The organism is Streptomyces sp. NPDC046931 (genome assembly GCF_040644655.1).
Taxonomy (GTDB): Bacteria; Actinomycetota; Actinomycetes; order Streptomycetales; family Streptomycetaceae; genus Streptomyces.
Window position 1 is genome coordinate 114,210 of record NZ_JBEYWX010000009.1, and the last position, 112,587, is coordinate 226,796.

The window sequence follows — 112,587 nt, forward strand, 5'->3', positions numbered from 1 at the left end:
GCCGCCTCGTCCCGCGCGAGGTCCCCGTCCCCCACGGTCCGCACGAGCGGCGCCGCGGCCCGCACCTGCTCGCGGTCGGCGACCAGCGGTGCCGCCCAGCCGCTCTCGACGAGCTGCGCGGCCTCCACGGTGCAGCTCCAGCCCCCCAGCAGAAAGGCGCACCTGTCGCGCGACGCCCGGAGCTCCAGGACCTCGCGGACATGCGGGAAGGGGGCGTTGTCGTCGCTGTGGGCGGCATCCCCGTCGTCCCAGACGGCGACGAGCCCGAGGTCGCGGACCGGCGCGAACATGGCGGCCCGCGTCCCGACGACCGCCCGCACGGCTCCGCGTCGTATCGCGAGCCACTCCCGGTACCGCCGCTCCTGCCCGGCGTCGGCGGTCAGGACCGCGTGCCGCCCCTCTCCCATCAGCGCGCGCAGCGCGGCGTCGACCCGGGCGGCGGGCCGGCCCGCGGGTACGACGACCAGGGCGCCCCGGCCCGAGGCGAGAGTGGCCTGCACGGCCCGGGCGATCTCCTCCGCCCACTGCGGCCCCGGCAGGGCGGTCCACACGGCCCGTGGCGCACCGCCGGAGGCCAGGGACCGCAGGAACTCCGGCCCTCGCCCGTACCTCCGCCAGGACCCGGGATCCGGAGCGGCGGGCGGTGCCGGCGGCGGACCGGTCTCCGTGGCCTCGGCGCGGGCGTGCCGCGGTGGTACGGCGAGCTGGAGCACATCGGCGAGACTGCCCGCGTACCGGTCGGCGACGGCGCGGGCGAGCTCCAGCAGCTCGGTCGAGAGGACGGGCTCGGGTGACACGACCTGGGCCAGGGCCGCGAGAGGCCCGGTGTAGTCGGACTCGGGCAGTCGCTCGACGAGGAACCCGTCGATGAGCCCGCCGCCTTCGCGCCGCCCCTCGCGCACCGTGCGCGCGCCGGCGCCGAATCTCACCCGGACCCGGACCCCGGGCCGGGCCACGGCGTCCAGCTCCTCCGGCACGACGTAGTCGAAGTACCGGTCCAGATGCAGCACGCCCTTGTCGACCAGGACGCGGGCGACGGGCAGCTCCTTGGCGAGGGCGGCTCCCCGCCAGGTGCGCGGCTTGGCCCGGGGTGCCTTGGCCTTGCGCACGGCCTCACGGATCAGCGCAAGCTGCTCGGGCGGCGCGGCATCGTCCCCGCCCGCCGCTCGCTGCTGCCCGTTCCCGCTGCTCACGCTTGCATTCTTACCAAACCCCACTGACACCGCCGTGCGGACTTCGCGTCGCGGGCGGCCGTTGGGTGGGTGACATGCCAAGACCCGGCTCCCTCAGGGGAGCCGGGCCTCGTGCACGAGCGGGGGACGGCTTACAGCCCTGCCGCCGCGCGCAGTGCCTCCACACGGTCCGTGCGCTCCCAGGTGAAGTCGGGGAGCTCGCGGCCGAAGTGGCCGTACGCGGCGGTCTGGGCGTAGATCGGGCGGAGCAGGTCCAGGTCGCGGATGATCGCGGCCGGGCGGAGGTCGAAGACCTCGGTGATCGCGTGCTCGATCTTCTCGGCGTCGATCTTGGCCGTGCCGAAGGTCTCCACGAACAGGCCGACCGGCTCGGCCTTGCCGATCGCGTATGCGACCTGCACCTCGCAGCGGGAGGCCAGGCCCGCCGCCACGACGTTCTTGGCGACCCAGCGCATCGCGTACGCCGCCGAGCGGTCCACCTTGGACGGGTCCTTGCCGGAGAACGCGCCACCGCCGTGCCGGGCCATGCCGCCGTAGGTGTCGATGATGATCTTCCGGCCGGTCAGGCCCGCGTCACCCATCGGACCGCCGATCTCGAAGCGGCCCGTGGGGTTGACCAGCAGGCGGTAGCCGTCGGTCTCCAGCTTGATGCCCTCGTCCAGCAGGGCCTTCAGCTCCGGCTCGACGACGAACTCACGGATGTCGGGGGCGAGCAGCGACTCGAGGTCGATGTCGCTCGCGTGCTGCGAGGAGATGACCACCGTGTCCAGGCGGACCGCCTTGTCACCGTCGTACTCGATGGTGACCTGGGTCTTTCCGTCCGGGCGCAGGTAGGGGATGGTGCCGTTCTTGCGGACGTCGGACAGGCGCTTGGACAGGCGGTGCGCCAGGAAGATGGGCAGCGGCATCAGCGTCGGGGTCTCGTCCGTCGCATAGCCGAACATCAGGCCCTGGTCGCCCGCGCCCTGGCGGTCCAGCTCGTCGTCGTCGCCCTCGACACGGGACTCGTACGCCGTGTCCACACCCTGCGCGATGTCCGGGGACTGCGCGCCGATCGACACCGAGACACCACAGGACGCGCCGTCGAAGCCCTTCTTCGACGAGTCGTAGCCGATCTCCAGGATCTTGTTGCGCACCAGCGTCGCGATGTCCGCGTACGTCTTGGTCGTGACCTCGCCGGCCACGTGCACCAGACCGGTCGTGATCAGCGTCTCCACGGCGACCCGGGAGGTCGGGTCCTCACGCAGAAGCGCGTCGAGAATGGTGTCACTGATCTGGTCAGCGATCTTGTCGGGGTGACCCTCGGTCACGGACTCCGAGGTGAACAGGCGACGGGACACAACGCTCCCTGGGGTTGCAGCGGCTGCTGGCTGATCATTGGCGGACGGGACGGGGGGCTGCACCCGGCGTCGTCCGAGAACAGTTTATCGGTCGCGCTCGACCGCCGGCCCACCTGTCTCGCCTCTCGGGAGCCCTGTGACCTGCGGCACGCGCATTCTGCCCAATGCCGCGCGCTCTTTTCCAGGGCCGCCACGCGGGAATGTGGCAAGGTTCGAGCGGGCCTCGAGGCGAGGGACGTATTCAGGACAGGCGGCGCACCACGAGGTTCCACACCGTCTCGGCCAGTGCTTCCTTCGGCCCGTACGGCACGGGGGTCTCACTGCCGTCGGCCCCGAGCACCACTGCCTCGTTCTCCTCGGAACCGAAGGTCTTGCGCTCCCCCACCTCGTTGACCACGAGCAGGTCGCAGCCCTTGCGTTCCAGCTTCGCGCGGCCGTTGACCAGCACGTTGTCCGTCTCCGCGGCGAAGCCCACGACCACCTGGCCGGGGCGGGCCCGGTCGGCCGAGATCTCGGCGAGAATGTCCGGATTCCTGATCAAGGCGATGGGCCCGGGGTCCTGGTCGTCCTTCTTCTTGATCTTCGCGGAAGCGTAGGCGGCGGGGCGGAAGTCCGCCACCGCGGCCGCCATGACCACGGCGTCCGCGTCGGCGGCCGCCTTCAGCACCGCCTCGCGCAGCTGTACGGCCGTGCCCACCCGGACGACGTCCACTCCGGCCGGATCGGGCAGGCTCGTGTTCGCGGCGATCAGGGTGACGCGGGCGCCCCGGGCGGCGGCCGTGCGCGCGAGGGCGTAGCCCTGCTTGCCGGAGGAGCGGTTGCCGAGGAACCGGACGGGGTCGAGGGGCTCGCGGGTGCCGCCGGCGGTGACGAGGACGTGACGGTCCCGGAGGTCCGGCTCGGTCGCGCCCCGGGCCAGCACGCGGCGGCAGACCTCGAAGATCTCTGCCGGGTCGGGCAGTCGACCCTTGCCCGTGTCGACGCCGGTCAGGCGGCCGACCGCCGGTTCGATGACTATCGCTCCACGCCGGCGCAGCGTGGCCACGTTCTCCTGGGTGGCCGGGTGCTCCCACATCTCCGTGTGCATCGCGGGGGCGAAGACGACCGGGCAGCGGGCGGTGAGGAGGGTGTTCGTCAGAAGGTCGTCGGCGAGACCGTGGGCCGCCTTGGCGAGGGCGTCCGCCGTCGCGGGGGCCACGACGACCAGATCGGCCTGCTGGCCGATGCGTACGTGGGGCACCTCGTGGACGTCGTCCCAGACCTCGGTCGAGACGGGGTGGCCGGAGAGCGCCGACCAGGTCGCGGCTCCGACGAAGTGCAGCGCGGAGGCGGTGGGCACGACGCGGACGTCATGCCCGGACTCGGTCAGTCTGCGCAGCAGCTCGCACGCCTTGTACGCGGCGATGCCGCCGCTGACCCCCAGAACGACCTTGGGCTTGTCCACCGTCTCTCCCCGGACTCGGATACGTACATCCCCATGCTGCATCACCGCGGGGGGACGGCCCCCGCACCCCCGAGCAGACCACAGGCCCGGCAGAGGCACTGCCGGGCCTGTGGAAAAACCTATCGCGATACGGCGATATGCATGCGGTATGCCGCTATGACATGCCGCACTGTCCGACTTACTGCGCCGGGCCCTCGATGGCCTCGGAGGTCAGCAGACCCGCGTTGATCTCACGCAGGGCGATCGAGAGCGGCTTCTCGTGGACGTGGGTGTCGACGAGGGGACCGACGTACTCGAGGAGGCCCTCACCGAGCTGCGAGTAGTACGCGTTGATCTGGCGGGCCCGCTTGGCCGCGTAGATCACGAGGCTGTACTTCGAGTCGGTGGCCTCGAGGAGCTCGTCGATCGGCGGGTTGATGATGCCCTCGGGCGCGGTGATGGAAGAGGACACGCTCTGCCTTCCGAAAGATGGGAAAAGATCAGACCTGATCACACAACCCTGATCACACAACGTTCATCAAGGCTAGCAGCTCGCGCGCCACGTCCTCGACCGAGGTGTTGACCAGGGTCTGGTCGAACTCGCGCTCGGCCGCCAGTTCGATCTTGGCCGCCTCCAGGCGGCGCTCGATCACCTCGGGCGGTTCCGTGCCGCGTCCGGTGAGCCTGCGCACCAGCTCCTCCCAGGAGGGCGGAGCCAGGAACACCAGCTGCGCCTCGGGCATGGACTCGCGGACCTGCCGGGCGCCCTGGAGGTCGATCTCCAGCAGGACCGGCACGCCGGCCTCCAGGTGCTCCAGCACGGCGGCCCGCGGCGTGCCGTAGCGGTTGCCTGCGAACTCGGCCCACTCCAGCAGCTCGCCGTTGGCGATCAGCTTGTCCATCTCGTCGTCGGTGACGAAGAAGTAGTGGAGACCGTGCCGCTCACCCGGGCGGGGCTTACGGGTCGTCGCCGACACCGAGAGCCAGGCCTCGGGGTGCTCCTTGCGCATATGGGCGACGACCGTGCTCTTGCCGACCCCGGAGGGGCCGGAGAGCACGGTCAGCCGCGGACGTTCACTCATGCAGCGATTATTCCAGCAATCCCGGAGTGCACCGGACTCAGCTGGCGGTGCCGCCGAACTCGCGCTCCAGGGAGGCGATCTGGTTGGAACCGAGGCCACGGACACGGCGGCTCTCGGAGATCCCGAGTCGCTCCATGATCTGCTTGGCGCGGACCTTGCCCACGCCCGGCAGGGACTCGAGGAGGGCGGAGACCTTCATCTTGCCGATGACGTCGTTTTCCTGGCCCTGCTTGATGACCTCGTGCAGGGAGGCGCCGGAGTGCTTGAGTCGATTCTTGACCTCGGCCCGCTCCCGGCGAGCCGCGGCGGCCTTTTCGAGCGCGGCTGCGCGCTGTTCAGGGGTAAGGGGCGGAAGAGCCACGCCTACGTCACCTCGGATGTCGAACTGTCGGATACGGACCGGTGAGGAACCTAGTCGCCCCACACCTGGGGAGCCACGAGCAACACGCTTGCCCGTTCTCTCGTCGGAGACTAGCGGGCAAGTCCGCCAGAGTCAGCGAGAACAGCGGAAAAGTCCTGGTCAGCCTCTGTCGAGCCGGACTTTTGGGACATACTGCCCCGGATTTGAGGATGTATTCAGACTCAAGCGGCTCCGTGGACACGCCCATGACGACTCCCGCGACCGCCTCGGAAGGTCTAGCCGGCCGCCACGGCGGCCCGGATCTCCTCCGCGAAGCGTTCCGCGGCGTCACGCAGCGCGACGACATCGGGACCGTGCCGCAGCACGCCCCGGCTGACGTTCGGCACCACGTTGCGCACGGCCTTGCCGAAGACCCGGGGAAGGTCGGCCGGAGTGGCTCCCTGGGCGCCGATGCCCGGCGCGAGGAGCGGGCCGCCCATGTCGAGGTCGTACGACGACAGGTCGCCGAGCGTGGCCCCCACCACGGCCCCGAAGGAGCCGAGGGGCTCCTGCCCCGCGTTCTCGGCCGCGAGGTGGGCGAGCATCGTCGCACCCACGCTCCGGCCGTCGGGGCGCACGGCGTGCTGCACCTCGCCGCCCTCGGGGTTCGAGGTCAGCGCGAGCACGAACAGTCCGGCGCCGCTCTCGCGCGCGAGGTCCACGGCCGGCTTGAGCGAGCCGTAGCCGAGGTAGGGCGAGACGGTCAGGGCGTCGGAGAACAGCGGAGACCCCTGGTGGAGAAAGGCTTCGGCGTACGCGGCCATGGTCGAGCCGATGTCACCGCGCTTGGCGTCCATGACGACCAGCGCCCCGGCCGCCCGCGCCTCCTCGACCGCCTTCTCCAGGACGGCGACCCCACGGGCCCCGAAGCGCTCGAAGAAGGCGCTCTGCGGCTTGAGGACGGCGACACGCTCGGCCATCGCCTCCACGACCGTGCGGCTGAACCGCTCCAGGCCCGCCACGTCGTCGTTCAGGCCCCACTGGGCCAGCAGCGAGGCGTGCGGGTCGATGCCGACGCACAGCGGGCCACGCTCGTCCATGGCACGGCGCAGACGGGCGCCGAAGGGTTCCAGACCGGTCATGCGGACTTCCTCACATCGGCGCCGACCGCGTCGGCGAGGGTGGCGTAGGGGCTCGTACGCAGACGCGCCGCGAGTCCCTTGTGGACGGCGCGGCTCCAGAAGGGCCCCTGGTAGATGAACGCGCTGTAGCCCTGCACGAGCGTGGCACCGGCCAGAATGCGCTGCCAGGCGTCCTCGGCGCTCGTGATGCCGCCGACGCCCACCAGGGTGATGCGGTCGCCCACGCGCGCGTAGAGGCGGCGCAGCACCTCCAGGGAGCGCGTTGTCAGCGGCGCGCCGGACAGTCCGCCGGTCTCCTTCACCAGGGCGGGGTCGGAGGCCAGTCCGAGCCCCTCGCGCGCGATGGTGGTGTTCGTGGCGATGATCCCGTCCAGGCCCAGCTCCACGGCGAGGTCGGCGACGGCGTCGACGTCCTCGTCGGCGAGGTCCGGGGCGATCTTGACCAGCAGGGGGACGCGCCGGGTGGTGACGGTGCGGTCGGCGGCCTCGCGGACGGCGCTGAGCAGCGGGCGCAGCGCCTCGGTCGCCTGGAGGTTGCGCAGGCCCGGGGTGTTGGGCGAGGAGACGTTGACGACCAGGTAGTCGGCGTACGGTGCGAGCCGCTCGGTCGACTTGACGTAGTCCCCGACGGCCTGCGCCTCGGGTACGGCCTTGGTCTTGCCGATGTTGACGCCCACGACGGTCCGGAAGACGGGCGTACGCGAGGCCAGGCGTGCGGCGACCGCCAGCGAGCCCTCGTTGTTGAAGCCCATACGGTTGATCAGCGCCCGGTCCGGGACGAGCCGGAACAGCCGCTTCTTGGGGTTGCCGGGCTGCGGCTCCCCGGTCACCGTGCCGATCTCGACGTGGTCGAAGCCCATCATCGCCATGCCGTCGACGCCCACGGCGTTCTTGTCGAAGCCGGCCGCGAGCCCGAACGGGCCGTGCATGCGCAGCCCGAACGCCTCCGTGCGCAGCTCCCGGTAGCGGGGCGCGAGGACGGCGGCGGCGAAGGTGCGCAGCACGGGGATGCGGGCGGCGCGGAGGATCCAGCGGAAGGCCAGGTGGTGGGCCTGTTCCGGGTCCATCCGGGAGAAAACCAGACGGAAGAAAAGCTTGTACATGTCCCTGTGTCCTCACCAAGAGGGGGACACCGTTTCCGATGTCCCCCTCGAGGGCTGCTAGTCGCGGGCCGCGGTCAGCTGTTCCGCGTGTTCCTGGAGCGAGCGGACGCCCACGTCACCGCGGTTGAGGGCGTCGATGCCCTGGACGGCTGCGGCGAGCGCCTGGACCGTCGTCAGGCAGGGCACGGAGCGGGCCACCGCGGCCGTGCGGATCTCGTAGCCGTCGAGGCGGCCACCGGTGCCGTAGGGGGTGTTGACGATGAGGTCGACCTCGCCGTCGTGGATGAGCTGGACGATGGTCTTCTCGCCGCCGGGGCCGGTGCCCTCGGACTGCTTGCGCACCACGGTGACATTGATGCCGTTGCGCTTGAGCACCTCGGCCGTGCCGGAGGTGGCGAGCAGCTCGAAGCCGTGGGCGACCAGCTCCCGCGCCGGGAAGATCATCGATCGCTTGTCCCGGTTGGCGACCGAGATGAAGGCGCGGCCCTTGGTCGGCAGCGGACCGTAGGCGCCGGCCTGCGACTTGGCGTACGCCGTGCCGAAGACCGAGTCGATGCCCATGACCTCGCCGGTGGAGCGCATCTCCGGGCCGAGGACCGTGTCCACGCCCCGGCCGTGGATGTCGCGGAACCGCGACCACGGCATGACGGCCTCCTTGACGGAGATCGGCGCGTCGAGCGGGAGCTCGCCGCCGTCGCTGTTCGCCGGAAGCAGGCCCTCGGAGCGCAGCTCGGCGATGGTCGCGCCCAGCGAGATCCGGGCGGCGGCCTTGGCCAGCGGCACCGCGGTCGCCTTCGAGGTGAAGGGAACGGTGCGGGAGGCCCGCGGGTTGGCCTCGAGGACGTAGAGGATGTCCCCCGCCATGGCGAACTGGATGTTGATCAGTCCGCGCACCCCGACACCCCGCGCGATGGCCTCCGTGGAGGCGCGCAGCCGCTTGATGTCGAAGCCGCCCAGCGTGATCGGGGGCAGCGCGCAGGCCGAGTCACCGGAGTGGATGCCGGCCTCCTCGATGTGCTCCATCACACCGCCCAGGTACAGCTCCTCGCCGTCGTACAGGGCGTCGACGTCGATCTCGATCGCGTCGTCGAGGAACCGGTCGACCAGCACCGGACGGGACGGGCTGATCTCGGTCGACTCGGCGATGTAGGCGGCGAGGCGGGCCTCGTCGTAGACGATCTCCATGCCGCGCCCGCCGAGGACGTACGAGGGCCGTACGAGGACCGGATAGCCGATCTCGTCCGCGATCGCCTTGGCCTCGTCGAACGTGGTGGCCGTGCCGTGCTTGGGCGCCGGCAGCCCGGCCTCGGCGAGCACACGCCCGAACGCGCCGCGGTCCTCGGCGGCGTGGATCGCCTCCGGGGATGTGCCCACGATCGGCACGCCGTTGTCCTTCAGCGCCTGCGCCAGGCCCAGCGGTGTCTGGCCGCCGAGCTGGACCACGACGCCCGCGACCGGGCCGGCCTGCTGCTCGGCGTGGACGATCTCGAGCACGTCCTCCAGCGTCAGCGGCTCGAAGTACAGCCGGTCGGAGGTGTCGTAGTCCGTGGAGACCGTCTCGGGGTTGCAGTTGACCATCACGGTCTCGTACCCGGCGTCGCTGAGTGCGAAGGAGGCGTGGACGCAGGAGTAGTCGAACTCGATGCCCTGGCCGATGCGGTTGGGGCCGGAGCCCAGGATGATGACCGCGGCCTTCTCGCGCGGCGCGACCTCGTTCTCCTCGTCGTAGGAGGAGTAGAAGTACGGCGTCTTCGCGGCGAACTCGGCGGCGCAGGTGTCCACCGTCTTGTAGACGGGGCGTACGCCCAGCGCGTGCCGGACCTCGCGCACGACGTCCTCGCGCAGCCCGCGGATCTCGGCGATCTGCTGGTCGGAGAATCCGTGCCGCTTGGCCTCGGCCAGCAGCTCGGGGTCCAGCCGCTCGGCGGCGGCCAGCTCGTCCGCGATCTCCTTGATGAGGAAGAGCTGGTCGACGAACCAGGGGTCGATCCGGGTGGCCTCGAAGACCTCCTCCTGGGTGGCGCCCGCGCGGATGGCCTGCATGACCGTGTTGATCCGGCCGTCCGTGGGGCGGGCGGCCTCGCGCAGCAGCGTGGCCTTGTCGCCGGTCTCGCCCACGAAGGTGAACTGGCTGCCCTTCTTCTCCAGCGAGCGCAGCGCCTTCTGGAACGCCTCGGTGAAGTTGCGGCCGATCGCCATCGCCTCACCGACCGACTTCATGGTCGTGGTCAGCGTGGAGTCGGCGGAGGGGAACTTCTCGAAGGCGAACCGGGGCGCCTTGACCACGACGTAGTCGAGGGTCGGTTCGAAGGAGGCCGGGGTCTCCTCGGTGATGTCGTTCGGGATCTCGTCGAGGGTGTAGCCGACGGCGAGCTTGGCGGCGATCTTGGCGATCGGGAAACCGGTCGCCTTCGAGGCGAGGGCGGACGAGCGCGAGACCCGCGGGTTCATCTCGATGACGATCACGCGACCGTCCTCGGGGTCCACCGCGAACTGGATGTTGCAGCCGCCGGTGTCCACGCCGACCTCGCGGATGACGGCGATGCCGATGTCGCGCAGGGTCTGGTACTCGCGGTCGGTCAGGGTCATCGCCGGGGCGACGGTGATCGAGTCACCGGTGTGCACGCCCATCGGGTCGAAGTTCTCGATGGAGCAGACGACCACGACGTTGTCGTGCTTGTCGCGCATCAGCTCCAGCTCGTACTCCTTCCAGCCGAGGATGGACTCCTCCAGGAGCACCTCGGTGGTCGGCGAGAGGGTGAGGCCCTGGCCTGCGATGCGGCGCAGCTCGTCCTCGTCGTGGGCGAAGCCGGAGCCGGCGCCGCCCATGGTGAAGGAGGGACGGACGACGACCGGGTAGCCGCCGAGCCGCTCGACGCCGGCGAGCACCTCGTCCATGGAGTGGCAGATCACGGACCGGGCGGACTCGCCGTGTCCGGTCTTCCTGCGCACCTCCTCCACGACCTCCTTGAACCGGTCGCGGTCCTCCCCCTTGTGGATCGCCTCGACGTTCGCCCCGATCAGTTCGACGCCGTACTTCTCCAGGACGCCGTTCTCGTGCAGCTTGATGGCCGTGTTCAGCGCCGTCTGACCGCCCAGGGTGGGCAGCAGGGCGTCGGGGCGCTCCTTGGCGATGATCCGCTCGACGAACTCGGGGGTGATCGGCTCGACGTAGGTGGCGTCCGCGATCTCCGGGTCGGTCATGATCGTGGCCGGGTTGGAGTTCACGAGAACGACCCGCAGCCCCTCGGACCTCAGGACCCGGCACGCCTGGGTGCCGGAGTAGTCGAACTCGGCGGCCTGGCCGATGACGATCGGGCCGGAGCCGATGACCAGGACGGACTGGATATCGGTGCGCTTAGGCACGCTGGCCCTCCATCAGGGATACGAAGCGGTCGAAGAGGTAGGCGGCGTCGTGCGGGCCCGCGGCGGCTTCGGGGTGGTACTGGACGCTGAAGGCCGGCTGGTCGAGCAGTTGGAGGCCCTCCACGACGTTGTCGTTGAGGCAGACGTGGGAGACCTCGGCGCGGCCGTAGGGCGTGTCGGAGACCTTGTCGAGCGGGGCGTCGACGGCGAAGCCGTGGTTGTGCGCGGTGACCTCGACCTTGCCGGTCGTACGGTCCTGCACAGGCTGGTTGATGCCGCGGTGGCCGTACTTCAGCTTGTAGGTGCCGAAGCCGAGCGCACGGCCGAGGATCTGGTTGCCGAAGCAGATGCCGAACAGGGGCGTCCTGCGCTCCAGGACGGCCCGCATGACGGAGACGGCGTGGTCGGCGGTGGCGGGGTCGCCGGGGCCGTTGGAGAAGAACACACCGTCCGGGTTCGCGGCGAACACGGCCTCGGCGGTCGCCGTCGCAGGCAGCACGTGCACCTCGATGCCGCGCTCGGCCATGCGGTGCGGGGTCATGCCCTTGATGCCGAGGTCGACCGCGGCGACGGTGTACCGCTTCTCGCCGATCGCGGGGACGACGTACGCCTCCTTGGTGGCGACCTCGGCGGAGAGGTCCGCGCCCTCCATCTCGGGGGCCTGGCGGACCTCGGCGAGCATGGTGCCCTCGTCGGGCAGGGCGTGGCCGGAGAAGATGCCGACGCGCATGGCGCCCCGCTCGCGCAGATGGCGGGTCAGCGCCCGGGTGTCGATACCGCTGATCCCGACGACGCCCTGGTGGCGCAGTTCCTCGTCCAGCGAGCGCTTGGCGCGCCAGTTGGAGGGCACGCGCGCGGGGTCGCGCACGACGTAGCCCGCGACCCAGATCCGCTGCGATTCGGGGTCCTCGTCGTTGACGCCCGTGTTGCCGACGTGGGGGGCGGTCATCACGACGACCTGGCGGTGGTACGACGGGTCGGTGAGGGTTTCCTGGTAGCCGGTCATACCGGTGGAGAACACGGCCTCGCCGAAGGTCACCCCCACGGCCCCGTAGGCGCGGCCGCGGAAGATCCGGCCGTCCTCCAGGACGAGTACGGCGGGAACCTTGCAGATTCCCCTGGTGGAGGTCGTCATCGTGCGCCTTCCGTCTTGTCGATCATGTGGTTCAGGGTGTCGACCCAGTCGTTGTGCTCGGCCGCACGGTCGGAGCGGAAACCGGAGTCGAGCAGTTTGTCGCCGTGCTCCCAGGTCACGACCAGCAGTCCGCCCTCGGTGAGGACCTTGCCCGCGATGCCCTTGTCGAGCCGGGCGCCGCGCAGCCGCTCGGCGGGCACGAAGAAGTCGGTCGCACCGGGACGTACCACGTCGAGGCCGGCGTCCGTCAGCGTGAGCTCGGCCCGGCTGCGGGTGCCGAGACCGTGGGCCACGATGCGGTCCAGCCACTGCCCGGCGGTGGTGGAGCCGTGGTAGCGGCCGCTCATGTTCAGTTTCGCCGGGCCGGCATCCGGCGGCGCGGTGGGAAGCCCGGGCAGGTCGCTCTGGAGGGTGGCGCGCCACTTCCAGCCCTCGCGCATCAGCCAGTAGACGAGCGCGACGAAGAGGGCGAGCCCCACGAGCCAGCCGATGCGAGCGGCCCAGTCGGTCACTTCCGCCGATTTCCTCTCGGCGGCGAGCAGGATTACAGGTGTCACGCGAGCTTCCCGTCGACGAGCGTGGCCTTGCCCCGGAGCCACGTGTGGGTGACACGGCCCGGCAGCTCACGGCCCTCGTACGGAGTGTTGCGGCTGCGCGAGGCGAAGCCCGCGGGGTCCACCTGCCCACGGTATGCCGTGTCCACGAGCGTGAGGTTGGCCGGCTCGCCTGCCGAGACGGGGCGCCCGTGACCCGCGGCCCGGCCGATCCTGGCGGGCTTGAAGGACATACGGTCCGCGACGCCCGCCCAGTCGAGCAGCCCGGTGTCGACCATGGTCCCCTGCACCACGGACAGCGCGGTCTCCAGGCCGACCATGCCCATGGCGGCCGCGGCCCACTCGCAGTCCTTGTCCTCGTGCGGGTGGGGGGCGTGGTCGGTGGCGACGATGTCGATCGTGCCGTCGGCGAGCGCCTCGCGCAGCGCCAGCACGTCCCGCTCGGTGCGCAGCGGCGGGTTGACCTTGTAGACCGGGTTGTAGGTGCGCACCAGCTCGTCGGTCAGCAGCAGGTGGTGCGGGGTGACCTCGGCGGTGACGTCGATGCCGCGGGACTTCGCCCAGCGCACGATCTCGACGGAGCCGGCGGTCGACAGATGGCAGATGTGCACACGGGAGCCGACGTGCTCGGCGAGCAGCACATCCCGGGCGACGATCGACTCCTCGGCGACCGCGGGCCAGCCGCCGAGCCCCAGCTCCGCGGAGACGACGCCCTCGTTCATCTGGGCGCCCTCGGTCAGCCGGGGCTCCTGAGCGTGCTGGGCGACCACGCCGCCGAAGGCCTTCACGTACTCCAGCGCCCGGCGCATGATCACCGCGTCGTCGACGCACTTGCCGTCGTCGGAGAAGACGGTGACGCCGGCCGCCGACTCGTGCATGGCGCCCAGCTCGGCGAGCTTCTTGCCCTCCAGACCGACGGTGACGGCGCCGACGGGGTGGACGTCGCAGTAGCCGTGCTCCCTGCCCAGCCGCCACACCTGCTCCACGACGCCGGCGGTGTCGGCGACCGGGAAGGTGTTGGCCATGGCGAACACCGCCGTGTAGCCGCCGGCGGCGGCGGCCCGGGTACCGGTCAGGACGGTCTCCGAGTCCTCGCGGCCGGGCTCGCGCAGGTGGGTGTGCAGGTCGACGAGGCCCGGGAGCAGCACCTTGCCGTCGGCCTCGACGACCTGCGCGCCCTCGGCGGGCAGACCCGTACCGACCGCTTCGATGATCTCGCCGTCGATGAGGACGTCCTGCGGCGCGCCGCCGAGCACCCTCGCACCACGGATCAGGATCTTGCTCATGTGTCTTACTTCTCCTCGGTACGGGTCTGGGGGTGGGCGGGCGCGTTCCGGGTATCGAATACAGCCCCGCCGAGCAGCAGGTACAGGACCGCCATCCGGATCGAGACACCGTTCGCCACCTGCTCGATGGCGGTGCAGCGCCCGGAATCGGCGACCTCGGCGGTGATCTCCATGCCGCGGACCATCGGACCGGGGTGCATGACGATGGCGTGTTCCGGCATCCTCGCCATCCGGTCGGCGTCCAGGCCGTAGCGCCGCGAGTACTCGCGCTCGGTCGGGAAGAAGGCGGCGTTCATGCGCTCGCGCTGGACGCGCAGCATCATCACCGCGTCCGACTTGGGCAGCGCGCTGTCGAGGTCGTAGGAGGTCTCGCAGGGCCAGGAGCCCACGCCGACCGGCAGCAGGGTGGGCGGGGCGACGAGGGTGACGTCTGCGCCGAGGGTGTGCAGCAGGTCGACGTTGGAGCGGGCGACCCGGCTGTGCAGCACGTCGCCGACGATCGTGATGCGCTTTCCGGCCAGGTCGTGGCCCAGCCCGGCGTCCCGGCCCACCAGGCGGCGGCGCATGGTGAAGGCGTCGAGCAGGGCCTGGGTGGGGTGCTGGTGGGTGCCGTCGCCGGCGTTGATCACGGCCGCGTCGATCCAGCCGGAGTTGGCCAGGCGGTAGGGGGCTCCGGAGGCGCCGTGACGGATGACGACGGCGTCGACGCCCATGGCCTCCAGGGTCTGGGCGGTGTCCTTGAGGGACTCCCCCTTGGACACGCTGGATCCCTTGGCGGTGAAGTTGATCACGTCCGCGGACAGCCGCTTCTCGGCGGCCTCGAAGGAGATCCGGGTGCGGGTGGAGTCCTCGAAGAAGAGGTTGACGACGGTGCGGCCGCGCAGGGTCGGCAGCTTCTTGATCGGCCGGTCCGCGGCCCGGGCCATCTCCTCGGCTGTGTCGAGGATCCGGACGGCGTCGTCGCGGGTGAGGTCGGCGGCCGAGATGAGATGGCGCTGCATCTGTCAGGCTCCGTAAGGAAGTTCATCATTCGGGAGGATTCGGGCAGGCACGGGTGTGCGGAAGCGTGCTCGCGGGGCGTACGGCAGGGGTGTACGCCGGAGTGCTACTGCTGTGCGCCCGCCACGGTCTGCTTCACACCGAGCAGCACGGTGTCGCGACCGTCCTCCTCGGTGAGCTGGACCTTGACCGTCTCCCGCAGCGACGTGGGGAGGTTCTTGCCGACGTAGTCGGCGCGGATCGGAAGTTCGCGGTGGCCGCGGTCGACGAGGACCGCGAGCTGGACCGCGCGCGGACGCCCGATGTCGTTCAGGGCGTCCAGGGCGGCACGGATGGTGCGGCCGGAGAAGAGCACGTCGTCGACGAGCACGACGAGACGGCCGTCGAGCCCGTCGCCGGGGATCTCCGTCCGGGCCAGCGCACGCGGGGGCCCCAGGCGCAGGTCGTCGCGGTACATCGTGATGTCGAGGGAGCCGACCGGGATCGTGCGGCCGGTGATCTGCTCGAGCTTGAGGGCGAGCCGACGGGCGAGGAAGACGCCCCGGGTCGGGATGCCGAGGAGCACCACGTCGTCCGCGCCCTTGGCGCGCTCGACGATCTCGTGGGCGATGCGGGTGAGCACCCGCGCGATGTCAGGGCCTTCGAGAACGGGCCGAGCATCGGAATGCTGCGTGTCCATACGAGACGGACCTCCTTCTCCGCCTCACGGGACGGACCTTAAAGGACGTCGGAATTGCGCCAATCAGCCTACCAGCCCGCCGACGCCGGCTTGTCACCCCCCTGACGGTCCCCGGTCACCCGTCCGGCGTCACGGCATGTCGTCCTCCACGGAGGGGTCGGTCCGGACCATTCGGCTTGACGGGGCAGAGTCACGCTGCGTAACCTCACAGTGAGTCACCAGCCGCGCGGCGGAGCCGCATGTCGACACCGTGTCCGGGGAGCTATATGTCCAGCGAATACGCCAAACAGCTCGGGGCCAAGCTCCGGGCCATCCGCACCCAGCAGGGCCTTTCCCTCCACGGTGTGGAAGAGAAGTCCCAGGGACGCTGGAAGGCGGTCGTGGTCGGGTCGTACGAGCGCGGCGACCGCGCCGTCACCGTGCAGCGCCTTGCCGAGCTGGCCGATTTCTATGGGGTCCCGGTGCAGGAGCTGCTGCCGGGCACCACTCCCGGCGGTGCCGCCGAGCCGCCGCCGAAGCTCGTTCTGGACCTGGAGCGCCTGGCGAGCGTGCCGGCCGAGAAGGCGGGCCCGCTCCAGCGGTATGCGGCCACGATCCAGTCGCAGCGCGGTGACTACAACGGCAAGGTGCTGTCGATCCGCCAGGACGACCTGCGCACCCTCGCGGTGATCTACGACCAGTCGCCCTCGGTGCTGACCGAGCAGCTGATCAGCTGGGGTGTGCTGGACGCGGACGCGCGCCGTGCGGTGGCGTCCCACGAGGAGAGCTGACCTCATCAGCTCCAGCAGAAACGTGCCGCCGGGGTGGCCGGACCATTGCGGTCGGGCCACCCCGGCGGCGTTCTCATGTGCCGCTGCGTCGGCCAGGGGGCGCACACGCCTCTCGTGTGCGGCTGCGGCCCCCCGGGGGGCGCATACGCCAAAGGGCCCGCGGCGGTGCTGCGGGCCCTTTCGGTGGTCGTCCGGCTACTGCTCTCGGCGCAGCGACGGCTTCAGGTCCTTGAGCCGGCCGAGCAGACCGTTGACGAAGGCGGGTGACTCGTCCGTGGAGAACTCCTTGGCGAGCTGCACCATCTCGTCGAGCACCACGGCGTCCGGCGTCTCGTCCACCCAGATCAGTTCGTAGGCGCCGAGGCGCAGCAGGTTCCGGTCGACGACCGGCATCCGGTCGAGCGTCCAGCCGACCGCGTACTGCGCGATCAGCTCGTCGATGCGCTTCGCGTGCTCCGCGTAGCCCTCGACCAGCTGCATCGTGTACTCGCTCACCGGCGGCTGCCGAGTGTCGGTCCGCGAGTGCCGGATCCAGTCCGCGAGGACCGTGACGACGTCGGCCCCGCGCTGGTCGCCCTCGAAGAGGATCTGGAAGGCGCGCTTACGGGCCGTGTTACGGGCAGCCACGGTTAGCTGTTCACCCGGCCGAGGTAGTCGCTCGTACGGGTGTCGACCTTGATCTTCTCACCGGTGGTGATGAAGAGCGGGACCTGGATCTGGTGGCCGGTCTCCAGCGTGGCGGGCTTGGTGCCGCCGGTGGAGCGGTCACCCTGGACGCCCGGCTCGGTCTCGGCGATGGTCAGCTCGACGGCGGCGGGCAGCTCGACGAAGAGCACCTCGCCCTCATGCTGCGCGACGACGGCCGTGAAGCCCTCGATGAGGAAGTTCGCGGCGTCGCCGACGGCCTTCGGGTCGATGTGCAGCTGGTCGTACGTCTCCATGTCCATGAAGACGAAGTACTCGCCGTCCTTGTACGAGAACTGCATGTCGCGCTTGTCGACGGTGGCCGTCTCGACCTTGACACCGGCGTTGAAGGTCTTGTCGACGACCTTGCCGGAGAGCACGTTCTTGAGCTTGGTGCGCACGAAGGCCGGGCCCTTGCCGGGCTTGACGTGCTGGAACTCGACGACGGACCACAGCTGGCCGCCTTCGAGCTTGAGCACCATGCCGTTCTTGAGGTCGTTCGTGGAAGCCACGGTTGCGGAATCTCCTGGACTGACGTACGACCCCGGGGCACGCGCTACAGCGCGAGAAGCTCCTTGGTCGTGATGGTGAGTAGCTCGGGTCCGCCGTCCGCCTCGGGGCGTACGACGAGCGTGTCATCGATCCGGACACCGCCCCGGCCCGGAAGGTGAACCCCGGGTTCGACAGTGACCGGCACGCAAGCGTCCAGTTTACCCATGGCTGTCGGAGCCAACTGCGGGTCCTCGTCGATTTCGAGTCCCACACCGTGTCCGATGATCGACGCGAGGCCCCCGCCGTACCCCGCGGAGTCCAGCACCTGACGTGCCGCGCGGTCCACGTCCCGGCACGCTGCACCGGGTGCCAGGGCCTGGCGTCCGGCGCGCTGAGCGGCGAAGACAAGATCGTACAACTCGATCTGCCAGTCGGCGGGCGAGGTGCCGATCACAAAGGTACGGCCGATCTCGCAGCGGTATCCGCGGTAGGTGGCCCCGAGACAGACGGAGAGGAAGTCGCCCTCCTCCACCCGCCGGTCGGTGGGGCGGTGGCCTGGGCGGCCGGAGTTCGGGCCGGTACCGACGGAGGTGTCGAACGCGGGCCCGTCGGCGCCGTGGTCGATCAGGCGGCGCTCCAGTTCGAGGGCGAGATGACGCTCGGTACGGCCGACGAGGATCGACTCCAGCAGCTCGCTCAGCGCCTGGTCGACGATCTCCGCCCCGATGCGCAGCAGGGCGATCTCGTCCTCGTCCTTCACCAGACGCAGCTGCTCCACCGCCCCGCCGAGGTCGGTGAGCCGCAGCCGGGGGGCGACCTGCGTCAGGGCGCGGTGCCGGGCCACCGTGAGGTGGTGCTCCTCGACCGCCAGGAAGTCGGCGCCCTGCGCGGCGGCCAGGTCGGCCGCGGCGAGGGCGGGGTCGCCGGCGGACACCGGCAGCACCTGCACCCGTACCGCCTCGTCCGGCCGCCCGTCGATCAGCTCGTCGTCCGGCGCTCCCGCGCACAGCAGTACGTCCTCGTCCGCGCCGACCAGCAGGACGGCGCCCTGGGGCGCGGCGCCCGCGAGATAGCGGACATTGGCGGGGCGGGAGACCAGCGCCGTCGCACCGCCACCCACGCTGAAGCGGTCCCTCAGCCGCTCCCGGCGGGCCGCGTACACCTCTGGCATGACCCGAGCCTACGAGCGGTGGCCGGATACCGCCGGTCCAGCGGGTCCGGACGGGCGGCTGGGGCCCTCCGCAGGCGGCTCCGGGATCCCCAGGGAGGCCCGGGCAGGGGCCTCGGCGCGGGGCCGATCAGGCCCCTGAGCGCCCCTGCCGGCTCGCCACCGCCGCGCCGGAGCGCCTCACCACTGCGGCGGGCTCGCGATCGAGCGGGCCAGGACCTCGTCCAGTGCCCGGGCCGTACCCGCCACGTCGAGCTGGGAGTTGTCGATGATCGGCAGCCCGGAGCCGTACCAGCCGGCCATACGGCCGTGGATACGGGCGACCTCCTCGTCGGTGAGACGGCGATTGCCGGAGCGCTCCGCGTTGCGCTCCAGGACTATCTCCAGACCGGGCAGCAGGACGACCGGCAGCAGACCGGGGCCCACATGCCGTTTCCAGCCACCGAGGCCGACGACCGGGCGGTCCGGGAAGACGGCGTCGTCGAGGATGCACGAAATGCCGTTGGCCAGGAAGTTACGGGCCGCGAAGCCGCAGGTGCGGCGGGCGAGACGATACTGCGCCTCCGAGTTGTCGTTCCAGCCCGACTGGGGGTCGGCGAAGCCGGACCGCACCCATTCGCGTACGTCGTCGAGGCTGACGTGGGCCGTGGGGACGCGCCGGTGGTCGGCCCAGAACTTCGCGACGCTCGTCTTGCCCGCGCCCGCCGGGCCGATGAGCAGCACGGCGAGCGTGGTGGACGCGGGGTCCGGCGCGCTCGCGTCCGGGGGCATGCCCGGCATGCCGTCCGGGACGCCCGACGGCAGCCGGACATGGCCCCCGGGGTCCGGCGCGGGCGGTGCGGGCGCATGGTGCGAAGGGGCGGGGGTGTGCGGAGGGGCCGGGGTGTGGGGAGGGGCCGGGGTGTGCGGGGGCCCGGCAGGCATCGGCGGGCCCGCGAATCCCGGCGCGGGCGGGGCGTGCGGTGCGGGGCCCGGGTGGGCGCCCGGCTGTCCCGGCTGGTGTGCGGCCGATGACCAGGGGGTCGCCGGTCCATGCCCCGGCTGGTGGGGCGGCGGCAGCGGATCTCCCACTGCGTGCTGCATCCGGTGCCACTCCGTCTCGTTGTCTCGGGCTCGTTCGGCTCCGGGGGGCGGCACCCCGCTCCCCACCGAACGGTACCCTCCCCGGCCGTCGCTGTGTGAACGGCCGGGGACGGCCCGAAGTGCCCGTCGTCGCAGGCGAATCGGGGCAACCGGCACCCGGCGGAACGAGTCGCCCTCCGCTCGGGCCCCGGCGGCGAAGGCTACTGGCCCACTTCGCCGTACGCGGCGAGCAGCACCGCCGGATCCGGGCCCTCCAGCACGGTCGGCTTGGCCAGGCCGTCCAGGACGATGAAGCGGAGCAGGTCGCCGCGGGACTTCTTGTCGACCTTCATGGTCTCGAGCAGCCTGGGCCACTGGTCGTAGCGGTAGTGCAGTGGCAGCCCGACCGCCTCGAGGACGGTCCGGTGGCGATCGGCCGTGGCGTCGTCCAAGCGGCCCGCCAGACGCCCGAGTTCGGCGGCGAAGTGCATACCGACGGCGACGGCGGCGCCATGGCGCCACTGGTAGCGCTCGTTCTTCTCGATCGCGTGGGCGAGCGTGTGCCCGTAGTTGAGGATCTCGCGCAGGCCGGACTCCTTCAGATCGGAGGAGACCACCTCGGCCTTGACCCCGATGGAGCGCTCGATCAGCTCGGCGGTGTGCGGACCGGCCGGGGTCCGGGCGGCCTGCGGGTCCTCCTCGATCAGCTGCAGGATCACCGGGTCGGCGATGAAGCCGGCCTTGATGACCTCGGCGAGCCCGGAGACGTAGTCGTTGACCGGGAGGGAGTCCAGCGCGGCGAGGTCGCAGAGCACGCCCGCGGGCGGATGGAAGGCGCCGACCAGGTTCTTGCCCTCGGCGGTGTTGATCCCGGTCTTGCCGCCGACCGCCGCGTCCACCATGGCCAGCACGGTGGTCGGGATGGCGATCCAGCGCACTCCGCGCAGCCAGGTGGCGGCCACGAACCCGGCCAGGTCGGTGGTCGCGCCGCCGCCCACGCCGACGATGACGTCGGTGCGGGTGAAGCCGGACTGGCCGAGCGCCTTCCAGCAGTAGGCGGCGACCTCGGCGGTCTTGGCCTCCTCGGCGTTCGGGACCTGGATGGCGATCGCCTCGAAACCCTGTCCGGCGAGATCGGCGCGCAGCGCCTCACCCGTCTCGGCCAGCGCCTCCGGGTGGATCACGGCGACCCGCTTGGCCCGGTCACCGATCAAACCGGCCAGTTCGCCGAGGAGCTGACGGCCGACCAGAACCTCGTAGGGGTCGGTTCCGGCGGTGCCGCCGACCTGGATCCGCGTCACTGCCTCGCTCATGCTTCCTTCAACTCCACTGCGTCCATGACGGCTTGGGTCACCTCTTCGGGGCTGCGCGCGTCGGTGGGCACGACAGCCGTGGCGACCTCTTCGTACAGATGGCGGCGCGCCTCCATCAGCTCACGCCACTGGCGGCGCGGGTTGATCGCGAGCAGCGGGCGGGCCACGTTGAGCCCGGTGCGCCTGACCGCCTCCTCGACATCCATGGAGAGGTAGACCACGCGCTGCCCGGCGAGCAGCGCACGGGTGTCCTCGTCGAGGATCGCGCCGCCGCCCAGGGCCAGCACACCGTCGTGCTCGGCGACCGCCCGGCGCACGGCCCGCTTCTCGATCTCGCGGAAGGCGGACTCGCCCTCCTCCACGAAGATGTCCGCGATGCTCCGGCTCTGCTCGGCCACGATGTCGTCGTCCGTGTCGCGGTAGCCGACCCCCAGCCGCTCGGCCAGCAACCGCCCGACGCTGGACTTGCCCACCCCCATCGGACCGACGAGGACGACCGCGGGCACCGCGCTCACCGGATCTCCAGGCTGTCGAGGTACGACCGCACATTGCGGCGGGTCTCGGCCACGCTGTCGCCGCCGAACTTCTCCGCCACCGCGTCCGCGAGGACCAGCGCGACCATCGCCTCGGCGACGATGCCGGCGGCCGGGACCGCGCAGACGTCGGAGCGCTGGTGGTGCGCCTGCGCCGGCTCGCCCGTGGACACGTCGAAGGTCCGCAGCGCGCGGGGCACGGTCGCGATGGGCTTCATCGCGGCGCGCACGCGCAGCAGCTCACCGGTGGACAGACCGCCCTCGGTGCCGCCGGAGCGGCCCGTGGCCCGCTTGATGCCCTCGGGGGTCGTGAGGATCTCGTCGTGCGCCTTCGAGCCCGGCACCCGCGCCAGCTCGAAACCGTCGCCGACCTCGACGCCCTTGATCGCCTGGATGCCCATCAGGGCCGCCGCGAGTCGAGCGTCGAGCCGGCGGTCCCAGTGGACATGCGAGCCGAGGCCGACAGGGACCCCGTAGGCGAGGACCTCGACCACGCCACCGAGGGTGTCGCCGTCCTTGTGCGCCTGGTCGATCTCCGCGACCATCGCCTTGGACGCGTCCGAGTCCAGGCAGCGCACGGGGTCGGCGTCCAGCTTCTCCACGTCGGCCGGGGTCGGGTACACGCCGTACGGCGCCTTCGCCGACGCCAGTTCGACGACGTGCGAGACGATCTCGATGCCCGCCGTCTCCTTCAGGTACGACCGGGCCACCGCGCCGAGCGCGACCCGGGCCGCGGTCTCACGGGCCGACGCGCGCTCCAGGATCGGCCGCGCCTCGTCGAACCCGTACTTCTGCATGCCGGCGAGGTCGGCGTGGCCGGGCCGCGGCCGGGTCAGCGGCGCGTTGCGGGCCAGTCCCGCCAGCACCTCCGGGTCCACCGGATCGGCCGCCATCACCTGTTCCCACTTGGGCCACTCGGTGTTCCCGACCATGACCGCAACCGGGGAGCCCAGGGTGAGGCCGTGCCGGACACCACCCAGGAAGGTGACCTCGTCCCGCTCGAACTTCATCCGCGCACCGCGCCCATAGCCCAGCCGCCGCCGCGCGAGGTGGTCCGCCACCATCTCCGTGGTGATCGGCACGCCGGCGGGAAGGCCCTCCAACGTCGCGACAAGTGCGGGACCATGGGACTCCCCCGCGGTCAGCCAGCGCAACCTGCTCAACGGTGCTCCTCAGTGCTCGCGCCTGGTACTGCTGCGTACGCGCGTCCTCGCGCACAGCGACAGCGCGACCGGGTGCGCGGCCCCGGCCCGCCACCACCGATCCTCCCACGTCCGGCGGCGGGAACCGGTCCCAGGTCCATCAGTCGGACGTCGGCGCAGTCGGCCGTCCGGCTCGGGGGCAGGCGTGAGCGGGGGAGAACGGGCGTCCGCTACCGGGCCGCCAGGGCATGCTCCCCGGCCTTGCGCATGGCGTCCAGGGGGGCCGGGGAGCGGCCCGTCATCTGCTCCACCTGGAGCACCGCCTGGTGCACCAGCAGGTCGAGGCCACTGACGACGGCACCGCCGTACCCGGACCAGCGCGCCGCGAGGGTGGTGGGCCAGGGGTCGTACAGCACGTCGAAGAGGGCAGCGGGACGCTCCGGAACGGCGGCGGCGAGCGCATCCGTCGTCCCTGCCGGGGTGGTGGCGACGACCAGCGGCGCGCGCAGCGCACGGTCGGCGTCGGACCAGTCGGCCGTACGGACCTCCACGCCGATCCGCTCGGCCCACCGCCGCATCTCGGCGGCCCGTGCCTCGCTGCGGACGTAGGCGACGACCTCGCCGGTGCAGATGCGGGCCAGGGCGGCCAGCGCGGAGGACGCGGTCGCGCCGGCGCCGAGGATCGCGGCCGAGTCGACCTGCTCGACGCCCCGCTCACGCAGCGCGGCGACCATTCCGGGGATGTCCGTGTTGTCGCCGACGCGCCGCCCGTCCTCGGTGAACACGACCGTGTTCACCGCCTCGACGCAGGCCGCGGTGTCGCTGACCGAGTCGAGCAGGGGGATGACGGCCCGCTTGAGCGGCATGGTCAGCGAGAGCCCGGCCCATTCGGGCCCGAGGTCCGCGAAGAACCCCGGCAGTGCCTCCTCGTCGATCTCGAACCGGTCGTACGACCAGTTCTTCAGCCCCAGCTCGTCGTATGCGGCGCGGTGCAGCACCGGGGACAGGGAGTGGGCGATCGGGGAGCCGAGGACGGCGGCCCGGCGCTTGCTGGTGGTGCCCGTCATTGTCCCTTCTTCTGCTCTTCCAGGTACTTCTCGCGGTTGCGGTTCTGCTCTGCGTTGGTCTCGGCGAACAGTGTCTCGTTGTCGTTGATCGAGACGAAGTAGTACCAGTTTCCCTTGGCCGGCTTGAGCGCGGCCTTGATGGCCACCTCGCCGGGGTTGTCGATCGGGCCGGGGGGCAGGCCCTTGTACCGGTAGGTGTTGTACGGGTTGTCGATCTTCCGCAGGTCGTCGACGGAACCGGTGGCGAGCTTGGACTGGCCGCGCAGGTAGTTGACCGTCGAGTCGAAGTCCAGCAGGCCGTTGGTCTCGGTGTTGTTCGGCTTGAGCCGGTTGTAGACGACCGTGGAGACCTTCTCGAAGTCGCGCTTGTACTTGCCCTCGGCCTGGACGAGGCTCGCAACCGTGAGGACCTGCAAGGGGTTGTCCAGGTTGAGGCTCTTCGCCTTGGCCTGGATGCCGAACTCGGCGTACTTCTCCTTGGCCGTGTCGACCATCTGCTTCAGGACGTCCTCCGGCTTCATGCCCTTGGCGACCGGATAGCTGGACGGGTAGAGGAACCCTTCCAGCGGGTCCTTGACGGCCTTGCCGTCCTTGGCCCAGTCGGGCAGACCGAAGGTCTTCCACTTCTTCGCGGCGATGCTCTCGGTGGTGCCGGTCTTGAGCTGCAGCCGGCCGTCGATCGCCGCGTAGACCTTCGCGTTGCGCCAGCCCTCGGCGATGATCAGGTTGTTCTTGCTCTCCGGGCTGAGCATCAGCTGCACGGCCGCCGCCGCGGACATGTGCTTCTTCAGCGTGTACGTGCCCGCCTGGATGCTCTTGCCGTCGGGGTTCTGCCCCTGCGCCGCGACGAACGCGTCGACGCTCTTGACGACACCGGCCTCCTTGAGGACCTGTCCGATGGCGTAACCGCCGGACCCCTTGGGGATGGTGACCGTGACCTGTTCGCCGTTGCCCTCGCCCACGTAGTCGGGCGCCGGGCCGAAACGATTTTGGTAGAACTGGTACCCGAAGTAGCCGACTCCGCCGATACCTCCGCCGAGGACCAGTACGACGACCAGGCAAGCGCATCCGTTGCGGCGCTTCTTGCCCTTGCCGCCGCGCCCCCGCCGATCGCCGCGGCCCGGGCGGTCGTCGGTCTCGTCGTCGTCCTCACCGCCGCCCGCGAAGAAGGCATGTTCGCCCTGGTCGGGGCCCGGGTCCCAGTCGGTCTTCGGCTCCGGTTCGGCCTGCCTGCGGTGCGGCGGCTCGGGCGGCGGATAGGCGTCCGGCGTCTGGTAGAAGTCGGGCCGCTCTCCGCCGTACGCCCCGGCCTGGGCGTACGGGTCCCCGGGGTCGCCGGCATAGGGCGGGTGGGCCTGCGTGCCGCCGCCCCAGCCGTCGTCGCCGTAGCCCTGCTGCGGGTACTGCTGCCCGCCCTGCTGCGGGTACTGGTGCTCGCCCTGCTGCGGGTACTGCTGCCCGCCCTGCTGCGGGTACTGCTGCCCGCCGTGGCCGGGGTACTGCTGGTACCCCTGCTGCCCCTGACCGTACGTGGCGGCCTGCCGGCCGGCCTCCCAGTCGCCGTAGTGCTGCTGCGTCTGCTCCGGGTGCTGCTGCGGCCGGCCGCCGTAGGGGACCTGGCCCGCCTGGGCCTGCTGTCCTCCCCATCCGCCGTCCCCGTACAACGGGTCCTCCGGATGCCACGGTTCGGAGCCCTGGCCCCGGCCATACTCAGTCATCGATCCCCTAGAGCCGCGAGGCGGCGGTCGCGGGCTTTGGTGGCTCGGCTTCCATTCCGCCTCTTTGCTGTGCGATGGCTGTTCGAACACCAACGCATCGCGCGGAACGTTACCGTATCGCGATCAGATGACCACTTCGACGCCCTCGCCGGGTGCTTTACCTGACACCCGTTCGGATTCCAGGGCCTGCTGGAGGATGATGACGGCCGCGGCCTGGTCGATGACGGCCCGGCCCTTCCTGGACTTCACACCGGAGGCACGCAGTCCCTGACCTGCCGTCACCGTCGTCATCCGCTCGTCCACGAGCCTCACCGGCACGGGCGCGATCGCACGGGCCAGGTCCTGGGCGAAGCCCCGGACCTTGACGGCGGCCGGGCCCTCGCTCCCCTTGAGGGAGCGAGGGAGGCCGACGACGACCTCGATCGGCTCGTACTCCTCGACGAGTTGCTTCAGCCGGCGCTGGGCCGCCGGAACGTCCCGTCCCGGGACCGTCTCCACCGGAGTGGCGAGGATCCCGTCGGGGTCGCACGACGCGACCCCGATACGGGCGTCACCGACGTCGATCGCGAGTCGGCGTCCTCTTCTCATGCCCGCGGCCGCCCTACTTGGCGGTCTCGGCGACCAGGCGCTCGACGGCCAGGGCCGCCTCGCCGACGGCGGCCGGGTTCTGGCCGCCGCCCTGGGCGACGTCCGGCTTGCCGCCACCGCCGCCACCGAGGGTCTTGGCGGCCGTGCGGACCAGATCGCCGGCCTTCAGGCCGCGCTCACGGGCGGCCTCGTTGGTGGCGATGACCGTGAGCGGCTTGCCGTTGTTCACGGTGAACAGGGCGACCACCGCGGCCCGTCCGCCCCGGATGCGGCCGCGCACGTCGAGGACCAGCTTGCGCAGGTCGTCCGGGGCGGTGCCGTCCGGGACCTGCCCGGTGACCACGCCGATCCCGTGGATGTCCTTGGCGGACTCGGCGAGCCCGGCGGCGGCCTGGAGCACCTTCTCGGCGCGGAACTTCTCGATCTCCTTCTCGGCGTCCTTCAGCTTGCCGAGCATGCCGGCGACCTTCTCCGGCAGTTCCTCCGGACGGCCCTTGAGCAGCTCGGTGAGCTGGTTGACGACCGTGTGCTCCCGGGCCAGGAAGGTGTAGGCGTCGACGCCGACGAGGGCCTCGATACGCCGGACACCGGAGCCGATCGAGGACTCGCCGAGCAGCTTCACCAGACCCAGCTGGGCGGTGTTGTGCACGTGCGTGCCGCCGCACAGCTCCTTGGAGAAGTCGCCGATGGTGACGACGCGGACCCGGTCGCCGTACTTCTCGCCGAACTCGGCGATGGCGCCCTGCTTCTTGGCCTCGGCGATGCCCATGATCTCCGCATGCACGTCGAGATCGCGGGCGAGCACCTCGTTGATCTTCTGCTCGACGTCGGTCATCACGGCCGTCGGGACGGCCGACGGGGAGCCGAAGTCGAAGCGGAAGCGGCCGGGCTGGTTCTCGGAGCCGGCCTGGGCGGCCGTCGGGCCGAGGGCGTCGCGCAGGGCCTGATGGGTGAGGTGCGTGGCCGAGTGGGCACGGGCGATGGCCTTGCGGCGGCGGTCGTCGATCGAGGCGTGGGCCTTGGCACCGACGGTGACCTCGCCGACCTGGACGACGCCCTTGTGCACGTAGACGCCCGGAACCGGCTTCTGGGTGTCGCGGACCTCGATGACGGCACCCGTGTCGACCTTGATGCGGCCGGTGTCGCCGATCTGTCCGCCGCCCTCGGCATAGAACGGGGTGCGGTCGAGGACGACCTCGACCTCGTCGCCCTCGGTGGCGGCCGGGGAGGAGACGCCGTCGACGAGGATGCCGACGATGGTGGTCTCGCCCTCGGTGTCGGTGTAGCCGATGAAGTCGGTGGCACCGGCGGAGTCGGCGATCTCGCGGTAGGCGCCCATGTCGGCGTGGCCGGTCTTCTTGGCCTGGGCGTCGGCCTTGGCGCGCTCCCGCTGCTCCTTCATCAGGCGGCGGAAGCCCTCCTCGTCCACCGACAGGCCCTGCTCGGCGGCCATCTCGAGGGTGAGGTCGATCGGGAAGCCCCAGGTGTCGTGGAGCAGGAACGCCTTGTCGCCGGCGAGGATCGTGCCGCCGGCGGCCTTGGTCTCGGTCACGGCGGTGTCGAGGATGTTGGTGCCGGCCTTCAGCGTCTTGAGGAAGGCGGCCTCCTCCGCGAGGGCGACCTTCTCGATGCGCTCGCGGTCGGTGACGAGCTCGGGGTACTGCATGCCCATCATGCCGATCACGACGTCGATCAGGTCCTTGACGACCGGACCGGTGGCGCCGAGCAGGCGCATGTTGCGGATCGCGCGGCGCATGATGCGGCGCAGGACGTAACCGCGGCCCTCGTTGCCGGGGGTGACGCCGTCGCCGATCAGCATCGTGGCGGTACGCATGTGGTCGGTGACCACGCGCAGGGAGACGTCCGAGGCGTGGGCGTCGCCGTAGGCGACACCGGTCAGCTCCGTGGCCTTCTTGATCACGGCCATGGAGGTGTCGATCTCGTACATGTTCTGCACGCCCTGCAGAATCATGGCGAGACGCTCGAGACCGAGGCCGGTGTCGATGTTCTTGCTCGGCAGGTCGCCGAGGATCTCGAAGTTGTCCTTGCCGGTACCCTCGCCCCGCTCGTACTGCATGAAGACGAGGTTCCAGATCTCCACGTACCGCTCGTCGTTGACGGCGGGGCCGCCCTCGACGCCGAACTCCGGACCGCGGTCGTAGTTGATCTCGGAACACGGGCCGCAGGGGCCGGGGACGCCCATGGACCAGAAGTTGTCCTTCATGCCCAGGCGCTGGATGCGCTCGGCGGGGACACCGATGACCTCGCGCCAGATCTGCTCGGCCTCGTCGTCGTCCTGGTAGACCGTGATCCACAGACGCTCGGGGTCGAGACCGTAACCGCCCTTGTCCTGGGGCGTGGTGAGCAGCTCCCAGGCGAGCTTGATGGCGCCTTCCTTGAAGTAGTCGCCGAAGGAGAAGTTGCCGCACATCTGGAAGAACGTGCCGTGCCGCGTGGTCTTGCCGACCTCTTCGATGTCGGGTGTGCGCACGCACTTCTGCACGCTGGTGGCGCGCGGGAAGGGCGGCTTGACCTCGCCCAGGAAGTAGGGCTTGAAGGGCACCATGCCGGCCGGGACGAGGAGCAGAGTCGGGTCGTCCGCGATGAGCGACGCCGAAGGGACGACGGTGTGACCGCGCTCCTCGAAGAAGCTCAACCAGCGGCGGCGGATTTCAGCCGACTCCATCAGTGGTCCTCATTCCGGTTGTACGAGTACGTCGTGGTCTCGACGTGCTTCGGGCTGTTGCGGTTCTCGATGGCGGCGTACCGCCGGGACCCCGGGAGCTGGTCGACGGGTGCGTTCAGGCCGAGCGCGTCGTCGAGTTCCGCCTCCCGCTGGGCCATGCCGGCGCGGACGTCGAGCGCGAAGTCCCGTGCACGGTCCTTGAGCCGGTGGCCCGCGTCGATCGCCTTGTTCGCCGCCTGCGCGGCCAGGCTCTCGGGGGTCAGCTGCCTCAGCTTGCGGTTGACCTTGGTGGTGGCCCACACACCGGCGGCGACACCTGTGGTGAACCAGAACGTACGGCGAAACATCGCTCGGTCAGAGCCCCTCTTCCCGGTTGTTTCCCCGGTTGTTCCGCTTCCCCCGTCGCTGAGACGGGACGGTGCGGCCCACGATCACGGTACGCCGGGGCGCCTTGGCAGGCACGTTCTCACGGCGGCCGGCGATCGCCCGGCGCACGCCGTAGCCGAACGCCGCGACCTTGACCAGGGGGCCGCCGAAGGTGGAGGCGACGGTCGTCGACAGCGCCGAGGCGTTGGACGTGACCTCCTGGACGTCCGACGCGATCGCGTCGACCCGGTCGATCTGGGTCTGCGCGGAGCGCACCGCCGCGGAGGCGTCGGACAGCAGCGGGACGGCCTGCTCTGTCACGTCCGCCACCAGCTTGGTGGTCGCCTTGAGCGTCTGGGCCAGCCTCGCCAGCGCGACGGCGAGGAAGGAGACCAGAATCGCCCAGAAGACAGCCACCAGGATCCCGGCCACCTCTCCACCGGACACCGTGTGCACCCGCTCCCTGGTACGTGCCTGAACATCGAAAACTCGTCCCCCGAGCCTATCGCGCCGGGGCGGTCGGTCCGTACCCGATTAGGGGCCGAGCGCACCGGGACATGCGTCGGCCCGCCGTCCCGGCCGCCCGGAAGGGCGGGGGACGGCGGGCCGATGTGCTGGGGTGCTACGTCCGCCGGAAAGGGATCAACGGGCGTAGTACTCGACGACGAGCTGCTCGTCGCAGATCACCGGGATCTCCTTGCGGTTCGGCTCACGGTCCAGGCGGAACGCCAGGGCCTTGAGGTTCACCTGGAGGTAGCGCGGGGTCTCGCCGTCGGGGGCGAAGCCACCCTCGCGGGCGATCTGGAAGAGCGACTTCTCACGGCTGCGCTCGCGGACCATCACGACGTCGTCGGGACGGACGCGGAACGACGGCTTGTCGACCTTCTGGCCGTTGACCTCGATGTGGCCGTGGACGACCATCTGGCGGGCCTGGTAGATCGTGCGGGCGATGCCCGAACGCAGGACCAGCGCGTCGAGACGGCGCTCGAGCTCGATGATCAGGGCCTCACCGGTCTTGCCCTGGACCTTGGAGGCACGCTCGTAGGCGCGGACGAGCTGGCGCTCGGACACGTCGTACTGCGCGCGAAGACGCTGCTTCTCCAGCAGACGGACCTTGTAGTCCGAGTTCTGCTTGCGGCCACGGCCGTGCTCGCCCGGCGGGTAGGGGCGGGCCTCGAAGTACTTGACGGCCTTCGGGGTCAGCGCGATGCCGAGGGCACGCGACTTCTTGACCTTGGGGCGGGACTGGTTCGCCATGAACCAAACACCTCGTGTTTCTGTATGGAATCGGCTTCACCAGGGTTAGGGGAGGTCGCATCCGCAGCCGGGGAAACCCTGCGGGTCCACATGGGACCTGCGGGGCAGCCGCTCCCCTGGTCTGGGCACATACGTGCAGCACGCGAGTGGCCCACCGACCTGTCACCGGGTGCACCGGGAGGTGGTGGGCTGCCCGCGACACCGTTCGACGGTGCGCGACGCTCCTGGATCCCCGTGCCGTCAGGCGACGGGGTTCCGGCTGGGTGTCCCGCTCTGGTGGTGCCGGCCTCTCATTCCTGAGGTGCCGGGCACGGGACTCAGCGCTTCGAGCAAGTCTACAGGGTGGCTACGGCTGCTTTCGACGCAGGTGCTTGCGGGTCCATTCCACCGCGTCCGCGTACCGCGCCTCCGCGCCGTGCCGGGTCGGGGTGTAGTACTCACGGTCCTTGAGCGCGTCCGGGGCGTACTGCTGTGCGGCGATGCCCTCGGGCAGGTCGTGCGGATACACATATCCCTGGGCGTGGCCGAGTTTGGCCGCGCCCTTGTAGTGCCCGTCGCGCAGGTGCGGGGGCACGGGTCCGGCCAGGCCCGCCCGGACGTCGGCCATGGCCGCGCCGATCGCGGTGGTCGCCGAGTTGGACTTGGGGGCCAGTGCGAGTGCGATGGTGGCGTGGCTGAGGGTGAGGGCGGCCTCCGGAAAGCCGATCATGGCCACGGCCTGGGCGGCGGCGACGGCGATCGGCAGTGCGTTCGGGTCGGCGAGGCCGATGTCCTCGCTCGCGGAGATCATGAGGCGGCGGGCGATGAAGCGGGGGTCCTCACCGGCTTCGATCATGCGGGCCAGATAGTGCAGGGCCGCGTCGGCGTCGGAGCCGCGGATGGACTTGATGAGGGCGCTCGCCACGTCGTAGTGCTGGTCGCCGTCGCGGTCGTACTTCACCGCGGCGCGGTCGACCGTCTCCTCGAGCGTCGTGAGGCCGATCTCCGTCTCACCCTTGTCGAGAGCGGCGCCGGCGGCGGCCTCCAGGGCGGTCAGGGCGCGGCGGGCGTCGCCTCCGGCGATCCGCAGCAGATGGGCCTCGGTGTCCTCGGGCAGCGTGACGGCGCCGGCCAGGCCCCGCTCGTCGGCCAGGGCCCGGCGCAGCAGGCCGCGCACGTCGTCGTCCGTGAGCGGTTCGAGGGTGAGCAGCAGGGAGCGGGACAGCAGCGGGGAGATCACCGAGAAGTACGGGTTCTCCGTGGTGGCCGCGATCAGGGTGACCCAGCGGTTCTCGACGGCCGGCAGCAGGGAGTCCTGCTGGGCCTTGCTGAAGCGGTGGATCTCGTCGAGGAAGAGGACGGTCTCCTTGCCGAATCCGCCGGTGGCGCGGCGGGCGCCGTCGATGACCGTGCGGACCTCCTTCACGCCCGCGGTGATCGCCGACAGCTCCACGAAGCGCTTGTTGGTGGCCTTCGAGACCACGTACGCCAGTGTCGTCTTGCCGGTGCCGGGCGGACCCCAGAGGATCACCGAGGAGGGCCCGGCGGGCCCTCCGTTGCCCTCGCCGACCAGTCTGCGCAGCGGGGATCCCGGTTTGAGCAGGTGCTGCTGGCCCACCACCTCGTCGAGGGTGCGCGGGCGCATACGGACCGCCAGGGGGCTTGCGGCCGGATCCTTCTCCTGGCGTTCTTCTGCGGCGGCGGTGAACAGGTCGGGCTCCACGCTGAAACCCTATGTCACCCCACTGACAGTGGCCGCCGGGCCCGGGGCGGCAGCCGTGCGGTTACCCGTCAGGCCCAGAGCTGGCCGCCCCACCGGGTCAGGATCAGCATGGCGATGATGCCGACGTGGGTGACCGGGAGGACCCAGGTGAACTCGCCGAGGAAGTTCTTCACCGGGCGCGGCGCCGGCAGGAAGTCGTTGCGCACGTTGAACGAGGTCACGTACCAGAACATGGCGATGGTGGCGATCCAGGCGAGCGAGCACCACAGGCACAGGGCGTTGATCCGGTACAGCGACTCGAACTGAAGCCAGGTGACGAAGCCCACGCCGAAGAGCGTGCCGAAGTTGAAGGTCAGCCAGTACCAGCGCGGGAAACGGGCGCGGGCGAGCAGGCTCATGCCGACGCAGATCACGATGCCGTAGCAGACGAGGCCGAGCATCGGGTTGGGGAAGCCGAATGCGGCGGCCTGCTTGCTCTCCATGACGCTGCCGCAGGAGACGATCGGGTTGAGGCTGCAGCTGGGGGTGAAGGTCTTGCCGCTGACCTTGCCCTCGAGGATCTTGAACTTGTCGATCGTGATGACCCACGCGGCGAGCAGACCGGCCGCGCCGGTGATCACGAGCAGCAGGGCGAACGCGCGGCTGCCGCCGACCGTCCGGGGCGCGTCCGCGCGTTCCGTCTCGATGGGTCCGGTGGAGACGTCCTTCACTGTCGTCTTCGTCATCACGCCGATTCCGATGCTCGGGGTTGGATCTGCGGGCTCAGGTCATTGTGCCGCACACGTGCCTGTGTCCACCGTTCGATGGACGTAAGGGAGTACGCACGGTCGTCGCGGAACGTTCGGTTCAGGCCGAGGCTCGTGGCCATGACCACAGATGCGAACGGGCTCGCGGTGGACGTGCGAGGGCTGCGCAAGCAGTACGGGGACGTCACCGCGGTCGACGGGATCGATCTCGAAATCCGCCGCGGCGAGGTTCTCGGCCTGCTCGGACCCAATGGAGCGGGAAAGACCACCACCGTGGAGATCCTCCAGGGCAACCGTGACCGGGACGGGGGCGAGGTGTCCGTCGTCGGGGCGGATCCGGCGCGGGCCACACGCGCGTGGCGCTCGAAAATAGGCATCGTCCGGCAGGACGAATCCGCTCCCGCGGAGTTGACCGTCCGCGAGACCGTGCGGCATTTCGCCCGCTACCACCCCCGGCCGCGCGACCCCGAGGAGGTCATCGGGCTGGTGGGCCTCGAGGCCGAGGCGGACAGCCGGATCAAGGGACTGTCGGGTGGGCAGCGCCGCCGTCTCGACGAGGCGCTCGGTGCGATCGGCGACCCCGAGCCGCTGCTCCTGGACGAGCCGACGACCGGATTCGGCCCGGCGGACCACCCTGTCGTACGGGAGGGGCTGCGCGCGATGCTCAACGCGGAGCCCGACCCGGAAGTCGTCGCCGCGGCGGCCGGGCCGCAGGCCGAGGCCCTGGCCGCCGAGCTACGGCCGGACATCGTGCTGATGGATCTGCGGATGCCGGGCGGCGCGGGTGGCGACTCCATCGCCCGGATGACGGAGTCGGGTCTGCCGTGCCCGGTGATCGTCCTGACCACGTGCGAGACGGACCGGGACATCCTGCGGGCGGTGGAGGCCGGGGCGGCCGGCTATCTGCTCAAGGATCTGCCGCGCGCCGAACCGGCCGACGCGGTACGGGCGGCGGCGCGGGCGAGACGGTGCCGGCCCGCCAGGTGGCGGCCCGCCTTGTCGACCAGCTCCGCACCAGGCCGGAGCGCCCGCGCCTGTCGGGCCGGGAGGCGGCGGTTCTGCGCCTGGTGGCCGAGGGCTGCGCCAACGCCGAGATCGGGCGACGGCTGTTCATCGGGGAGTCGACGGTGAAGACCCATCTGCTGCGGAACTTCACGAAGCTGGGGGTGGACGACGGAACGGCGGCGGTGACCAGCGCGATGCGGCAAGGGCTGCTCGACCAGTGACCACGCCGGGACGGTGACCGGCGTGGTGGTGCGCGACGGGCCCCGGAATCCGCCGTGTGTCCCGGGGCCCTGGCGTGCCGGTGTCGTACCCGGTCAGCCCAGCCGGGACTCCAGTTCGGCCACGATCTCGTTCACGCCGACCGCCGTCTGCTCCCCGGACTCCATGTCCTTGAGCTGGACGACGCCCTCGGCGAGGTCGCGTTCGCCGGCGACGATCGTGTAGCGGGCGCCGCTGCGGTTGGCGTTCTTCATCGCGCCCTTCAGGCCCTTGCCGCCGTACGCGAAGTCCGCGGCGACACCGAGCTTGCGCAGCTCCATGATCTTGCCGAACAGGATCCGGCGGGCCTCCTCGCCCAGCGGCACCGCGAACACGCTCGTGGACGCGGGCAGTTGGAGCTCGATGCCCTCGGCCTCCAGCGCGAGCACCGTGCGGTCGACGCCCAGCGCCCAGCCCACGGACGGCAGCGCGGGGCCGCCGATCATCTCCGACAGGCCGTCGTAGCGTCCGCCGCCGCCCACCGCGGACTGCGAGCCCAGACCGTCGTGGACGAACTCGAAGGTGGTCCGCGTGTAGTAGTCCAGGCCGCGCACCAGCTTCGGGTCGTCCTCGAAGGACACGCCCGCCGCCGTGATCAGCTCGCGGACCTCCTCGTGGTAGGCCTTGCACGCGTCGCACAGGTAGTCGCGCAGCAGCGGGGCACCCGTCAGCTGCTTCTGGACCGACTCGCGCTTGTCGTCGAGCACCCGCAGCGGGTTGATGTCGACGCGGCGGCGCGTGTCCTCGTCCAGGTCCAGGCCGCGCAGGAAATCCTGGAGGGCGGCGCGGTAGACCGGGCGGCACTCCTTGTCGCCCAGGCTGTTGAGCAGGATGCGGAAGTTGCGCAGGCCGAGCGAGCGGTAGGCCTGGTCGGCCAGGATGATCAGCTCGGCGTCCAGGGCCGGGTCCTCGGCGCCGATCGCCTCGGCGCCCACCTGCGAGAAGTGGCGGTAACGGCCCTTCTGCGGGCGCTCGTAGCGGTAGTACGAGCCCGAGTACCAGAGCTTGACCGGGAGGTTGCCGGTCTTGTGCAGGTTGGCCTCCAGGGCGGCGCGCAGCACGGAGGCCGTGCCCTCGGGACGCAGGGCGAGCCTGTCGCCGCCCTTGGTCTCGAAGGCGTACATCTCCTTCGTCACGATGTCGGTGGACTCGCCCACCCCTCGCGCGAACAGCTCCACGTTCTCGAAGCCGGGTGTCTCGATGTAGCCGTAGCCGGAGTTGCGCAGCGGGGCCGCGATCGCCTCGCGCACCGCGAGGTACTTGGCGGAGTCCGGCGGGATCAGGTCGTACGTGCCCTTGGGGGCCTTGAAGGTGCTCACGGAGGTCTCGTCACATTCCTCGTCGGGGAGCGTCCACATCCGCGCGCTGATCTCGGCGGTCTGCGGCCACTTGTCGCAGATACGGATTGGTGGCCCGCTCCTGGCCGATGGTCGTCTGGGGGCCGTGGCCGGACAGCACCACGGTCGAGTCGTCGAGCGGCAGGCACACACGGGCCAGCGAGTCGAGCATCTCGGCCATGTCGCCGCCGGGCAGGTCAACGCGTCCGACGGAGCCGGCGAACAGCAGATCGCCCGAGAAGAGGAGCGGCGGGATGTCCGCCGCCTCGGGCATGCCGAAGGTCACCGACCCCTTGGTATGACCGGGCGCGTGCGCGACGGACAGCTCCAGACCGGCCAGCTCGAGCCTCGCACCGTCGGTCAGCTCCTTGACGTCGCCGGGCTCGCCCACGGTCAGCTCACCCATCAGCGGCATCCCGATGGACCGTCCGAGCGCCTTCTCGGGGTCGCTCATCATGTACCGGTCCTCAGGGTGGATCCAGGCCGGCACGTCGTGCGCGCCGCACACCGGGACGACCGACGCCACGTGGTCGATATGACCGTGGGTGAGGACGACGGCGACGGGCTTGAGCCGATGCTTGCGGAGCAGTTCCTCGACTCCCGGGGCGGCCTGGTGGCCCGGGTCGATGATGACGCACTCCTCACCCGCGGCGGGGGCGACCAGGTAGCAGTTGGTCCCCCAGGCCCCGGCGGGGAACCCGGCAATCAGCACGATCGTCCTTAGATATGTCGTACGGAGAGTGACTGTCTCGCGGTCAGAGCCTACCGGCGCTGCCGATTCCTCAGCGAACCCATATACGGTACGGGGCACACGCAGGCGCAGGACACACCAGACGCACGCGTACCGGTCGGCGTACGAGACGCATGAGGAGACAACCCCGTGGTCAGCCAGGAACAGCGGCGGCGACAGCTCGCCCGGGAGAAGTTCTTGCGGCAGCAGCAGCGGCGTACGGAGTCACGGCGCAAGTCGCGTGTGCGAAATTCGGTGGTCGGTGCCGTCCTCGGGGTGGTGCTGGTCGGCAGCGTGGTCTCCTACACCGCCGGGGTCTTCAAGAGCGACGGCAAGAAGGCCAACGCGGGCGCGAAGGTGTCCCCGAGCGCCTCCCCGACCAGCAAGGCGCCGGACCCCTGCGCGAAGCCCGCCGCGGGCACGGTCAAGCCGCTGAGCTGGAAGAAGGAGCCGGCGATGACCATCGACACGTCGGCGAAGTACACGATGAAGCTGGCGACCACGTGCGGTGACATCGGCATCGCGCTGAAGACCGCGGCGGCCCCGCACACCGTGAACTCGTTCAACTTCCTCGCGGGCCAGGGCTACTTCGACCACACCAAGTGCCACCGGCTCACCAACGAGGGCATCTACGTCCTGCAGTGCGGCGACCCGAAGGGCACCGGCACCGGCGGCCCCGGCTACACCATCCCGGACGAGAACCTCAAGGACACGAGCCTGAAGGGGAACGTGTACCCGGCGGGCACGGTCGCCATGGCCAACACGTACAACGCGGCCACCAAGCAGGGCCGCAACTCCGGTGGCAGCCAGTTCTTCCTCGTCTACCAGGACAGTCAGTTGCCGCCCGACTACACACCGTTCGGCACCATCGACGCGGCGGGCATGAACGTCCTGAAGAAGATCGCGTCCGCCGGGGCCCAGCCCATGGATCCCACCACGGGCAACACCGCCCCGAACGCAACCATCGTGATCAACAAGGCGACAGTGACGAAATCCTGACCGTCAACTGCGGAATTTCGGTCGCGCGGGATGCGGACAGCCGCCCCGCCGGTCGCCTATGTTGGCGGTGACGAAACTGTGGACGATGCCCGGGGGCGCTGAGGCCCCCCGCAGGCATCATGTGGAGGAGGCGCTGTGAGCAGCGACCCGTGGGGCCGCGTCGACGAGACGGGGACCGTGTACGTGCGAACGGCCGACGGCGAGAAGGTCGTCGGTTCCTGGCAGGCCGGCTCCCCTGAGGAGGCGTTGGCCTACTTCGAGCGCAAGTACGAGGGCCTGGTGGTCGAGATCGGCCTCCTCGAGAAGCGAGTGCAAACCACCGACCTGTCGGCCAAGGATGCCCAGGCCGCGATCGGCCATCTGCGGGACCAGGTGGAAGCGCACCACGCGGTCGGCGACCTGGACTCGCTGCGGGCCCGTCTGGACAAGCTCGTGGAGACCGTCGAGACACGCCGTGAGGAGCGCAAGGCGCAGCGGGCCCGGCAGTCCGACGAGGCGCGCCACGCGAAGGAGGCGCTGGTCACCGAGGCAGAGGAGCTGGCGCAGTCCGACCAGTGGCGGTCCGCCGGTGAGCGGCTGCGGGCGCTGGTGGACACCTGGAAGGGGCTGCCGCGGCTCGACCGGAAGTCGGACGACGAGCTGTGGCACCGCTTCTCGCACGCCCGGTCGGCGTTCTCCAAGCGTCGCAAGGCGCACTTCGCGCAGCTCGACGCGCAGCGCGAGGAGGCCCGCAAGACCAAGGAGAACCTGGTCGTCGAGGCCGAGGCGCTGTCGGGCTCCACGGACTGGGGTCCGACGGCGGCGCGCTACCGCGAGCTGATGGCCGAGTGGAAGGCGGCGGGCCGCGCCCAGCGCGAGCACGAGGACGATCTGTGGAACCGCTTCCGCGGCGCCCAGGACGTGTTCTTCGCCGCCCGCAGCTCGGTCTTCGCCGAGCGCGACGCCGAGCAGGCCGAGAACCTCAAGCTCAAGGAGGAGCTGGCCGAGGAGGCGGAGAAGCTGCTGCCGATCACGGACCTGAAGGGAACCCGTGGCGCCTTCCGCTCGATCAACGAGCGCTGGGAGGCCATCGGCCATGTGCCGCGGGACGCCCGGGCGCGGGTCGAGGGCCGGATGCACTCGGTCGAGCGTGCCATCCAGGAGGCCGAGGAGGCCGAGTGGCGCCGTACGAACCCCGAGGCGCGGGCGCGTGCCGAGGGGCTCACCGGTCAGCTTCAGGCCGCAGTGGACAAGCTGAGGGGCCAGATCGAGCAGGCCCGGGCCGCGGGCAACGACGCGAAGGCCGACAAGCTGGAGAAGGAGCTGGAGGGCCGCCAAGCGCTCCTGGACCAGGCCCTGAAGGGTCTCCAGGAGTTCGGCGGCTGAACCCGCGGATCCTGCCAACGCGAGGGGGCTCCCGTACGGTGCGTACGGGAGCCCCCTTCCGTGTGCCGTGCCGGGGTGCTCGGCCCGGATTGATCGGCCCGAGTCGAGCGGTCCGGGTCGATCAGTCCGACGGCCTGCGGGCCGAGGTCACGCGGTACACGTCGTACACGCCCTCGACGCCGCGTACGGCCTTGAGCACGTGGCCCAGGTGTTTCGGGTCGCCCATCTCGAAGGTGAAGCGGGAGGTGGCGACCCGGTCACGGGACGTCTGCACCGCGGCCGAGAGGATGTTGACGTGCTGGTCGGACAGGACCCGGGTCACGTCGGACAGCAGCCGCGAGCGGTCCAGCGCCTCCACCTGGATCGCGACCAGGAACACGGACGACTGCGTCGGGGCCCATTCCACCTCGAGGATGCGTTCGGGCTCGCGCGACAGTGACTCGACGTTCACACAGTCGGTGCGGTGGACCGATACGCCGCTGCCGCGGGTGACGAAGCCGATGATGGGGTCGCCCGGGACGGGCGTACAACAGCGGGCCAGTTTGACCCACACGTCCTCGACGCCCTTGACCACCACGCCCGGGTCCTGGCTGCGGCGCCGCTTGCGGCCACGGCTGCGGGTCGGCGGGACGGCCTCGTCGATCTCCTCGGTCGCGGCCTCCTCGCCGCCGAGCGCCTGAACCAGCTTCTGCACGACGTTCTGCGCCGCGACATGGCCCTCACCGATCGCCGCGTACAGCGAGGAGATGTCGGGGTAGCGCATCTCGTGGGCGAGGGTCACGAGCGAGTCGCCGGTCAGGATGCGCTGGATCGGCAGGTTCTGCTTGCGCATCGCCCGCGCGATGGCGTCCTTGCCCTGCTCGATCGCCTCGTCGCGCCGCTCCTTGGAGAACCACGCACGGATCTTGTTGCGGGCGCGCGGCGACTTCACAAAGCCGAGCCAGTCGCGGGAGGGGCCCGCGCCCGGAGCCTTGGAGGTGAAGACCTCCACCAGGTCGCCGTTGTCCAGGGTGGACTCCAGCGGTACCAGGCGGCCGTTGACCCGCGCGCCTATCGTGCGGTGGCCGACCTCCGTGTGGACCGCGTACGCGAAGTCCACCGGGGTGGCCCCGGCCGGCAGCGCTATGACATCGCCCTTCGGGGTGAAGACGAAGACCTCGTTGCGCGACAGGTCGAAGCGCAGGGACTCGAGGAACTCGCTCGGGTCCTCGGTCTCCTTCTGCCAGTCCAGCAACTGGCGCAGCCACGCCATGTCGTTGACGGCGTCCTTGTCCCGGGCCGTCGAACGAGGCGCATCGGTGCGGATCTTGGAGGCGCCCGCGACGGCCTCCTGCTTGTACTTCCAGTGCGCGGCGATGCCGTACTCCGCGCGGCGGTGCATGTCGAACGTGCGGATCTGAAGTTCGACGGGCTTGCCGTTGGGGCCGATCACCGTCGTGTGCAGCGACTGGTACATGTTGAACTTGGGCATCGCGATGTAGTCCTTGAACCGCCCCGGAACCGGGTTCCAGCGGGCGTGGACCGTGCCCAGTGCCGCATAGCAGTCACGCACCGTGTCGACAAGGACGCGGATACCGACCAGGTCGTAGATCTCCGCGAAGTCGCGGCCGCGGACGATCATCTTCTGGTAGACGCTGTAGTAGTGCTTCGGGCGGCCGGTGACGGTCGCCTTGATGCGGGCGGCGCGCAGGTCGCCCTGGACCTCGTCGGTCACTATCGCCAGGTACTCGTCGCGCTTGGGCGCACGTTCGGCGACCAGGCGGACGATCTCGTCGTACATCTTGGGGTAGAGGATCGCGAAGGCGAGGTCCTCCAGCTCCCACTTGATGGTGTTCATGCCCAGGCGGTGGGCGAGCGGCGCGTAGATCTCGAGGGTCTCGCGCGCCTTCTTCTCCTGCTTCTCGCGCTTGAGGTAGCGCATGGTGCGCATGTTGTGCAGACGGTCGGCCAGCTTGATCACCAGGACACGAGGGTCCTTGGCCATGGCGACGACCATCTTGCGCACGGTCTCGGCCTGCGCGGCCTCGCCGAACTTGACCTTGTCCAGCTTGGTGACGCCGTCGACGAGCAGCGCAACGGTGTCGCCGAAGTCGCGGCGCAGCTGGTCCAGGCCGTACTCGGTGTCCTCGACGGTGTCGTGCAGCAGGCCCGCCATCAGGGTGGCCGGGTCCATGCCCAGCTCGGCGAGGATCGTGGTCACCGCGAGCGGGTGCGTGATGTAGGGGTCGCCGCTTTTGCGCTTCTGGCCGCGGTGCCAGCGCTCGGCCACCTGGTAGGCGCGCTCGATCTGGCGGAGCGTGGAGTTCTCGGTCTTCGGGTCGTTGCTGCGCACTATCCGCAGCAACGGCTCCAGCACCGGGTTGTACGGATTGGCGCGCTGGACGCCGAGACGGGCGAGGCGGGCGCGGACCCGGTTGGAGGAACCGGAGCGGGCGGGCGGGGCCGGAGCGGGACGGACCGCGGGGGTGCGCTCGGGGGCCGGCTTGGGACGCGGCCGCTCGGCGGCCGGCTCCACGGGCGCCGACTGGGCATGCTCCACCCGCCCGTGCGGGGCGTCCTGCGCGCTGCGCGCGGGCTGGGCCGCGGCCTTCGACGACGGGTCGGGCTTGGCGGCGGTCAGGTGCTGGGCCTCGTCTGGCAAGAGGGCTCCTCGTGCGCGATCCCGGTCCCCGGTCAGGACCGGATGTCCATGGTATCGAGCCGACGTCCTACACGCCGACGAGCCCATATACCGATCAGGGGCCCGAGTCCGGCTCGGGCCCCTGATCTCACTTCACCTGCTCATCAGCCTGGCCTGGTGCGGGACGCCGGCCTCACCTCCAGTTGAAGGCCGCCGTGCCCTTCACCTGGATCTCCTTCTCGGCAAGCACGTTCCCCCACGGCACAGTGAACGAGCCGGACTTGGCGCAGCCGAGGTCGAACCACTTCTTCTTGCCGTTGACGAAGCCCTTGGCCTTGACACAGACCTTGGTGCCCCTGAAGACGGTCCAGGAGTAGCCCATCCGCAGGCCCGGACGGCCGAAGTGACCGCACCCGTCCTTGAGGGTCTGCCACTTCCACGGAACGGCAACCGCCCTGTTCCAGTCGCCGCAGGAGGCCGCCACCGAGGTGGTGGTCTTGACCTCGGCGCGGGCCGGGCTTGCGCTGGCGGTCGTCGCCCCCGCGCTGAGGGCGGCGACGGAGAGAACCGAGACGACCCCCGTCGTCATCTTGCGTGACATGTTCATCGAATCCTCCTTGTGATGCCCTGGTCAGTGGCATCGGCAAGATCCAACCAGCCGGAGCCCACCCTCGAACGCACTTTTGAGGAACATCTGAGCAAGCGATCACTGACGGTGCGCCACCGACAGCAGCGACGAGAAGGGCGCCCCGGGATCCCCCGGGGCGCCCTCCCTCATGCCCGTCCATCCCACAGTGGGGACGTCTCTCAGATGGTGAGGAGTGCCTCCAGCGGCGCCCCCGCGAGGGCCGGCTCCAGGCGGGTGCGGCCACCGAGGAAACCCAGCTCCATGAGAACCGCAAGGCCCGAGACCTCGGCGCCGGCCCGCTGAATCAGCTGGATCGCGGCCTCGGCGGTGCCGCCGGTCGCAAGGACGTCGTCCACGATCAGGACGCGGTCCCCGGAGGTCAGGTCCTCGGCGTGCACCTCGATCTCGGCCGAGCCGTACTCCAGGTCGTAGGCCTGGCGCAGGGTGGCTCCGGGGAGCTTGCCGGCCTTTCGGACCGGGATGAAGCCGACGCCCGCGCGGACGGCGACCGGGGCGCCGAGGATGAACCCGCGGGCCTCCAGACCGACGATCTTCGTCGCGCCGTGCCGCACGACGAGCTCCGCCAGCGCGTCGGTGAGCGCGGTGAAGGCTCCCGGGTCCGCCAGGAGCGGGGTGATGTCCTTGAACATCACGCCCGGCTCCGGGTGGTCCGGCACATCCCGGATGCGGCTGAGCAGGAGCTTCTTTATGTCGGTCGTGTCGGTCATCGACGCTTTCCTGAGGGTCGGCCGCGACCGCGGCCACGGGACGCGGGCTGGTTGCGCTGGCCGACGACCGCGGGCGTGGCGTCCTGCGGCTCGTCGGCGGACCGCGTCTCGGCGATCTCATCCTCGGCGGCGGTCTGGGCCCGCTTGGCCAGGACCCGCTTCCTGAGGGCCTTCATCTGCGGCTCGCGCTCCTTGAGGTCCGCGACGAGCGGCGTGGCGATGAAGATCGACGAGTAGGCACCGGCCGCGAGGCCGACGAACAGCGACAGCGAGATGTCGTTCAGCGTGCCCGCGCCGAGGAAGCCGCCGCCGATGAACAGCAGGCCGGCCACCGGCAGCAGCGCCACCACCGTGGTGTTGATGGAGCGGACCAGGGTGCTGTTGATCGAGCGGTTGGCGATGTCGCTGTAGGTCCAGCGGGTCTGCTTGGTGATGTCCTTCGTCTGCTCCTTGAGGCTGTCGAAGACGACGACCGTGTCGTAGAGCGAGTAACCGAGGATCGTCAGCAGACCGATGACCGTACCGGGCGTCACCTCGAAGCCGACGAGGGCGTAGATGCCGGTCGTGATGGTGATGTCGTGGATCAGCGCGACCAGGGCCGCGAGCGCCATGCGCCACTCGAAGGCGATGGCCAGGTAGATCACCACGAGCACCATGAAGATCGCCAGGCCCTGCCAGGCCTTGCTGGCGATCTGCTCGCCCCAGCTGGGACCGACCAGGTCGGCGTTGATCTGCTCGGCGCTGACCTTCAGGTCCTTGGCCAGCTCGTCCTTGATCTGGTCGGACTTGCCGGTGTCGATCCCCGCGACCTGGATGCGCAGGCCGCCCGTGCCGAGCTTCTGCACGACGGCGGCGTGGCCGGAGGCCTCCTGGGCGTAGGTCTCTGCCTGGGCCACCGAGACGCTGGTCTTCGGCGTGGTGAAGATCGCTCCGCCCTGGAACTCGATGCCCATGTTCAAGCCGCGCACCGTCAGACCCAGGATGGCCGTGATGGTGATCAGGATCGAGACGCCGTACCAGATCTTGCGGTTTCCGACGAAGTCGTAACCGACCTCGCCTCGGTGGAGCCGGGCGCCGAGGTTGCCGAGCTTCGACATCTCTCACGCCTCCTTCGGGTCGACGGGGGCGGAGGGACGACGGGTGCGCCGCAGGGGCGGCTTGGCGCCGAGGCGCTTGGGGTCGAGGCCGGACCAGCTGTGTCCGCTCGCGAAGAACGTACGGCGGGCGAGGATCGCCATGAGCGGCTTGGTGAAGAGGAAGACGACGACCACGTCGAGGACCGTGGTCAGGCCGAGCGTGAACGCGAAGCCCTGGACCTTGCCGACGGTGACGATGAACAGCACCGCTGCGGCCAGGAACGACACGAAGTCGGAGACCAGGATGGTGCGCCGGGCACGCGGCCAGGCCCGCTCGACGGCGGGCCGCAGCGAGCGGCCCTCGCGGATCTCGTCCCGGATGCGTTCGAAGAACACGATGAAGGAGTCCGCGGTGATACCGATCGCGACGATGGCACCGCACACGGCCGGCAGGTTCAGCGCGAAGTGGATCGTGGGGCCGAGCAGCGCCATGATCACGTACGTGAGCATCGCGGACACCAGCAGGGACGCGACGGCCACGAGCGACAGGCCGCGGTAGTACACGACCAGGTAGATCACGACCAGGGCCAGGCCGATGGCACCGGCGATGAGGCCCGCCTGGAGCTGCTCGCCGCCGAGCGCCGCGGTCACCGTGGTGACGCTCGACTCCTTGAAGGTGAGCGGAAGCGCACCGTAGGACAGCATGTTGGCGAGGCTCTGGGCCTCCTCCTGGGTGAAGCTGCCGGAGATGTACGCGCTACCGCCGCTGATGGCGGTCCGGACGTACGGGTGGGAGACGACCTCGTCGTCCAGGACGATCGCGAACTCGTTCTGCGGGCTGGGCTGCTGCGCCAGCCTGGAGGTGACGTCGGCGAACTTCTTGGAGCCGCTGGAATCGAACGTCATCTGGACCTGCCAGCCCGAGGCGTCCGTGGTGCTGAAGGTCGCCTGGGCCTTCTTGACCTCGGTGCCGTCGACCGCGACCGGGCCGAGGATGAACTTGTTCCAGACGTTGCCGTCCTTGCCGCAGGCGACGGTGGTCTCACCGGGCTTGGCGCCCTTGCCCGCGGTGGCGCGCTGCTCGGGCTTGCTGCAGTCGAGGGTGGCGTACTGGGCCTGGAGCTTGCCCGCGTCGCCGGATCCGCCGCTCGCGGACGGCGAGGGGCTGGTGGAGGCCTTGGCTGCCGCGGAACCGGTCGCGGAGGGGGTGGCGGAGCCGGTCGCCGACGGAGTGGGGGAGCCGGCCTTCAGCGCGTCGGTGACGGGACGGCCCTGCGTGGTGGCGGAGGCCGTCGGGGTGGCGGTGGAGCCGGGCGTCGCCTTGCCGGTGCCACCCGCCTTGGCGCTGGTCGACGCGCTCGGCTTCGCGCCGGTCGACGCGCTCGGCTTGGCGCTGCCGCCCGCGCTCGGGCTGCCGCTCGGGTTGGCCGGGGTGGCGGGGCCGGTCGCCTCGCGTTGCAGGACCGGGCGGAAGTAGAGCTTCGCGGTGGTGCCGACCTGCTCCCGGGCTTCCTTGGAGTTCATGCCCCGGGGGATGTTGACGATGATGTTGCGATCGCCCTGGGTCTGAACCTCCGCCTCGGAGACGCCCAGCCCGTTGACACGGCGGTTCATGATGTCGACCGCGGTGTCCATGTTGGTCTTGTTGATCGCGTTGGGCTGACCGGGTTCGTTGACCGCCGTCAGCGTGATGCTGGTGCCGCCGGCGAGGTCGATGCCGAGACGCGGAGTGGGGTGTCCGGAGGCGAACATTCCCCCGGTGAGCGCCGCGATGGCGATCAGGATGAGGGCCAGCGAGCGCCCAGGCTTGCTCTGGGCGCTCGCGCTCCGGCCCTTCTTCGGTGCTGCCACCTTCTCGTACTCCCTCTCGGGCCGCCCGGCGCCTGATCGGCACGCGGACGGCCATGACATGGTGTCGGGACTCCGTGCGGGAACGACACGTCACGGGACGCTTACGGCACGAGCGCTGCGCGCCGTGCGCCCGGGACGTGACTACTTCGCGTCGGACTCGCCGTCGGTCTTCTTCGACTCTGCTTCGTCGGCCTTTGCGGCGGGCGTCTCATCGGCCGCGTCGTCCGCGTCCTTCTTGCCGAGGTCGACGGCCTTGTCGGGGGAGGCGTCGGCGGCGGGCTCGTCCGTCTCGGCGAGGGAGGAGGCGTCGTCCGGCACAACGGCACCGTCGACCTTCAGGTCGTGCTCGATGCCGTGGACGATGCGGTTGTACTCGTCGTCGGTGAGGACGGCGCCGATCGCGTTCTTCGCGAAGAGCAGCTCCACCCCCGGGCCCGCGTCAAGGAGGACCGTGTCCTCGTTGACCTCCTTGACCGTCGCGTACATGCCCCCGATGGTGCGGACGCCGGAGCCGGGCTGCATCTGGTTCCGCATGGTGACGGCCTGCTGCTGCTTCTTCTTGGCCGAGCGCGTCATCAGAAACATGGCCGCGATGAGCACGATGAACGGGAGAAGGGTCAAGGTATTCACGGGACGGAATTTCCTTCGCACGACCGCTCGATCGGCGGCCTGGTGGTTGAGAGTGGTCGGCACCGCCCGCAAAGGCGGCATCGGCGGAGTCTAAGCGAGTCCGCACGCATGGAACAACGCCCAGCATGGCACCCGGGTTCCTGCCCGTGCGAGTACCGCGCCGTCACGCCCCGAACAGGTCCTGTTGTCCGTTCCCCCCGGTCGTTCCCCCGGTCCTCGCCCCGGTCGGTCCCCCGGACGCGCCGTGCGGAGCGGTGAGCCCGAGGTGCGCCCAGGCGGCGGGAGTGGCCACGCGTCCGCGCGGGGTGCGGGCGAGCAGCCCCTCCCTGACCAGGAAAGGCTCGGCGACCTCTTCCACGGTCTCACGTTCCTCCCCCACCGCGACCGCCAGCGTGGACAGCCCGACGGGACCACCGCCGAACAGCTTGAGCAGGGCCTCCAGGACGGCCCGGTCGAGGCGGTCCAGGCCCCGCGTGTCCACCTCGTACACGCTGAGCGCTGCCGCCGCGATCTCACGGGTGATCACTCCATCGGCCTTGACCTGCGCATAGTCCCGCACGCGGCGCAGCAGCCGGTTGGCGATGCGGGGCGTGCCGCGGGAGCGGCCGGCGATCTCCGCCGCGCCGTCGGAGTGGATCTCCACGTCGAGCAGGCTCGCCGAACGGTGGACGACGCGCTCGAGCTCGGCGGGTTCGTAGAACTCCATGTGCGCGGTGAAGCCGAAGCGGTCGCGCAGCGGGGGCGGCAGCAGGCCCGCCCTCGTCGTGGCGCCGACCAGGGTGAACGGCGGCAGTTCGAGGGGGATGGCGGTGGCGCCGGGGCCCTTGCCGACGATCACGTCGACCCGGAAGTCCTCCATCGCCATGTAGAGCATCTCCTCGGCGGGCCGGGACATGCGGTGGATCTCGTCCAGGAAGAGGACCTCGCCCTCCTGGAGAGAGGAGAGGATGGCGGCGAGGTCCCCCGCGTGCTGGATGGCGGGGCCGCTGGTGATGCGGATGGGGGCGCCCATCTCGGCCGCGATGATCATCGACAGGGTGGTCTTGCCGAGTCCGGGGGCGCCGGACAGAAGCACATGGTCGGCGGTGGCCCCCCGGGCGCGTGCCGCGCGCAGCACGAGGTCGAGCTGCTCGCGGACCTTCTCCTGGCCGATGAACTCGTCCAGGTCCTTGGGGCGCAGGGCGGCCTCGACGGCCTGGTCCTCCCGGTCGGCGACAGAGCCCACCAGCCGCTCGGAGGCGGGGGTGTCGGTCGTGTCGTCCCAGTTCATGGAGTGTGCCTCGGGGTCTCGTGGGGGCGCGGTCAGCGGGCGCGGTTCAGGGTCTGCAGGGCCGCCTTCAGGAGCGCGCCCACCTGGGGGGCTCCCTGAGCGGCTTCGGCCTGCGGGGCGACCGCGGTCACGGCCTCGTCCGCCTCCCGGGTCGCGTAGCCGAGGCCGATCAGGGCGGCGTGCAGCTGGTCGCGCCAGCCGGCGGTGACGGGGGCGCCGACGACGGGGGCGCCGGTCGGCTCGCCGAGACGGTCCTTCAGCTCAAGGAGCAGCTTCTGGGCACCCTTCTTGCCGATGCCGGGCACGGCCGTGAGGGCCTTCTCGTCGCCGGTCGCCACGGCTCGGCGCAGGGCGTCCGGGGAGTGGACGGCGAGCATCGACTGGGCCAGGCGCGGGCCGACACCGCTCGCGGTCTGGAGCAGCTCGAAGACCTGGCGCTCGTCGTCGTCCGCGAAGCCGTAGAGCGTCAGCGAGTCCTCCCTGACGACCAGCGACGTGGCCAGCTTGGTGTCCCTGCCGACCCGGAGCCCCGAGAGGGTGTTCGGTGTGCACTGGACGGCCAGGCCGATGCCGCCCACCTCGACCACGGCGGAGTCCGGGGCGAGGGCGGCGACCGGGCCGCTGACGAAGGCGATCATGCGGTACGGCCTTTCGAGGCGTGCAGGGCGACGGCCTGCTGGAGTCGGTTCTGGGCGGGAGCGCGCCAGATGTGGCAGATGGCGAGCGCGAGGGCGTCCGCGGCGTCGGCGGGCCTTGGGGGCGCGTCCAGCCGGAGCAGCCGGGTGACCATGGCTCCCACCTGGGCCTTGTCGGCTCGTCCGGTGCCGGTGACGGCGGCCTTGACCTCGCTCGGGGTGTGCAGGGCGACGGGGATGCCGCGGCGGGCGGCGCAGAGCATGGCGACGGCGCTGGCCTGGGCGGTGCCCATGACCGTGCGCACGTTGTGCTGGCTGAAGACGCGTTCGACGGCGACGAATTCCGGCCGGTGCTCGTCGAGCCACTGCTCGATGCCCTGTTCGACGGCGACGAGGCGCCGGCCCAGGTCGGCGTGCACGGGAGTACGGACGACACCGACGCCGAGCATCGTCAGCGGCCGGCCGGGCACACCCTCGACGACACCGACGCCGCACCGGGTCAGTCCCGGGTCCACCCCCAGTACGCGCACCCCCGTGCCTCCCTTCGCTCTCCCTCGGCCACCGCTGGGTGGTACCCCCAGTTCGTGCAGGCTATCGGGTGCCACTGACAACGGCCGACAAAGCGACGGGCCGACGGGTGGTGTCCCGTCGGCCCGGTCGTTTCTGGGCGGCTCTAGGCGTCGACCTTCTCCATGACCTCGTCGCTGACGTCGAAGTTGGCGAAGACGTTCTGCACGTCGTCGCTGTCCTCGAGCGCGTCGATCAGCTTGAAGATCTTCTTGGCACCCTCTTCGTCGAGCGGGACCTGCATGGTCGGCACGAAGTCGGCCTCGGCGGAGTCGTAGTCGATCCCGGCCTCCTGGAGGGCGCTGCGGACCGCGACCAGGTCGGTGGCCTCGCTGATCACCTCGAAGGACTCACCGAGGTCGTTGACCTCCTCGGCGCCCGCGTCGAGCACGGCACCCAGGACGTCGTCCTCGGTCAGCTCGCCCTTGGGGACGATCACGACGCCCTTGCGGTTGAACAGGTACGAGACGGAGCCGGGGTCGGCCATGGAGCCGCCGTTGCGGGTCATGGCGACACGGACGTCCGAGGCGGCGCGGTTGCGGTTGTCGGTGAGGCACTCGATGAGCACCGCGACACCGTTGGGACCGTAGCCCTCGTACATGATCGTCTCGTAGTCGGCGCCGCCGGCCTCCAGGCCCGCGCCACGCTTGACCGCCGAGTCGATGTTCTTGTTCGGGACCGACTGCTTCTTCGCCTTCTGGATGGCGTCGTACAGCGTCGGGTTGCCGTCGGGGTCGGCACCGCCCGTGCGGGCCGCGACCTCGATGTTCTTGATCAGCTTCGCGAAGAGCTTGCCGCGCTTGGCGTCGATCACGGCCTTCTTGTGCTTCGTCGTGGCCCATTTAGAGTGGCCGGACATCTGCCTGTCTCCTTCGCGTAACCCGTCCTGTACGAACTCCCCCATGGGTGAACGGCCGGGGGACCCCCACAGATCCTACAAGGACTCCGGTATCCGGTCGGCGCGCACCATGTCCACGAACAGGGAGTGCACGCGGTGGTCGCCGGTCAGTTCCGGGTGGAACGACGTGGCGAGCGCGTTGCCCTGGCGGACCGCGACGATATGGCCGTCGTGCTCGGCGAGCACCTCGGCCCCGGCGCCCACGGACTCGACCCAAGGGGCGCGGATGAAGACGCCCTCCACAGGATCGCCCGTGACGCCCTGCACGTCGACCGCCGCCTCGAACGACTCGTTCTGCCGGCCGAAGGCGTTGCGGCGCACGATCATGTCGATGCCGCCGATGGTCTCCTGACCCGAGCGCGGGTCGAGGATCTTGTCGGCGAGCATGATCATGCCGGCGCAGGTGCCGTAGACGGGCATACCGGCGTGTACGCGTGCGCGCAGGGGTTCCATCACTCCGAAGAGGTTGGCCAGCTTGGAGATGGTGGTGGACTCGCCGCCGGGGATGACGAGGCCGTCGACCTCGGCGAGCTCTTCGGGGCGCCGCACCGGCCTGGCCACAGCGTCGGCCGCGGCCAGGGCGATGAGGTGCTCCCGTACGTCGCCCTGAAGGGCCAGGACGCCAATGACGGGGGTGTTCATGTGTACCGGTGCCTTACCAGCCGCGGTTCGCGTAGCGCTCGGTCTCGGGGAGGGTGTCGCAGTTGATGCCGACCATGGCCTCGCCGAGGTTGCGGGACGCGTCGGCGATGATCTTCGGGTCGTCGTAGAAGGTGGTGGCCTTCACGATGGCGGCGGCGCGCTTGGCCGGGTCGCCGGACTTGAAGATGCCGGATCCGACGAACACGCCCTCGGCGCCGAGCTGGCGCATCAGCGCCGCGTCGGCGGGGGTGGCGACACCGCCGGCGGAGAACAGCACGACCGGGAGCTTGCCCAGCTCGGCGACCTCCTTGACCAGCTCGTACGGGGCGCGAAGCTCCTTGGCGGCGGCGTACAGCTCGTGGTTGTCGAAGCCACGCAGGCGGGCGATCTCGTTCTTGATCTGGCGCAGGTGGCGGACCGCCTCCACGACGTTGCCGGTACCGGCCTCGCCCTTGGAGCGGATCATCGCGGCGCCCTCGGCGATACGGCGCAGGGCCTCGCCCAGGTTGGTGGCGCCACAGACGAACGGCGTGGTGAAGGCCCACTTGTCGGAGTGGTTGACCTCGTCGGCCGGGGTGAGGACCTCGGACTCGTCGATGTAGTCGACGCCCAGGGACTGGAGCACCTGCGCCTCGACGAAGTGGCCGATCCGGGACTTGGCCATGACCGGGATGGACACGGCGTCGATGATGCCCTCGATCATGTCGGGGTCGGACATGCGGGCGACGCCGCCGTCCTTGCGGATGTCGGCCGGGACCCGCTCGAGGGCCATGACGGCGACGGCCCCCGCGTCCTCGGCGATCTTCGCCTGCTCCGGCGTGACGACGTCCATGATCACGCCGCCCTTGAGCTGCTCGGCCATGCCTCGCTTGACGCGGGCGGTGCCGGTCTCGGGGGTCTGGGGGGTGGAGAGCGCGCTGGACACGGGTTCGACCTCACTCGGAAAAGGGGTGATTTCTGCTGCACCGAGTGAACGCGGGGCGAACAGGCCACGGCAAGGGCCAATGGGGACGCGGTGGATCGTTTTGGGGCACGGAGGGGCCCGCAGCTCCCCGTCCGTCACACCGCCGACCGGTCCGTCAGCGCCGCCGGAGGCTCGTCGTCCATCTCGAAGGCCATCGGGAACGGGGCGTGGCCGGCCAGCCGGAGCCAGCGCACCTTGCGGTGGCGGCGCAGCGCCCGGGCGGCGCGCACGGCGTCGTTGTGGAACCTCCGGGCCATCGGCACCCGGCGCACGGCCTCGGTCAGCTCCCGGGCCGCCGTCTCGCCACCGGGTGCCTCCCGTACCGCCTCCAGCTGCTGCATCTCGCCGAAGACGGCCCGCAGCGCCTGGCTCAGCTCGCTCTCGGCGACCTCCCGCTGCTCCTCCTCCGCCTGCCGGGCCGCGTGGGCGGCCTCGTACAGAACGATCGACGCGGCCGGATCGAGCACCCCCGAGGTCGCCAGCTCCTGCGTGACGGAGGCCCTGCGCAGCAGCTGCGCGTCGAGCGCGGCGCGCGCGGCGTCGATACGGGAGTGCAGCCGGTCGAGGCGGCCCGCGGTCCAGCTCAGGTAGAGGCCGATCGCGACGAGGGCGACGAGGATCCAGATGAGGGTTGCGGTCACGGGCGGCAAGGCTACCGGGCCGTCGCCGTCAGTCCCGGGCCAGGCCGAGGCGGGCTCGCAGCCCCGTTCGTTCGTCCGTGGCCACCGCCGCCGCGCCGTCCGTCACCGTCTCGTAGACCGACAGGATGTCCGCACCGACCGTCGACCAGTCGAAGCGCCGTACGTGGGCGCTGCCGCGGGCCCGCAGTTCCGCGCGGCGCCCGGGGTCCGCCAGCAGTCGCAGAGCCGCGTCGGCGAGCGCGTCGGCGTCCTCGTTGGCGAACAGCTCGCCGGCCGCCCCCCGGTCGAGCACCTGGGCGAAGGCGTCCAGGCCGGAGGCGAGCACGGGCGCGCCCGCCGACATGGCCTCGACCAGGATGATCCCGAAGCTCTCGCCCCCCGTGTTGGGCGCCACGTACAGGTCGACGCTCCGCAGGAAGCGTGCCTTGTCCTCGTCGCTGATCATGCCGAGGAACTCCACGCGCGGGCGCAGCTCGGCGGGGAGCGTCTCCACCGCCTCCTCCTCGTCGCCCCGTCCGGCGACCAGCAGTCGGGTCTCCGGACGGGTGGCCAGGATCTTCGGCAGGGCCTTCATGAGGACCGGCAGGCCCTTGCGGGGCTCGTCGATGCGCCCTATGAAGCCGATCGTCTCCCCCTGCCATTCGGCCTTGGGCTCGGCCTTCGCGAAGAAGTCGACGTCCACGCCGTTCGGGATCACCACGGCGTCGCCGCCGAGGTGTTCGACGAGCGTGCGCCGCGCGTACTCGCTCACCGCGATGCGCGCGCTGATCTTCTCCAGGGCGGCCTGCAGGATCGAGTAGGCGGCGATCATCGCCCGGGACCGCGGGTTGGAGGTGTGGAAGGTCGCCACGATCGGCCCCTGCGCCGCCCAGCAGGCCAGCAGGCCGAGCGACGGCGAGGCCGGCTCGTGGATGTGGATCACGTCGAACTCGCCGTCGTGCAGCCAGCGCCGCACCCGGGCCGCGCTGATGAAGCCGAAGTTCAGGCGGGCGACCGAGCCGTTGTACGGCACCGGCACCGCGCGGCCGGCGGATACCACGTACGGCGGCAGCGGAGTGTCGTCGTCCGCGGGGGCGAGGACGGAGACCTCGTGCCCCAGGCGGATGAAGTACTCGGCCAGATCGCGGATGTGGAACTGGACGCCGCCCGGCACGTCCCAGGAGTACGGGCAGACGATGCCGATCCTCACGGCGTCCCCTTCTGAGGGTCCTTGCCGGGATCCAGGTCGGCGAGCCACAGACGCTGCAGCATGTGCCAGTCCTCCGGATGCTCGGTGATCCCCGTGGCGAAGGCGTCGGCCAGCGCCTGTGTCATGACAGACGTCTTCTCGGCCCGGGTACCTGACTCGGGTACCTCGATCGGGGAATGCACGCGCCCCCGCATGACGGGCGAGTCGTCGTACCAGAGGGTCACCGGCAGCAGCAGCGCGCCGGTCTGCTGGGCGAGCAGCGCGGGTCCCGCAGGCATCCGGGCCGTCTCCCCGAAGAAGGTGACCTCGACGCCGGAGGCCGACAGGTCGCGGTCGGCGACCAGGCAGACCAGCCCCCCGTCGCGCAGTCGCCGGGCCAGGGTGCCGAAGGCGGAGCCGCCGCTGTGCGGCAGCACCTCCATGCCGAGGCCCTCACGGTAGGCGACGAAGCGGTCGTAGAGCGTCTCGGGCTTGAGCCGCTCGGCGACCGTCGTGAACGGCGTCCGCAGCTTGGTGGTGACCCAGGCGCCGGCCAGGTCCCAGTTGGCCAGATGGGGAAGCGCGAGGACGACGCCCTTGCCCGCGGCCAGTCCGTCGGTGAGGAAGTGCAGATCCTTGGGGTCGAAGCCGTCCTTGATGCGCTCCTCGCTCCAGGCCGGGAGACGGAAGGACTCCATCCAGTAGCGCAGATACGAGCGCATGCCCGCCCGGGACAGTTCGGCGAGCCGCTCGGGGCCGGCGCCGGGCACCACGCGCGCGTAGTTGCTCTCGAGCCGTTGCACGCCCTTGCCGCGCTGTTTCCACGCCAGGTCGGCGATGGTCCGGCCCAGCCGCGTGGCGACGGGCTCGGGCAGGGTCCTGACCGTGCCCCAGCCGAGTCCGTAGAGCCCGTCGGTGAGCCGCTCCCGGATGCCGCTCACGTCGCCGCCCCGTCCTTTCGACCGCCCCTCACTGTGCCTTCTCGCTTCCGTGCGGGGCGTTCTCGCCCTGGTCGCCGGCCGCCACCGCGTCCGCCTCGGCGGATTCCCGGCGGACCGTGACCACGCGCTGGATCAGCGTGACCAGGCTGCCGACGGCGACGACCCACAGGGCGATCGGCAGCAGCACCTGGATGCCGGGCACACCGAACTTGTGCAGACCGGCGAAGCCGGCCGCGACCAGCGAGATCACCAGCCGCTCGGCCCGCTCGACGAGCCCGTTCACGGCGACGGGCAGACCGATCGACTCCCCACGGGCCTTGGTGTAGGACACGACCTGGCCGCTGGCCAGGCAGAAGATCGAGACCGCGCACAGGACGTTGTCGTCGCCGTTGCCCGCGTACCACAGGGCGAAGCCGCCGAAGATCGCACCGTCGGCGACCCGGTCCAGGGTGGAGTCCAGGAAGGCGCCCCAGCGGCTGGAGCGGCCGAGCTGGCGGGCCATGTTGCCGTCGACGAGGTCCGAGAACACGAACAGGGTGATGACGACCGTGCCCCAGAAGAACTCGCCCCTGGGGTAGAAGACCAGCGCGCCCGCGATGACCCCGGCGGTGCCGATGAGCGTCACCGTGTCGGGGCTGACGCCCCTGCGGATCAGAAACGCGGCGAACGGTGTGAGGACACGCGTGAAGAATGCACGCGCGTACTTGTTCAGCATGGCCTTCCCGACGGTCGGTGAGCCGCGTGGCCCCTGCTGACCACCGGCTGGCCCATCGTAGCCACGCGTGTGTGCGCGTGACGGCCGGGCACCCGTACCCCCGTGTCATGTTCCGGTGGTGCCGGGTTCACCCGGCGATCGCGGCGGGCGCGGCGTGCCCGGGCGTCGGGATCACATCCGGTGGATCACGGCCGGGAGGCGGGATCACGTCCTTCGTATGGACGCACCGTGACGGGAGTGCAAAGCTCGAAGACACTGCGGGCGTCACCGGAGCCGCCTACCGCACGCGGGTCCGCACGTCCGCGCCCACAATGACCTCACCGCGCACGGGAGGCAAGGCCATGGGCGACAAGGCGAACGCACACCCCGGAGCCGCCGGCAGGGCTACAGCGGCCGACCACCCCGCGTCCGTACGGAATGTGGTGCTGGTCGGCCACAGCGGATCGGGCAAGACGACTCTGGTGGAGGCTCTCGCGCTGACCGCGGGAGCGGTGAACCGGGCGGGCCGCGTGGAGGACGGCGGCACCGTCTCGGACTACGACGAGATCGAGCACCGGCAGCAGCGTTCGGTGCAGCTCTCGCTGGTCCCCGTCGAATGGGACGGGATCAAGGTCAACCTGCTGGACACCCCCGGATACGCCGACTTCGTCGGGGAGCTGCGGGCCGGTCTGCGCGCGGCGGACGCGGCCCTCTTCGTCGTCTCGGCCGCGGACGGGGTGGACGGTTCCACCCGCATGGTCTGGGACGAGTGCGCGGCGGTCGGCATGCCGCGCGCCCTCGTGATCACGCACCTGGAGGCCGCCCGGGCCGACTTCGAGGAGATGACCCGGGTGTGCGCGCAGGAGTTCGGCGCGGACGACCCCGACGCCGTACTGCCCCTGTACCTGCCGCTGCACGGCTCCCAGGGCCCCGACGGGCACGCGCCCGTGACCGGGCTGGTCGGGCTGCTGTCGCAGAAGCTGTTCGACTACTCCTCCGGCGAGCGCAAGGAGTCCGAACCGGGGCCCGAGCAGCTGCCGATGATCGAGGACGCCCGCAACCGGCTCATCGAGGGGATCATCTCGGAGAGCGAGGACGAGACCCTGATGGACCGCTACGTGGGCGGCGAGGACGTCGACCTCGGCACCCTGGTGCAGGACCTGGAGCGCGCGGTGGCGCGCGGGGTCTTCTTCCCGGTGCTGGCCGCGGCGCCCGCCGCCGAGGGCGCCCGCCAGGGAATCGGCACCGTCGAGCTGCTGGAGCTGATCACGGGCGGCTTCCCGACCCCGCTGGAGCGGGAGGCGGCCGCGGTCACCACCCCGGACGGCAAGCCCCGTGAGCTCGCGCTCTGCGACCCGTCGGGGCCCCTGGTGGCGGAGGTCGTCAAGACGTCCTCCGACCCGTATGTGGGCCGTATCTCGCTGGTTCGCGTCTTCTCGGGCACCCTGCGCCCCGACGACACGGTCCACGTCTCCGGACACGGGCTGTCCGACCGCGGGCACGAGGACCACGACGTCGACGAACGGGTCGGCGCCCTGTCCGTGCCGTTCGGCAAACAGCAGCGCCCGCTGACGCAGTGCATCGCGGGCGACCTGGCGTGCGTGGCAAAACTGAACCGCGCGGAGACCGGGGACACGCTCTCGGCCAAGGACGACCCGCTGCTCATGGCGCCCTGGGAGATGCCGGACCCGCTGCTGCCGCTCGCCATCCAGGCGCACAGCAAGGCGGACGAGGACAAGCTCAGCCTGGGGCTCTCCCGGCTGGTCGCCGAGGATCCGACCATGCGGCTCGAACAGAACCAGGACACCCACCAGGTGGTGCTGTGGTGCCTGGGCGAGGCGCACGCGGACGTCGCGCTGGAGCGGCTGCGCAGCCGCTACGGGGTCCAGGTCGACGTGGTGCCGCACATGGTCTCCCTCTGGGAGACGTTCGCGGGCAGGTCCGGCGGGCGCGGGCGGCACGTCAAGCAGTCCGGCGGACACGGTCAGTACGCGATCTGCGAGATCGAGGTCGAACCGCTGCCCGGCGGCTCCGGCATCGAGTTCGTCGACAAGGTGGTGGGCGGGGCCGTGCCCCGGCAGTTCATCCCGTCCGTCGAGAAGGGCGTTCGCGCCCAGGCCGCCAAGGGCGTGGCCACCGGCAACCCTCTGGTGGACGTCCGGATCACGCTGCTCGACGGCAAGGCGCACTCCGTGGACTCCTCGGACGCCGCCTTCCAGACGGCGGGCGCGCTCGCCCTGCGCGAGGCGGCGGCCGACGCGACGATCCACCTCCTGGAGCCGGTCGCCGAGGTCTCGGTGCTGGTCGGCGACGACTACGTCGGCGCCGTGATGAGCGACCTGTCCACGCGCCGCGGCCGGGTCCTCGGAACCGAACAGACGAGCGCCGGCCGGACTCTGGTGCGGGCCGAGGTGCCGGAGATCGAGATCGGCCGGTACGCGGTCGACCTCCGCTCCCTCTCGCACGGCACGGCCCGGTTCAGCCGCTCCTACGCGCGGCACGAGCCCATGCCGCCGCAGGTCGCGCAGAAGATCCGCGAACAGGCGCAGCAGAACGCGTAGGCGGGCCCGTCGTCTGCGCTCCCCCCGGCGGGCGGCTTCTGGCCGTCCGCCGACGAATGTCGGCGGCGCCGGATACGCTGATGACCTGATCAAGTTGACACGCGATCACCATGATGACCTGTTCAACAGGTGTGCGGGGCAGGGAAGTCGGGAAGGCCGCAGGAGCGGGTTCGGCGGCAAGGGGGCGGGCAGTGACGGACGTATTCGATTTCAGTCCCGGGGCACAGGTGCCCCTCTCGGGCTCCGCGGGCCAGACGGCGGCGACCTACGCCCTGGCCTCGGCGGCCTACCGGGACGCGAAGGTCGAGACGATCCTCGACGCCGACAACGAATGGCATCAGTCGACCGTCAGCCCTCCCCGCCCCTGGGCGAAGCTCTTCCGGCCGAACCTCGGCGAGGCCTTCTCGCTCGCCGTGCGCGACCGCATGCTGGGTGCCGAACGCAAGCCGCTCATCCAGTCCTTCGGCACCGAGCCGCAGGTGGTCGTCGAGCACTGCCTGGCCGCCCACCGCATCCGGCGGGAGCGCGACAACTGGCTGTCGGCCGTGACCGTGCTGTGCGGGGTGCTGTTCCTGCCCGGGCTGCTGGTGTGGCTGCTGGTCTTCACGATCCGCGCCGGCATCGTCAAGCGGGACGCCAAGCGCGGATCCGCCCTCGGCACCGTGCTGCTGGCGGCGGTGGGCGTCCTCGCCGTGATCTTCGTGATCCGGATGCCGTTCACGGGCTTCTGGGGGTGGTACGGGCGCGCGGCGATCATCCTGCCCGTGATCGGCTGGTACTGGGCGAAGCAGATCTGCGAGCGGACGGCGAAGGACCTGCGCGAGCGCTGGGACAGCCTGCTCGCCGGCGGCGGACTCGGCGCCAAGATCCCCGAGGCGGTGCCCGGCAGCCCCGGGGAGAACTCCGCCGAGCGGCTGCGCCAGGCCCTCGCCCGGCTGAGCGCCGAACAGCAGTCCAACGCCGTCTTCTACGCCGGTCCCAAGGGCATCCTCGGCATGGGCACGCGCTGGGGCAGCTGGCAGCTCGCCGAGGACCTGGTGCCGGCCGACCCGGACAAGGAGATCCACCCGTTCCGCAGCTGGGACGTGATCAAGGTCATCCACGACCAGCTGCGCATGCTGGAGCGCGGCCCGCTCAACACCGGCGGCTTCCCGACCCCGTCGATCAGGCACTGGATCGTCAGCCCGATCGGGGAGAAGGCCGCGGAGGTGTCCCGCCCCGAGAACACGGACGTGGACGCGTACCAGTTCAAGCAGCACGCGATACAGGAGATCTGCAACAAGCAGCAGTTCGGCGGAGGTGAGCGGCACTATCTCGGGGTCCAGTGGACCCTGTGGGACGGCCAGCTGATCCTCACCATGCTGATCACGGTGACCGTGCTGCACGAGACGCTGCGCATCGAGGTCACCGGGCACGCCCTGGGGCCGGTGAACGCGCTGTTCACGACCAAGCCGGCGGCACCGACCAAGAAGGTGCAGAAGCAGGTCAGGTTCTGGGAGACCCGCGAGGTGAAGCTCCCGCTGGTCGACACGGACGAGGTGGTGCGGCTGGCGGTCCGCGCCCCGCTCAGCTGGTATCCGCCGCTGCTGAACTGGCTCGGCGGCTCGCTGACCCTGCCCGAGCCGTTCGGTCTGCGTCACGCCTGGGCGGACCAGCCGTGGCGGCACCGCTTCATGGCGGACGACGCGCTGCGGGCGGCGACGCCGGTGCTGCGGGTGGTGCACGCGGCGGCGATCCGGGTGCTGGAGGAGAACGGCGTGGACACGGAGAAGTTCGGGACGCGCTCGGCGTTCCTCAGCACGCAGGTGCAGGATCCGACGCCGCGGAAGGCGGACGTCTACGACGCGTAGCGTCTGCGGCGGCCGGGCCCCCGGCCCTCACGCCGTCGGCCAGGCCTGCGCGAGCATTGTGCGGGTGTCGGCCAGCAGCTGGGGCAGCACCTTCGTGTGACCGATCACCGGCATGAAGTTGGTGTCGCCGCCCCAGCGCGGCACGACGTGCTGGTGCAGGTGGGCGGCGATGCCCGCGCCGGCGGCCGTGCCCTGGTTCATGCCGATGTTGAAGCCGTGGGCCCCGGAGGCCCGGCGCAGGGCGGTCATCGCCTGCTTGGTCAGCCCGGCCAGCTCCGCGGTCTCCGGCTCCGTCAGGTCCGTGTAGTCGGCGACGTGGCGGTAGGGCACGACCATCAGATGGCCGCCGTTGTACGGGTACAGGTTGAGTACCGCGTACACCTGCTCGCCGCGCTTGACGATCAGCCCGTCCTCGTCGGACTTGGCCGGAATGGTGCAGAACGGGCAGCCGTCGTCGGCCCCCGGGCCGGTCGGCTTGTTCTCGCCCTGGATGTAGGCCATCCGGTGGGGCGTCCACAGGCGCTGGAACGCGTCCCGCGTCCCCACTCCGATCTGCTGCTCCGGCTCACTCGTCATGCTGTGCAGCATATGGCTTCGGTCGTGCTCCGCGTGATGGGAGGGCCCCGGGGCAACCGGTCCCCGGTGCCCTCCCGTCACATACGGATCAGACCTGTGCCCGCTCCTCGACGACCTTCATGATCTTCGCGATGGCCTCGTCGAACGGGATGGCGTTCTCCTGTGAGCCGTCCCGGTAGCGGAACGACACCGAGCCGTTCGACATGTCCTCGTCGCCCACGATGACCATGAAGGGCACCTTCTGCTTCTGGGCGTTGCGGATCTTCTTCTGCATGCGGTCCGAGGAGGAGTCGACCTCGACGCGCAGGCCCTTCTTCCGGGCGGCCTCGGCGAACTTCTCCAGATACTCGACGTGCGCGTCACCGATCGGGATGCCGATGGCCTGCACCGGGGCCAGCCAGGCCGGGAAGGCGCCGGCGTAGTGCTCGAGGAGCACCGCGAAGAACCGCTCGATGGAGCCGAAGAGGGCGCGGTGGATCATGACGGGGCGCTGCTTGGAGCCGTCCGCGGCCGTGTACTCCAGGTCGAAGCGCTCCGGCAGGTTGAAGTCCAGCTGGACCGTCGACATCTGCCAGGTGCGGCCGATGGCGTCCTTGGCCTGGACGGAGATCTTCGGGCCGTAGAAGGCGGCGCCTCCCGGGTCCGGGACCAGCGGCAGGCCCTGCTTCTCGGCGACCTGGCTCAGGGTCTTTGTGGCCTCTTCCCAGGCCTCGTCGGAGCCGACGTACTTCTCCGGGTCCTTGGTGGACAGCTCCAGGTAGAAGTCGGTCAGGCCGTAGTCGCGCAGCAGGTTCAGCACGAAGGTGAGCGTCTTGTCGAGCTCGTCGGCCATCTGCTCGCGCGTGCAGTAGATGTGCGCGTCGTCCTGGGTGAAGCCGCGGGCGCGGGTCAGGCCGTGCACGACGCCCGACTTCTCGTACCGGTACACGGTGCCGAACTCGAAAAAGCGCAGCGGCAGTTCGCGGTAGGAGCGGCCGCGCGCGTCGAAGATCAGGTTGTGCATCGGGCAGTTCATGGGCTTGAGGTAGTAGTCCACGCCCTCGTCGAGCTGCATGGGCGGGTACATGCCGTCGGCGTACCAGTCCAGGTGGCCCGAGGTCTCGAAGAGCTTCCCCTTCGTCGCGTGCGGGGTGTAGACGAACTCGTAGCCCTCTTCCTCGTGGCGGCGCCGCGAGTAGTCCTCCATCACACGGCGGACGATGCCGCCCTTGGGGTGGAAGACCGCGAGGCCGGAGCCGATCTGCTCGGGGACGGAGAACAGGTCGAGCTCGGTGCCCAGCTTGCGGTGGTCGCGCTTCTCGGCCTCGGCGAGGAAGTCCAGGTGCGCCTTCAGCTCGTCCTTGGACGGCCAGGCGGTGCCGTAGATGCGCTGGAGCATCGGGTTCTTCTCGCTGCCGCGCCAGTAGGCGGCCGCGTTGCGCATGAGCTTGAACGCCGGGATGAGCCGGGTGGACGGCAGGTGGGGACCGCGGCAGAGGTCCTTCCAGCACAGCTCGCCGGTCTTGGCGTCCAGGTTGTCGTAGATCGTCAGCTCGCCGGCGCCGACCTCGACGTCCGCGCCGTCCTCGCTGGACGCCGATCCCTTCAGGCCGATCAGCTCCAGCTTGTACGGCTCGTCGGCCAGCTCCTCGCGGGCGGCCTCGTCGGTGACGACACGGCGGGAGAAGCGCTGGCCGCGCTTCTGGATCTCCTGCATCTTCTTCTCGATGGCCTTGAGATCCTCCGGCGTGAACGGCCTCGCGACGTCGAAGTCGTAGTAGAAGCCGTCCCTGACCGGCGGGCCGATGCCCAGCTTGGCCTCGGGGAAGATCTCCTGCACGGCCTGTGCCATGACGTGCGCGGTGGAGTGGCGCAGGATGCCCAGACCGTCCTCGGAGGAGATCTCGACGCCCTCGACGGTCTCGCCGTCCTTCACTTCGTACGCGAGGTCCTTCAGTTCGCCGGCCACCCGCGCGGCGATGATCGAGCGCTCGCCGGCGAAGAGGTCGGCGGCCGTAGTGCCCGTCGTCACCACGCGCTCTTCCCGCTCGGAATCGCGTTGGATGATCACACGGACGTCTGACACCGGTCTCTCCTGACTGCTGGGGATGCGGCGCCATACCTGGAGCGCGCGCATGACTGGGATCGTACCGACCCGCACCCGCCCTCCGCGAAACGGTTGTCGTCAGTCCCCCGGTCCCTGTGGCGCGTCCCTCAGCCGCCGTCGCACGGCTCGCCGAAGAAGTCCGCGTCCTTCGCGTTCTCCTGGAGCGACTTCATCAGCCGGTCCCGCTCGGCCTCGTCGACCTGCACCGGTGCCACCTCGGACGCGTCGACCAGGCGCCGGAAGCCGCCGCGGCTCTCCAGCCGCCCCTGCACCCGCACCGGCAGTCCGACGAGATGGGCGTGGCCCGCCGTCCGGTACGCCTCCTCGTCCAGGGTCATCCGTACGTGCGGCACCTCGGCCCCGGCGATGACCCGGAGCCGTACCGTGCCCTCGCCGCGCGGTCCGGACCGGCGCAGGCGTACCACGGCTCCGGTGATCCGCACCGGGACGGACGGCTCCTCGCGCAGATAGCGGGCCCCGGCCTCGCGCAGGACGGGCAGGTCGCCCGGTGAGAACTCGACCGGCTCGGCGGGCGTGGCACCGCCCTCGGGCACACCGGCGGCGGGTGCCCACTCGACGGCGATGCGGGCGCCCTCACAGCCGCGCACGAGGGCGACCAGCGCCTCGGTCAGCTCATGGCTCACTCCCGCCTCGACCGCGGCGTCGAAGGCCTCCATGCCCCCGGTGGCGCGCTGGTAGTCGACGGCCTCGCGGGCCGCGTACAGCGCCTGGTGCAGACGTACGACGAAGGGCCGGCCGGTGGCGACGGGCACGAAGGCGGTGAGCCGGCGGCCGCCGGGGGCGGCGCCGACCAGCACGTTGTCCAGGGACTCGGCGGCGGGCCTGCGGTGCCGGGCGCCGTAGTAGCCCGCCCGCGCGCGGGTGGCGAGCGCTCCGGCCAGCAGCATGCGGCGGGCGGCGGAGCGCAGCTCGTCCTCCACGGTCCAGGGCGCGGTGCCCAGGGGCCCTGTGGGCACGTCCCGCCACCAGTGGATCTCGTCGCTGGGCATGGACAGCCCGACCAGGACGTCACGGGCGGAGGGCGAGCCGCTGCGGGAGAGGGCGAGGAGGGCCTCCCCGAGCAGGTCGTCGCTGTCGGGGAAGGCCCGGCTCTCCGGTACCAGCAGGCTCGTACCGCTGCTGCCCGGACCCGGCGGGGTCCACCGGCCGTAGCGTCCGGGGGCTCCGCCGCGGCGCTGCCAGCCGTGCCGGTGCAGGAGGGCGCTGAGCACGGCGGGGTCGACCTGGTCGGGTGCGGGCGGCTGGTTCCACAGCGGCTCCGCCGGGTGCGGCCGGACGGCGCGGGCGGGCTCGTCCAGGGGACGGTGGGTCACGGTCTGCCTCCCGTTCCGACCCGGGTCATGATCTCGCACAGGGCGCGGTCGTCGAAGATGCGCGAGGTGGGGATGCGCACGGTGGTGCGGTGCCGGCCTGTGATCGCGCGCCCGGCGAGGTTGATCCAGTAGCAGCAGTGCCGCAGGTCGAGGCGGTCGTGGCCGGCCCGCAGCCACTGCTCCTGGGACCGGGGCACGATCATCACGACGAGGATCTTGTGCACGGACACGGGGGTGCGGGCGAGCTTCGCCAGGTGCTCGTTGTCGAGCGTGAAGGAGAAGAAGCGGCCCGGGGGGTTCGGTGGGATCTGGTAGGTGCACTTGAGCTGCACCTTGATGGTGACCTCGTCGTCGACGGTGTGGCCGGGGGCGCTGTGGCTGACGTGCCAGTCGATGCCGTTGTCCGGAAAGGGCTGGGACAGCGAGCAGCCGGCCGCGGCGGCGACCGCATGCAGATATCCCACCTGAAGTGTCTCCATGCAGGCGGTGGTGGCGAGTGTGCCGCGAAGGGGGCCCGTGCGTTCGGGCAGCAGCCCGCCCCGCTCGGGCTGCGCTATCGCCATGGCCAACAGCCCTCCCCGTCGGACCGGTCCCCGTGACGGGCTCCTGAACTGCAAAGACCCGTACCCGTGTTGTGTCCTTCCGGCGTACGGCGCAAACAGCCCGGGTATCACCAAACGGGCAGAAGACGGTGCGTCAGCTGCCGAAGGTGAACAAGGAGTTGGGTTCTTATGACGTGCTGGTACGAGGGCCCCCTGGCCGCGTTCGACACGGAGACAACGGGCGTGGACGTCGAGACCGACCGGATCGTGTCGGCCGCCGTCGTCGTCCAGGACGCACCGGGCACCCGGCCGAGGGTGAGCCGGTGGCTGGTGAACCCGGGCGTGCCGGTGCCCGCGGAGGCGACGGCGGTGCACGGGCTGACGGAGGAACATCTGCAGCACAACGGCCGCTGGCCGTCGCCGGTGATGGAGGAGATAGCCAGGGAACTGGGCGAACAGGCCGCGCTGGCACGGCCGCTGGTGGTGATGAACGCGCCGTTCGATCTCACGCTCCTGGACCGGGAGTTGCGCCGCCATCGGGCCTCCACGCTCGACCGCTGGTTCGGGTCGCAGCCGCTGTGCGTGCTCGACCCGCGGGTCCTGGACAAGCACCTGGACCGCTATCGCAAGGGCCGCCGCACCCTCACCGATCTGTGCACGCACTACGGGGTCGTCCTGGAGGGGGCGCACGACGCGGCGGCGGACGCGTTGGCCGCGCTGGAGGTCGTACGGGCACTGGGCCGCCGCTACGCGGCCCGTCTGGAGAGGCTGACGCCGGTAGAGCTGCACACCTTGCAGACGGGGTGGCACGCGGCGCAGGCGCGGGGGCTCCAGGCGTGGTTCGCGCGCAGCGGTACGGAGGAGGTGGTGGACCAGTCGTGGCCTGTGCGCCCGGAGCTGCCCGCGGCCGCCTGACCTGGGCACGCGGGGGTGGAGTCCCTACCCCGGCACACAAGAGAACCGGTCCGTCTGCGACGGACCGGCCTTCTCCGGGTGGGCGATACTGGGTTCGAACCAGTGGCCTCTTCGGTGTGAACGAAGCGCTCTCCCACTGAGCTAATCGCCCGGGAACGCAGTGAACAATACAGGTCCGGGCGGGGTTCCTTCAAACCGCTTCGAGGTGCTCACGCAGTCCCCGCCGTCCCGCGCGCATCATGAGCCGGTGGTTCGCGCGGAAGACCGGCCGCCCCACCACGGCGAATCGCCTGAGCAGCGGCTTGGTCGCCTCGACCTCCTGGTCGTAGCGGGCGAGGGTGCCGGAGGCGGCCGCGGTGAGCGTCCAGCGCGCCCAGCCCTCGAGGTCGCCGGACAGCACTGCCTCCAGGACCCCGGCCGCCGGGTCACGCCGCACCTCACGCGCCGTGAAGGTGACGTCGTACGGCAGCAGCGAGCGGACCCGGACGACGGCGGTGGTGTCGTCGAGCCGGATCACCTCCCGAACCTGGCGCCACCACCTCGGGTATTCCTCGGCGCGCTCGAGAACCGCGAACACGGCTGCGGGCGGCGCGGGCAGCGCCCACAGGCTGCGGAAGCGGTAATGGGTCAGGCTCATGAACAGAGTCTGCCCCGGGCCGCCGCCGGTTTCTGAGTACGCGTACTCATGCCCTACGACGGGAAGCGGACCACACTCGCGGTGCGAGCGCCGCCGCCCGTGCGGCGGCGCTCCCCGGGCGGCCGCAGTGCTCGGCCTGCCGACTCCCTCCCGGACACACCCGGACCGGAATTCCCGGCAGCCACAGGAGAGTTCTGGAATATGTTTGTGTAGCCGTTGGCCGACCACATCCGGGAGTTCTCCCAAAAGGCCGTGTAATGCGGGAAGTTCGCCTTCGTCCCGATCGTGGGGTGCTTCTTTTCGAAAAGCCCGATGGACCGGTTGGCCGCTTTGGGTGTTCGCGGGCGCCGCCAGGGATCCGCAGGAGCGGCGAGCCCGTACACACGACGAGGGTGGCGGGTGCCCGCGTTGTCCGCGTGCAACCGCCACCCTCGGTGATGTGGGCGATACTGGGATCGAACCAGTGACCTCTTCGGTGTGAACGAAGCGCTCTCCCGCTGAGCTAATCGCCCGGGCGCAGGAAGAACATTACCCCATGTCAGGGGTGGCTCCGACCATGGCCGGGATCACTCCGCGATCCTCCACGGCATCGCGAGGCCGAACTTCCACACGTAGACCCCGGCCAGGGCCGCGGCGATCACCGCACCCACCGACGTCAGGACGATGTTCCGGCGGCGGACCCTGGGGTCGAGCGCCCGCTGGGCCGCCTCGGTGACCTTCCGCTTCGTCCAGCGGAGCACCAGCTGGGCCCAGACGAACTCGGTCGCCCAGAGCGCCATGCCCGCGAAGATCACCAGCCAGCCCGGGCCGGGCAGCGGGAGCATGATCACGCCCGCGCCGACGACCGCGAGGCCGACCACGAAAACGCCGACCCGCCAGCTGAGATGCAGGGCCCGCCGCGCTCTGATGAATTCCGGCGCCCGGGAACCGAGAGCCGGCGCGGACTTCGGTTCCTTCTCGGACACGGCGGCTTCGCCCCGCTCGTCACTCCGCGTATTCATGCAGCCAAACCCTACCGGAGAGAAACCAGTCACCGGAATGGGCGTATCGCCCGAACGATGTCTCGGCCGGATGAGCTACGTAAAGACAGGCAAAACACTCAGAGGGGTTTACAACGGCACCGTAGGTGGCATGTCGATTTCGCCGACGTGCGAATCCCCGAGCGCACACTGAGCGAAAGGCCCTGGCGCTTATGAACACCACGGTCAGCTGCGAGCTGCACCTGCGCCTCGTTGTGTCGAGCGAGTCCTCACTGCCTGTACCCGCAGGACTGCGGTATGACACGGCCGATCCCTACGCCGTGCACGCCACCTTCCACACCGGAGCCGAGGAGACCGTCGAGTGGGTGTTCGCCCGCGACCTCCTCGCGGAGGGCCTGCACCGGCCCACAGGAACCGGCGACGTCCGCGTCTGGCCGTCCCGCAGCCACGGTCAGGGCGTCGTCTGCATCGCCCTGAGCTCCCCGGAGGGCGAGGCCCTGCTCGAGGCCCCGGCGCGGGCCCTGGAGTCGTTTCTGAAGCGGACGGACGCGGCCGTGCCGCCAGGCACGGAACACCGTCATTTCGACCTTGACACGGAGCTTTCCCACATCCTGGCCGAGAGCTAGCGCACGACCCGTAGCCGCCCGGCGCCGTCCACTCGGGGAGACGGCTCGGGCCGGGACAACCGCATACGGCACACCCGGGCGCCGTCACCGCGAGCCCTCGCGGAGACGGCGCCCGGGCGTATGCGCACAAGGTGACGGTGCGACTCCGTGAGGTGGCACGGGCGGTCTCCTCGAACGCCACGGGAGTCAACCGATGCCACGGCTTGGTGCCTAGCGGCCCCCGCAGCGACCGGGAGCCGCTAGGCTCGGCCAGCATCGGCGGGCGTCCGCCCGACCCCCAGGCCAGGGAGCGACACGTGCTGATCACCCATGACACCCGGTGCGCGCTCGAGCTCGTGGTGGATCTGGTGAACACCACACCCGACGGCGACGAGAGGGACGGGCTTCCCGATGTCGGGGCCCTCGACCGTTTCGCCCGGGAGCACGCCCTGAGCGATGTCGGCGTGCTGTCGGAGTTCGATCTCGCAGCGGTGCGCAGGATTCGCGGGCGGCTCGCCACGATCTTCTCCGCGCCCGACTCCCGTACCGCGGCCGGACTGATCAACGAACTGGTGGCGGCCGCCGGCACCACACCCCAGCTGACGGATCACGACGGCTACGACTGGCATGTGCACTACTTCGCGCCCGGCGCCTCCGTCGCCGACCACATCGCCGCGGACTGCGGGATGGCGCTGGCGTTCTTCGTGGTGGCCGGGGAGCAGGAGCGACTGCGCCACTGCGAGGCCCCCGACTGCCGGCGCGCGTTCGTCGATCTCTCCCGCAACCGCTCCCGCCGCTACTGCGACAGCCGCACCTGCGGAAACCGTCTGCATGTGGCCGCCTACCGTGCGCGCCGCAAGGAAGCGGCGGGCTGAGCCGCCTCGGCCGCGGGGCCGGCCGACCGGTGCACATCGGCTGGAAACGGCCCCCGCACCGCCGTGGCCGTCCCGGGAGGGGCGGACGGAACCCCAAATTCCGCTACTCTCCGTGACCGCGAACATGGCCGGGGGAGACCCCCTCGACGCGTCCCTTGGCGGGGCTGACGGAGCCCTCGGCGGGTGACGCCAGGGGCTCCGTATACGGCTCAGAGCAGCAGCAGGTCGTGCAGTGATGCCATGAGCAGCAGACAGCCGATCACCGCAAGAAAGATCATCAGCGGTGGCTGGGAAAGCGCGAAGAGACAACCCCGGCGCTCCTCGGGAGGAACGCCGGTGCCGCTCTGGGTTCTGTCCAGCATCTCGCGGCGATGATGACGCAGCCCACCACCGCTTCGCGATCAACACGCCCGTGATGTCCGGGAGTTCGCCAATATCCGCGACACCGGGATCGAAGTTGATCTCCGGGTGGTCTCTCGTGATCGTCGTGCGCACCGGCCGGCCACTGTGCCGTTTCAGTCCGGCACATGCCGTTCGCCGTATCCGTGATACGCACTGCTTCACATGCCGTGCTTCACGTGCCGCACTTCATATGCCGTGCTTCTTGAGGATGGCCTCGATGTCGCTGAAGTCGTCCGCGGAGTCCGCCGGGCGGGCGGTGCGGGGACTGCCCGCGGACCGGGTGCCGGGGCGGGAGCCGGGGCCGAGTGCCGGCTCGGAGGACGAGGGAGCGACCGCCTCGCGCCGCGTGGACCCGGCCGCCCTGCGTTCCTTGCGTCCACCGCCCCGGCGCTCCACGGCGCGGGTCGTCAGGAACAGGAGCCAGGCGACACCGAGGACGACGAAGCCCGCCCAGGCCATGGGACTGAAGGCCGTACGGGCCAGCCAGCCGACGACGCCGGTCATGACCAGCCCGACGGGCACGAGCGCGTAGGCGGCGAGGCGGACGGCCACGAGGAAGCGCTTGCGGTAGGCCGTGACCGCCGCGACACCCAGGCCGGCCGCGGAGACGGCGGAACAGACTGTCTCGGCAATCATCCGGTCCTCCAGGCGCAGCCGGCTCGGGCGGGGTCGGTTCGTCCCTTCCATCCTGCACCGCCTCGCGCCTCCGGGGCCACGGTCCGATCGCACTTCGGGGACATCTCCGGGTCGGCTCCTCCTCAGGGTGCGCACGCACCTCCACCCCTGACCGCACGGACCCCGCTCCCGTCTCCACCCCTGACCACAGGCGGGCCCGGCGGAGGATGCGTTTGGGCCGTGGTCCCCGAGGCTGGGAGACTGGTGACCATGAGCGACTCCTCCCCCGTATCCGCCACCGCGCCCGTCCTCGACGTCTGGTGCGAACTCCAGTGCCCCGACTGCCGCAGCGCCCTCGATGACCTCAGCGCGCTGCGCGACCGCTATGGGGACCGGCTGGAGCTGCGGCTGCGGCACTTCCCGCTGGAGAAGCACCGGCACGCCTTCGCCGCCGCGCAGGCCGCCGAGGAGGCGCTGGAACAGGGACAGGGCTGGCCCTACGTCGAGGCGGTGCTCGGCCGGGTCGAGGAGCTGGACCGCAAGGGCGAGGCGCTCCTGGTCGAGGTGGCGCGCGAACTCGGCCTGGACGCCGAGGAGTTCGACACCGCGCTGATCGACGGCCGGCACATCCTCGTCGTCGACGCCGACCAGGCCGAGGGCAAGGCGATCGGCGTGACCGGCACCCCCACGTACGTCGTCGGCGGCGAGCGCCTCGACGGCGGCAAGAGCCAGGAGGGGCTGCGCCGGCGCATCGTGGAGATCGTGGACCGGCTGCTGGCCGAGGAGGCGTGAGCACCGGGCCGGCTGAGCCTCACACCAGCTCTTTGTACAGGTGGTACGCGGTCGTCTCGTACCCCAGCGCGGCGTAGAGCCGTTCGGCCGGGGTGTTGCCCGCGAAGACGCTGAGTCCGATGCGGTCCTTGCCGCCCCCGGCCGCCTGCACCTCCGCCAGCGCCATCAGCGTGCGGCCGTGGCCGCGGCGCCGCTGCTCTGGACGGACCTCGACGCCGAGCACGAACGCGGTCTCGGGCCACAGCCCGAGCCACAGAGTGCCGACCGGGGTCCCCTCCTGCTCCAGAACGCTGATGACCGTGTTCTCGGTCGCCAGCCCGTCGGGCAGGAACTGGGCGCAGTTCCGGTCCGCCTTGGCATAGGCCTGGTTCTCCGGAACCCCCCGTGCCATCAGATCGCGTGCGAAACCGTCCCGGTCCCGCGCGACCCACGGTCCGAACTCCCCCTCGGTCATGGGCCGGGCGGCACTGCCGGCGGGCAGCCGGGGCGGGCCGGAGTCCAGGCTCTTGGCCATGTTCCGGCTGCGCGGGACGTAGCCGAGCGCCGTCACGAGCCGGAGGGCCGCCTCGGCGTCCGCGGGCACCGACACCACGATGTGCTCGCAGCCCCAGCCGCGCACCACCTCCTCGGCGGCGAGCGCGGCCACGGTGCCCCGGCCTCTCCCGCGGTCCGGCTCCTCGATGCGCAGGTCGTCCAGGCGCGCCACGGTGGGGCCGTACTCCGGGTGCGTGGACAGCCGCAGCGCGCCCACCGGACGGCCGTTCACACACACCCGGTAGCGCCGCGAACGCGTTCCGTCCGGCTGCTGTCGAAGCGGCTCTTCGGGCCGCAGGGTCGTCGTCATCACGAGTGTTCTACCCGCCGCCGGGGCCGCGGGTCAGCCGAATATCCGCGGAGGTCAGGGATCGAGGTCGTCCCCGGCCCGCTCGGTGAAGATCCGCATGGCCTTGGCGGTCACCGGTCCCGGAGCGCCCGGCAGTTCGCGGCCGTCCACCCGGTGCACGGCCTGGATGTCCCGCAGGGTGGACGTGAGGAAGATCTCGTCCGCGCGCTCCAGCACGTCCAGCGGAAGATCGCTCTCCCTGGCTCCGGTCCACTCGACGGTGAGCGCGCGGGTGATGCCCGCGAGGCAGCCGGAGGCGAGCGTCGGGGTGTGGATCTCCCCGTCGAGGACGACGAAGACGTTCGAGCCGGTGCCCTCGCAGAGCTGTCCGACGGTGTTGGCGAACAGGGCCTCGGAGGCGCCCTGTTCGGAGGCCCGGGCGAGGGCGACCACGTTCTCCGCGTACGAGGTGGTCTTGAGGCCGGCCAGCGCGCCGCGCTCGTTGCGGGTCCACGGCACGGTGATCACGGCGGTGGAGTCGGGACGCCGGGTGGTCTCGCCGAGGGCGACCACCAGCGTCGGGCCCTGACCACCACGGTCGGAGCCCAGCGGGCCGTGGCCGCCGGTGTAGGTGATGCGCAGCCGCCCGAGCGGCATCGGGTTGGCTTCCAGGACGGCGGCGCAGGCGCGGCGGACCTCGTCGAGATCGGGGTCGGGCAGGCCCAGGCCGCGTGCCGAGCGGGTGAGCCGGCCGAGGTGGCGGGTCAGCGCGAACGGCCGGCCGTCGGCGGCCTTGACCGTCTCGAAGATGCCGTCACCGACGGTCAGTCCGTGGTCGAAGACGGAGACGCGGGCGGAGTCGATGTCCTGGAGCCCGCCGTCGAGCCAGAGCTTCACTGGTCTTTACCTCGCAAGATGGTGGCAAAAGCGCCGTACGGCGCATGTGTCCGGCCGGGGTTCCGGGCCGTGACCACGCCGGGCACGACGGCGCCGTCCCCCGGATGGGCACGGCACGGGAGGTGGCTCATGCCGGTCCCGTGTCCTGGTACTCCCCCGACGCTACCGCGAGCAGCCGCGCGGCCTTCAGCTCGGTCTCGTGCCACTCCCCCTCCGGGTCGGAGCCCCAGGTGATGCCCGCGCCCGCGCCGAAGCGCAGGGCGGGGCCGCTTGCGACGGTCCGGTCGATCCAGAAGGTGCGGATGCCGACGGCCAGCTCGCCCACGCCGCGGTCCGCGTCGACCCAGCCGATGCCTCCGCAGTAGGGGCCGCGGGGCGCGGTCTCCAGGGCGTCGATGATCCGCAGGGCACTGGACTTGGGGGCGCCGGTGATCGACCCGGCCGGGAAGGTGGCGGCGAGCAGTTCCGGCCAGCCGGCGTCCGCGCGCAGCTCGCCGCGGACGGTGGACACGAGGTGGACCAGACCGGGGTGCTTCTCGACGGCGCACAGATCGGGGACGGTCACGCTTCCCGTGGTGCACACACGCCCGAGGTCGTTGCGCACCAGGTCCACGATCATCACGTTCTCGGCGTAGTCCTTGTCCAGGAGCTCCGCCTCGGTCCGCGCGGTGCCCTTGATCGGGCCGGACGCCACGGATCGGCCGTCACGGCGCAGAAACAGTTCGGGGGACGCCGTGGCCGTCTCCACACCGTGCTCCGGCAGGCGAATCGTTCCTGCGTACGGTGCCGGGTTGCCGAGCGCCAGCACGGAGGTCAGGGCGTCCACGTCGGCGTCGGGGGCTATCGGCGCGGAGAGCACCCGGCAGAGGTTCACCTGGTAGACCTCGCCGGTCGCGATGTGCTCGCGGATCCGCCGGACGCCGGCCGTGTACGTGGCGCGGTCGAGCGAGGACGTCCAGTCACCGACCGCCGGGCCACGCCACGCCCCGGGCCGGGGCGCGGGCACCGGCACCTCTCGTACTTCCGCGAAGCGGGCGCAGGTCAGACGCCCCTCGTAGTCCGCGCAGAAGGCCCAGAAACCGGTGGACTCCAGGGCCGCGGGATCGCTGGTGACATCGAGGAGACCGGTGGCGAGACGGTCACCGAAACGCGCGAGAGCAGGGAGGTCGGGCACACAGCCGAGTCTATGGCGGGTGTCCCCGAGGGGCTCCGGCCGTGTCCGTGACCAGGCGCAGCGCAGCACGCTGCGCAAACGCGTTTTTGTGCTGGCCCGGGAATCCGCTAGAGTTCAACTCGTCGCCGGGACGCGCAAGCGCTCCGAAACGACAGGCGGACGTAGCTCAGTTGGTAGAGCGCAACCTTGCCAAGGTTGAGGTCGCGAGTTCGAGCCTCGTCGTCCGCTCGAGGAACCAGGGGATCTTCCCGAGCCCCTGCACTCCCGGTGGAGTGGCCGAGAGGCGAGGCAACGGCCTGCAAAGCCGTCTACACGGGTTCAAATCCCGTCTCCACCTCCAAGGACGATTAGCTCAGCGGGAGAGCGCTTCCCTGACACGGAAGAGGTCACTGGTTCAATCCCAGTATCGTCCACTGGATCCCCGGCAGCGGGTGTCCGATCGGCGCGATTAGCTCAGCGGGAGAGCGCTTCCCTGACACGGAAGAGGTCACTGGTTCAATCCCAGTATCGCGCACGCAGCACCCCTGGCCGTCTCCTGGAGCGGTCTTGGTCCCGAGGACGATTAGCTCAGCGGGAGAGCGCTTCCCTGACACGGAAGAGGTCACTGGTTCAATCCCAGTATCGTCCACACATCGAAGCCCCCGGCCCTGCGGCCGGGGGCTTCTTCGTGGCCTCAGCTGGAGAACAGCATGTGGCCGAAGCTCTTGTGGCGGTGGTGGCCGTAGTGACCGTGGCCCCCGTGGTGGCTGCCGTGCGGGGCGCCCCAGGCGGGAGCCGCGGGGTAGGCCTGCGGGGCGGCCGGGGGCGGCGGGGCGGGCTGCGCCCACTGGGACTCCAGCCGGGTCAGCGACTCCAGCTCCCCGTAGTCGAGGAAGATGCCGCGGCAGCCGCTGCACTGCTCGATCTGGACGCCGTTGCGGTTGTACGTGTGCATCGGCGCATGACACTTCGGACACTGCATGGTCTGCTCAACTCCTCGCACTTCGGTGCTGCTTCGCCAGGTAGGGACTCGGCATGAGGCCGATCGGTTGCAGCCTACTGGGCGCGTCTTCACGCCAACCCCGGTGGAATCCGTCCCATTCGGACACAGGCGTCGACGACCGCCTGCTCCACCTCGTCCAAAGGGCGTTCCTCGGCGGTGGACTTGGCGATGGCCAGGGCCGCGGTCTGCACGGTGAGGGCGCGGGCCGGGACGTCCAGGGCGGGCCAGGGATCGCCGGTGGAGGGCACGGCCGGGCCGCCCTCCTCCCGGTACGCGGCCAGGAAGCGGGACCACTCGTCGGGCGGGAGCAGACCGCAGGCGTACCAGGCGGCCGGGCGGGCCAGGTCCCAGGCCGGGTCCCCCACACCGAGGTCGTCGACGTCGATGAGGAGCCACCTGCCGGTGCCCGTGGGGCGGCGGACCAGCTGGCCCAGGTGCAGGTCGCCGTGGCACAGGATCCGGGCGGGCGGAGCGGGAGCCTGCGCCCGCGCCCACTTCGGGAGAGCGGCCCAGGCGCGCAGGACGGGCTCCGCGGCGGGGTGGGGGCCGGCGGCGCGCAGCCGGCGGACGGCTCGGGCGGCCTTGGCCGGACCGCGCATGGGGGGCAGTCCGGCGGGGGCGGGGGCCCGGTGCAGCCGGGCGAGGAGACCGGCGGCCGCCTCCCAGGGAGCGGCCCCGGGGTCGTCGGGGTCCACCGGGGCGCCGTACGGCCAGAAGGTGACGAGGCGCTCGTGCAGGGTTACGGGGGCGGGACGCAGGGGTGCGAGGAGGATGCCGGGGAGCCGGCTGGCGACGGCGAGGCGCAGGGAGAGGCCGTCGGGGTCGGTGCCGGGGGCATGGGCCTTGGCGACGGTGTCGCCGTGGCGAACGACTGCGGCGGCGTCACCGCGTTCGGCCAGGACCGTTCCCGGGGCGGCGCAGCGGCAGGCCCCGCCGACCGGATGCGCCGCGGCACGCGCCTTCGCGGTCAGCGCGGGCAGGAGTACGTTCACTGGTCCTCTGGGGTGTGCGGGTGGCTGTGTCGGCAGCGTACGGGCAAGGGGGCGGCCAGGATGAGGGGGCTTGACGCTCCAGGTGCCCGGTGCTCAGGCCGGGCGGTACGGGATACGCCTCCCCGCGTTCGACGAACCGGCAATCCGGTATCGCGGCCGACAAGAAAAACGCCCGCGCAGCTCCCCAGCTGCGCGGGCGTCTGTGCCGTCCGCCGCACCCCCGTCCCCACGGGGTTTCATGGGTGGATGTCCCCGCCCGGACCGCTCTTCCGGGCCCGGGGCGCCGCTCAGCGCCCCAGCATCACTCCCACGGACGACGCTTGTGTGACCACTGCCTCCCAGCCGCCGAAGACGTACACGAGCAGGGCCGCCAGGGGAAGGACCATCGCGGTCGCCACCAGCGGGTGGCGGTGGCCCGGACGGCGGGTGCCGAACGCGTCGTACGTCCTGCGTTCCCGCGTGCGGATGAGTGTCCGCGGTGCCGTGTGGGCCATGGTCCCTCTCCTGACCGTGGTGCTGCTGTCGTTGGCAGCGGCGGGTGTCTGACCTCGGGGGACGAGTGCTCCACCCGCCGCTTGACCTCAAATCTAGGCTCCGGGAGGGCTGGGGTCGTCATGCCCTCGTACCGCTTGCCGGGCCTCCCGGAGGATGAGCGATGACCTGCGGCGTACTCCCCTGGGTGGAGAAGCGGGCCCGGGTCTCAGGGGTTTCCCGGAAGGGACGCCCGCCGTACCCCTTCTGCTCCGCACCGTCGGCCCCCGCCGTCCGCTCCGCCCCGTCCGTCCCGGACCGTGCGCCCGGCATCGCCCCCCGGGGCGCTCACCGGGTGACTTCGCTCACTCCGTCCCTCCCCCGCCCGCCGTGGTCTCCCACCGACGGTCCGTCCCGCTCGTCACCGCCCCGTGGGCGCACCTCGTGTCCCCGGCGCCCGCGGCCGTCCCGGCACGATCACCCTTCACGGGATCAACAGCCTTGTGCCGAACGGTGGTTGCGATCATGGTCGGTGTGCGGCCGTCCTGTTCATCCCCGTCCTGACCGCCCTTCAATTTTCCCGTCCCGCACCGACAATCGATCGGGGCGAGAGGGCGCGGCCTCTGCGCGGACATGCCCGTGGAAACGTAAGCTGTGGCTCGTCAGACGGACCGGGCAGCGGGGATGGACATGGCGATGATGCGCCTCAGGCGTGAGGACCCGCGTGTCGTCGGCTCGTTCAGACTTCACCGGCGGCTCGGCGCGGGCGGGATGGGCGTCGTCTACCTGGGCTCCGACAAGCGGGGCCAGCGGGTCGCGCTGAAGGTGATCCGCCCGGATCTGGCGGAGGATCAGGAGTTCCGGTCGCGCTTCGCGCGTGAGGTCTCGGCGGCACGGCGGATTCGTGGCGGGTGTACGGCGCGGCTCGTGGCCGCCGACCTCGAGGCGGACCGTCCGTGGTTCGCCACCCAGTACGTGCCCGGCCCCTCCCTGCACGACAAGGTCGCCGAGGAGGGCCCCCTGACGGCCGCCGACGTGGCCGCCGTGGGCGCCGCGCTGTCCGAGGGTCTGGTGGCGGTGCACGAGGCCGGGGTCGTCCACCGCGATCTCAAGCCGTCCAACATCCTGCTGTCCCCGAAGGGGCCGCGGATCATCGACTTCGGCATCGCCTGGGCGACGGGCGCATCGACGCTCACCCACGTCGGCACAGCCGTGGGATCGCCCGGCTTCCTCGCACCCGAGCAGGTGCGCGGGGCCGCCGTGACCCCGGCCACGGACGTGTTCTCGCTCGGCGCCACGCTGGCGTACGCGGCCACCGGCGACTCCCCCTTCGGGCACGGCAGTTCCGAGGTGATGCTCTACCGCGTGGTGCACGAGGAGCCCCAGCTGCACGGGGTGCCGGACGCGCTCGCCCCGCTCGTCCGCGCCTGCCTGGCGAAGGACCCCGAGGAACGGCCCAGCACCCTTCAACTCTCCCTGCGGCTCAAGGAGATCGCGGCCCGGGAGGCGCAGGGGATCGTGGATGTGAGGCCGCCCGCTCAGCGCGGCGAGCCGGACCGGCCGACGGGGCGGCTCGCGGACCAGTACGCCGAGCAGCGCACCGTACGGCGTCCGCAGGGCCCCGGTACTCCCCCACCCCGCAGCAACGGCTCCCGGCCCGGGGCACGCCCGACCCCCTCGCAGCGCAACACGACCCGCTCCGGCGGCCGGCCCGCACCCCGCAGCGGGGCCGGGCGGCAGGCGCCCCGGACCACCGGGACCGGCCGCCGCCCCGCCAACCCGCGGCTGCTGCGCCAGCGGCTGTTCGTGTTCGTGGTGGTGACGCTGCTGGTGGCGCTGGGTATCGCGGCCGCCCAGGGCTGCCAGGGCCCGGCGCGCGGGCTGGACGACGGGGGCGTGCGCCAGGGGGTACGACCGCAGCGGTCGTACGCTCCGCGGCTCGGGCCCCTCATGGCCGTGCAGTACCGGAGCGAGCTGAACCGGGCCGGCTGAGCGGTCCTCGGCACCGGCCCTCCGGCGCGGTCACCCCGCGACGCCGAGCTGATCCGAAAGGCAGGCCCTAGGCTCCGGGTCGTCCGGTGGCCACCGCGTAGAAGGCCACCGCGGCCGCCGCGCCCACGTTGAGGGAGTCCACTCCGTGGGCCATCGGAATGCGGACCCATTCGTCGGCGGCGACCAGCGCCTGCGTGGACAGGCCGTCCCCCTCCGCGCCGAGCATCAGCGCGACCCGCCCCATACGGTGCGGTGCCGTCTCGTCGAGCGGCTTCGCCTTCTCGTCGGGCGTGAGCGCGAGCAGGGTGAAGCCCGCCTCGCGGACCGAGTCCAGGCCCCTCGGCCAGGTGTCGAGGCGCGCGTAGGGCACCGAGAAAACCGAGCCCATGGAGACCTTCACGCTGCGGCGGTAGAGCGGGTCTGCGCAGTCGGGCGACAGCAGGACCGCGTCCATGCCGAGTGCGGCGGCCGAGCGGAATATCGCGCCGATGTTGGTGTGGTCGTTCACCGACTCCATGATCACCACCCGGCGGGCGGTGGCCAGCAGCTCGTCCGCCGTCGGCAGCGGCTTGCGCTGCATGGAGGCGAGGGCGCCGCGGTGCACGTGATAGCCGGTGACCTGCTCGGCGAGTTCCGGGCTGACCGCGTAGACCGGGGCCGGGAGTTCGTCGATGACGTCCCGCATGACGTCGACCCACTTCGCGGACAGCAGCATGGAGCGCATCTCGTAACCCGCCGCCTTGGCCCGTCTGATGACCTTCTCGCCCTCGGCGATGAACAGGCCCTCGGCGGGTTCGCGCTTGCGGCGAAGCTCCACGTCGGTCAGGCCCGTGTAGTCACGCAGACGCGGGTCGGCGGGGTCCTCGACGGTGATGAGATCGGCCACAGGGTGATACTGCCTTGTCCTGGGGGCGGTGCCAACGGCTGGAACGGGCCGGGTTACCGCAGGTTACGAACGGCTGGAACAGGTGGGTCGGGTTCGGGTCATGCCCCGGGACGGGGGCCCGCCTTCACGACCTGGCCGACGACGATCACGGCCGGTGGCCGCACGTCCTCGGCGCGCACGGTCTCGGCGACCGTCGCGAGGGTGGCGTCGACCCGGCGCTGGGCTGCCGTGGTGCCCTCCTGGACCAGGGCGACGGGCGTGTCGGGCGCCTTGCCGTGGGCCACGAGGGTCTCGGCGATCTTCCCTATCTTGTCGACGCCCATGAGGATCACCAGGGTCCCGGTGAGCTTCGCCAGCGACGGCCAGTCGACCAGCGAGCGCTCGTCGTCAGGGGCGACATGACCGCTGACCACGGTGAACTCGTGTGCGACACCACGGTGGGTGACGGGTATGCCGGCCGCTCCCGGCACCGAGATCGAGCTGGAGATGCCCGGGACCACCGTGCATGCGATGCCCGCCTCGGCGAGTGCCTGGACCTCCTCCATGCCACGGCCGAAGACGAAGGGATCGCCGCCCTTGAGCCGGACGACCGACTTGCCCTGTTCGGCGTGCTCGATCAGCGCGTTGTTGATGGCCTCCTGCGCCATGAAGCGGCCGTAGGGGATCTTCGCAGCATCGATCACCTCGACGTGCGGCGGGAGTTCGGCGAGCAGGTCGCGGGGGCCGAGCCGGTCCGCGATGACCACGTCGGCCTCGGCGAGCAGGCGCCGGCCGCGGACCGTGATGAGGTCCGGGTCGCCGGGGCCGCCGCCGACCAGCGCGACACCGGGGGTGCGGGTGCGGTGGTGGGGGGCGACGAGCGTGCCGTCGCGCAGACCCTCGACGACGGCGTCGCGGATGGCGGCGGTGTGCCGCGGGTCGCGGCCCTTGGCCTCGGTCGTGAGCACCGCGACCGTGACGCCCTCGCTGTGGCCGGTCGCCGGGGTCCAGGCGGTGGCGGCGTCGGCGTCGTCGGAGCGGACGCACCACACACGCCGGCGTTCCGCCTCGGCGGAGGCGGCGGCGTTGGCCTCGGGGTCGCTGGTCGCGATGAGGGCGTACCAGGCGTCCGCGAGGTCCCCGTCCCGGTACGGGCGCTTGATCCAGGTGATCTCGCCCGCGTCCGCCATGGCCTCCACCGAGGGGGTCGCCTCGGGGGACACGAGACGGACGTCCGCGCCGGCCGCGACCAGCGCCGGGAGACGGCGCTGGGCGACCTGACCGCCGCCGAGGACGACCACACGGCGGCCGGAGAGGCGAAGCCCTACAGGGTACGGGGGGTGTTCGGCCATGGAGGTGTGGCTCCTCGTCCAGGCGGTGCGGAAGGGGCCTCTACGCCGTCGGAGCGGCCCTGACGTGGGAATTTTACGTGCGGCGCAGCGGAACGCCGCCGTCGGTCCGGTCCGTGGACATGACCACGGCACTCCGGGGAGGCCCGGGGCCGGCGCCCCGGGCCTCGCCGTGTGGCTACTTCTCGGTCACCCCGGCCGAGTCGAAGGTCGCCACCTCGTGCATCGCGCGGGCCGCGCTCTGCACGAGCGGCAGCGCGAGGAGCGCGCCGGTACCTTCGCCGAGGCGCAGGTCCAGGTCGACCAGGGGGCGCAGGCCGAGCTTGTTGAGGGCGGCGACATGGCCCGGCTCCGCGCTGCGGTGGCCGGCGACGCAGGCCGCGAGGACCTCGGGGGCGATCGCGCGGGCCACCAGGGCGGCGGCGCCCGCGCTGACCCCGTCCAGGATCACCGGGGTGCGCAGGGAGGCGCCGCCGAGCAGCAGACCCACCAGCGCCGCGTGTTCGAGGCCGCCGAAGGCCGCGAGGACGCCGATCGGGTCGGCCGGGTCCGGCTGGTGCAGCTCGATCGCCCGGCGCACGACCTCCGTCTTGCGGGCCAGCGTCTCGTCGTTGATGCCGGTGCCGCGGCCCGTCACATCGGACGGGTCGGTGTCCGTGAAGACCGCGATCAGGGCGGCGGACGCCGTCGTGTTCGCGATGCCCATCTCACCGGTGAGCAGCGCCTTGTTGCCGGCGGCCACCAGGTCGCGGGCCGTCTCGATGCCGACCTCGATCGCCTGCCTGACCTCTTCCCGGGTGAGCGCCGGGCCGGTCGTCATGTCCGCCGTGCCCGGGCGGACCTTGCGCGGCAGCAGGCCCGGGGTCGCGGGCAGGTCGGCGGCCACGCCCACGTCGACGACACACACCTCGGCGCCCACCTGGTTGGCGAACGCGTTGCACACCGCGCCGCCGCCGAGGAAGTTGGCGACCATCTGCCCGGTCACTTCCTGGGGCCACGGGGTGACGCCCTGGGCGTGCACACCGTGGTCGCCTGCGAAGATCGCGACGGCCGCGGGCTCCGGGATCGGCGGCGGGCACTGCCGGGAGAGGCCGGACAGCTGCGCGGAGATGATCTCCAGCATGCCGAGCGCGCCCGCGGGCTTGGTCATGCGCTTCTGACGCTCCCAGGCCTCGCCGAGTGCCTTGGCGTCCAGCGGGCGGATGCCCGCCACGGTCTCGGCGAGCAGGTCGTGCGGCTCCTCGCCGGGCAGCGCGCGACGGCCGTACGTCTCCTCGTGCACGACCCAGGACAGCGGGCGGCGCTTGGACCAGCCCGCCTGCATCAGCTCGGGCTCGTCCGGGAACTCGTCGACGTAGCCCACGCAGAGGTAGGCGACGACCTCCAGGTGCTCGGGCAGGCCGAGGGCGCGCACCATCTCACGCTCGTCGAAGAAGCTGACCCAGCCGACGCCGAGGCCCTCGGCACGGGCAGCGAGCCACAGGTTCTCGACGGCGAGCGCGGAGGAGTACGGGGCCATCTGCGGCTGGGTGTGCCGGCCCAGGGTGTGGCGGCCGCCCCGGGTCGGGTCGGCGGTGACCACGATGTTCACCGGGGTGTCGAGGATGGCCTCGATCTTCAGTTCCTTGAACTGTTTCGCGCGGCCCTTGGGCAGCGACTTGGCGTACGCCTCCCGCTGACGCTGGGCCAGTTCGTGCATGGTGCGGCGGGTCTCGGCGGAACGGATCACGACGAAGTCCCACGGCTGGGAGTGGCCCACGGAGGGCGCCGTGTGGGCGGCCTCCAGGACCCGCAGCAGCACGTCATGGGGGATCGGGTCGCTGCGGAAGCCGTTGCGGATGTCGCGGCGCTCGCGCATCACGCGCAGCACCGCCTCACGCTCGGCGTCGTCGTATCCGGGTGCCGCCGGGCCGGTGGACTCTCGTACGTCTTCCACTGCGGCCGTGCTCTCTTCCTGGTCGGCGGCCCGGGTGTCCAGATCCTCCGCCTGCTGTGCGACTACGGGCTCCGGTTGCGCGATACGCGGCTCCGGAGCGGACACCTCGCCCTCCCGGGGCGCGGGAACGGTGACTACGGGCTCCTCCGTCGCCGCTGCGGCGGCCGGGGGCTCCTGCTGCTCGGCGCCGGCCGGAGCGGGTTCCTCGAGGGTTCCCCGGTCCTCGGGGGGCAGCGGCGGCACGTGCAGGGCGTGCGGCGGGGTGGGGGCCAGATAGGGGCCGGCCGGCACGGTGCCCTCGACGGGCACGAAACGGCCGAGCGAGTGGTCCGCAGACTCCGCGGTGAGGGCGGTCGGCTCGTCGTGCGCGGGGCGCTCGCCGAGGGCATGCTCGGCGGCCGCCGCGGCCTCCGCGGCGACGGCGGCCGGCACCGCCTGGCCGGGCTCGGCGACCGCGGGCTGCGCCTTCTCCACGGCGGGCGCCGGAAGCGGAGTAGCAGTTTCCGGGGCCGCACCCTCGGCCGCATGGACGGACGGGGTGTCGTGCGCCGCGTCGGCCGGCTGATGGTCCGGCGCGGCGGGCACCGATTGGGCCGGGTCCTGCCCGTGCGGGTCCGGTGCGGGCACACCGGGCTCGGAAGCCTGTGCGGACGGCACCGGGAGGCCGGTGGCGGGGGTGGTGGGGGTGGCGGGGGTGTCGGTCGCCTGCCGGGGCACCCCCGTGTGGGCGCCTTCGTCCGCGGGCTGCGGTGCGTTCGGCGCGGCGGTGAAGGAGGCGGCGTGCGGCAGCGGGGCGTCGGGGGCCGTTTCAGGGTCGCCGGCGGGCGATGCCTCCGGTGCGGGTACGGCTTCGGGGGCCGGCGGGGCGGCCTCGGCGGGCAACGCCTCCGGGACCGGTACGCCGTCGGCCGTCCCCGGGGTGGCCGGGAGCGGTGCGTCCTGCGGGGCGGGCGCGGCCCCGGCGGACGGGCCCTCGGGACCGACGTGCGTCCCTTCGGGGGTGGGAACGACCTGGGCGGCGTCCGCAACGTGCGGGATCGCGGGCTGGGCCGTCGGCAGGCCCGCGGTGTCCTGCGGCAGGCCCTGGGCGCCCTGCGGAGGACCCGGAGCGTCCTGCGGAAGACCCGGCATGTCCTGCGGCAGGCCCACGACGTTCTGCGACGCCGAGTCGGCCGGCGCCGCGGGCGTCTGGGTTTCGGGGGCGTGGAACGCCTCGGGACCGGCGGCAGCCGGCAGCCCCTCGAACTGCCCCGAACCCTCCGGATCCGGCGGCACGGCCTGGGGGGCGAACGGCGCGGGCTCCGGTGCGAACGGCGCGGGTTCCGCGACCGTCACCGGCTCGGGCGCCGCTGCGGGAACGACCGTTTCTGCGGCGCTCCCCTCGAGACCTCCCGGGCCCGGGGTCCCGGCCTGCGGCGGGGCGCCCCACGGCACCGCGCCCTGCGGGGAGTTGTCCCCGGGGTGCGGCACGTCGAGGTACTCGGGCCCGGTCGTCGGCGGCCCCGCCGGGCGCATCGGCGCGTCCGCCGGACCACGGTCGGAGAGCGAACGCACCGGGCTCGAGGTGGCGTCCGGGGTGGGCGGCCCGAGGTGCAGCGGGCGGCGCGCCGGACCCGACTGCGGCACGGACGCCGGAGGCGGCGTACGGACCGCGCCGACGTCGATCGAGCCGCTGTCCCGGCCGGCCGCCTCGTGCGGACCCGGCTCATGGGGATACGGCGCCGGGGCCTGGGCGGGCTGCGGCGTCTCGTTGCCCCATGCGCCCTGCTGGCCGGGCATCAGGAGCAGGTCGTCGTCCTCATGGGCACTGTCGGAGGGGTCGAGGTAGGTGTACGCGCCCGGCGCGAGGACGCCCGGCTGATCCACCATGCCTGCGCTCTCCGGCAGTCCCTCACCCGGGACCTGGCCGGTGTCGGTCATGCGTACCCCTCGCCCATCGGTTAGTGCCTCTACGACCAGCTCGCCCGGAACGGCGCGCCGACCGCCCGCAGTGAAGAACGAGCGTGCGTGCCCAGCGGCACGAACGACCCGCCAACAATGACGACAAAGCCATTGAACGGCATTCTCGCGGCCGCCCCGCCGTCGCGGCAGCCTGATCCACGACGAGCCGCTGTGGACTGCGCCACTCTGCGCGCGCTCCGGTTCTGCCGTACCACACTGACCCCAAAAGAGGCATGGTTTCCGGACATTGGCTGACGTAGGGCCGGATCACCCAAGTGCGGTACAACGGTCGGCCAGCCTACCGCGCCGGTACGACAACCGGATCACGGGGAGCGGTCGGGCAATCGCCCGCTGAGCAGGAACGCGACACTCCGTTCCTTCTCCGTCCAGCCCCGTGTGTCGAGTTCGACGGACTGGAGCAGAGCGCACTCGACGTCGTATCCGTGCTCGGAGAGATCCCTGCCGACGAGTTCGGCGGCGTCGCGGGTGGCCGCGTGCGCGACGATGCGCTGCGGGCGGCGGTCGGCGACGGCGGAGACCACCGTGGCTCCCCCGCCTCCGACGCGGACGACGTCCGGTTCGGGGAGGTTCTCGAGGATGTGCGGGGCGGTGCCGTGCACGGTCTGGAGCTGGACGCCGAAGCGGCGGGCGGCGGCCGCCGTACGGCCGCACGCGTCGGGGTCGCGGTCGACGGCTATGACGGCCGCCCCGCAGCGTGCGGCCTCCACGGCGAACGCCCCGCTTCCGCTGCCGATGTCCCACACGAGGTCGCCCACCCGAGGTCCGAGACGGGCGAGTTGGACGGCGCGCAGCAGATCCGTCTCCCCTTCGCCGAGCCCGCCGCCGTAGGTCTCGGCGGGCAGCGCCCAGCCGCGCGGTCCCGCGCCCGGGTCGCGGCCGGTGATCCAGCCGCCGCCGTCGGTCACGCTCACCGGTCCCCCGATGACGATGACGACGTTGGGGTCGCGCCAGGTGTGGTCGGCGGCCTTGTCGGAGGTGACGACGGTGACCTGTTCCCGCTCGGTGCCGAGCTCCTCGCAGATGACGAAGGTGCGGTGGACCCCGTCGAGGAGCAGGCCGAGTTCGGCGGGCCCGGCGCCCGGTGAGGTGAGGACCGCGACTTTGGCATGGGCTCGGCATACGTTCACCGCGCGTCGCAGGGTGCGGCGGTGTGCGACGACCACCTGCGCGTCGTCCCAGGGCATTCCGGCACGTGCGAAGGCGGCGGCCACCGAGGAGACGGCCGGGACGACTTCGACCTCCAGACCGAACTCGGGGGCGCGCAGGGTCCGTACGACACCGAAGAAGCCCGGGTCTCCGTCGGCGAGGACGACGGCGGTGCCGCGGTGGCCGGCTATGCGACGGGCGGCGAGGGCGAGGCTGCCGAGGCGGATGCGCTCGGCCGTCTGCGGCACCTCGGGGAGATCGAGGTGGTGGGCCGCGCCGGCGACGAGCGTGGCGGCCCCCAGGGCGGAGCGCGCGGCGGCGGTCAGCGGGGAGCCGTCCCAGCCGATCACCGTGACCCGGTCGGCCATCGTCGTCAGTCTCCCAGAAGGTCTTCGCAGGTCGTCAGGGGGCAGCCCGCACGGCGGGCTCCGTGAGAGTACCCCGTCGAGCCGGTTCCGCCCGCCCGGGGGCCCGGCCGGTTGGAGTGGGTCCCCGGCGTCAGCGCCAGTTCGAGAACGACGTGAAACCGCCGCTGTCGGCCAGCTCCTCGCTGACCCCGTCCAGATCCTCCGGGAGCAGGCTCCAGACGATGAGGTCGGTGCGCACGTCGGTCCACTCGCCGCTCTCGCCGCGGGCGCGGGCTATCCAGGCGCCGCGCAGGACTCCCTCGCTGATGCAGCCGATCTTCTGCGCGACCTGCTGGGAGGCGGTGTTGTCGGCGGCGGTGCGCAGCTCGAGACGTGCGAACTGCCGGTCGTGGAAGACCCACTGCGCGGTGGCCAGGGCCGCCTCGGAGGCGTAGCCCTCGCCGCGCGCCCAGGGGGCGATCACATAGGCGATCTCGGTGGAGCGCACCCGCCAGTCGGTGTTCCGCAGGTGGACGATGCCGACCAGGCGCTGGGTGAGGAACTCGTCCACGGCGAAGACGATGCCGCGTCCCTCGGCTCGTTCGGCGGGGGCGAGTTCGGTGATCCAGGCGCGGGCGTCGGCTTCGGTGTAGGGCTGGGGGACGGAGGTCCAGGCGGTGACGAGCTCGTCGTTCATCATCTCGGCGAAGGCTTCGACGTCCGACTCGTCGAAAGGGCGCAGTACCAACCGCTCCGTGCTGATGGAGACGTTGGGAAAGGTGCCAGTCATGCGCCGCTCCGTAACCTCGGAAAACCTTCAGGCCTGCTGAACTGCCCAGCATGCAGCATGTGAGCACGGAAACGCACCACGGGGCCCACACCCGGTGAGGGAGTGGACCCCGTGCGTGGCGATACGCGGAGTACGTGCCGTCAGAAGGAGGGCAGGACCGAGCCGGCGTACTTGTCCTCGATGAACTTCTTCACCTCGGGCGAGGTGAGGAGCTTCGCGAGCTTCTTGACCCGCGGGTCGTTCTCGTTGCCCTTCTTGACCGCGAGGAAGTTGCCGTACGGGTTGTTCTTCGGGGACTCCAGGACGAGGGCCTCCTTGGCGGGCTTGAGGCCGGCGGAGATGGCGAAGTTGCCGTTGATCACCGCCGCGTCCACGTCGTCCAGGGAGCGCGGGGTCTGGGGCGCCTCGACCTCCTTGAACCGGAGCTTCTTCGGGTTCTCGGCGATGTCCTGGGGAGTCGCCTCGTTGCCGGTGCCGTTCTTGAGGGTGATGAGTCCCTTCGAGGCGAGCAGCTTCAGGGCCCGCGCCTCGTTGACGGAGTCGTTCGGGACGGCGATGGTCGCACCGCTCTTCAGGGCGTCTGCGTTCTTCACCTTGTGGGAGTAGAGGCCGAGCGGCTCCAGGTGCACCGTGACGACGGGCACGATGTGGGTGCCCCGCTTCTTGTTGAAGTCGTCGAGGTACGGCTGGTTCTGGAAGTAGTTGGCTCCGACGGAGCCGTCCTCGGTCGCCGTGTTGGGCGCGATGTAGTCGGTGAACTCCCTGACCTCGAGGTCGAGGCCCGCCTTCTTCGCCAGGTTGTCCCTGACGAAGTCGAGGATCTCGGCGTGCGGGGTCGGGCTCGCGGCGACGACCAGCGGGCCGCTGGTGTCGGACGCGGAGGACGAGTTCTTGCCCGAGCCGCAGGCGGAGAGCCCGAAGGTGAGGGCTCCCGCGGCGAGGACGGCGGTGGTGATCTTGGCGGTCTTACGCACGAAAAGTGCCTTTCCTAGGGTGGTGCGGCCCCGCCTTGGGTGGCGGGGAGTCTGTGAGGGGTGTCAGGCGGCCTTGCCGACGTCCGCGGCGGCGGGCTCCTTCGCCTTCAGCAGCCGCAGCTTCGGTACCGGGCCCGAGTGGCCGCCGCGCCGGTGCAGAGAGCGGGCCGCGTAGTCGCCGGCGAACTGGATGAGCGAGATGACGACGGCGAGGATCGCCACGGTGATCCACATCAGCTGGGTCTCGAAGCGCTGGTAGCCGTAGCGGATGGCGACGTCACCCAGGCCGCCGGCGCCGACCGTGCCGGCCATCGCGGAGTAGCCGATGAGAGCGACGACCGTGGTGGTGGCGGAGGAGATCAGCGAGGGCAGGGCCTCGGGGACGAGGACCTTGCGCACGACGGTCCAGGTGTTGCCGCCCATGGCCTGCACGGCTTCCACGAGCCCGCCGTCCACTTCGCGGACGGCCGTCTCGACGAGGCGGGCGAAGAAGGGGATGGCGCCGATGGCGAGCGGCACGATGGCCGCCTCGCGGCCGAGGGTCGTCCCGGTGACCCAGCGGGTGAAGGTCATGAGGGCGACCATCAGGATGATGAAGGGCATCGAGCGGGCGATGTTCACGATCTGCCCGAGGACCTTGTTGGCGACGACGCTCTGGAGCAGCCCGCCCCGGTCCGTGAGGACCAGCAGGACACCGAGCGGAAGTCCGCCGACGACGGCGATGAGCGTGGACCAGCCGACCATGTAGAGGGTGTCCCAGGACGCCTGCGACAGCAGCGGCTGCATCTCCGACCAGGTCACTTGACACCGTCCTTCACCAGCGCGGGCTCTTCGGCGGCCCGGCCCACGACGTCGATCCGGAGGCCCTGTTCACGCAGGAAGCCGACCGGCACCACGTTCTCCTCGTAGCGGCCGGGCAGTTCGATGCGCATCCGGCCGACCTGCTTGCCGCCGACGGTGTCCATGGCGGCGCCCAGGATCGAGATGTCGATGTTGTACGTGCGCGAGAGCTGCGAGATGACGGGCTGGGTCGCGACATCCCCGTGGAAGGTGACGTCGACGACGGTGCGGTCGTCACCGGCCGCGGCGCCGCTGAGCGGGAAGAGGGCGGCGGCCAGTTCGGAGCCGGGGGTGGCGAGCAGCTCGCTGACGGTGCCGGACTCGACGATGCGGCCCTTCTCCATGAGGGCGGCCGAGTCGCAGATGCTCTTGACGACGTCCATCTCGTGGGTGATGAGCAGGACGGTGAGACCCAGCTGCCGGTTCAGATCGCGCAGCAGCTGGAGGATGGAGCGGGTGGTCTCCGGGTCGAGGGCGCTGGTCGCCTCGTCGGAGAGCAGCACCTTGGGGTCGCCGGCGAGGGCGCGGGCGATGCCGACGCGCTGCTTCTGGCCGCCGGAGAGCTGGGCCGGGTAGGCCTTGGCCTTGTCGGCGAGGCCTACGAGTTCGAGCAGTGCGAGAGCCTTGCGGGAACGTTCCTTCCCGGATGTGCCGAGGATCTCCAGCGGCAGCTCGACATTGTCCTGGACCGTCCGTGAGGACAGCAGGTTGAAGTGCTGGAAGACCATGCCGATACGGCTGCGCGCCTGGCGGAGTTCCTTGCCGGCGCGCGGACCGCGGCCGGCGAGCGCGGTGAGGTCCTGGCCGGCCACGGTGACCGTGCCGGAGGTGGGGCGCTCCAGGAGGTTGACGCAGCGGATGAGCGAGGACTTGCCGGCGCCGGACTGGCCGATGACGCCGTACACCTCGCCCTCGCGTACATGCAGGTCGACGCCGTCGAGGGCGGTCACCTCGCGGCCGCGCGAGCGGTAGACCTTGGTAAGGCCCGATGTGGTGATCACTGGGGTTTCCGTCACTGTCGAGTGCAGGGCGTGGATGCGCGCCGGGCACGGGTGCGTGGGAACGCGACACGGTTCTCGCGATGGCGATCGAACCGGGGAGAACAAGTGCGCGATGGAGTCCCCCGGGCCGTTCGGCGGTGGGGGCGGCTCAGTCCGGTACGACGCGGGCGTACGGACAGGGCAGGGCGGTCTCGCTTCGGGGCGCGAGGCTCTGGATGGTGCAGGGGCCCTCTAGCAGGCGCACATTCGGCACATACAACGAGCACCGGGCGTCATGGTCGCCTCGGTCGCAAGGGTGCGGCAGCTCGTCGTGGTCATGGGCCCCAGTAAAGCAGACACACCGCTGTGAGCCGGCACGGTTGTCCGCTATTCGGACAGCCGTGGACGGTGTGAGGCCGTCTCCGGGGACCGCCGGGAAAGGCTCGTTGACCGGACAGGACACGACCGGGAGGCCCCGAGCACCGGATCGGGTCCGTCAACCGGACTCGCCGGGTTGTGGTCAAGGCCACGGTGGCCGGCCCGGCGCGAGCCCGGTCGCCGGTGTCCGCGGGGCGGCTGCCGGGGGCGAGCGTCTCGGGTCTTTTGGACCGTAATAGGGTCGCGGCATGCTTGATGCCCTGACGCCGGCGACCGCTGTCGCCGCGCTGCTGCTCGCCGCCTGGTGCGGCTGGGCGGCCTACCGTGATCAGCCCACGAAGGACTGGCACTTCATCGGCATGGCCGTGGTCACGCTGCTGGCCCTGGTCCAGCTGGCCGTCGGCCTCGTCCAGCTCGGGCGCGGCGAGAAGCCGGAACAGGGCACGACGATCTTCGTGGCGTATCTGCTCGGCGCCTTCGCGTGCGTCCCGGCGGCGGGTTTCATGTCGCTGGCGGAGCGCACGCGCTGGGGTTCGGTGACGGTCGCGGCCGGCGGTGTGGTCCTCGCCGTGCTGGAGGTGCGGCTCTATGACATCTGGGGAGGCTGAGATGGCGGCCACGGAGGAGAGGCCGGCGAAGACACGGCTCATCACCGGGCCCGGCATGCTGCTCGTCTGGCTGTACGGCGTGATGGTGGTCGGGGCGGTGGCGCGCTCGGTCGTGCAGATCTCGGCGCAGTTCGACAAGGCCCCGCTGGCGTACTCGCTGTCCGCTGTGGCCGGAGTCGTCTACGGCTTCATCACGTACTCCCTGGTCCGCGGCGGCGAGACGGCCCGGCGGGCGGCGCTGGTGTGCTGCGGGGCGGAGCTGGTGGGCGTACTCACCGTCGGCACATGGACCCTGGTGGAGCCGTCCGCGTTCCCGGACGCGACCGTCTGGTCCGACTACGGGATGGGGTACCTCTTCATCCCCGTGGTGCTGCCGCTGTCGGCCATGTACTGGCTGCGGAAGGCGCACCCGCGGCAGCAGGGCGCCTGAGCCCCGGCCACCGGCCGGGGGCGGCGCGCCCCTTGCGGGGCGCGGTGCCCTCTCAGGCCGTCGTCGCGTACGTCGACGCCGGTGCCTGCTTCTCCAGCACGATCATCGGCACTCCGTCGGCGCCCTGGGACGTGCCCGCGGCCTCGTAGCCGAGGCGGCGGTACAGGCGCAGGCCGCCCTCGCTGCGGTGGCCCGCGCTGAGGCGGAACTTCTTGGCGCCGCGCTCCTCCGCCAGCGCCGACTCCGCCGCGCGCAGCAGGCGGGCGCCGATGCCGTGGCCCTGAAGCCGCGGGTGCACACACAGCTTGCCGATGGACGCCGCGCCGTCCTCGGTGACGCTGCCGCGCACGGAGCCGACGACCTCCTCACCGAGGCGCGCCACGAACACGCAGTCCGAGGCGACCTCGGCGCGGACCGAGTCCAGGCTCTGGACGAGCGGGTCGATGCGGTAGTTGCCGTACAGCGCGGCCTCGCTCTGGAAGCACAGGTACTGCAGCCTGAAGATCTGCTCGGCGTCCTGTTCGGTCGCCACAGAGATGGTCACGCTCATGCCCATGTGCGCATGCCTCCCGCTCACCTGATCGCCGATGGTCCCCCACTCCTATCCCCGTGGTTCACGGGCCGCAACCTCCGCCGCCAGCAATCGACGTAGACATCCAAGGCATTTGGAACGTTCAGGGCCAAGACTTCCCTGTGAGATACCCAACTCCCCCGCGATTTCCCGATAGGTCAGGTCGTGCGGGGACAGAAGCGCCGCCATGAGACGGGGACAGCGGCCGGGCAGACGGCGCACGGCCGCGTACAGCGCCCGGCGGCGGACCGCCGTCAGGGCCTGCTGCTCGGGATCGCGCCCCGTGTCGTCGGCGGGCTCGGCCCTGTACGGGAGTTCCAGGCGGGCGGTGCGGCGGCCGCGGCGCGCCTCGGCACGGACGGCACGGCGCAGCCATCCCTGCGGGTCGACGGGCGGCCGGTCGCCCTCGAGCCGCTCCAGCAGCCGTAGCCACACCGCCTGTTCCAGATCGCCCGGCTCCATCCCCGACGCGTGCGCCTCCGCCGACGCCTCGGCGGTGAGCAGGGGGCGCAGGGCCGTCAGCATCTCGTGGGTCATATGCGGCGTGACGCGGCCGTCCCGGTGGCGGGTTGCCGGGACGGCCGGGAATCACCCCAATCGGGGTATTCGCGTCAGCCGTTGACTCCCCGGCCGCGCAGGAAGTCCTCGCGGGCGAGCAGTCCGGTGTCGGCGTTGTCGGTGAACACCCCGTCGATGCCGGTCGCGAAGTACGCCTGGTAGGCGCCGAAGACGTCCCCGTAGGCCGCCGGGTCCGTGCCCTTCCGGAAGTTCGCGGGCAGGAAGGTGTTCTCGTTGCGCATCGTGTACGGGTGCAGGATCAGGCCCGCGGCGTGCGCGTCTGCGACGAGCGTGGTCGGCCGGGTGAGGTTGCCGTTCGCGTCCTTGGGGATGACCAGGTCGAGGGTCGGGCCGATGCCCTGGGCGTAGGAGGCGATCTCCGTCAGGCCCTCGGGGGTGACGAGGTCGGCGACCGTGCGCGGGTCGCCGGTCGCGACGAAGTCCCACGGGCGCGTGTTCGCGGCGGACAGCAGCACCACGAGCGGGTTGCCGACCAGCTTGTTCAGCCGCTGGATGCTGGTCGGCTCGAAGGACTGGATGATGACGGGCGAGTTCTTCCGGTCCTTGCCGTGTGCCCGCAGGATCGTCGCGAGCCGCTCCTCCAGGCCGAGGCCCAGCTTGCGGAAGTAGGTGGGGTGCTTGGTCTCGGGGTAGATCCACACCTGCTTGCCCCGCTTGCGGGTCTGCTCGTCCTGCCAGCGGAGCACCTCCTCGAAGGTGGGGATCTCCCAGCGGCCGTCGTAGAGCGTGTTGCGCTGACGGGTGGCCGGGATGCGCTCGACCGCACGCAGGGTCTTCAGCTCGGCGAGGGTGAAGTCCTCGGTGAACCATCCGGTGGTGGTTACGCCGTCCAGGACCTTGGTGGTCTTGCGGCCGGCGAACTCGGGGTGGTCGGCGACGTCGGTGGTACCGCCGATCTCCGGCTCGTGCCGGCACACCAGGTGGCCGTCCTTGGTGGGCACCAGGTCGCCGGCCTCCACGATGTCGGCGCCCAGGTCGAGAGCCAGCTGGTACGAACCGAAGGTGTGCTCCGGGCGGTAGCCGCTGGCGCCCCGGTGCCCGATGACGGTCGGCACCGGCAGCCCCTTCGGCCCGCCGCCGTGCCGTGTGCCCGCGCTCGCGGCACCGGGCAGTGCGAGCACCGCACCGCCCGCGCCCAGCACCGCGGCCCCGAGCAGCGCCCGCCGGCCGGTCCCTCGCCCCTGCTCGTACGACTCCTGCGTCCCCATGGGTTCCTCCCGCCACGCGTGTCGACAGCGAGTCGATCGTAGGGGCGTACGAGTGACGGCCGGGAGACGTACACAGGAACTCGGGACGCACGCGGATCGTCCTGCGGGATGCATGGGTGCGCTCTTGCGGGACACCCGTCGGGTGGCTCCCCATGACAGCCCGTCATCCGCCGGGCGCGACATCCGTCACACCCGCTCGGCGGACGACGGACGTGCAACACGACACCGCCGCAGGTAAACAGTCGACAATGACTCGTATCGACGCGGTGAACCCGATGTGCGGCACACCGGGTCGCGCGAGTATCGTCCTCACCTGCACAGACTCATACCGCATCCCTTGACACCGGAGGGCCCGTTGTCCCGCTTCGCGCTCATCAAGGCAGTGCTCGGACCGATCATGCGCTTGATGTTCCGCCCACGGGTGGAGGGCGCGGAGCACATCCCGGCCGACGGCCCGGTCATCCTGGCGGGCAACCATCTGACGTTCATCGACTCGATCGTGCTGCCGATCGTGACCACGCGGCAGGTGTTCTTCATCGGCAAGGACGAGTACGTCACCGGCAAGGGGCTCAAGGGCCGGCTGATGGCCTGGTTCTTCACGGGCGTCGGCATGATCCCGGTGGACCGGGACGGCGCGAGCGGGGGTGTGGCAGCGCTGATGACCGGCCGCCGGGTGCTGGAGGAGGGCAGGATCTTCGGCATCTACCCGGAGGGCACCCGCTCCCCCGACGGCCGTCTGTACCGCGGCCGCACCGGCATCGCCCGTCTCACCCTGATGACCGGCGCCCCGGTGGTCCCGTTCGCGATGATCGGCACGGACAAGCTTCAGCCGGGCGGTCGCGGTATGCCGCGTCCGGGCCGGGTCACCGTGCGCTTCGGTGAGCCGATGGAGTTCTCCCGGTACGAGGGGATGGACCGGGACCGGTATGTGCTGCGGGCGGTCACCGACTCCGTGATGACCGAGGTCATGCGGCTGTCGGGGCAGGAGTACGTGGACATGTACGCCACGAAGGCGAAGGCCGCGTAGCGGCGTCCGGGGGCGCGCCCCGAGACAGGGCGCGCCCCCGGACGTCACGCGGAACCCTCGAGCCGCTGGCCCCGCAGCAGGAACCACGCTGCCACCGCCGTGGCCAGCAGTACCGCCGCACCCGCGCCCGTGGCCAACCTCAGGCCCTCGAGGAAGGTCTCGCGGGCCGCCGACAGCAGTGCCTCGCCGGTGCTCGTGGGCAGGTGCCGCGCCGCATCGACCGCGCCGCCCAACGACTCGTGGGCCGCGGCCGGGGTGCCCGCCGGCGCCGTGAAGTCGCGGTAGACGCCGGTCACGATGGAACCGAGCAGGGCGATGCCGAGGGCCGCGCCGAGTTCGTAGGCCGTCTCGGAGACCGCCGAGGCGGCTCCCGCCTGTTCCTTGGGCACGCTGGAGAGGATCACGTCCGCGGTCACGGTGAACGACAGGCCGGCGCCCACGCCCACCACCAGCAGTGCGGCCCCGATCAACGGGTAGCCGGTGGCCCGGTCGAGGAGGGTGAGGGCGGCCAGGGCCAGCCCGACCGCGGCGAGCCCGACGGAGACCACCGCGCGCACCGAGAAGCGCCGGGCCGCCGCGCCCGCGACGAGGCCCGCCCCCACCGCGCCGAGGGCGGCGGGCAGTTCGGCGAGTCCCGCCTCGAAGGGCCGCCTGCCCTGCACCAGTTGCAGGTACTGCGACAGGAAGAAGACCAGCCCGGACATGCCGAGGACGGTCAGCAGGTCGGCGAGCACCGCGCCGCTGAAGCCGCGGCGGCTGAACAACCGCATGTCCAGCAGCGGCACCGGAAGCGACAGCTGGCGGCGCACGAAGCCGGCGAGCGCGGCGGCGCCGAGGACACCGGTGGCCGTGACCGGCCAGGTGAGACCGTGTGCGGCCGCCTCCTTGACCGCGTACACGACGCCCACCATGCCGACGAGCGACAGCACGACGCTGATCAGGTCCCAGGGGCCGGGGTCCGGGTTGCGGGACTCGGGCAGCGTGCGGATGCCGACGAGGACGAGGACCACCATCACGGGCACGTTGATGAGGAAGACCGAGCCCCACCAGAAGTGTTCGAGCAGGAAACCTCCGGTGATCGGGCCGACTGCCGTACCGGCCGAGGCGGTGGCGCCCCAGATCCCGACCGCGAGGCTGCGTTCGCGGGGGTCCTGGAAGATGTTGCGTATCAGGGCGAGCGTGGCGGGCATGAGGGTCGCACCCGCGACGCCGAGCAGCGCCCGCGCGAGAATCATCGTCCCCGCGGTCGCCGCATAGGCGTTGAGGACGGATATCAGACCGAAGGCCGTGGCGCCGCCGAGCAGGATCCGCTTGCGGCCGATGCGGTCGCCGAGGCTGCCCATGGACACGAGCAGACCGGCGATGACGAACGAGTAGACGTCCCCGATCCACAGCAGCTGGGTGCCGGACGGCTCCAGGTCCTCGCTGATGTAGGGGGTGGCGAGGCCGAGGACGGTCGCGTCCACGGCCACCAGCAGCACGGCGAGCACGAGGACCGAGAGCGCGAGCCACCGGCCCGGCCGCTTCTCCGCCCGGGTCGCGAGAGCCGGCTGCAAGGTGCTGGTCATGGTTCCTCTCTCCTGAGGGCGCCGCCGAGGAACAGCTCGACGATCATGTAGGTGAAGTCCTTGGGGGCCAGACGGCCCTCCGTCATCGCCCAGGCACCCGAGGCCAGCAGGCCGTACAGGGCGTCGGTGAGCCAGGCCGGGGTGAGGTCGATGCGGAACTCGCCGCTCGCCTGGCCGCGCCGGAACAGCGCGGCCATCCGGGCGTCGATCCGGGCCCAGCCCGCGTTCTGCTCCTCGCCCTCGTAGAGCTGGTTCTCGCTGTAGAGGAAGGCGAGGAGGGCCGCGGCGGACTCGATCTCCGTCAGGAACCGGCGCAGGGCTTCCTGCGCCGGGCCGTCGTCGAGCCGTGCGGCGTCCAGCGCCGCCTCGCACTCCTCGATGCCGAGCGCCTCCAGGGCTCGTACGAGCGCGTCGCGTCCGGCGAAATGGCGGTGCAGCGTGGCCCGGCTGATCCCGGCCGCCCTGGCGACCTCGTCCATGGTGGCGGTGGACTTCCGGGTGAGCAGGGCGGCTGCGCTGCGCAGCACGTGGTCACGGTCGACGGCCATGAGACGATGATAGCGGACGTGAGACGTCTTTGTCTCATGTGAGGCGTGAATGTCTCAGACCGCGCTGTCGACGGGACATCAGTGCCAGGGCAGCTGTCCGCGCCGCTCCCAGTACGCGCGCGGCTCCTCGGCCAGGGCCTCCAGCCGGGCGAGCTGGTCCTCGTCGAGGTCCACGGCGGCGGCGTGCAGGTTGGAGGCGAGCTGGGCCGTGGTGGCGGCACCGGAGAGGACGACATCGGCCCAGGGCCGGCGAAGGACCACGGCGAGGGCGACCGCGTCGGAGCCCAGCGACGTCTGCTCGGCCACGGCCTTCAGCGCTTCGGGCGCATACGGGTCCGCCAGCCGGCCGTTGGCCATGCCCTCCTTGACGATGACGGCGAGCCCGGCGTCATGGGCCTCCGCGAGCGCGGGGCCGGCCGAGGTCTCCAGGAGGTTGTACGTGGACTGGACGGTACGGAAGAGGGGTTCGCCGTCCACGGTCACGGCGAGCGCGGCGCGGATCGCGTCGGCCTGCGCCGGGCCGCTGGTGGAGAAGCCGATGGTGAGGCCCTCCGACGCGGCCTCGGCGAGCCTCGCGTGGAGTTCCTTGTCGGTGAGCGCGGGGCTGTCGGGGGTCACCGAGTGGATCTGGTAGAGGTCCAGCCGCTCGCCGAGCAGGGCGGCGGTCTCGGCCCGCTGCCGCTCGTAGGTCGCGGCACTGTGGTCCTTGACCTCGTGCTGCTCGGCGTCGGTGGTCCAGCCCGCGGTGTAGGCGTAGCCCCACTTGCTGCCGACGACGACGTCGTCGATCTCGGGGCGGGCGTTCAGCCAGCCGACGAGGAACTCCTCGGAGCGGCCGTAGGAGCGGGCCACGTCGAAGTAGCGGACGCCCTGGGCGTAGGCGGCGTCGAGCAGTTCACGGGTGCGCTGGCGCAGGGCTTCGACGCTGCGGTCGGACGGGAGGTCCTGCTCGCGGCCGAGATTGATGTAGCCGGGACGGCCGACCGCGGCGAGGCCCAGGCCGAGGTGGCAGGTGGGAGTCGTTGCTGAGGCCAGTCGGGCGAAGGGCATCGTGGGCTCCCTTGGGTCGGCTCCATGCGGCTGTCGACCAACGTAACCCGCGACGCCCTTCGTATACGCGACCTGCTACTTCTTCTGCTTCGCGGTGGCCCACGCATGCTGGGCCGCCAGGTCCGCCTTCACCTCGGCGAGCTGGGCGGCGACCGCCTCGGGTGCCGTGCCACCGCGGCCGTTGCGGGAGGCCAGGGCACCGGGGACGTCGAGGACGGTGCGGACCTCCGGGGTGAGATGGGCGCTGATCTTGGCGAACTGCTCGTCCGTGAGCTCGTCCAGCTCCTTGCCCTCGGCCTCCGCCGCCTTCACGCACTCACCGGCGACTTCGTGCGCGACCCGGAAGGGCACACCCTGCCTGACCAGCCACTCGGCGATATCGGTGGCGAGTGAGAAACCGGCCGGCGCCAGTTCCTCCATGCGCTCACGGTGCACGGTCAGCGTGGCCATCATGCCGGTGAAGGCCGGGAGCAGGACCTCCAGCTGGTCGATGGAGTCGAAGACGGGCTCCTTGTCCTCCTGGAGGTCGCGGTTGTACGCGAGCGGCAGGGCCTTCAGGGTGGCGAGGAGCCCCGTCAGATTGCCGATCAGACGGCCGCTCTTGCCGCGCGCCAGCTCCGCGATGTCCGGGTTCTTCTTCTGCGGCATGATCGAGGAGCCGGTGGAGAAGGCGTCGTGGAGGGTGACGAAGGAGAACTCCTTCGTGTTCCAGATGATGACCTCCTCGGCGATCCGGGAGAGGTTCACGCCGATCATCGCGGTGATGAAGGCGAACTCGGCGACGAAGTCGCGCGAGGCGGTGCCGTCGATGGAGTTGGCCGAGCTGCCGTGCTCGAAGCCGAGGTCCCTGGCTACCGCCTCCGGGTCGAGACCGAGGCTGCTGCCCGCGAGCGCGCCCGAGCCGTACGGCGAGACGGCCGTGCGCTGGTCCCACTGGCGCAGCCGCTCGGCGTCCCGGGACAGTGCCTGGACGTGTGCGAGCACATGGTGCGCGAAGAGCACCGGCTGGGCGTGCTGAAGATGGGTGCGACCGGGCATCGCCACGTCCGGGTGCGCCTCCGCGAGGCCGACCAGGGCGTCCTGGAGTTCGGCGATCAGGCCGCCGATGATGCGGGCGTGGTCGCGCAGATACATCCGGAACAGGGTGGCGACCTGGTCGTTGCGGGAGCGGCCCGCGCGCAGCTTGCCGCCGAGGTCGGGGCCGAGGCGTTCGAGGAGGCCGCGCTCCAGGGCGGTGTGGACGTCCTCGTCGGCGATGGTGCCCGTGAATTCGCCCGAGGCCACGTCGGCCTCGAGCCGGTCCAGACCGCCGAGCATCCGGGTCAGCTCGTCGTCGGTGAGGAGCCCCGCGCGGTGCAGCACGCGCGCATGGGCGCGGGAACCCGCGATGTCGTACGGCGCCAGCCGCCAGTCGAAGTGGACGGACGCGGACAGCTTGGCCAGGGCCTCGGCGGGTCCGTCGGCGAAACGGCCGCCCCACAGCCGTACGTCACCGCTGTTGCTGCTCACTGCTGTACTCCTCGGAAGGTGGGGATGTGCCACCGCCTCCCCACCCGGGAGTGAGGAGGCGGCTGCACGCTCATGCGTGTGTCGGGCAGTGCGAAGGACCCTGCGTCCTACACGAGGTCCCGCTTGGCGGCGATCTTCGACGACAGGCTGTAGATGTCGATGAAGCCCTTGGCCGCGGACTGGTCGAACGTGTCCCCGGTGTCGTAGGTCGCGAGGTCGAAGTCGTACAGCGACTCCTGGGAGCGCCGGCCGGTGACGACAGCACGGCCGCCGTGCAGGGTCATGCGGACGTCGCCGGAGACGTGCCGGTTGGCCTCGTCGACGAAGCCGTCCAGGGCACGCTTGAGCGGGGAGAACCACTGGCCGTCGTAGACCAGCTCGCCCCAGCGCTGCTCGACCTGCCGCTTGTAGCGGGCGAGTTCGCGCTCGACGGTGACGTTCTCCAGCTCCTGGTGGGCGGTGATCAGGGCGATCGCGCCCGGAGCCTCGTACACCTCGCGGGACTTGATGCCGACGAGCCGGTCCTCGACCATGTCGATCCGGCCGATGCCCTGGGCGCCGGCCCGCTCGTTGAGCTGCTGGATGGCCTGGAGGACCGTGACTGGCTTGCCGTCGATGGCGACCGGGGCGCCCTCCTTGAAGGTGATGATCACCTCGTCGGCGTCGCGGAGCTCGGCCGGGTTGGAGGTGTACTCGTAGATGTCCTCGATCGGGGCGTTCCAGATGTCCTCGAGGAAGCCGGTCTCGATGGCCCGGCCGAAGACGTTCTGGTCGATGGAGTACGGGGACTTCTTGGTGGTCGCGATCGGCAGGCCCTTGGCCTCGCAGAAGGCGATGGCCTTGTCCCGGGTCATCGCGTAGTCACGGACGGGGGCGATGCACTTGAGGTCGGGGGCGAGGGCGACGATGCCGGCCTCGAAGCGGACCTGGTCGTTGCCCTTGCCGGTGCAGCCGTGGGCGACCGTGGTGGCGCCGTGCTTCTTGGCGGCGGCGACCAGGTGCTTGACGATCGTCGGCCGGGACAGGGCGGAGACGAGCGGGTAGCGGTCCATGTAGAGGGCGTTTGCCTTGATCGCCGGGAGGCAGTACTCGTCGGCGAACTCGTCCTTGGCATCGGCGACCTCGGCTTCGACGGCACCGCACGCGAGCGCGCGCTTGCGGATGACGTCCAGATCCTCGCCGCCCTGGCCGACGTCCACGGCGACGGCGATGACCTCGGCGCCGGTCTCCTCTGCGATCCAGCCGATGGCGACGGAGGTGTCCAGACCGCCGGAGTAGGCGAGTACGACGCGCTCGGTCACGGGTTTCTCCCTCACAGTGCATTCGCTGATATGCATGAGTATGCAGGGTCCTGCATGGTTCGTCAATCTCATCGCCCCCGTGGCGCGGTTTCGAAAGGTGGTTCCAAAACTCTTGAACGCCCGGAGCCGCTCACCCGTACCTCTCGCCGGACGCAGGTGCCGCGTCGGCCACCGGGCCACAGGGCCTGTCCTCCCTGGCCGCCTGCACGCTCACCGAGTGACGTGACAGGCACCGTGGCCGCCCCGCGCGCCGGCCGGGGCGGCCACGAACCCTCCGACGGGACCCGCCGGAGGCCGCAATTCCTTAGACAGCCGAAAGACCTTCTCCGATAATCGGCGGCATGGGAAAGACCTATGAGCGCATAGACGGCAGACTGCGGACGTTCATCGAGGCACAGCCCCTGTTCTTCACCGCCACCGCTCCTCTCGACGCCGACGGCACGGTCAACCTCTCCCCCAAGGGACTCAAGGGCTCCTTCGCCGTCGTCGACGAGCGCACCGTGGCCTACCTCGACTTCGCCGGGTCCAACGCCGAGACCATCGCGCACCTGCGGGAGAACGGCCGGATCACCCTGATGTGGTGCGCCTTCCAGGGCCCGCCGAACATCGTGCGGGTGCACGGCCGCGGAGAGCCGGTCTTCCGTGACGACCCGCGCTTCGGGGATCTCCTCGCGCACTTCCCGGGCATCGACCCGGCCCCGCACGGCCTGCGCGCGATCATCGTCGTGACGGCGGAACACATCCGGGACACCTGTGGCTACGCGGTCCCCTTCATGGCGTACCAGCAGGACCGCGATCTGCACGCCAAGCGCTTCGCACGCGAGGACGACGCCTCCCTCGATGCGTACTTCCGGAGGAAAGAGCACGTGGAAACCAGCCTCGACGGCCTGCCGGGACTTCCGTTGCCGCTGCCGCCGTCTACGTTCTGAGCCATGCGCTCCGGTGTCGTCGCCGCCCTCGCCTCCGCTCCCCTCCTCCTGCTGCTCGGCGCCGCGCCGTACCCCGTCGGGGAGGTCCCGCTGCCCGGGCGGATGGCGGACACCGGCGGCGGCACCCAGCTGATCACCGCGGAGGCGTCCACGACCGCCGCGACCTCGGGCACGGTCACCTGGTGGGACCGCCGGGGCGGGCAATGGGTGAAGGCCGGTTCGGCGGCCGCGCGCTTCGGCGCGCGAGGCCTCGTGGAGGGCACCTCGCGCAGGCAGGGCACCAGCACGACTCCGACGGGCCTGTACGACCTGCCGTACGCATTCGGCATCGCGGCCGCCCCCGCGGGGGTCAAGGAGCCGTATCGCCGGGTGCACCAGAACTCCTGGTGGTGCCAGGACAACAACGCGCGCTCCTACAACCGCTGGACGGAGCCGCTCCCGGCCGACTGCCGGGACTCGGAGGCGGAGCACCTCATCGCCTACGACCCCCAGTACTCCCTCGCCTTGGTCATCGGCTTCAACTACCACGCCCCGGTGCGGGGACGCGGCGCCGGCATCTTCCTGCACGTCAACGGCGAGGCGGCGACGTCGGGCTGTGTGTCGGTGCCGCAGGACGCGATGCGGAGGATCCTGGCCTGGGCGGATCCCGCCCGGGCACCGCACATGGCGATCGGAACGAGCGGCGGGGCCACCGCGCTCACGCGCTACTGAGCGCGCCGGCCGGCAGCCGTACGGTGAACGTCGTCGCGCCGGGGCGGGTGTCCAGCCCCACCGTTCCTCCGTGCGCCTCCGTCACCGCCGCCACGATCGCCAGGCCCAGCCCCGCGCCGCCGCCATGGTGGTCCGGGCGGCGGCGGTGGTCGGCCCGGGTGAAGCGTTCGAAGACGCCGGAGCGGATGTCGTCGGGCACTCCGGGACCGTCGTCGTGGACCCCGAGGACGGCCGTCGTTCCCTCGGTCTCCAGCGTGGCCACCACCGCGGTGCCCGCAGGTGTGTGCAGACGCGCGTTGGCCAGCAGATTGGCCAGCACCTGCTGCAACCGATGCGTGTCGCCGACCACCGTCACCGGTTCCTCGGGCAGCTCCATCGTCCAGCGGTGGCCGGGGCCCGCGGCCCGCGCGTCCGTGACCGCGTCGAGGACCAGGCGGGTGAGGTCGACGGGACGGCGCTCCAGCGGACGGCCCGCGTCCAGCCGGGCCAGCAGCAGCAGATCGTCGACCATCTCGCCCATGCGCGTCGACTCCGCGGCGATCCGCTCCAGGGCACGGTGCACCTCGGGCGGGACCGGACCCGGGTTCAGCAGCGCCAGCTCGGCATGGCCGCGGACCGAGGCGACCGGCGTGCGCAGCTCGTGGCTGGCGTCGGCGGCGAAGCCGCGCAGCCGTTCCTCGACGGCGTGGCGCTTGGTCAGCGCGTCCTCGACATGGCCGAGCATGCGGTTGAAGGCGGTGGCGACCCGGCCCACCTCGCTGCGCGGATCACTCTCGGGTGCCCGCGGCGGCAGCGCGACCTCGCCATTGGCGAGCGGCAGCTCGCTGACCCGGGCCGCGGTGTCGGCGACCCGGCTGAGCGGCCGCAGGGACCAGCGCACCCAGAGGGCGCCGGCCACCCCGGTGACCGCGAGGGCCGCGCCGAAGACGACGGCGGCGACCAGTTCCAGCCGGTGCACCGTGGCCTGAACCGGTTCCAGCGGAAGCCCGGTGAGCAGGACGTCGCCGTCCCGGCCGGTCGCAGCCATCACCCGGTAACCGCCCAGAGCCGACAGATGGACGCTGTGACCCCTGCCGTCCGTGCGGACCGCCGTGAGTGTGCGCACGTCCCGGGCGCTCAGCGGAGCGGTCAGATCGGTGCTCTGGTCGCCGGGGCGCACCACCGCCGCCTGGGTGACCGTGTCGCCGACCAGCCGGGCGCCGAAGGTGCCGGCGGGCTGCTTGCGCGTGTCACCGTGTTCGTCACCGTCGTGGTCCGAGGGTCTGACGCCGTGCTCGAGGCTCGCCGGGAACCGCGGGCCGGTCTCGCGCAGCTGCTGGTCCAGCCGCCCGGTGAGAAAGCCGTCGAGTTCCACCACGGCGGCCACCCCGACGGCGGCGCAGCTGAGCGCGAGCAGCACGACGAGCCCGGCGGTGAGCCGGGCCCGCAGGGTGCGCGGCCGGGGCAGGCGCCGCACCCGCCGTACCCCCGCCGGTCCGGCCCTCACCGGGTCACCGGCTTCATCACGTATCCGGCCCCGCGCACGGTGTGGATCATGGGTTCGCGGCCGGCGTCCACCTTCTTGCGCAGGTACGAGATGTAGAGCTCGACGACATGGGCCCGGCCACCGAAGTCGTACGACCACACCCGGTCGAGGATCTGTGCCTTGCTGAGCACGCGCCGGGGATTGCGCATCAAGAAGCGCAGCAGTTCGAACTCGGTGGGCGACAGGTCGATCAGCTCACCGGCCCGGGCCACCTCACGGGCCTCCTCGTCCATGACCAGGTCCCCGACGGTCAGCCGGGGACCCTCCTCCAGCTGCCGGGCCATTCCGGCGCGGCGCAGCAGCCCGCGCAGCCGGGCGACGACCTCCTCCAGGCTGAACGGTTTGGTCACGTAATCGTCGCCGCCCGCGGTGATGCCGGCGATGCGGTCCTCGACGGCGTCCCGCGCGGTGAGGAACAGCACACACACATCCGGCTTCACACCGTGCAGGGAGCGCAGCACCGCGAAACCGTCGGTGTCCGGCAGCATCACGTCCAGGACGACGGCGTCGGGCATGAGGTCGCGGGCCTCGGCGAGGGCGGTGGCCCCGTCGCCGGCCGTGCGGACGTTCCAGCCTTCGTAGCGCAGGGCCCCGGACAGCACCTCGGCGAGGTCCGGGTCGTCGTCGACGACGAGGACACGCACGGGCGTGCCGTCGGGACGGGACAGAGCGGGGCGGCCGGTTCTGGGTGTGTTCATCGCACTCACCAGGATCCCTCGCGTCCCGGGCGGCCGGTGCCGCCGGAGCCTCTGAGTTCGCTGTGAGTGTCCGGCGCCCTCCACCCCGCGTGCCCGGTACCTCGCGCCGGGTGACCTGCGCGGCGCCCCTTCGCCGGCTGCTCCGCTCAGGACGGACTCATGTTCCTCAGAGCGGCCTCAGAGGTTCCGCCTGCACAGTTGCGTCCTCGACGCCCGAAAGGAACCGCTCATGACCACGGTGTACGAGCAGCAGGCGCCACCGGTGCCGATCGTCCGGCGCTCCCCGGCCCCCCTGCTGCCGGCCGTCCTGTGGGCCGGGGCGGCCGCCGTCGTCGCCCTGTGGTGGCAGAACACCGGATCGGTGGTGGGCACGGCCGGCCGGCTCACCGGGGCGGGCCGGATCGCCGGGCTGCTGTGCGGGTACGCCTGTGCGGTGCTGGTCGGGCTGATGGCCCGGGTGCCGCTGCTGGAGCGGCGGATCGGCTCGGACCGGGTGGCCCGATGGCACGCGATGGCCGGGCGGTACACGGTCTGCCTGCTGATCGCGCACATCGCCCTGACCATCGCCGGGTACGCCGCCCAGGACCGGGTCTCGCTCGTGCACGAGACGCTCACGGTGGTCCTCGACTACCCGGAGATGATCAAGGCGACTCTGGGGACGGTCATCCTGTTCGCCGTCGGGGTCACGTCGATGCGCGCCGTCCGCCGGCGGACCCGCCACGAGTTCTGGTACTACGTCCACCTGCTCACCTACGCCGCGGTCTTCCTCGCGTTCGGTCATCAGCTGGCTCTGGGCGCGGAGTTCGCCGGGAACCCCCTCGCGCAGGGTGTCTGGTACGCGCTGTACGTGGGTGTCGCGGCCCTGGTGGTGTGGTTCCGGATCCTCGCCCCCGTGCGGCTGAACCTGCGGCACCGGCTCCGGGTGGAGGCGGTGCACCAGGAGGCGCGGGGGGTGTGGTCCGTGGTCGTGCAGGGCCGGCGGCTGGACGAACTGGGCGCGGAGCCGGGGCAGTTCTTCCGCTGGCGGTTCCTCGCGGACGGCTTGCGCTGGACGTCGACACCGTACTCCCTGTCGGCGCCGCCTCGCCCCACCCGGCTGCGCATCACCGTCAAGGCGCTCGGCGACCACAGCACATCGGTCGCCCTGCTGCGGCCGGGCACCCGGGTGTGGGCGGAGGGCCCGTACGGATCGCTGACCGCCGACCGGCGGACCACCGGCAAGTCGCTGCTGATCGCGGCCGGTGTCGGCATCACCCCGCTGCGGGCCCTGTTCGAGACGCTGCCGGGCGAGGTGACGCTGCTGTACCGGGCACGCTCGGCCGACGACCTGGCGCTGGGCGGCGAATTGGAGGCCATAGCCCGGTGGCGCGGCGCCCGGGTGCTGTACGCCCTCAACGGTTCGGACGGCTCGCGCCCGCGCCTGACACCGGGTGCGCTGCACGGTGCGGTGCCCGCACTCGCCGACCACGACGTCTTTCTGTGCGGTCCGCCCGGGTTCGCCGAGGACATGTACGAGGCGCTGCGGGCGGCCGGGATCCCGGACCGCCGTATCCACCACGAGTCATTCGAGCTGTGAGGACGTCATGCACCCGTTGAAGAGGAAGAGCCCGCTGCGGCGGATCGTGCTGGCGAGCGCCGCCACGGTGTCCGGCACAGTGATACTGCTGTCGCTGAAACCGCACACGTCACCGTCGGTCGCGCTGGGAGCGCACGCGCCGTCGGGTTCGCGCGCGTCAAGCGTCCCGGGCGGCTCGAAGGGTTCCGACGGATCGAGCGGCCCGACCGGTTCGGGCGGATCCGGCGGGTCCGCCGGCAGCAAGACCGTCACCGGGACCTCCGTACCGACCCGGTGGGGTCCCGTCCAGGTCCGCGTCACGATGACGAAGGGCAGGATCACCGACGTCACGGCGGTGGACTATCCCCAGGACAACCCCAGGGACCAGGAGATCAACGGCTATGCGCTCCCGCAGCTGAGGAGGGAGGTCCTCGCCGCGCAGAGCGCGAGCATCGACACGGTCTCCGGGGCCAGTTACACCAGCGAGGGTTACCGCCAGTCACTCCAGTCGGCCCTGGACTCCGCGGGCCTTTGAACGCGGGGCAGGTCCCGCACGTACCTCTGGGCCAAGGGGGCCGATGGCCTCACCCGTCTTACGCAGGACCACGGAGGAGACCGTGTCCACGATCGCCGGTGGCCGCGCCGCGCGGCGCCAGACGATGCGCGCCATCCGCCCACGCCGCTCCCCTGCCGTCCCGCTGCTGGCCGCCGTCTGGGCGGGCGCGGCGGGCGTCATCTGGCTGTGGTGGATGAACACGCCGTCCATCGCCGACAACAACAGCAGGATCCTCAACGCGGGGCGGATCACCGGCCTGCTCGCCGGCTATCTGATGGCCCTCGTCGTGCTCCAGATGGCGCGGGTGCCCGCTCTGGAGCGGCGGGTCGGCTCCGACCGGGTCGCGCGCTGGCACGCCATGACCGGCCGGTACACCATCTGTCTGGTCCTCGCCCACCTCTTCCTGACCATGTGGGGCTACGCCCTGCAGAACGGCAAGGGGCTGGGCGGGATCGTGCAGCAGACCATCGACTCCATCAACCAGCTGCCGGACGTGGGCAAGGCCACCATCGGCACGGGCCTGCTGGTGCTCATCGGGCTGATCTCGATCGGCCCGGTCCGCCGCAGAATCTCGTACGACCTGTGGTACCACGTCCATCTGCTGACCTACGCGGCCACGTACCTGTCGTTCTGGCACCAGCTGTCGACCGGCAACGAGTTCGCCGTCCAGCCCGAGGCCAAGACCGCCTGGTACGCCCTCTACGGCTCGGTGACCGCGCTCGTCGTCTGGTTCCGGATCCTGACGCCGATCCGGCTGAACCTGCGGCACCGGCTGCGGGTCGCGGCGGTCATCGAGGAGACGCCCGGCGTGGTCTCGGTGCTGATGACCGGGCAGAAGCTGCACCGGATGGGCGCGGAGGCCGGGCAGTTCTTCCGCTGGCGCTTCCTCGCTCCCGGTATGCGGTTCAGCTCGCACCCGTACTCGCTGTCGGCTGCGCCCCGCCCCCAGATGCTCCGCATCACCGTGAAGGCGATCGGCGACCACAGCTCCGCGCTGCGTGACCTCCAGCCCGGCACCCGGGTGTGGGCGGAGGGTCCCTACGGCGCGCTGACGGCGGACCGCCGCAGCCGCGGCAAGGTGCTGCTGGTGGCCGGCGGCGTCGGCATCACGCCGATGCGGGCGCTGTTCGAGACACTGCCCGGCGCGCCCGGCGACCTGACCCTCCTCTACCGGGCCAACACCACCCAGGACCTGGCCCTGTGGGACGAGCTGGCCCAGATCGCCGAGGAGCGCGGCGCCCGGCTGATGTACGCGGTCAACAGCCCGGACGGGGAGCGCCCGGACATCTCGGCCGACACCCTGCGCCGGAAGCTGCCGGACATCGACCACCACGACGTCTTCATGTGCGGACCGCCCGGCTTCGCGCAGCAGGTGTACGAGGCACTGCGCGGCGCGGGGGTTCCCGCCCGCCGCATCCATCACGAGTCGTTCGAGATGTGAGCGACGGGATTCAGGAGCTTTGGGAACGATGAGGAAGAGCCATCCCCTTCGGCGTGCCGTGCTCGCCGGCGCCGCCACCGTGTCAGGAATCGTGCTGCTGCTGTCGCTGAAGCCGGCGTCGGATCCGTCCTCGGCCCAGGCGGCCGGCGGAGCCGCACCGCAGCAGACCGCCGCGGCCCAGGAGTCGCCGCAGGGTGGCAGCGGGCAGCAGACAGGCACCCAGACCGTCACCGGCGACGTGGCCAAGACGCAGTACGGCAACGTGCAGGTGCGTCTGACGCTGAGCGGCGGGAAGATCACCAAGGCCGACGCCGTCCAGGCACCCAAGGGCGGTCTCAGCGACCAGAAGACCGCCATGTCCGTCCCCAAGCTCAACCAGGAGGCCGTCGCCGCGCAGAGCGCGCAGATCGACGCCGTCTCGGGCGCCACCTACACGAGCGGCGGCTACAAGCAGTCGCTCCAGTCGGCGATCGACAAGGCCAAGGCCGCCTCGGGTGGTGCGGGCGGTTCCGGCTCCGGGGGCGGTTCCGGGTCGTCGTCGGGGTCGTCGGCCCAGGCGCGTACGGTCACCGGCGACGTGGCCAAGACGCAGTACGGCAACGTGCAGGTGCGTCTGACGCTGAGCGACGGAAAGATCACCAAGGCCGACGCCGTCCAGGCACCCAAGGGCGGTCTCAGCGACCAGAAGACCGCCATGTCCGTCCCCAAGCTCAACCAGGAGGCGGTGAGCGCCCAGAGTGCGAACATCGATGCGGTCTCCGGCGCGACGTATACCAGCGCCGGGTACAAACAGTCCCTGCAATCGGCCCTGGACAAGGCCGGTGGCTGAGTGGCCGGACAGGTGACCGATCCCGCCGAGGCACCGCCCGCGCTGCGCCACGCGGAAGAGGTGATGGGCACCGTCGTCTCCTTCGATGTGCGCGGCGGGGAACCCGAGGTCTTGCGCACCGCGTTGGAGGAGGCCATCGCCGGACTCCACCGCGTGGACGAGGTGTTCAGCACCTACCGGGAGGGCAGCCAGATCTCGCGGCTCGCCCGCGGCGAGGTGACCGTCGAGGAGTGCGACCCGGAGGTCGCCGAGGTGCTCGCGCTGGGTGCCGAGGCGGAGCGGCGCAGCGACGGCTGGTTCAGCACGCGCTACGAGGGACGGATCGACCCGACCGGGATCGTCAAGGGCTGGGCGATCGAACGGGCCGCCCGGCTGCTGTCGGCGGCCGGGGCGAGCGGAGTGAGCGTCAACGGCGGCGGGGACGTCCAGCTGTACGGGGTGCCCGGGTCACACCGCCCGTGGCGGGTCGGGGTGTCGGATCCGCTGCGTCCCGGCGGGCTCGCTGCGGTGGTCTCCGCGGCCGGCACCGAGGAGCTGGCCGTCGCCACGTCCGGGACCGCGGAGCGCGGCGCGCATATCGTGGATCCGCGCACCGGCCGCTCGGCGGTGACCGACCTGGTCGCCGTGACGGTGGTGGCCCCCCGGCTGACCTGGGCGGACTGCTGGGCGACGGCCGCGTTCGCGATGGGCTCGCGGGAGGGGCTGGCCTGGCTGGAGTCGCTGCCGGACGTGGAGGCGCTGCTGATCACGGCGGGCGACGAGGTGCGCTGCACGGGCGGGCTGGCGGCACGGCTGGGATGACCGCGGACGGGCAGGGCGCACCGGCTCCGGTGCGCCCTGCCCGTATGTCCCGGCTCAGTGCCCGGTCTGGGCCAGCCGCAGCAAGTGGTCGGCCAGTGCCTGCCCCCCGGTCGGATCCCGGCTGATCAGCAGCACGGTGTCGTCACCCGCGATCGTGCCGAGGATGTCGTGCAGTTCCGCCTGGTCGATGGCCGAGGCCAGGAACTGCGCCGCGCCCGGCGGGGTGCGCAGGACCACGAGATTCGCGGACGCCTCCGCGGAGATCAGCAGCTCCTGGGACAGTCGCCGCATCCGCTCCTCCTTGGCCGACCCGCCGAGCGGTGCGCGCGGAGTGCGGAAGCCGCCCTCGCTCGGAACCGCGTAGATGAGGTCGCCGTCGGTGTTGCGGATCTTCACCGCGTTCAGCTCGTCCAGGTCCCGGGACAGCGTCGCCTGGGTGACGTGCAGCCCGTCGTCGGCGAGGAGTTTCGCCAACTGACTCTGGGAGCGAACCGGTTGCCGGTTGAGGATGTCCACGATCCGGCGGTGGCGCGCGGTGCGGGTCTGCGGCACGGCGGGTCCCGTGTGCTCGTGGTCCTGCGCCTGGGTCATCGTCGTCTCATTCTCCGGATCGTCCGTCCCCGTTCACTGCGTCGAGGACACCGGGAAGCGCCCGGAGGAAGGCCGCCACGTCGTCGTCGCCGAGGTTCAGCGGCGGCATCAGCCGTACGACGTTCGGGGCGGGCGCGTTCACCAGGAAACCGGCGTCCTGAGCCGCCTGCTGCGCCTGCTGCGCGAGCGGCTCGGAGAGCACGATACCCAGGAGCAGGCCCGCACCCCTGACATGGTCGATCAGCGGGTGCCCCAGCGACTCGATTCCCTCCCGCAGCCTTTCGCTCTGCCGCTTGACGTTCTCCAGGAGACCGTCGGCCGCGATGGTGTCGAGGACGGCGAGCCCGGCGGCGCAGGCGACGGGGTTGCCGCCGAAGGTCGTGCCGTGCTGGCCCGGCTGGAGCAGCTCGGCCGCGCGGCCGAAGGCGACGGCGGCGCCGAGCGGCAGCCCGCCGCCGAGGCCCTTCGCGAGCGTGACCACGTCCGGCAGGACGCCCTCGTGGGCCTGGTACTCGAACCAGTGTCCGGTGCGGCCGATACCGGTCTGCACCTCGTCGAGCACGAGCATCGCCCCGGTGGCGGCGGTGATCGCCCGGGCCGCCTTGAGGTAGCCGGCCGGCGGGACGACCACCCCGTTCTCGCCCTGTACGGGCTCGATGATCACGAGGGCGGTCTGCTCGGTGACCGCGGCGGCCAGCGCCTGCGCGTCGCCGTAGGGGACGTGCGTGACCTCGCCGGGCAGCGGCAGGAACGGCTCCTGCTTGCCGGGCTGGCCGGTGAGCGCGAGGGCGCCCATGGTGCGGCCGTGGAAGCCGCCGTCGGTGGCGACCATATGGGTGCGCCCGGTCAGCCGGCCGATCTTGAAGGCGGCCTCGTTGGCCTCGGCGCCGGAGTTGCAGAAGAACACCTTGCCGTCCCGGCCGAAGAGCTGGAGCAGCCGTTCGGCGAGGGCGACGGGCGGTTCGGCGATGAACAGGTTGGAGACATGGCCGAGGGAGGCGATCTGGCTGCCGACCGCCTCGACCACCGCGGGGTGGGCGTGGCCGAGCGCGTTGACCGCGATGCCGCCGACGAAGTCGAGGTACTGCTTGCCGTCGGCGTCCCACAGCCTGGTGCCCTCGCCGCGCACGAGGGGCAGCCTCGGCGTGCCGTAGTTGTTCATGAGGGCGCCCCGCCACCGCTGGGCCAGCTCCTCGTTGGCGGAGTTCCCGACGCCTGCGGAGTCGGCGGTGATTCCCGTCGTACGGGTCATACGGAGGCCCCCTGAGCGAATTCGTCGGGCACGACCATCGTGCCGATGCCCTCGTCGGTGAAGATCTCCAGCAGGATCGAGTGCTGCACCCGGCCGTCGATCACGCGGGCCGTGGTGACGCCGTTGCGCACGGCGAACAGGCAGCCCTCCATCTTCGGGGCCATGCCGGAGGACAGCTCCGGCAGCAGCTTCTCCAGCTGGGACGCGGTGAGACGGCTGATCACCTCGTCGGAGTTCGGCCAGTCCACGTAGAGCCCTTCGACGTCCGTGAGGACCATGAGGGTTTCGGCGCCCAGTGCCGCAGCGAGTGCCGCAGCCGCCGTATCAGCATTGACGTTGTAGACATGTCCGTCGTCCTGGCTGCGTGCGATCGAGGAGATGACCGGGATGCGGCCGTCCGCGAGCAGCGCCTCGATCGCTCCCGTGTCGATTTCGGTGATCTCGCCCACCCGCCCGATGTCGACCCGTCGGCCGTCGATCCGGGGCTGGTGCCGGGTGGCGGTGATGGTGTGCGCGTCCTCGCCGGTGATGCCGACGGCGAACGGACCGTGCTGGTTGAGCAGCCCGACCAGCTCGCGCTGCACCTGACCGGCGAGCACCATGCGCACGACGTCCATGGCGTCCTCGGTGGTGACCCGCAGGCCCGCCTTGAACTCGGTGGCGATGCCGTGCCGGTCTAGGGCCGCGCTGATCTGGGGGCCTCCGCCGTGCACGACGACGGGTCTGAGGCCGGCGTGCCGCAGGAAGACGACGTCCTGGGCGAAGGCGGCCTTCAGCTCCTCGTCGACCATGGCGTTTCCGCCGAACTTGATGACGACGATCTTGCCGTGGTGGCGGGTCAGCCAGGGCAGCGCCTCGATAAGGATCTTGGCCTTGGGCAGGGCGGTGTGTTTACGCGTCGTTCCGGTGCTCATGAGGAGTAGGCGCTGTTCTCGTGGACGTAGTCGGCGGTCAGGTCGTTGGTCCAGATGGTGGCGGTCTCGCTGCCGGCGGCGAGGTCGGCGACGATGTGCACCTCGCGGTAGCGCATGTCCACCAGCTCGCGGTCCTCGCCCACGGAACCGTTCTTGCAGACCCAGACGCCGTTGATGGCGACGTTGAGCTGGTCGGGCTCGAAGGCGGCCCCGGTGGTGCCGATCGCAGACAGGACACGGCCCCAGTTGGGGTCCTCGCCGTGGATCGCGCACTTGAGCAGGTTGTTGCGGGCGATGGAGCGGCCCACCTCCACCGCGTCCGCCTCGGTCGCGGCGCCCACGACCTCGACCTTGATGTCCTTGCCGGCGCCCTCGGCGTCGCCGATGAGCTGGCGGCCCAGGTCGGCGCAGACCTCCCGGACGGCCTCGGCGAACTCCTCGTGGCCCGGGGTGATGCCGGACGCCCCGGAGGCGAGGAGCAGCACCGTGTCGTTGGTGGACATGCAGCCGTCGGAGTCGACCCGGTCGAAGGTGACCTTGGTGGCGGCCCGCAGGGCCCGGTCCAGGGACTCGTTGTCGGTGTCGGCGTCCGTGGTGAGGACGACGAGCATGGTGGCGAGGCCGGGCGCGAGCATGCCGGCGCCCTTGGCCATACCACCCACGGTCCAGCCGTCCCTGGTCACGACGGAGGTCTTGTGGACCGTGTCGGTGGTCTTGATGGCGATGGCGGCCTTCTCGCCGCCGTGCTCGGACAGCTGGGCGGCGGCCGTGTCGATGCCCGGGAGCAGCTTGTCCATCGGGAGCAGGACGCCGATGAGGCCCGTGGAGCAGACGGCGACCTCGATGGCGCCCCGGCCGAGGACGTCGGCGGCCTTCTCCGCCGTCGCATGGGTGTCCTGGAAGCCCTTGGGGCCCGTGCAGGCGTTGGCACCACCGGAGTTGAGGACGACCGCGGAGACCTGGCCGGCCTTGAGGACCTGCTCGGACCACAGCACCGGCGCGGCCTTCACACGGTTGGAGGTGAAGACGCCCGCGGCGGCGCGGCGGGGGCCGTTGTTGACGACGAGGGCCAGGTCCGGGTTGCCGTTCTCCTTGATTCCGGCGGCGATTCCGGCCGCCGTGAACCCTTTTGCTGCCGTGACGCTCACGGTGCGACTCCGATCGTGGAAAGCCCGGTGGTTTCGTCGAGCCCGAGGGCGATGTTCATGCTCTGCACGGCACCGCCCGCGGTGCCCTTGGTCAGATTGTCGATGGCGCTGATCGCGATGATGCGGTGCGCGTCGGCGTCGTACGCGACCTGCACCTGAACGGCGTTGGAACCGTAGACGGACGCGGTGGAGGGCCACTGTCCCTCGGGGAGCAGATGGACGAAGGGCTCGTCGGCGAAGGCCTTGTCGTAGGCGGTGCGGACGGACTCGGCGGTGACGCCGGGCCTCGCCTTCGCACTGCACGTGGCCAGGATGCCGCGGGACATGGGCGCGAGGGTGGGGGTGAAGGAGATGGAGACGGTCTCCCCGGCGGCCGCACTCAGGTTCTGCACCATCTCGGGGGTGTGCCGGTGCACGCCGCCGACGCCGTACGGGGACATCGATCCCATGACCTCGCTGCCGAGCAGGTGCGGTTTGGGTGCCTTGCCGGCCCCGGAGGTGCCCGAGGCGGCGACGACCACGGCCTCGTTCTCGGCGAGACCCCCGGCGTATGCGGGGAAGAGCGCGAGCGAGACGGCCGTCGGATAGCAGCCGGGTACCGCGATGCGCTTGGACCCCTCCAGAGCAGCGCGGCCACCCGGCAGTTCGGGAAGGCCGTAGGGCCAGGTGCCGGCGTGCGGTGAGCCGTAGAACCTGTCCCAGGCGGCCGCGTCCTCCAGCCGGAAGTCCGCCCCCATGTCGATCACGAGGACATCCGACCCGAGCCGGTCGGCGACCGCGGCGGACTGCCCATGCGGCAGGGCGAGGAAGACCACGTCGTGCCCGGCGAGCTGCTCGGGGCCGGTCTCCTGGAGCACGCGGTCGGCCAGGGGCAGCAGATGCGGCTGCAGTCCGCCCAGCCGCTGGCCGGCGTTGGAGTTCCCGGTCAGGGCGCCGATCTCGACCTCCGGGTGGGCCAGGAGCAGACGCAGCAGTTCCCCGCCCGCA

General features: G+C 71.1%; 107 protein-coding genes and 7 tRNA genes (2 of these 114 running past the window's edge). 27 read left to right on the forward strand and 87 right to left on the reverse strand.

Annotated elements, in window-relative coordinates; translation table 11 throughout:
• The 14 genes from ABZ876_RS18270 to pyrR form a co-directional block, all read right to left on the reverse strand.
• Window positions 1-1,193 carry the 5' portion of a primosomal protein N' gene (locus tag ABZ876_RS18270; protein WP_361781627.1) on the reverse strand. 970 nt of this gene lie to the left of the window's left edge, so only the first 1,193 of its 2,163 coding nucleotides appear in the window; its start codon is at window positions 1,191-1,193; its stop codon lies beyond the left edge, outside the window.
• Window positions 1,194-1,324: 131 nt separating this feature from the next.
• Entirely contained in the window at window positions 1,325-2,533 is a 1,209-nt protein-coding gene (gene metK, locus ABZ876_RS18275) for a methionine adenosyltransferase (protein ID WP_361781630.1), read from the reverse strand.
• Between the two features lie 241 nt (window positions 2,534-2,774).
• Window positions 2,775-3,977: a bifunctional phosphopantothenoylcysteine decarboxylase/phosphopantothenate--cysteine ligase CoaBC gene (coaBC, locus tag ABZ876_RS18280; protein WP_361781633.1), complete on the reverse strand. Its 1,203-nt coding sequence runs from the start codon at window positions 3,975-3,977 to the stop codon at window positions 2,775-2,777.
• 178 nt (window positions 3,978-4,155) lie between these two features.
• Window positions 4,156-4,428, reverse strand: a complete 273-nt coding sequence (gene rpoZ, locus ABZ876_RS18285) for a DNA-directed RNA polymerase subunit omega (protein ID WP_005319902.1) — start codon at window positions 4,426-4,428, stop codon at window positions 4,156-4,158.
• 52 nt (window positions 4,429-4,480) lie between these two features.
• Window positions 4,481-5,038 (reverse strand): guanylate kinase, encoded by a 558-nt coding sequence (gene gmk / locus ABZ876_RS18290; protein WP_361781636.1) that lies wholly within the window; start codon window positions 5,036-5,038, stop codon window positions 4,481-4,483.
• A gap of 37 nt (window positions 5,039-5,075) precedes the next feature.
• Window positions 5,076-5,399, reverse strand: a complete 324-nt coding sequence (locus ABZ876_RS18295) for an integration host factor (protein ID WP_103844829.1) — start codon at window positions 5,397-5,399, stop codon at window positions 5,076-5,078.
• Between the two features lie 275 nt (window positions 5,400-5,674).
• Window positions 5,675-6,520 carry an orotidine-5'-phosphate decarboxylase gene (gene pyrF / locus ABZ876_RS18300; protein WP_361781641.1) on the reverse strand — a complete coding sequence of 282 codons (846 nt, stop codon included), beginning with the start codon at window positions 6,518-6,520 and terminating at the stop codon, window positions 5,675-5,677.
• Window positions 6,517-7,623 carry a quinone-dependent dihydroorotate dehydrogenase gene (locus tag ABZ876_RS18305; protein ID WP_361781644.1) on the reverse strand — a complete coding sequence of 369 codons (1,107 nt, stop codon included), beginning with the start codon at window positions 7,621-7,623 and terminating at the stop codon, window positions 6,517-6,519. The genes pyrF and ABZ876_RS18305 overlap by 4 nt, the downstream gene beginning before the upstream one ends.
• A 57-nt stretch (window positions 7,624-7,680) precedes the next feature.
• Window positions 7,681-10,989, reverse strand: coding sequence for a carbamoyl-phosphate synthase large subunit (gene carB / locus ABZ876_RS18310; protein ID WP_361781647.1), 3,309 nt, complete (start codon window positions 10,987-10,989; stop codon window positions 7,681-7,683).
• Window positions 10,982-12,124, reverse strand: a complete 1,143-nt coding sequence (gene carA / locus ABZ876_RS18315) for a glutamine-hydrolyzing carbamoyl-phosphate synthase small subunit (protein WP_361781650.1) — start codon at window positions 12,122-12,124, stop codon at window positions 10,982-10,984. Before carA ends, carB begins: the two co-directional genes overlap by 8 nt.
• Complete coding sequence (locus ABZ876_RS18320; RefSeq protein WP_361781653.1) at window positions 12,121-12,681, reverse strand: hypothetical protein; 561 nt, start codon at window positions 12,679-12,681, stop codon at window positions 12,121-12,123. Before ABZ876_RS18320 ends, carA begins: the two co-directional genes overlap by 4 nt.
• On the reverse strand, window positions 12,678-13,964 hold the full coding sequence (locus tag ABZ876_RS18325; RefSeq protein ID WP_361781656.1) for a dihydroorotase: 1,287 nt from the start codon (window positions 13,962-13,964) through the stop codon (window positions 12,678-12,680). Before ABZ876_RS18325 ends, ABZ876_RS18320 begins: the two co-directional genes overlap by 4 nt.
• Before the next feature lie 5 nt (window positions 13,965-13,969).
• Window positions 13,970-14,965, reverse strand: coding sequence for an aspartate carbamoyltransferase catalytic subunit (locus ABZ876_RS18330; protein ID WP_361781659.1), 996 nt, complete (start codon window positions 14,963-14,965; stop codon window positions 13,970-13,972).
• 104 nt (window positions 14,966-15,069) lie between these two features.
• A complete protein-coding gene (gene pyrR, locus ABZ876_RS18335; RefSeq protein ID WP_361781662.1) occupies window positions 15,070-15,642 on the reverse strand; it encodes a bifunctional pyr operon transcriptional regulator/uracil phosphoribosyltransferase PyrR in 573 nt (190 codons plus the stop codon).
• Window positions 15,643-15,908: 266 nt separating this feature from the next.
• Between pyrR and bldD the strand changes: the two genes are divergently transcribed.
• Complete coding sequence (bldD, locus tag ABZ876_RS18340) at window positions 15,909-16,412, forward strand: transcriptional regulator BldD (protein ID WP_234516861.1); 504 nt, start codon at window positions 15,909-15,911, stop codon at window positions 16,410-16,412.
• A gap of 195 nt (window positions 16,413-16,607) precedes the next feature.
• Here the strand turns inward: bldD and nusB are convergent, their stop codons facing one another.
• From nusB to ABZ876_RS18420, 16 genes are all read right to left on the reverse strand, one after another.
• Complete coding sequence (gene nusB, locus ABZ876_RS18345; protein WP_361781666.1) at window positions 16,608-17,039, reverse strand: transcription antitermination factor NusB; 432 nt, start codon at window positions 17,037-17,039, stop codon at window positions 16,608-16,610.
• 2 nt (window positions 17,040-17,041) lie between these two features.
• Window positions 17,042-17,608, reverse strand: coding sequence for an elongation factor P (efp, locus tag ABZ876_RS18350; RefSeq protein WP_086728309.1), 567 nt, complete (start codon window positions 17,606-17,608; stop codon window positions 17,042-17,044).
• A 44-nt stretch (window positions 17,609-17,652) separates the two neighbouring features.
• On the reverse strand, window positions 17,653-18,759 hold the full coding sequence (locus ABZ876_RS18355; RefSeq protein ID WP_361781671.1) for an aminopeptidase P family protein: 1,107 nt from the start codon (window positions 18,757-18,759) through the stop codon (window positions 17,653-17,655).
• A gap of 177 nt (window positions 18,760-18,936) precedes the next feature.
• Complete coding sequence (locus tag ABZ876_RS18360) at window positions 18,937-19,839, reverse strand: Pro-rich N-terminal domain-containing protein (RefSeq protein ID WP_361781674.1); 903 nt, start codon at window positions 19,837-19,839, stop codon at window positions 18,937-18,939.
• A 200-nt stretch (window positions 19,840-20,039) separates the two neighbouring features.
• Window positions 20,040-21,131 (reverse strand): 3-dehydroquinate synthase, encoded by a 1,092-nt coding sequence (gene aroB, locus ABZ876_RS18365; RefSeq protein WP_361781677.1) that lies wholly within the window; start codon window positions 21,129-21,131, stop codon window positions 20,040-20,042.
• Window positions 21,128-21,610: a shikimate kinase gene (locus tag ABZ876_RS18370; RefSeq protein ID WP_361782072.1), complete on the reverse strand. Its 483-nt coding sequence runs from the start codon at window positions 21,608-21,610 to the stop codon at window positions 21,128-21,130. Before ABZ876_RS18370 ends, aroB begins: the two co-directional genes overlap by 4 nt.
• 32 nt (window positions 21,611-21,642) lie before the next feature.
• Window positions 21,643-22,827 carry a chorismate synthase gene (gene aroC / locus ABZ876_RS18375; RefSeq protein ID WP_361781680.1) on the reverse strand — a complete coding sequence of 395 codons (1,185 nt, stop codon included), beginning with the start codon at window positions 22,825-22,827 and terminating at the stop codon, window positions 21,643-21,645.
• A 209-nt stretch (window positions 22,828-23,036) separates the two neighbouring features.
• Window positions 23,037-23,873 (reverse strand): shikimate dehydrogenase, encoded by an 837-nt coding sequence (locus ABZ876_RS18380; protein ID WP_361781682.1) that lies wholly within the window; start codon window positions 23,871-23,873, stop codon window positions 23,037-23,039.
• Window positions 23,870-25,591 carry an endolytic transglycosylase MltG gene (mltG, locus tag ABZ876_RS18385; RefSeq protein ID WP_361781684.1) on the reverse strand — a complete coding sequence of 574 codons (1,722 nt, stop codon included), beginning with the start codon at window positions 25,589-25,591 and terminating at the stop codon, window positions 23,870-23,872. Before mltG ends, ABZ876_RS18380 begins: the two co-directional genes overlap by 4 nt.
• 123 nt (window positions 25,592-25,714) lie before the next feature.
• Complete coding sequence (ruvX, locus tag ABZ876_RS18390; protein WP_361781687.1) at window positions 25,715-26,179, reverse strand: Holliday junction resolvase RuvX; 465 nt, start codon at window positions 26,177-26,179, stop codon at window positions 25,715-25,717.
• Between the two features lie 13 nt (window positions 26,180-26,192).
• Window positions 26,193-28,865: an alanine--tRNA ligase gene (alaS, locus tag ABZ876_RS18395; RefSeq protein WP_361781690.1), complete on the reverse strand. Its 2,673-nt coding sequence runs from the start codon at window positions 28,863-28,865 to the stop codon at window positions 26,193-26,195.
• The gene (locus ABZ876_RS18400) at window positions 28,865-29,212 is read right to left on the reverse strand and encodes a hypothetical protein (RefSeq protein ID WP_361781692.1); all 348 of its coding nucleotides are present in this window, start codon (window positions 29,210-29,212) and stop codon (window positions 28,865-28,867) included. The genes alaS and ABZ876_RS18400 overlap by 1 nt, the downstream gene beginning before the upstream one ends.
• Window positions 29,213-29,219: 7 nt before the next feature.
• Window positions 29,220-29,687 (reverse strand): DUF948 domain-containing protein, encoded by a 468-nt coding sequence (locus ABZ876_RS18405; protein ID WP_361781695.1) that lies wholly within the window; start codon window positions 29,685-29,687, stop codon window positions 29,220-29,222.
• Between the two features lie 186 nt (window positions 29,688-29,873).
• Window positions 29,874-30,488: a 30S ribosomal protein S4 gene (rpsD, locus tag ABZ876_RS18410; RefSeq protein WP_361781698.1), complete on the reverse strand. Its 615-nt coding sequence runs from the start codon at window positions 30,486-30,488 to the stop codon at window positions 29,874-29,876.
• 346 nt (window positions 30,489-30,834) lie between these two features.
• On the reverse strand, window positions 30,835-32,190 hold the full coding sequence (locus tag ABZ876_RS18415; protein ID WP_361781701.1) for a replication-associated recombination protein A: 1,356 nt from the start codon (window positions 32,188-32,190) through the stop codon (window positions 30,835-30,837).
• 68 nt (window positions 32,191-32,258) lie between these two features.
• Window positions 32,259-32,915, reverse strand: coding sequence for a vitamin K epoxide reductase family protein (locus tag ABZ876_RS18420; protein WP_361781704.1), 657 nt, complete (start codon window positions 32,913-32,915; stop codon window positions 32,259-32,261).
• Between the two features lie 141 nt (window positions 32,916-33,056).
• Here ABZ876_RS18420 and ABZ876_RS18425 point away from each other — a divergent pair, with 141 nt between their 5' ends.
• Both ABZ876_RS18425 and ABZ876_RS18430 read left to right on the forward strand, forming a co-directional pair.
• Window positions 33,057-34,067: an ATP-binding cassette domain-containing protein gene (locus ABZ876_RS18425; protein WP_361781706.1), complete on the forward strand. Its 1,011-nt coding sequence runs from the start codon at window positions 33,057-33,059 to the stop codon at window positions 34,065-34,067.
• Window positions 34,004-34,162, forward strand: coding sequence for a LuxR C-terminal-related transcriptional regulator (locus tag ABZ876_RS18430; protein WP_361781709.1), 159 nt, complete (start codon window positions 34,004-34,006; stop codon window positions 34,160-34,162). Before ABZ876_RS18425 ends, ABZ876_RS18430 begins: the two co-directional genes overlap by 64 nt.
• A 93-nt stretch (window positions 34,163-34,255) precedes the next feature.
• On the opposite strand, the gene hisS is transcribed toward ABZ876_RS18430, so the two are convergent.
• Both hisS and ABZ876_RS18440 read right to left on the reverse strand, forming a co-directional pair.
• The gene (hisS, locus tag ABZ876_RS18435) at window positions 34,256-35,518 is read right to left on the reverse strand and encodes a histidine--tRNA ligase (protein ID WP_361781712.1); all 1,263 of its coding nucleotides are present in this window, start codon (window positions 35,516-35,518) and stop codon (window positions 34,256-34,258) included.
• Between the two features lie 10 nt (window positions 35,519-35,528).
• On the reverse strand, window positions 35,529-36,248 hold the full coding sequence (locus ABZ876_RS18440) for an MBL fold metallo-hydrolase (protein ID WP_361781715.1): 720 nt from the start codon (window positions 36,246-36,248) through the stop codon (window positions 35,529-35,531).
• A gap of 168 nt (window positions 36,249-36,416) precedes the next feature.
• Between ABZ876_RS18440 and ABZ876_RS18445 the strand changes: the two genes are divergently transcribed.
• Both ABZ876_RS18445 and ABZ876_RS18450 read left to right on the forward strand, forming a co-directional pair.
• Complete coding sequence (locus ABZ876_RS18445) at window positions 36,417-37,265, forward strand: peptidylprolyl isomerase (RefSeq protein ID WP_361781718.1); 849 nt, start codon at window positions 36,417-36,419, stop codon at window positions 37,263-37,265.
• A gap of 135 nt (window positions 37,266-37,400) precedes the next feature.
• Window positions 37,401-38,630, forward strand: coding sequence for a DUF349 domain-containing protein (locus ABZ876_RS18450; protein ID WP_361781721.1), 1,230 nt, complete (start codon window positions 37,401-37,403; stop codon window positions 38,628-38,630).
• 121 nt (window positions 38,631-38,751) lie between these two features.
• On the opposite strand, the gene ABZ876_RS18455 is transcribed toward ABZ876_RS18450, so the two are convergent.
• From ABZ876_RS18455 to pgsA, 16 genes are all read right to left on the reverse strand, one after another.
• Window positions 38,752-41,271, reverse strand: coding sequence for a bifunctional (p)ppGpp synthetase/guanosine-3',5'-bis(diphosphate) 3'-pyrophosphohydrolase (locus tag ABZ876_RS18455; protein ID WP_361781724.1), 2,520 nt, complete (start codon window positions 41,269-41,271; stop codon window positions 38,752-38,754).
• 172 nt (window positions 41,272-41,443) lie between these two features.
• On the reverse strand, window positions 41,444-41,857 hold the full coding sequence (locus ABZ876_RS18460; RefSeq protein WP_361781727.1) for a hypothetical protein: 414 nt from the start codon (window positions 41,855-41,857) through the stop codon (window positions 41,444-41,446).
• A 200-nt stretch (window positions 41,858-42,057) separates the two neighbouring features.
• A complete protein-coding gene (locus tag ABZ876_RS18465; RefSeq protein ID WP_361781730.1) occupies window positions 42,058-42,606 on the reverse strand; it encodes an adenine phosphoribosyltransferase in 549 nt (182 codons plus the stop codon).
• Window positions 42,603-43,703: a protein translocase subunit SecF gene (gene secF / locus ABZ876_RS18470; RefSeq protein ID WP_361781733.1), complete on the reverse strand. Its 1,101-nt coding sequence runs from the start codon at window positions 43,701-43,703 to the stop codon at window positions 42,603-42,605. Before secF ends, ABZ876_RS18465 begins: the two co-directional genes overlap by 4 nt.
• A 3-nt stretch (window positions 43,704-43,706) precedes the next feature.
• Window positions 43,707-45,533: a protein translocase subunit SecD gene (secD, locus tag ABZ876_RS18475; RefSeq protein ID WP_361781736.1), complete on the reverse strand. Its 1,827-nt coding sequence runs from the start codon at window positions 45,531-45,533 to the stop codon at window positions 43,707-43,709.
• A gap of 141 nt (window positions 45,534-45,674) precedes the next feature.
• On the reverse strand, window positions 45,675-46,163 hold the full coding sequence (yajC, locus tag ABZ876_RS18480) for a preprotein translocase subunit YajC (protein WP_361781739.1): 489 nt from the start codon (window positions 46,161-46,163) through the stop codon (window positions 45,675-45,677).
• 163 nt (window positions 46,164-46,326) lie between these two features.
• On the reverse strand, window positions 46,327-47,433 hold the full coding sequence (gene ruvB, locus ABZ876_RS18485) for a Holliday junction branch migration DNA helicase RuvB (protein ID WP_361781742.1): 1,107 nt from the start codon (window positions 47,431-47,433) through the stop codon (window positions 46,327-46,329).
• Between the two features lie 32 nt (window positions 47,434-47,465).
• Complete coding sequence (gene ruvA, locus ABZ876_RS18490; RefSeq protein ID WP_361781745.1) at window positions 47,466-48,071, reverse strand: Holliday junction branch migration protein RuvA; 606 nt, start codon at window positions 48,069-48,071, stop codon at window positions 47,466-47,468.
• Window positions 48,068-48,598 carry a crossover junction endodeoxyribonuclease RuvC gene (gene ruvC / locus ABZ876_RS18495; protein WP_361781748.1) on the reverse strand — a complete coding sequence of 177 codons (531 nt, stop codon included), beginning with the start codon at window positions 48,596-48,598 and terminating at the stop codon, window positions 48,068-48,070. The genes ruvA and ruvC overlap by 4 nt, the downstream gene beginning before the upstream one ends.
• A 143-nt stretch (window positions 48,599-48,741) precedes the next feature.
• A complete protein-coding gene (locus ABZ876_RS18500; protein ID WP_361781751.1) occupies window positions 48,742-49,494 on the reverse strand; it encodes a YebC/PmpR family DNA-binding transcriptional regulator in 753 nt (250 codons plus the stop codon).
• A 75-nt stretch (window positions 49,495-49,569) separates the two neighbouring features.
• Window positions 49,570-50,175: a pyridoxal 5'-phosphate synthase glutaminase subunit PdxT gene (pdxT, locus tag ABZ876_RS18505; protein ID WP_361781754.1), complete on the reverse strand. Its 606-nt coding sequence runs from the start codon at window positions 50,173-50,175 to the stop codon at window positions 49,570-49,572.
• 13 nt (window positions 50,176-50,188) lie between these two features.
• Complete coding sequence (pdxS, locus tag ABZ876_RS18510; RefSeq protein ID WP_361781756.1) at window positions 50,189-51,100, reverse strand: pyridoxal 5'-phosphate synthase lyase subunit PdxS; 912 nt, start codon at window positions 51,098-51,100, stop codon at window positions 50,189-50,191.
• Window positions 51,101-51,234: 134 nt separating this feature from the next.
• Window positions 51,235-51,780: a hypothetical protein gene (locus tag ABZ876_RS18515; RefSeq protein WP_361781759.1), complete on the reverse strand. Its 546-nt coding sequence runs from the start codon at window positions 51,778-51,780 to the stop codon at window positions 51,235-51,237.
• A gap of 28 nt (window positions 51,781-51,808) precedes the next feature.
• Window positions 51,809-52,969, reverse strand: a complete 1,161-nt coding sequence (locus tag ABZ876_RS18520) for a glycosyltransferase family 4 protein (protein ID WP_361781762.1) — start codon at window positions 52,967-52,969, stop codon at window positions 51,809-51,811.
• Window positions 52,966-53,889, reverse strand: coding sequence for a phosphatidylinositol mannoside acyltransferase (locus ABZ876_RS18525; protein ID WP_361781765.1), 924 nt, complete (start codon window positions 53,887-53,889; stop codon window positions 52,966-52,968). Before ABZ876_RS18525 ends, ABZ876_RS18520 begins: the two co-directional genes overlap by 4 nt.
• 28 nt (window positions 53,890-53,917) lie before the next feature.
• Window positions 53,918-54,604, reverse strand: a complete 687-nt coding sequence (gene pgsA / locus ABZ876_RS18530; RefSeq protein WP_361781768.1) for a phosphatidylinositol phosphate synthase — start codon at window positions 54,602-54,604, stop codon at window positions 53,918-53,920.
• Between the two features lie 341 nt (window positions 54,605-54,945).
• Between pgsA and ABZ876_RS18535 the strand changes: the two genes are divergently transcribed.
• Window positions 54,946-57,144, forward strand: coding sequence for an elongation factor G-like protein EF-G2 (locus ABZ876_RS18535; RefSeq protein WP_361781771.1), 2,199 nt, complete (start codon window positions 54,946-54,948; stop codon window positions 57,142-57,144).
• A 191-nt stretch (window positions 57,145-57,335) separates the two neighbouring features.
• Window positions 57,336-58,994, forward strand: coding sequence for a hypothetical protein (locus tag ABZ876_RS18540; RefSeq protein WP_361781774.1), 1,659 nt, complete (start codon window positions 57,336-57,338; stop codon window positions 58,992-58,994).
• A gap of 27 nt (window positions 58,995-59,021) precedes the next feature.
• Here the strand turns inward: ABZ876_RS18540 and ABZ876_RS18545 are convergent, their stop codons facing one another.
• From ABZ876_RS18545 to ABZ876_RS18560, 4 genes are all read right to left on the reverse strand, one after another.
• On the reverse strand, window positions 59,022-59,582 hold the full coding sequence (locus ABZ876_RS18545) for an HIT domain-containing protein (protein WP_361781777.1): 561 nt from the start codon (window positions 59,580-59,582) through the stop codon (window positions 59,022-59,024).
• Window positions 59,583-59,658: 76 nt separating this feature from the next.
• A complete protein-coding gene (thrS, locus tag ABZ876_RS18550; protein ID WP_361782075.1) occupies window positions 59,659-61,635 on the reverse strand; it encodes a threonine--tRNA ligase in 1,977 nt (658 codons plus the stop codon).
• A gap of 128 nt (window positions 61,636-61,763) precedes the next feature.
• Window positions 61,764-62,990, reverse strand: coding sequence for a hypothetical protein (locus ABZ876_RS18555; protein ID WP_361781779.1), 1,227 nt, complete (start codon window positions 62,988-62,990; stop codon window positions 61,764-61,766).
• Window positions 62,987-63,553: a DUF4365 domain-containing protein gene (locus ABZ876_RS18560; RefSeq protein WP_361781782.1), complete on the reverse strand. Its 567-nt coding sequence runs from the start codon at window positions 63,551-63,553 to the stop codon at window positions 62,987-62,989. Before ABZ876_RS18560 ends, ABZ876_RS18555 begins: the two co-directional genes overlap by 4 nt.
• Window positions 63,554-63,721: 168 nt before the next feature.
• Here ABZ876_RS18560 and ABZ876_RS18565 point away from each other — a divergent pair, with 168 nt between their 5' ends.
• Entirely contained in the window at window positions 63,722-64,447 is a 726-nt protein-coding gene (locus tag ABZ876_RS18565; protein WP_361781785.1) for a 3'-5' exonuclease, read from the forward strand.
• Window positions 64,448-64,526: 79 nt separating this feature from the next.
• Here ABZ876_RS18565 and ABZ876_RS18570 read toward each other — a convergent pair.
• From ABZ876_RS18570 to ABZ876_RS18585, 4 genes are all read right to left on the reverse strand, one after another.
• Window positions 64,527-64,598: transfer RNA gene (locus tag ABZ876_RS18570), tRNA-Val, on the reverse strand.
• A 39-nt stretch (window positions 64,599-64,637) separates the two neighbouring features.
• Window positions 64,638-65,084, reverse strand: a complete 447-nt coding sequence (locus ABZ876_RS18575) for an SRPBCC family protein (RefSeq protein WP_361781788.1) — start codon at window positions 65,082-65,084, stop codon at window positions 64,638-64,640.
• Window positions 65,085-65,524: 440 nt separating this feature from the next.
• Window positions 65,525-65,596, reverse strand: a tRNA-Val gene (locus ABZ876_RS18580).
• A gap of 54 nt (window positions 65,597-65,650) precedes the next feature.
• A complete protein-coding gene (locus tag ABZ876_RS18585; protein ID WP_361781791.1) occupies window positions 65,651-66,085 on the reverse strand; it encodes a TIGR02611 family protein in 435 nt (144 codons plus the stop codon).
• Window positions 66,086-66,276: 191 nt separating this feature from the next.
• On the opposite strand from ABZ876_RS18585, the gene ABZ876_RS18590 reads away from it, so the two are divergent.
• Window positions 66,277-66,690, forward strand: coding sequence for an SsgA family sporulation/cell division regulator (locus ABZ876_RS18590; protein ID WP_003959770.1), 414 nt, complete (start codon window positions 66,277-66,279; stop codon window positions 66,688-66,690).
• 296 nt (window positions 66,691-66,986) lie between these two features.
• The gene (locus ABZ876_RS18595; protein WP_361781794.1) at window positions 66,987-67,544 is read left to right on the forward strand and encodes a CGNR zinc finger domain-containing protein; all 558 of its coding nucleotides are present in this window, start codon (window positions 66,987-66,989) and stop codon (window positions 67,542-67,544) included.
• Between the two features lie 209 nt (window positions 67,545-67,753).
• Here the strand turns inward: ABZ876_RS18595 and ABZ876_RS18600 are convergent, their stop codons facing one another.
• Both ABZ876_RS18600 and ABZ876_RS18605 read right to left on the reverse strand, forming a co-directional pair.
• Complete coding sequence (locus ABZ876_RS18600; RefSeq protein ID WP_361655578.1) at window positions 67,754-67,906, reverse strand: hypothetical protein; 153 nt, start codon at window positions 67,904-67,906, stop codon at window positions 67,754-67,756.
• Between the two features lie 226 nt (window positions 67,907-68,132).
• Entirely contained in the window at window positions 68,133-68,582 is a 450-nt protein-coding gene (locus ABZ876_RS18605; protein ID WP_361781798.1) for a hypothetical protein, read from the reverse strand.
• Window positions 68,583-68,831: 249 nt separating this feature from the next.
• Between ABZ876_RS18605 and ABZ876_RS18610 the strand changes: the two genes are divergently transcribed.
• The gene (locus ABZ876_RS18610) at window positions 68,832-69,353 is read left to right on the forward strand and encodes a DsbA family protein (RefSeq protein ID WP_361781801.1); all 522 of its coding nucleotides are present in this window, start codon (window positions 68,832-68,834) and stop codon (window positions 69,351-69,353) included.
• 19 nt (window positions 69,354-69,372) lie between these two features.
• Here ABZ876_RS18610 and ABZ876_RS18615 read toward each other — a convergent pair whose 3' ends face one another.
• The 3 genes from ABZ876_RS18615 to ABZ876_RS18625 form a co-directional block, all read right to left on the reverse strand.
• Window positions 69,373-70,197, reverse strand: a complete 825-nt coding sequence (locus tag ABZ876_RS18615) for a GNAT family N-acetyltransferase (RefSeq protein WP_361781804.1) — start codon at window positions 70,195-70,197, stop codon at window positions 69,373-69,375.
• A 54-nt stretch (window positions 70,198-70,251) separates the two neighbouring features.
• Window positions 70,252-71,073: an aminodeoxychorismate lyase gene (locus ABZ876_RS18620; protein WP_361781807.1), complete on the reverse strand. Its 822-nt coding sequence runs from the start codon at window positions 71,071-71,073 to the stop codon at window positions 70,252-70,254.
• Between the two features lie 127 nt (window positions 71,074-71,200).
• Window positions 71,201-72,247, reverse strand: coding sequence for a chorismate-binding protein (locus ABZ876_RS18625; RefSeq protein WP_361781810.1), 1,047 nt, complete (start codon window positions 72,245-72,247; stop codon window positions 71,201-71,203).
• 155 nt (window positions 72,248-72,402) lie between these two features.
• On the opposite strand from ABZ876_RS18625, the gene ABZ876_RS18630 reads away from it, so the two are divergent.
• The 5 genes from ABZ876_RS18630 (at window position 72,403) to ABZ876_RS18650 (ending at window position 72,875) form a co-directional block, all read left to right on the forward strand.
• Window positions 72,403-72,475, forward strand: a tRNA-Gly gene (locus ABZ876_RS18630).
• Window positions 72,476-72,513: 38 nt separating this feature from the next.
• Window positions 72,514-72,587, forward strand: a tRNA-Cys gene (locus ABZ876_RS18635).
• A 1-nt stretch (window position 72,588) separates the two neighbouring features.
• Window positions 72,589-72,660: transfer RNA gene (locus ABZ876_RS18640), tRNA-Val, on the forward strand.
• 29 nt (window positions 72,661-72,689) lie between these two features.
• Window positions 72,690-72,761: transfer RNA gene (locus ABZ876_RS18645), tRNA-Val, on the forward strand.
• A 42-nt stretch (window positions 72,762-72,803) separates the two neighbouring features.
• Window positions 72,804-72,875, forward strand: a tRNA-Val gene (locus ABZ876_RS18650).
• A 45-nt stretch (window positions 72,876-72,920) separates the two neighbouring features.
• On the opposite strand, the gene ABZ876_RS18655 is transcribed toward ABZ876_RS18650, so the two are convergent.
• From ABZ876_RS18655 to ABZ876_RS18665, 3 genes are all read right to left on the reverse strand, one after another.
• Complete coding sequence (locus ABZ876_RS18655; protein ID WP_234517231.1) at window positions 72,921-73,208, reverse strand: zf-TFIIB domain-containing protein; 288 nt, start codon at window positions 73,206-73,208, stop codon at window positions 72,921-72,923.
• Window positions 73,209-73,297: 89 nt separating this feature from the next.
• Entirely contained in the window at window positions 73,298-74,221 is a 924-nt protein-coding gene (locus tag ABZ876_RS18660; protein WP_361781814.1) for an aminoglycoside phosphotransferase family protein, read from the reverse strand.
• A gap of 287 nt (window positions 74,222-74,508) precedes the next feature.
• A complete protein-coding gene (locus ABZ876_RS18665; protein ID WP_361781817.1) occupies window positions 74,509-74,715 on the reverse strand; it encodes a hypothetical protein in 207 nt (68 codons plus the stop codon).
• Between the two features lie 661 nt (window positions 74,716-75,376).
• Between ABZ876_RS18665 and ABZ876_RS18670 the strand changes: the two genes are divergently transcribed.
• Window positions 75,377-76,684, forward strand: a complete 1,308-nt coding sequence (locus ABZ876_RS18670; protein ID WP_361782078.1) for a protein kinase — start codon at window positions 75,377-75,379, stop codon at window positions 76,682-76,684.
• A gap of 67 nt (window positions 76,685-76,751) precedes the next feature.
• On the opposite strand, the gene ABZ876_RS18675 is transcribed toward ABZ876_RS18670, so the two are convergent.
• The 8 genes from ABZ876_RS18675 to ABZ876_RS18710 form a co-directional block, all read right to left on the reverse strand.
• On the reverse strand, window positions 76,752-77,570 hold the full coding sequence (locus ABZ876_RS18675; RefSeq protein WP_361781820.1) for an RNA methyltransferase: 819 nt from the start codon (window positions 77,568-77,570) through the stop codon (window positions 76,752-76,754).
• Window positions 77,571-77,668: 98 nt separating this feature from the next.
• Window positions 77,669-78,901, reverse strand: a complete 1,233-nt coding sequence (cobA, locus tag ABZ876_RS18680; protein WP_361781823.1) for a uroporphyrinogen-III C-methyltransferase — start codon at window positions 78,899-78,901, stop codon at window positions 77,669-77,671.
• Between the two features lie 175 nt (window positions 78,902-79,076).
• On the reverse strand, window positions 79,077-82,754 hold the full coding sequence (gene cobT, locus ABZ876_RS18685) for a nicotinate-nucleotide--dimethylbenzimidazole phosphoribosyltransferase (RefSeq protein ID WP_361781826.1): 3,678 nt from the start codon (window positions 82,752-82,754) through the stop codon (window positions 79,077-79,079).
• Window positions 82,755-83,098: 344 nt separating this feature from the next.
• Window positions 83,099-84,310: a precorrin-6y C5,15-methyltransferase (decarboxylating) subunit CbiE gene (gene cbiE, locus ABZ876_RS18690; protein ID WP_361781829.1), complete on the reverse strand. Its 1,212-nt coding sequence runs from the start codon at window positions 84,308-84,310 to the stop codon at window positions 83,099-83,101.
• Between the two features lie 130 nt (window positions 84,311-84,440).
• The gene (locus ABZ876_RS18695) at window positions 84,441-85,079 is read right to left on the reverse strand and encodes a GNAT family N-acetyltransferase (protein WP_361781832.1); all 639 of its coding nucleotides are present in this window, start codon (window positions 85,077-85,079) and stop codon (window positions 84,441-84,443) included.
• 140 nt (window positions 85,080-85,219) lie between these two features.
• The gene (locus ABZ876_RS18700) at window positions 85,220-86,053 is read right to left on the reverse strand and encodes a MetQ/NlpA family ABC transporter substrate-binding protein (RefSeq protein ID WP_361781835.1); all 834 of its coding nucleotides are present in this window, start codon (window positions 86,051-86,053) and stop codon (window positions 85,220-85,222) included.
• A gap of 63 nt (window positions 86,054-86,116) precedes the next feature.
• Window positions 86,117-86,854, reverse strand: a complete 738-nt coding sequence (locus ABZ876_RS18705; protein WP_361781838.1) for a methionine ABC transporter permease — start codon at window positions 86,852-86,854, stop codon at window positions 86,117-86,119.
• The gene (locus tag ABZ876_RS18710) at window positions 86,851-87,894 is read right to left on the reverse strand and encodes an ATP-binding cassette domain-containing protein (RefSeq protein ID WP_361781841.1); all 1,044 of its coding nucleotides are present in this window, start codon (window positions 87,892-87,894) and stop codon (window positions 86,851-86,853) included. Before ABZ876_RS18710 ends, ABZ876_RS18705 begins: the two co-directional genes overlap by 4 nt.
• Window positions 87,895-88,499: 605 nt before the next feature.
• On the opposite strand from ABZ876_RS18710, the gene ABZ876_RS18715 reads away from it, so the two are divergent.
• Complete coding sequence (locus ABZ876_RS18715) at window positions 88,500-88,859, forward strand: hypothetical protein (RefSeq protein ID WP_361781843.1); 360 nt, start codon at window positions 88,500-88,502, stop codon at window positions 88,857-88,859.
• Between the two features lies 1 nt (window position 88,860).
• On the forward strand, window positions 88,861-89,289 hold the full coding sequence (locus tag ABZ876_RS18720) for a hypothetical protein (RefSeq protein WP_361781846.1): 429 nt from the start codon (window positions 88,861-88,863) through the stop codon (window positions 89,287-89,289).
• 52 nt (window positions 89,290-89,341) lie between these two features.
• Here ABZ876_RS18720 and ABZ876_RS18725 read toward each other — a convergent pair whose 3' ends face one another.
• The 3 genes from ABZ876_RS18725 to ABZ876_RS18735 all read right to left on the reverse strand — a co-directional run bounded on the left by ABZ876_RS18725 (window position 89,342) and on the right by ABZ876_RS18735 (window position 91,647).
• Window positions 89,342-89,845, reverse strand: a complete 504-nt coding sequence (locus tag ABZ876_RS18725) for a GNAT family N-acetyltransferase (RefSeq protein ID WP_361781849.1) — start codon at window positions 89,843-89,845, stop codon at window positions 89,342-89,344.
• A gap of 45 nt (window positions 89,846-89,890) precedes the next feature.
• Complete coding sequence (locus ABZ876_RS18730; RefSeq protein WP_361781852.1) at window positions 89,891-90,397, reverse strand: sigma-70 family RNA polymerase sigma factor; 507 nt, start codon at window positions 90,395-90,397, stop codon at window positions 89,891-89,893.
• A gap of 74 nt (window positions 90,398-90,471) precedes the next feature.
• A complete protein-coding gene (locus tag ABZ876_RS18735; RefSeq protein WP_361781855.1) occupies window positions 90,472-91,647 on the reverse strand; it encodes a glycerophosphodiester phosphodiesterase in 1,176 nt (391 codons plus the stop codon).
• Window positions 91,648-91,984: 337 nt separating this feature from the next.
• Between ABZ876_RS18735 and ABZ876_RS18740 the strand changes: the two genes are divergently transcribed.
• Entirely contained in the window at window positions 91,985-92,674 is a 690-nt protein-coding gene (locus tag ABZ876_RS18740; RefSeq protein ID WP_361781858.1) for a lysophospholipid acyltransferase family protein, read from the forward strand.
• 44 nt (window positions 92,675-92,718) lie between these two features.
• Here ABZ876_RS18740 and ABZ876_RS18745 read toward each other — a convergent pair whose 3' ends face one another.
• From ABZ876_RS18745 to ABZ876_RS18765, 5 genes are all read right to left on the reverse strand, one after another.
• Window positions 92,719-94,242: an MFS transporter gene (locus ABZ876_RS18745; RefSeq protein ID WP_361781861.1), complete on the reverse strand. Its 1,524-nt coding sequence runs from the start codon at window positions 94,240-94,242 to the stop codon at window positions 92,719-92,721.
• Window positions 94,239-94,790: a helix-turn-helix domain-containing protein gene (locus ABZ876_RS18750; protein WP_361781864.1), complete on the reverse strand. Its 552-nt coding sequence runs from the start codon at window positions 94,788-94,790 to the stop codon at window positions 94,239-94,241. Before ABZ876_RS18750 ends, ABZ876_RS18745 begins: the two co-directional genes overlap by 4 nt.
• A 78-nt stretch (window positions 94,791-94,868) precedes the next feature.
• The gene (locus tag ABZ876_RS18755) at window positions 94,869-95,840 is read right to left on the reverse strand and encodes an aldo/keto reductase (protein ID WP_361781867.1); all 972 of its coding nucleotides are present in this window, start codon (window positions 95,838-95,840) and stop codon (window positions 94,869-94,871) included.
• Between the two features lie 75 nt (window positions 95,841-95,915).
• Entirely contained in the window at window positions 95,916-97,349 is a 1,434-nt protein-coding gene (gene argH, locus ABZ876_RS18760; RefSeq protein WP_361781870.1) for an argininosuccinate lyase, read from the reverse strand.
• 107 nt (window positions 97,350-97,456) lie between these two features.
• Window positions 97,457-98,650, reverse strand: coding sequence for an argininosuccinate synthase (locus tag ABZ876_RS18765; RefSeq protein WP_361781872.1), 1,194 nt, complete (start codon window positions 98,648-98,650; stop codon window positions 97,457-97,459).
• A 341-nt stretch (window positions 98,651-98,991) separates the two neighbouring features.
• Here ABZ876_RS18765 and ABZ876_RS18770 point away from each other — a divergent pair, with 341 nt between their 5' ends.
• Both ABZ876_RS18770 and ABZ876_RS18775 read left to right on the forward strand, forming a co-directional pair.
• Window positions 98,992-99,579, forward strand: a complete 588-nt coding sequence (locus tag ABZ876_RS18770) for a pyridoxamine 5'-phosphate oxidase family protein (RefSeq protein WP_361781875.1) — start codon at window positions 98,992-98,994, stop codon at window positions 99,577-99,579.
• A 3-nt stretch (window positions 99,580-99,582) separates the two neighbouring features.
• Window positions 99,583-100,290, forward strand: a complete 708-nt coding sequence (locus ABZ876_RS18775) for a L,D-transpeptidase family protein (RefSeq protein ID WP_361781878.1) — start codon at window positions 99,583-99,585, stop codon at window positions 100,288-100,290.
• On the opposite strand, the gene ABZ876_RS18780 is transcribed toward ABZ876_RS18775, so the two are convergent.
• Together ABZ876_RS18780 and ABZ876_RS18785 are read right to left on the reverse strand one after the other, a co-directional pair.
• Complete coding sequence (locus ABZ876_RS18780) at window positions 100,277-101,746, reverse strand: HAMP domain-containing sensor histidine kinase (protein ID WP_361781881.1); 1,470 nt, start codon at window positions 101,744-101,746, stop codon at window positions 100,277-100,279. The genes ABZ876_RS18775 and ABZ876_RS18780 overlap by 14 nt on opposite strands.
• A 26-nt stretch (window positions 101,747-101,772) precedes the next feature.
• Entirely contained in the window at window positions 101,773-102,513 is a 741-nt protein-coding gene (locus ABZ876_RS18785; RefSeq protein ID WP_361781884.1) for a response regulator transcription factor, read from the reverse strand.
• Window positions 102,514-102,742: 229 nt separating this feature from the next.
• On the opposite strand from ABZ876_RS18785, the gene ABZ876_RS18790 reads away from it, so the two are divergent.
• From ABZ876_RS18790 to ABZ876_RS18810, 5 genes are all read left to right on the forward strand, one after another.
• The gene (locus ABZ876_RS18790) at window positions 102,743-104,089 is read left to right on the forward strand and encodes a ferredoxin reductase family protein (protein WP_361781887.1); all 1,347 of its coding nucleotides are present in this window, start codon (window positions 102,743-102,745) and stop codon (window positions 104,087-104,089) included.
• Between the two features lie 7 nt (window positions 104,090-104,096).
• Window positions 104,097-104,603 carry an FMN-binding protein gene (locus ABZ876_RS18795; protein WP_361781890.1) on the forward strand — a complete coding sequence of 169 codons (507 nt, stop codon included), beginning with the start codon at window positions 104,097-104,099 and terminating at the stop codon, window positions 104,601-104,603.
• A 124-nt stretch (window positions 104,604-104,727) separates the two neighbouring features.
• Window positions 104,728-106,065: a ferredoxin reductase family protein gene (locus ABZ876_RS18800; RefSeq protein ID WP_361782081.1), complete on the forward strand. Its 1,338-nt coding sequence runs from the start codon at window positions 104,728-104,730 to the stop codon at window positions 106,063-106,065.
• Between the two features lie 28 nt (window positions 106,066-106,093).
• A complete protein-coding gene (locus ABZ876_RS18805) occupies window positions 106,094-106,894 on the forward strand; it encodes an FMN-binding protein (RefSeq protein WP_361781892.1) in 801 nt (266 codons plus the stop codon).
• A complete protein-coding gene (locus ABZ876_RS18810; protein ID WP_361781895.1) occupies window positions 106,895-107,695 on the forward strand; it encodes an FAD:protein FMN transferase in 801 nt (266 codons plus the stop codon).
• Window positions 107,696-107,749: 54 nt separating this feature from the next.
• On the opposite strand, the gene ABZ876_RS18815 is transcribed toward ABZ876_RS18810, so the two are convergent.
• The 5 genes in view from ABZ876_RS18815 to argC are tightly spaced (at most 7 nt apart) and all read right to left on the reverse strand, a layout consistent with a single transcriptional unit that may run on beyond the window.
• A complete protein-coding gene (locus tag ABZ876_RS18815; RefSeq protein WP_234517204.1) occupies window positions 107,750-108,286 on the reverse strand; it encodes an arginine repressor in 537 nt (178 codons plus the stop codon).
• Between the two features lie 7 nt (window positions 108,287-108,293).
• Entirely contained in the window at window positions 108,294-109,538 is a 1,245-nt protein-coding gene (locus ABZ876_RS18820; RefSeq protein ID WP_361781898.1) for an acetylornithine transaminase, read from the reverse strand.
• Complete coding sequence (argB, locus tag ABZ876_RS18825) at window positions 109,535-110,452, reverse strand: acetylglutamate kinase (protein WP_361781901.1); 918 nt, start codon at window positions 110,450-110,452, stop codon at window positions 109,535-109,537. Before argB ends, ABZ876_RS18820 begins: the two co-directional genes overlap by 4 nt.
• Window positions 110,449-111,600, reverse strand: a complete 1,152-nt coding sequence (argJ, locus tag ABZ876_RS18830) for a bifunctional glutamate N-acetyltransferase/amino-acid acetyltransferase ArgJ (protein ID WP_361781903.1) — start codon at window positions 111,598-111,600, stop codon at window positions 110,449-110,451. Before argJ ends, argB begins: the two co-directional genes overlap by 4 nt.
• Window positions 111,597-112,587: the 3' portion of an N-acetyl-gamma-glutamyl-phosphate reductase gene (gene argC / locus ABZ876_RS18835; protein ID WP_361781906.1), read on the reverse strand. The gene runs 38 nt beyond the window's last position; only the last 991 of its 1,029 coding nucleotides appear in the window; its start codon lies beyond the right edge, outside the window — the gene reads right to left on this strand; the stop codon is at window positions 111,597-111,599. Before argC ends, argJ begins: the two co-directional genes overlap by 4 nt.

What these genes read in the sequence shown, in the direction of transcription:
- gmk (WP_361781636.1), bottom strand. Translation starts at nt 5,038, where the DNA reads ATGAGTGAACGTCCGCGGCTGACCGTGCTCTCCGGCCCCTCCGGGGTC.
- pyrF (WP_361781641.1), bottom strand. Translation starts at nt 6,520, where the DNA reads ATGACCGGTCTGGAACCCTTCGGCGCCCGTCTGCGCCGTGCCATGGAC.
- ABZ876_RS18305 (WP_361781644.1), bottom strand. Translation starts at nt 7,623, where the DNA reads ATGTACAAGCTTTTCTTCCGTCTGGTTTTCTCCCGGATGGACCCGGAA.
- carA (WP_361781650.1), bottom strand. Translation starts at nt 12,124, where the DNA reads ATGACGACCTCCACCAGGGGAATCTGCAAGGTTCCCGCCGTACTCGTC.
- ABZ876_RS18325 (WP_361781656.1), bottom strand. Translation starts at nt 13,964, where the DNA reads ATGAGCAAGATCCTGATCCGTGGTGCGAGGGTGCTCGGCGGCGCGCCG.
- ABZ876_RS18330 (WP_361781659.1), bottom strand. Translation starts at nt 14,965, where the DNA reads ATGCAGCGCCATCTCATCTCGGCCGCCGACCTCACCCGCGACGACGCC.
- pyrR (WP_361781662.1), bottom strand. Translation starts at nt 15,642, where the DNA reads ATGGACACGCAGCATTCCGATGCTCGGCCCGTTCTCGAAGGCCCTGAC.
- bldD (WP_234516861.1), top strand. Translation starts at nt 15,909, where the DNA reads ATGTCCAGCGAATACGCCAAACAGCTCGGGGCCAAGCTCCGGGCCATC.
- ABZ876_RS18355 (WP_361781671.1), bottom strand. Translation starts at nt 18,759, where the DNA reads ATGCCAGAGGTGTACGCGGCCCGCCGGGAGCGGCTGAGGGACCGCTTC.
- ABZ876_RS18360 (WP_361781674.1), bottom strand. Translation starts at nt 19,839, where the DNA reads ATGCAGCACGCAGTGGGAGATCCGCTGCCGCCGCCCCACCAGCCGGGG.
- aroB (WP_361781677.1), bottom strand. Translation starts at nt 21,131, where the DNA reads ATGAGCGAGGCAGTGACGCGGATCCAGGTCGGCGGCACCGCCGGAACC.
- ABZ876_RS18370 (WP_361782072.1), bottom strand. Translation starts at nt 21,610, where the DNA reads ATGGGGGTGGGCAAGTCCAGCGTCGGGCGGTTGCTGGCCGAGCGGCTG.
- ABZ876_RS18380 (WP_361781682.1), bottom strand. Translation starts at nt 23,873, where the DNA reads ATGACGGGCACCACCAGCAAGCGCCGGGCCGCCGTCCTCGGCTCCCCG.
- mltG (WP_361781684.1), bottom strand. Translation starts at nt 25,591, where the DNA reads ATGACTGAGTATGGCCGGGGCCAGGGCTCCGAACCGTGGCATCCGGAG.
- ruvX (WP_361781687.1), bottom strand. Translation starts at nt 26,179, where the DNA reads ATGAGAAGAGGACGCCGACTCGCGATCGACGTCGGTGACGCCCGTATC.
- alaS (WP_361781690.1), bottom strand. Translation starts at nt 28,865, where the DNA reads ATGGAGTCGGCTGAAATCCGCCGCCGCTGGTTGAGCTTCTTCGAGGAG.
- ABZ876_RS18400 (WP_361781692.1), bottom strand. Translation starts at nt 29,212, where the DNA reads ATGTTTCGCCGTACGTTCTGGTTCACCACAGGTGTCGCCGCCGGTGTG.
- rpsD (WP_361781698.1), bottom strand. Translation starts at nt 30,488, where the DNA reads ATGGCGAACCAGTCCCGCCCCAAGGTCAAGAAGTCGCGTGCCCTCGGC.
- ABZ876_RS18420 (WP_361781704.1), bottom strand. Translation starts at nt 32,915, where the DNA reads ATGACGAAGACGACAGTGAAGGACGTCTCCACCGGACCCATCGAGACG.
- ABZ876_RS18425 (WP_361781706.1), top strand. Translation starts at nt 33,057, where the DNA reads ATGACCACAGATGCGAACGGGCTCGCGGTGGACGTGCGAGGGCTGCGC.
- ABZ876_RS18460 (WP_361781727.1), bottom strand. Translation starts at nt 41,857, where the DNA reads ATGAACATGTCACGCAAGATGACGACGGGGGTCGTCTCGGTTCTCTCC.
- ABZ876_RS18465 (WP_361781730.1), bottom strand. Translation starts at nt 42,606, where the DNA reads ATGACCGACACGACCGACATAAAGAAGCTCCTGCTCAGCCGCATCCGG.
- secF (WP_361781733.1), bottom strand. Translation starts at nt 43,703, where the DNA reads ATGTCGAAGCTCGGCAACCTCGGCGCCCGGCTCCACCGAGGCGAGGTC.
- ruvB (WP_361781742.1), bottom strand. Translation starts at nt 47,433, where the DNA reads ATGAACTGGGACGACACGACCGACACCCCCGCCTCCGAGCGGCTGGTG.
- ruvA (WP_361781745.1), bottom strand. Translation starts at nt 48,071, where the DNA reads ATGATCGCCTTCGTCAGCGGCCCGGTCGCCGCCCTCGCCCCGGACTCC.
- ABZ876_RS18500 (WP_361781751.1), bottom strand. Translation starts at nt 49,494, where the DNA reads ATGTCCGGCCACTCTAAATGGGCCACGACGAAGCACAAGAAGGCCGTG.
- pdxT (WP_361781754.1), bottom strand. Translation starts at nt 50,175, where the DNA reads ATGAACACCCCCGTCATTGGCGTCCTGGCCCTTCAGGGCGACGTACGG.
- pgsA (WP_361781768.1), bottom strand. Translation starts at nt 54,604, where the DNA reads ATGCTGAACAAGTACGCGCGTGCATTCTTCACGCGTGTCCTCACACCG.
- ABZ876_RS18535 (WP_361781771.1), top strand. Translation starts at nt 54,946, where the DNA reads ATGGGCGACAAGGCGAACGCACACCCCGGAGCCGCCGGCAGGGCTACA.
- ABZ876_RS18545 (WP_361781777.1), bottom strand. Translation starts at nt 59,582, where the DNA reads ATGCTGCACAGCATGACGAGTGAGCCGGAGCAGCAGATCGGAGTGGGG.
- ABZ876_RS18560 (WP_361781782.1), bottom strand. Translation starts at nt 63,553, where the DNA reads ATGGCGATAGCGCAGCCCGAGCGGGGCGGGCTGCTGCCCGAACGCACG.
- ABZ876_RS18565 (WP_361781785.1), top strand. Translation starts at nt 63,722, where the DNA reads ATGACGTGCTGGTACGAGGGCCCCCTGGCCGCGTTCGACACGGAGACA.
- ABZ876_RS18575 (WP_361781788.1), bottom strand. Translation starts at nt 65,084, where the DNA reads ATGAGCCTGACCCATTACCGCTTCCGCAGCCTGTGGGCGCTGCCCGCG.
- ABZ876_RS18585 (WP_361781791.1), bottom strand. Translation starts at nt 66,085, where the DNA reads ATGAATACGCGGAGTGACGAGCGGGGCGAAGCCGCCGTGTCCGAGAAG.
- ABZ876_RS18590 (WP_003959770.1), top strand. Translation starts at nt 66,277, where the DNA reads ATGAACACCACGGTCAGCTGCGAGCTGCACCTGCGCCTCGTTGTGTCG.
- ABZ876_RS18600 (WP_361655578.1), bottom strand. Translation starts at nt 67,906, where the DNA reads ATGCTGGACAGAACCCAGAGCGGCACCGGCGTTCCTCCCGAGGAGCGC.
- ABZ876_RS18605 (WP_361781798.1), bottom strand. Translation starts at nt 68,582, where the DNA reads ATGATTGCCGAGACAGTCTGTTCCGCCGTCTCCGCGGCCGGCCTGGGT.
- ABZ876_RS18610 (WP_361781801.1), top strand. Translation starts at nt 68,832, where the DNA reads ATGAGCGACTCCTCCCCCGTATCCGCCACCGCGCCCGTCCTCGACGTC.
- ABZ876_RS18615 (WP_361781804.1), bottom strand. Translation starts at nt 70,197, where the DNA reads ATGACGACGACCCTGCGGCCCGAAGAGCCGCTTCGACAGCAGCCGGAC.
- ABZ876_RS18655 (WP_234517231.1), bottom strand. Translation starts at nt 73,208, where the DNA reads ATGCAGTGTCCGAAGTGTCATGCGCCGATGCACACGTACAACCGCAAC.
- ABZ876_RS18665 (WP_361781817.1), bottom strand. Translation starts at nt 74,715, where the DNA reads ATGGCCCACACGGCACCGCGGACACTCATCCGCACGCGGGAACGCAGG.
- ABZ876_RS18670 (WP_361782078.1), top strand. Translation starts at nt 75,377, where the DNA reads ATGGACATGGCGATGATGCGCCTCAGGCGTGAGGACCCGCGTGTCGTC.
- cobA (WP_361781823.1), bottom strand. Translation starts at nt 78,901, where the DNA reads ATGGCCGAACACCCCCCGTACCCTGTAGGGCTTCGCCTCTCCGGCCGC.
- cobT (WP_361781826.1), bottom strand. Translation starts at nt 82,754, where the DNA reads ATGACCGACACCGGCCAGGTCCCGGGTGAGGGACTGCCGGAGAGCGCA.
- cbiE (WP_361781829.1), bottom strand. Translation starts at nt 84,310, where the DNA reads ATGGCCGACCGGGTCACGGTGATCGGCTGGGACGGCTCCCCGCTGACC.
- ABZ876_RS18695 (WP_361781832.1), bottom strand. Translation starts at nt 85,079, where the DNA reads ATGACTGGCACCTTTCCCAACGTCTCCATCAGCACGGAGCGGTTGGTA.
- ABZ876_RS18715 (WP_361781843.1), top strand. Translation starts at nt 88,500, where the DNA reads ATGCTTGATGCCCTGACGCCGGCGACCGCTGTCGCCGCGCTGCTGCTC.
- ABZ876_RS18720 (WP_361781846.1), top strand. Translation starts at nt 88,861, where the DNA reads ATGGCGGCCACGGAGGAGAGGCCGGCGAAGACACGGCTCATCACCGGG.
- ABZ876_RS18725 (WP_361781849.1), bottom strand. Translation starts at nt 89,845, where the DNA reads ATGGGCATGAGCGTGACCATCTCTGTGGCGACCGAACAGGACGCCGAG.
- ABZ876_RS18730 (WP_361781852.1), bottom strand. Translation starts at nt 90,397, where the DNA reads ATGACCCACGAGATGCTGACGGCCCTGCGCCCCCTGCTCACCGCCGAG.
- ABZ876_RS18735 (WP_361781855.1), bottom strand. Translation starts at nt 91,647, where the DNA reads ATGGGGACGCAGGAGTCGTACGAGCAGGGGCGAGGGACCGGCCGGCGG.
- ABZ876_RS18745 (WP_361781861.1), bottom strand. Translation starts at nt 94,242, where the DNA reads ATGACCAGCACCTTGCAGCCGGCTCTCGCGACCCGGGCGGAGAAGCGG.
- ABZ876_RS18750 (WP_361781864.1), bottom strand. Translation starts at nt 94,790, where the DNA reads ATGGCCGTCGACCGTGACCACGTGCTGCGCAGCGCAGCCGCCCTGCTC.
- ABZ876_RS18755 (WP_361781867.1), bottom strand. Translation starts at nt 95,840, where the DNA reads ATGCCCTTCGCCCGACTGGCCTCAGCAACGACTCCCACCTGCCACCTC.
- ABZ876_RS18770 (WP_361781875.1), top strand. Translation starts at nt 98,992, where the DNA reads ATGGGAAAGACCTATGAGCGCATAGACGGCAGACTGCGGACGTTCATC.
- ABZ876_RS18775 (WP_361781878.1), top strand. Translation starts at nt 99,583, where the DNA reads ATGCGCTCCGGTGTCGTCGCCGCCCTCGCCTCCGCTCCCCTCCTCCTG.
- ABZ876_RS18785 (WP_361781884.1), bottom strand. Translation starts at nt 102,513, where the DNA reads ATGAACACACCCAGAACCGGCCGCCCCGCTCTGTCCCGTCCCGACGGC.
- ABZ876_RS18790 (WP_361781887.1), top strand. Translation starts at nt 102,743, where the DNA reads ATGACCACGGTGTACGAGCAGCAGGCGCCACCGGTGCCGATCGTCCGG.
- ABZ876_RS18795 (WP_361781890.1), top strand. Translation starts at nt 104,097, where the DNA reads ATGCACCCGTTGAAGAGGAAGAGCCCGCTGCGGCGGATCGTGCTGGCG.
- ABZ876_RS18800 (WP_361782081.1), top strand. Translation starts at nt 104,728, where the DNA reads ATGCGCGCCATCCGCCCACGCCGCTCCCCTGCCGTCCCGCTGCTGGCC.
- ABZ876_RS18805 (WP_361781892.1), top strand. Translation starts at nt 106,094, where the DNA reads ATGAGGAAGAGCCATCCCCTTCGGCGTGCCGTGCTCGCCGGCGCCGCC.
- ABZ876_RS18815 (WP_234517204.1), bottom strand. Translation starts at nt 108,286, where the DNA reads ATGACCCAGGCGCAGGACCACGAGCACACGGGACCCGCCGTGCCGCAG.
- ABZ876_RS18820 (WP_361781898.1), bottom strand. Translation starts at nt 109,538, where the DNA reads ATGACCCGTACGACGGGAATCACCGCCGACTCCGCAGGCGTCGGGAAC.
- argB (WP_361781901.1), bottom strand. Translation starts at nt 110,452, where the DNA reads ATGAGCACCGGAACGACGCGTAAACACACCGCCCTGCCCAAGGCCAAG.